General features: G+C 73.2%; 89 protein-coding genes and 1 pseudogene. 54 read left to right on the forward strand and 36 right to left on the reverse strand.

The window, feature by feature from the left end; genetic code table 11:
• The first annotated feature begins 14 nt into the window (after positions 1 to 14).
• The 8 genes from ACFXI4_RS24420 to ACFXI4_RS24455 all read left to right on the forward strand — a co-directional run bounded on the left by ACFXI4_RS24420 (position 15) and on the right by ACFXI4_RS24455 (position 26,412).
• Positions 15 to 13,307, forward strand: a complete 13,293-nt coding sequence (locus ACFXI4_RS24420; protein ID WP_384994419.1) for a type I polyketide synthase — start codon at positions 15 to 17, stop codon at positions 13,305 to 13,307.
• A gap of 2 nt (positions 13,308 to 13,309) precedes the next feature.
• Positions 13,310 to 18,688 (forward strand): type I polyketide synthase, encoded by a 5,379-nt coding sequence (locus ACFXI4_RS24425; RefSeq protein ID WP_384994422.1) that lies wholly within the window; start codon positions 13,310 to 13,312, stop codon positions 18,686 to 18,688.
• Positions 18,685 to 20,178 (forward strand): FAD-dependent oxidoreductase, encoded by a 1,494-nt coding sequence (locus ACFXI4_RS24430; protein WP_384994425.1) that lies wholly within the window; start codon positions 18,685 to 18,687, stop codon positions 20,176 to 20,178. Before ACFXI4_RS24425 ends, ACFXI4_RS24430 begins: the two co-directional genes overlap by 4 nt.
• A gap of 33 nt (positions 20,179 to 20,211) precedes the next feature.
• Positions 20,212 to 21,456: a cytochrome P450 gene (locus tag ACFXI4_RS24435; RefSeq protein WP_384994428.1), complete on the forward strand. Its 1,245-nt coding sequence runs from the start codon at positions 20,212 to 20,214 to the stop codon at positions 21,454 to 21,456.
• Between the two features lie 92 nt (positions 21,457 to 21,548).
• The gene (locus ACFXI4_RS24440) at positions 21,549 to 22,781 is read left to right on the forward strand and encodes a cytochrome P450 (RefSeq protein WP_384994431.1); all 1,233 of its coding nucleotides are present in this window, start codon (positions 21,549 to 21,551) and stop codon (positions 22,779 to 22,781) included.
• A gap of 119 nt (positions 22,782 to 22,900) precedes the next feature.
• Entirely contained in the window at positions 22,901 to 23,683 is a 783-nt protein-coding gene (locus tag ACFXI4_RS24445; RefSeq protein WP_384994434.1) for a thioesterase II family protein, read from the forward strand.
• 47 nt (positions 23,684 to 23,730) lie between these two features.
• Complete coding sequence (gene ccrA / locus ACFXI4_RS24450; RefSeq protein WP_384994437.1) at positions 23,731 to 25,068, forward strand: crotonyl-CoA carboxylase/reductase; 1,338 nt, start codon at positions 23,731 to 23,733, stop codon at positions 25,066 to 25,068.
• Positions 25,069 to 25,167: 99 nt separating this feature from the next.
• Positions 25,168 to 26,412 carry a ThuA domain-containing protein gene (locus ACFXI4_RS24455; RefSeq protein ID WP_384994439.1) on the forward strand — a complete coding sequence of 415 codons (1,245 nt, stop codon included), beginning with the start codon at positions 25,168 to 25,170 and terminating at the stop codon, positions 26,410 to 26,412.
• A gap of 161 nt (positions 26,413 to 26,573) precedes the next feature.
• Here the strand turns inward: ACFXI4_RS24455 and ACFXI4_RS24460 are convergent, their stop codons facing one another.
• On the reverse strand, positions 26,574 to 27,515 hold the full coding sequence (locus ACFXI4_RS24460) for a D-2-hydroxyacid dehydrogenase family protein (protein WP_384994441.1): 942 nt from the start codon (positions 27,513 to 27,515) through the stop codon (positions 26,574 to 26,576).
• Between the two features lie 337 nt (positions 27,516 to 27,852).
• Between ACFXI4_RS24460 and ACFXI4_RS24465 the strand changes: the two genes are divergently transcribed.
• Positions 27,853 to 30,726, forward strand: a complete 2,874-nt coding sequence (locus tag ACFXI4_RS24465; RefSeq protein WP_384994444.1) for a BTAD domain-containing putative transcriptional regulator — start codon at positions 27,853 to 27,855, stop codon at positions 30,724 to 30,726.
• 99 nt (positions 30,727 to 30,825) lie between these two features.
• A complete protein-coding gene (locus tag ACFXI4_RS24470; protein ID WP_384994764.1) occupies positions 30,826 to 31,365 on the forward strand; it encodes a sigma-70 family RNA polymerase sigma factor in 540 nt (179 codons plus the stop codon).
• Here ACFXI4_RS24470 and ACFXI4_RS24475 read toward each other — a convergent pair.
• Positions 31,349 to 32,788, reverse strand: a complete 1,440-nt coding sequence (locus ACFXI4_RS24475) for a hypothetical protein (protein WP_384994446.1) — start codon at positions 32,786 to 32,788, stop codon at positions 31,349 to 31,351. The genes ACFXI4_RS24470 and ACFXI4_RS24475 overlap by 17 nt on opposite strands.
• Positions 32,789 to 32,932: 144 nt before the next feature.
• Here ACFXI4_RS24475 and ACFXI4_RS24480 point away from each other — a divergent pair, with 144 nt between their 5' ends.
• The 3 genes from ACFXI4_RS24480 (at position 32,933) to ACFXI4_RS24490 (ending at position 39,664) form a co-directional block, all read left to right on the forward strand.
• On the forward strand, positions 32,933 to 34,810 hold the full coding sequence (locus tag ACFXI4_RS24480; protein WP_384994449.1) for a putative T7SS-secreted protein: 1,878 nt from the start codon (positions 32,933 to 32,935) through the stop codon (positions 34,808 to 34,810).
• Positions 34,811 to 34,890: 80 nt separating this feature from the next.
• Positions 34,891 to 35,184, forward strand: coding sequence for a WXG100 family type VII secretion target (locus ACFXI4_RS24485; RefSeq protein WP_362731753.1), 294 nt, complete (start codon positions 34,891 to 34,893; stop codon positions 35,182 to 35,184).
• An 85-nt stretch (positions 35,185 to 35,269) separates the two neighbouring features.
• The gene (locus ACFXI4_RS24490) at positions 35,270 to 39,664 is read left to right on the forward strand and encodes an FtsK/SpoIIIE domain-containing protein (RefSeq protein WP_384994767.1); all 4,395 of its coding nucleotides are present in this window, start codon (positions 35,270 to 35,272) and stop codon (positions 39,662 to 39,664) included.
• A gap of 147 nt (positions 39,665 to 39,811) precedes the next feature.
• Here the strand turns inward: ACFXI4_RS24490 and ACFXI4_RS24495 are convergent, their stop codons facing one another.
• A complete protein-coding gene (locus tag ACFXI4_RS24495) occupies positions 39,812 to 40,450 on the reverse strand; it encodes a hypothetical protein (RefSeq protein WP_384994452.1) in 639 nt (212 codons plus the stop codon).
• 68 nt (positions 40,451 to 40,518) lie between these two features.
• Positions 40,519 to 40,812, reverse strand: a complete 294-nt coding sequence (locus tag ACFXI4_RS24500) for a hypothetical protein (protein ID WP_362730747.1) — start codon at positions 40,810 to 40,812, stop codon at positions 40,519 to 40,521.
• A gap of 130 nt (positions 40,813 to 40,942) precedes the next feature.
• Between ACFXI4_RS24500 and ACFXI4_RS24505 the strand changes: the two genes are divergently transcribed.
• On the forward strand, positions 40,943 to 41,617 hold the full coding sequence (locus tag ACFXI4_RS24505; RefSeq protein ID WP_384994455.1) for a hypothetical protein: 675 nt from the start codon (positions 40,943 to 40,945) through the stop codon (positions 41,615 to 41,617).
• 24 nt (positions 41,618 to 41,641) lie between these two features.
• Here ACFXI4_RS24505 and ACFXI4_RS24510 read toward each other — a convergent pair whose 3' ends face one another.
• A complete protein-coding gene (locus tag ACFXI4_RS24510) occupies positions 41,642 to 42,247 on the reverse strand; it encodes a GPP34 family phosphoprotein (protein ID WP_384994457.1) in 606 nt (201 codons plus the stop codon).
• Positions 42,248 to 42,987: 740 nt separating this feature from the next.
• Between ACFXI4_RS24510 and ACFXI4_RS24515 the strand changes: the two genes are divergently transcribed.
• Positions 42,988 to 43,842 carry a PaaX family transcriptional regulator C-terminal domain-containing protein gene (locus ACFXI4_RS24515; protein WP_384994460.1) on the forward strand — a complete coding sequence of 285 codons (855 nt, stop codon included), beginning with the start codon at positions 42,988 to 42,990 and terminating at the stop codon, positions 43,840 to 43,842.
• A 9-nt stretch (positions 43,843 to 43,851) separates the two neighbouring features.
• Here the strand turns inward: ACFXI4_RS24515 and ACFXI4_RS24520 are convergent, their stop codons facing one another.
• Positions 43,852 to 44,265 carry a RidA family protein gene (locus tag ACFXI4_RS24520; RefSeq protein WP_384994462.1) on the reverse strand — a complete coding sequence of 138 codons (414 nt, stop codon included), beginning with the start codon at positions 44,263 to 44,265 and terminating at the stop codon, positions 43,852 to 43,854.
• A 171-nt stretch (positions 44,266 to 44,436) separates the two neighbouring features.
• On the opposite strand from ACFXI4_RS24520, the gene ACFXI4_RS24525 reads away from it, so the two are divergent.
• Genes ACFXI4_RS24525 through ACFXI4_RS24540 form a run of 4 tightly spaced genes read left to right on the forward strand, consistent with a single transcriptional unit; the run spans position 44,437 to position 49,900 of the window.
• Entirely contained in the window at positions 44,437 to 44,919 is a 483-nt protein-coding gene (locus tag ACFXI4_RS24525) for a cupin domain-containing protein (protein WP_384994464.1), read from the forward strand.
• On the forward strand, positions 44,916 to 45,815 hold the full coding sequence (locus tag ACFXI4_RS24530) for an acyl-CoA thioesterase domain-containing protein (protein WP_362719815.1): 900 nt from the start codon (positions 44,916 to 44,918) through the stop codon (positions 45,813 to 45,815). Before ACFXI4_RS24525 ends, ACFXI4_RS24530 begins: the two co-directional genes overlap by 4 nt.
• A gap of 45 nt (positions 45,816 to 45,860) precedes the next feature.
• Positions 45,861 to 47,504 (forward strand): AMP-binding protein, encoded by a 1,644-nt coding sequence (locus ACFXI4_RS24535; RefSeq protein WP_384994467.1) that lies wholly within the window; start codon positions 45,861 to 45,863, stop codon positions 47,502 to 47,504.
• Positions 47,505 to 47,515: 11 nt separating this feature from the next.
• Positions 47,516 to 49,900: a bifunctional salicylyl-CoA 5-hydroxylase/oxidoreductase gene (locus ACFXI4_RS24540; protein WP_384994470.1), complete on the forward strand. Its 2,385-nt coding sequence runs from the start codon at positions 47,516 to 47,518 to the stop codon at positions 49,898 to 49,900.
• Here the strand turns inward: ACFXI4_RS24540 and ACFXI4_RS24545 are convergent.
• Positions 49,883 to 50,044: a hypothetical protein gene (locus tag ACFXI4_RS24545; RefSeq protein ID WP_384994784.1), complete on the reverse strand. Its 162-nt coding sequence runs from the start codon at positions 50,042 to 50,044 to the stop codon at positions 49,883 to 49,885. The genes ACFXI4_RS24540 and ACFXI4_RS24545 overlap by 18 nt on opposite strands.
• On the opposite strand from ACFXI4_RS24545, the gene ACFXI4_RS24550 reads away from it, so the two are divergent.
• On the forward strand, positions 50,045 to 50,224 hold the full coding sequence (locus ACFXI4_RS24550) for a hypothetical protein (protein ID WP_384994786.1): 180 nt from the start codon (positions 50,045 to 50,047) through the stop codon (positions 50,222 to 50,224).
• Between the two features lie 563 nt (positions 50,225 to 50,787).
• A complete protein-coding gene (locus tag ACFXI4_RS24555) occupies positions 50,788 to 51,297 on the forward strand; it encodes a transglycosylase SLT domain-containing protein (protein WP_384994473.1) in 510 nt (169 codons plus the stop codon).
• Positions 51,298 to 51,409: 112 nt separating this feature from the next.
• On the opposite strand, the gene ACFXI4_RS24560 is transcribed toward ACFXI4_RS24555, so the two are convergent.
• Entirely contained in the window at positions 51,410 to 52,201 is a 792-nt protein-coding gene (locus ACFXI4_RS24560; RefSeq protein WP_384994476.1) for a TetR-like C-terminal domain-containing protein, read from the reverse strand.
• 21 nt (positions 52,202 to 52,222) lie between these two features.
• Between ACFXI4_RS24560 and ACFXI4_RS24565 the strand changes: the two genes are divergently transcribed.
• Both ACFXI4_RS24565 and ACFXI4_RS24570 read left to right on the forward strand, forming a co-directional pair.
• Positions 52,223 to 52,591, forward strand: a complete 369-nt coding sequence (locus ACFXI4_RS24565; RefSeq protein ID WP_384994479.1) for a hypothetical protein — start codon at positions 52,223 to 52,225, stop codon at positions 52,589 to 52,591.
• Between the two features lie 5 nt (positions 52,592 to 52,596).
• A complete protein-coding gene (locus ACFXI4_RS24570) occupies positions 52,597 to 53,502 on the forward strand; it encodes an ADP-ribosylglycohydrolase family protein (protein WP_384994483.1) in 906 nt (301 codons plus the stop codon).
• Positions 53,503 to 53,650: 148 nt separating this feature from the next.
• Here ACFXI4_RS24570 and ACFXI4_RS24575 read toward each other — a convergent pair whose 3' ends face one another.
• Positions 53,651 to 55,102 carry a purine-cytosine permease family protein gene (locus ACFXI4_RS24575; protein ID WP_384994486.1) on the reverse strand — a complete coding sequence of 484 codons (1,452 nt, stop codon included), beginning with the start codon at positions 55,100 to 55,102 and terminating at the stop codon, positions 53,651 to 53,653.
• A 238-nt stretch (positions 55,103 to 55,340) separates the two neighbouring features.
• On the opposite strand from ACFXI4_RS24575, the gene ACFXI4_RS24580 reads away from it, so the two are divergent.
• Complete coding sequence (locus ACFXI4_RS24580) at positions 55,341 to 56,144, forward strand: serine hydrolase (protein ID WP_362729291.1); 804 nt, start codon at positions 55,341 to 55,343, stop codon at positions 56,142 to 56,144.
• Positions 56,145 to 56,338: 194 nt separating this feature from the next.
• Positions 56,339 to 57,427 (forward strand): AI-2E family transporter, encoded by a 1,089-nt coding sequence (locus ACFXI4_RS24585; RefSeq protein ID WP_384994770.1) that lies wholly within the window; start codon positions 56,339 to 56,341, stop codon positions 57,425 to 57,427.
• 14 nt (positions 57,428 to 57,441) lie between these two features.
• Here the strand turns inward: ACFXI4_RS24585 and ACFXI4_RS24590 are convergent, their stop codons facing one another.
• Entirely contained in the window at positions 57,442 to 59,688 is a 2,247-nt protein-coding gene (locus ACFXI4_RS24590; protein WP_384994490.1) for a nitrate- and nitrite sensing domain-containing protein, read from the reverse strand.
• A gap of 287 nt (positions 59,689 to 59,975) precedes the next feature.
• Between ACFXI4_RS24590 and ACFXI4_RS24595 the strand changes: the two genes are divergently transcribed.
• Positions 59,976 to 60,740, forward strand: a complete 765-nt coding sequence (locus tag ACFXI4_RS24595) for an SDR family oxidoreductase (RefSeq protein ID WP_384994493.1) — start codon at positions 59,976 to 59,978, stop codon at positions 60,738 to 60,740.
• Positions 60,741 to 60,818: 78 nt separating this feature from the next.
• Here ACFXI4_RS24595 and ACFXI4_RS24600 read toward each other — a convergent pair whose 3' ends face one another.
• Positions 60,819 to 62,156 carry a jacalin-like lectin gene (locus ACFXI4_RS24600; protein ID WP_384994496.1) on the reverse strand — a complete coding sequence of 446 codons (1,338 nt, stop codon included), beginning with the start codon at positions 62,154 to 62,156 and terminating at the stop codon, positions 60,819 to 60,821.
• Between the two features lie 499 nt (positions 62,157 to 62,655).
• Here ACFXI4_RS24600 and ACFXI4_RS24605 point away from each other — a divergent pair, with 499 nt between their 5' ends.
• The gene (locus ACFXI4_RS24605; RefSeq protein ID WP_384994499.1) at positions 62,656 to 63,198 is read left to right on the forward strand and encodes a lamin tail domain-containing protein; all 543 of its coding nucleotides are present in this window, start codon (positions 62,656 to 62,658) and stop codon (positions 63,196 to 63,198) included.
• A 66-nt stretch (positions 63,199 to 63,264) separates the two neighbouring features.
• Here the strand turns inward: ACFXI4_RS24605 and ACFXI4_RS24610 are convergent, their stop codons facing one another.
• Positions 63,265 to 64,218 carry a ScbA/BarX family gamma-butyrolactone biosynthesis protein gene (locus ACFXI4_RS24610; protein ID WP_384994501.1) on the reverse strand — a complete coding sequence of 318 codons (954 nt, stop codon included), beginning with the start codon at positions 64,216 to 64,218 and terminating at the stop codon, positions 63,265 to 63,267.
• Positions 64,219 to 64,608: 390 nt separating this feature from the next.
• Here ACFXI4_RS24610 and ACFXI4_RS24615 point away from each other — a divergent pair, with 390 nt between their 5' ends.
• From ACFXI4_RS24615 to ACFXI4_RS24635, 5 genes are all read left to right on the forward strand, one after another.
• The gene (locus tag ACFXI4_RS24615; protein ID WP_384994504.1) at positions 64,609 to 65,340 is read left to right on the forward strand and encodes an HAD family phosphatase; all 732 of its coding nucleotides are present in this window, start codon (positions 64,609 to 64,611) and stop codon (positions 65,338 to 65,340) included.
• On the forward strand, positions 65,337 to 66,110 hold the full coding sequence (locus tag ACFXI4_RS24620) for an SDR family NAD(P)-dependent oxidoreductase (protein ID WP_384994506.1): 774 nt from the start codon (positions 65,337 to 65,339) through the stop codon (positions 66,108 to 66,110). Before ACFXI4_RS24615 ends, ACFXI4_RS24620 begins: the two co-directional genes overlap by 4 nt.
• Before the next feature lie 141 nt (positions 66,111 to 66,251).
• Positions 66,252 to 66,917: a ScbR family autoregulator-binding transcription factor gene (locus tag ACFXI4_RS24625; protein WP_384994508.1), complete on the forward strand. Its 666-nt coding sequence runs from the start codon at positions 66,252 to 66,254 to the stop codon at positions 66,915 to 66,917.
• 220 nt (positions 66,918 to 67,137) lie between these two features.
• On the forward strand, positions 67,138 to 67,752 hold the full coding sequence (locus ACFXI4_RS24630) for a ScbR family autoregulator-binding transcription factor (protein WP_362727533.1): 615 nt from the start codon (positions 67,138 to 67,140) through the stop codon (positions 67,750 to 67,752).
• A gap of 118 nt (positions 67,753 to 67,870) precedes the next feature.
• Positions 67,871 to 68,734, forward strand: coding sequence for a BTAD domain-containing putative transcriptional regulator (locus tag ACFXI4_RS24635; protein ID WP_384994511.1), 864 nt, complete (start codon positions 67,871 to 67,873; stop codon positions 68,732 to 68,734).
• Between the two features lie 109 nt (positions 68,735 to 68,843).
• Here the strand turns inward: ACFXI4_RS24635 and ACFXI4_RS24640 are convergent, their stop codons facing one another.
• Together ACFXI4_RS24640 and ACFXI4_RS24645 are read right to left on the reverse strand one after the other, a co-directional pair.
• Positions 68,844 to 69,950 carry an MFS transporter gene (locus tag ACFXI4_RS24640; protein ID WP_384994772.1) on the reverse strand — a complete coding sequence of 369 codons (1,107 nt, stop codon included), beginning with the start codon at positions 69,948 to 69,950 and terminating at the stop codon, positions 68,844 to 68,846.
• 58 nt (positions 69,951 to 70,008) lie between these two features.
• Positions 70,009 to 70,689, reverse strand: a complete 681-nt coding sequence (locus ACFXI4_RS24645; RefSeq protein ID WP_384994513.1) for a hypothetical protein — start codon at positions 70,687 to 70,689, stop codon at positions 70,009 to 70,011.
• A gap of 333 nt (positions 70,690 to 71,022) precedes the next feature.
• Between ACFXI4_RS24645 and ACFXI4_RS24650 the strand changes: the two genes are divergently transcribed.
• Together ACFXI4_RS24650 and ACFXI4_RS24655 are read left to right on the forward strand one after the other, a co-directional pair.
• Positions 71,023 to 71,364: an EamA family transporter gene (locus tag ACFXI4_RS24650; RefSeq protein ID WP_384994516.1), complete on the forward strand. Its 342-nt coding sequence runs from the start codon at positions 71,023 to 71,025 to the stop codon at positions 71,362 to 71,364.
• A 282-nt stretch (positions 71,365 to 71,646) separates the two neighbouring features.
• Complete coding sequence (locus ACFXI4_RS24655) at positions 71,647 to 72,504, forward strand: BTAD domain-containing putative transcriptional regulator (protein ID WP_384994518.1); 858 nt, start codon at positions 71,647 to 71,649, stop codon at positions 72,502 to 72,504.
• A gap of 27 nt (positions 72,505 to 72,531) precedes the next feature.
• Here ACFXI4_RS24655 and ACFXI4_RS24660 read toward each other — a convergent pair whose 3' ends face one another.
• Positions 72,532 to 74,445, reverse strand: coding sequence for a glycoside hydrolase family 5 protein (locus tag ACFXI4_RS24660; RefSeq protein WP_384994520.1), 1,914 nt, complete (start codon positions 74,443 to 74,445; stop codon positions 72,532 to 72,534).
• Positions 74,446 to 74,501: 56 nt separating this feature from the next.
• Positions 74,502 to 75,215, reverse strand: a complete 714-nt coding sequence (locus tag ACFXI4_RS24665) for an alpha/beta hydrolase (protein ID WP_384994522.1) — start codon at positions 75,213 to 75,215, stop codon at positions 74,502 to 74,504.
• A 181-nt stretch (positions 75,216 to 75,396) separates the two neighbouring features.
• Here ACFXI4_RS24665 and ACFXI4_RS24670 point away from each other — a divergent pair, with 181 nt between their 5' ends.
• The gene (locus tag ACFXI4_RS24670) at positions 75,397 to 76,086 is read left to right on the forward strand and encodes a DUF6215 domain-containing protein (protein WP_384994525.1); all 690 of its coding nucleotides are present in this window, start codon (positions 75,397 to 75,399) and stop codon (positions 76,084 to 76,086) included.
• Positions 76,087 to 77,046: 960 nt separating this feature from the next.
• Here the strand turns inward: ACFXI4_RS24670 and ACFXI4_RS24675 are convergent.
• Both ACFXI4_RS24675 and ACFXI4_RS24680 read right to left on the reverse strand, forming a co-directional pair.
• On the reverse strand, positions 77,047 to 79,080 hold the full coding sequence (locus ACFXI4_RS24675; RefSeq protein WP_362729828.1) for an NAD(+) synthase: 2,034 nt from the start codon (positions 79,078 to 79,080) through the stop codon (positions 77,047 to 77,049).
• Between the two features lie 363 nt (positions 79,081 to 79,443).
• On the reverse strand, positions 79,444 to 79,572 hold the full coding sequence (locus tag ACFXI4_RS24680; RefSeq protein WP_384994528.1) for a hypothetical protein: 129 nt from the start codon (positions 79,570 to 79,572) through the stop codon (positions 79,444 to 79,446).
• Between the two features lie 401 nt (positions 79,573 to 79,973).
• Between ACFXI4_RS24680 and ACFXI4_RS24685 the strand changes: the two genes are divergently transcribed.
• Positions 79,974 to 82,358, forward strand: coding sequence for an ATP-binding cassette domain-containing protein (locus ACFXI4_RS24685; RefSeq protein WP_384994531.1), 2,385 nt, complete (start codon positions 79,974 to 79,976; stop codon positions 82,356 to 82,358).
• Positions 82,359 to 83,002: 644 nt separating this feature from the next.
• On the opposite strand, the gene ACFXI4_RS24690 is transcribed toward ACFXI4_RS24685, so the two are convergent.
• The 4 genes from ACFXI4_RS24690 to ACFXI4_RS24705 form a co-directional block, all read right to left on the reverse strand.
• Positions 83,003 to 83,434, reverse strand: coding sequence for a universal stress protein (locus ACFXI4_RS24690; protein WP_384994774.1), 432 nt, complete (start codon positions 83,432 to 83,434; stop codon positions 83,003 to 83,005).
• 190 nt (positions 83,435 to 83,624) lie between these two features.
• Positions 83,625 to 84,851, reverse strand: coding sequence for a glycoside hydrolase family 88 protein (locus tag ACFXI4_RS24695; RefSeq protein WP_384994534.1), 1,227 nt, complete (start codon positions 84,849 to 84,851; stop codon positions 83,625 to 83,627).
• Positions 84,852 to 85,064: 213 nt separating this feature from the next.
• The gene (locus ACFXI4_RS24700) at positions 85,065 to 85,235 is read right to left on the reverse strand and encodes a hypothetical protein (protein WP_384994536.1); all 171 of its coding nucleotides are present in this window, start codon (positions 85,233 to 85,235) and stop codon (positions 85,065 to 85,067) included.
• Between the two features lie 142 nt (positions 85,236 to 85,377).
• Positions 85,378 to 86,151, reverse strand: a complete 774-nt coding sequence (locus tag ACFXI4_RS24705) for a hypothetical protein (protein ID WP_384994539.1) — start codon at positions 86,149 to 86,151, stop codon at positions 85,378 to 85,380.
• Positions 86,152 to 86,158: 7 nt separating this feature from the next.
• Between ACFXI4_RS24705 and ACFXI4_RS24710 the strand changes: the two genes are divergently transcribed.
• Positions 86,159 to 86,488 (forward strand): IclR family transcriptional regulator C-terminal domain-containing protein, encoded by a 330-nt coding sequence (locus ACFXI4_RS24710; protein WP_384994541.1) that lies wholly within the window; start codon positions 86,159 to 86,161, stop codon positions 86,486 to 86,488.
• Here ACFXI4_RS24710 and sigJ read toward each other — a convergent pair.
• Positions 86,470 to 87,408, reverse strand: a complete 939-nt coding sequence (gene sigJ / locus ACFXI4_RS24715; protein ID WP_384994544.1) for an RNA polymerase sigma factor SigJ — start codon at positions 87,406 to 87,408, stop codon at positions 86,470 to 86,472. The two genes, ACFXI4_RS24710 and sigJ, sit on opposite strands and share 19 nt — an antisense overlap.
• 156 nt (positions 87,409 to 87,564) lie before the next feature.
• Between sigJ and ACFXI4_RS24720 the strand changes: the two genes are divergently transcribed.
• On the forward strand, positions 87,565 to 88,194 hold the full coding sequence (locus ACFXI4_RS24720) for an LUD domain-containing protein (protein ID WP_362731498.1): 630 nt from the start codon (positions 87,565 to 87,567) through the stop codon (positions 88,192 to 88,194).
• Here the strand turns inward: ACFXI4_RS24720 and ACFXI4_RS24725 are convergent.
• Entirely contained in the window at positions 88,188 to 88,358 is a 171-nt protein-coding gene (locus ACFXI4_RS24725) for a hypothetical protein (RefSeq protein WP_384994547.1), read from the reverse strand. The genes ACFXI4_RS24720 and ACFXI4_RS24725 overlap by 7 nt on opposite strands.
• 319 nt (positions 88,359 to 88,677) lie before the next feature.
• Here ACFXI4_RS24725 and ACFXI4_RS24730 point away from each other — a divergent pair, with 319 nt between their 5' ends.
• Positions 88,678 to 89,598, forward strand: coding sequence for an NADP-dependent oxidoreductase (locus ACFXI4_RS24730; protein WP_384994549.1), 921 nt, complete (start codon positions 88,678 to 88,680; stop codon positions 89,596 to 89,598).
• Positions 89,599 to 89,680: 82 nt separating this feature from the next.
• On the opposite strand, the gene ACFXI4_RS24735 is transcribed toward ACFXI4_RS24730, so the two are convergent.
• Complete coding sequence (locus ACFXI4_RS24735; protein WP_384994552.1) at positions 89,681 to 90,421, reverse strand: class I SAM-dependent methyltransferase; 741 nt, start codon at positions 90,419 to 90,421, stop codon at positions 89,681 to 89,683.
• A 398-nt stretch (positions 90,422 to 90,819) separates the two neighbouring features.
• Here ACFXI4_RS24735 and ACFXI4_RS24740 point away from each other — a divergent pair, with 398 nt between their 5' ends.
• From ACFXI4_RS24740 to ACFXI4_RS24755, 4 genes are all read left to right on the forward strand, one after another.
• Positions 90,820 to 93,216 carry a glycoside hydrolase family 65 protein gene (locus ACFXI4_RS24740; protein ID WP_384994554.1) on the forward strand — a complete coding sequence of 799 codons (2,397 nt, stop codon included), beginning with the start codon at positions 90,820 to 90,822 and terminating at the stop codon, positions 93,214 to 93,216.
• Positions 93,217 to 93,345: 129 nt separating this feature from the next.
• The gene (locus ACFXI4_RS24745; RefSeq protein ID WP_362722688.1) at positions 93,346 to 93,687 is read left to right on the forward strand and encodes a hypothetical protein; all 342 of its coding nucleotides are present in this window, start codon (positions 93,346 to 93,348) and stop codon (positions 93,685 to 93,687) included.
• A gap of 111 nt (positions 93,688 to 93,798) precedes the next feature.
• Positions 93,799 to 94,623: an NAD(P)H-binding protein gene (locus tag ACFXI4_RS24750; protein ID WP_384994556.1), complete on the forward strand. Its 825-nt coding sequence runs from the start codon at positions 93,799 to 93,801 to the stop codon at positions 94,621 to 94,623.
• A 104-nt stretch (positions 94,624 to 94,727) separates the two neighbouring features.
• The gene (locus tag ACFXI4_RS24755) at positions 94,728 to 95,525 is read left to right on the forward strand and encodes an SDR family NAD(P)-dependent oxidoreductase (protein WP_384994559.1); all 798 of its coding nucleotides are present in this window, start codon (positions 94,728 to 94,730) and stop codon (positions 95,523 to 95,525) included.
• A 43-nt stretch (positions 95,526 to 95,568) separates the two neighbouring features.
• Here ACFXI4_RS24755 and ACFXI4_RS24760 read toward each other — a convergent pair whose 3' ends face one another.
• From ACFXI4_RS24760 to ACFXI4_RS24775, 4 genes are all read right to left on the reverse strand, one after another.
• Positions 95,569 to 96,105 (reverse strand): adenylate kinase, encoded by a 537-nt coding sequence (locus ACFXI4_RS24760; protein ID WP_384994562.1) that lies wholly within the window; start codon positions 96,103 to 96,105, stop codon positions 95,569 to 95,571.
• 16 nt (positions 96,106 to 96,121) lie between these two features.
• On the reverse strand, positions 96,122 to 96,724 hold the full coding sequence (locus ACFXI4_RS24765) for a hypothetical protein (RefSeq protein ID WP_384994565.1): 603 nt from the start codon (positions 96,722 to 96,724) through the stop codon (positions 96,122 to 96,124).
• A gap of 80 nt (positions 96,725 to 96,804) precedes the next feature.
• On the reverse strand, positions 96,805 to 97,260 hold the full coding sequence (locus ACFXI4_RS24770; protein ID WP_384994568.1) for a DUF1153 domain-containing protein: 456 nt from the start codon (positions 97,258 to 97,260) through the stop codon (positions 96,805 to 96,807).
• An 88-nt stretch (positions 97,261 to 97,348) separates the two neighbouring features.
• Entirely contained in the window at positions 97,349 to 97,978 is a 630-nt protein-coding gene (locus tag ACFXI4_RS24775; RefSeq protein ID WP_384994570.1) for a hypothetical protein, read from the reverse strand.
• Positions 97,979 to 98,265: 287 nt separating this feature from the next.
• On the opposite strand from ACFXI4_RS24775, the gene ACFXI4_RS24780 reads away from it, so the two are divergent.
• Positions 98,266 to 98,910 (forward strand): dihydrofolate reductase family protein, encoded by a 645-nt coding sequence (locus ACFXI4_RS24780; protein ID WP_384994573.1) that lies wholly within the window; start codon positions 98,266 to 98,268, stop codon positions 98,908 to 98,910.
• A 100-nt stretch (positions 98,911 to 99,010) separates the two neighbouring features.
• On the opposite strand, the gene ACFXI4_RS24785 is transcribed toward ACFXI4_RS24780, so the two are convergent.
• Positions 99,011 to 99,925, reverse strand: a complete 915-nt coding sequence (locus ACFXI4_RS24785; RefSeq protein WP_384994576.1) for an SDR family oxidoreductase — start codon at positions 99,923 to 99,925, stop codon at positions 99,011 to 99,013.
• A gap of 86 nt (positions 99,926 to 100,011) precedes the next feature.
• On the opposite strand from ACFXI4_RS24785, the gene ACFXI4_RS24790 reads away from it, so the two are divergent.
• The gene (locus tag ACFXI4_RS24790) at positions 100,012 to 100,575 is read left to right on the forward strand and encodes a TetR/AcrR family transcriptional regulator (protein ID WP_384994578.1); all 564 of its coding nucleotides are present in this window, start codon (positions 100,012 to 100,014) and stop codon (positions 100,573 to 100,575) included.
• Between the two features lie 138 nt (positions 100,576 to 100,713).
• Here the strand turns inward: ACFXI4_RS24790 and ACFXI4_RS24795 are convergent, their stop codons facing one another.
• Positions 100,714 to 102,345: a phosphodiester glycosidase family protein gene (locus ACFXI4_RS24795; RefSeq protein WP_384994580.1), complete on the reverse strand. Its 1,632-nt coding sequence runs from the start codon at positions 102,343 to 102,345 to the stop codon at positions 100,714 to 100,716.
• A 326-nt stretch (positions 102,346 to 102,671) separates the two neighbouring features.
• On the opposite strand from ACFXI4_RS24795, the gene ACFXI4_RS24800 reads away from it, so the two are divergent.
• The 4 genes from ACFXI4_RS24800 to ACFXI4_RS24815 all read left to right on the forward strand — a co-directional run bounded on the left by ACFXI4_RS24800 (position 102,672) and on the right by ACFXI4_RS24815 (position 105,515).
• Complete coding sequence (locus tag ACFXI4_RS24800) at positions 102,672 to 103,412, forward strand: SDR family oxidoreductase (protein WP_384994776.1); 741 nt, start codon at positions 102,672 to 102,674, stop codon at positions 103,410 to 103,412.
• A gap of 71 nt (positions 103,413 to 103,483) precedes the next feature.
• A complete protein-coding gene (locus ACFXI4_RS24805) occupies positions 103,484 to 104,383 on the forward strand; it encodes an SDR family oxidoreductase (protein WP_384994583.1) in 900 nt (299 codons plus the stop codon).
• 74 nt (positions 104,384 to 104,457) lie between these two features.
• Complete coding sequence (locus ACFXI4_RS24810) at positions 104,458 to 104,790, forward strand: nuclear transport factor 2 family protein (RefSeq protein WP_384994586.1); 333 nt, start codon at positions 104,458 to 104,460, stop codon at positions 104,788 to 104,790.
• Between the two features lie 104 nt (positions 104,791 to 104,894).
• On the forward strand, positions 104,895 to 105,515 hold the full coding sequence (locus ACFXI4_RS24815) for a TetR/AcrR family transcriptional regulator (RefSeq protein ID WP_384994588.1): 621 nt from the start codon (positions 104,895 to 104,897) through the stop codon (positions 105,513 to 105,515).
• A gap of 16 nt (positions 105,516 to 105,531) precedes the next feature.
• On the opposite strand, the gene ACFXI4_RS24820 is transcribed toward ACFXI4_RS24815, so the two are convergent.
• The 3 genes and pseudogenes from ACFXI4_RS24820 to ACFXI4_RS24830 form a co-directional block, all read right to left on the reverse strand.
• The gene (locus tag ACFXI4_RS24820) at positions 105,532 to 105,942 is read right to left on the reverse strand and encodes a YybH family protein (RefSeq protein WP_384994591.1); all 411 of its coding nucleotides are present in this window, start codon (positions 105,940 to 105,942) and stop codon (positions 105,532 to 105,534) included.
• The gene (locus tag ACFXI4_RS24825; RefSeq protein WP_384994593.1) at positions 105,939 to 106,466 is read right to left on the reverse strand and encodes a cyclase family protein; all 528 of its coding nucleotides are present in this window, start codon (positions 106,464 to 106,466) and stop codon (positions 105,939 to 105,941) included. The genes ACFXI4_RS24820 and ACFXI4_RS24825 overlap by 4 nt, the downstream gene beginning before the upstream one ends.
• 132 nt (positions 106,467 to 106,598) lie before the next feature.
• Positions 106,599 to 107,027, reverse strand: a pseudogene (locus ACFXI4_RS24830) (cytosine permease); the annotation flags it as partial.
• A 223-nt stretch (positions 107,028 to 107,250) separates the two neighbouring features.
• Here ACFXI4_RS24830 and ACFXI4_RS24835 point away from each other — a divergent pair.
• The 3 genes from ACFXI4_RS24835 (at position 107,251) to ACFXI4_RS24845 (ending at position 110,290) form a co-directional block, all read left to right on the forward strand.
• Positions 107,251 to 107,913, forward strand: a complete 663-nt coding sequence (locus ACFXI4_RS24835; RefSeq protein WP_384994779.1) for a PucR family transcriptional regulator — start codon at positions 107,251 to 107,253, stop codon at positions 107,911 to 107,913.
• A 461-nt stretch (positions 107,914 to 108,374) separates the two neighbouring features.
• Entirely contained in the window at positions 108,375 to 109,280 is a 906-nt protein-coding gene (locus ACFXI4_RS24840; RefSeq protein WP_384994596.1) for a universal stress protein, read from the forward strand.
• A gap of 131 nt (positions 109,281 to 109,411) precedes the next feature.
• A complete protein-coding gene (locus tag ACFXI4_RS24845; RefSeq protein WP_384994600.1) occupies positions 109,412 to 110,290 on the forward strand; it encodes a universal stress protein in 879 nt (292 codons plus the stop codon).
• Positions 110,291 to 110,307: 17 nt separating this feature from the next.
• Here ACFXI4_RS24845 and ppk2 read toward each other — a convergent pair whose 3' ends face one another.
• Positions 110,308 to 111,111 (reverse strand): polyphosphate kinase 2, encoded by an 804-nt coding sequence (gene ppk2, locus ACFXI4_RS24850; protein ID WP_384994603.1) that lies wholly within the window; start codon positions 111,109 to 111,111, stop codon positions 110,308 to 110,310.
• 427 nt (positions 111,112 to 111,538) lie between these two features.
• On the opposite strand from ppk2, the gene ACFXI4_RS24855 reads away from it, so the two are divergent.
• Positions 111,539 to 112,219, forward strand: a complete 681-nt coding sequence (locus ACFXI4_RS24855; protein WP_384994605.1) for a helix-turn-helix domain-containing protein — start codon at positions 111,539 to 111,541, stop codon at positions 112,217 to 112,219.
• 39 nt (positions 112,220 to 112,258) lie between these two features.
• Here ACFXI4_RS24855 and ACFXI4_RS24860 read toward each other — a convergent pair whose 3' ends face one another.
• The gene (locus ACFXI4_RS24860; protein WP_384994608.1) at positions 112,259 to 112,723 is read right to left on the reverse strand and encodes a pyridoxamine 5'-phosphate oxidase family protein; all 465 of its coding nucleotides are present in this window, start codon (positions 112,721 to 112,723) and stop codon (positions 112,259 to 112,261) included.
• A gap of 702 nt (positions 112,724 to 113,425) precedes the next feature.
• On the opposite strand from ACFXI4_RS24860, the gene ACFXI4_RS24865 reads away from it, so the two are divergent.
• Positions 113,426 to 113,650: a hypothetical protein gene (locus ACFXI4_RS24865; RefSeq protein ID WP_384994611.1), complete on the forward strand. Its 225-nt coding sequence runs from the start codon at positions 113,426 to 113,428 to the stop codon at positions 113,648 to 113,650.
• Positions 113,651 to 113,739: the final 89 nt, after the last annotated feature.

The following is a 113,739-nucleotide window of genomic DNA, read 5'->3' on the forward strand; positions in this document are numbered from 1 at the left end:
CGCATGGTGGTGGTGTGGACTGGGCGTCGTATCTGCCTGCCGCGGCGCCGGTCGATCTGCCCACCTACGCCTTCCAACACCGCCGCTACTGGCTGCAGTCGACCCCTGGTGGCAGTCTCGCCGCCTCGGGGCTGCTCCCGGCCGGGAACCCGCTGCTCGGTGCGGTCACCGCGCTGGCCGGATCCGACGCGTATCTGCTCACTGGCAGGCTCTCGGTGGCGGCCCAGCCCTGGCTGGCCGACCACCGGGTGTCCGGGGCGATCGTGCTGCCCGGTTCGGCGTTCGTGGAGCTGGCGGTGCAGGCCGCCGACCGTGTCGGGTGCGACCTGGTCGAGGAACTCGTGCTGCGGGCACCGCTGGTGCTGCCCGACACGGGAGCGGTCCGGCTGCAACTCGCCGTGCGTGAGGCCCAGGACGCCGGCCGTCGCGCCCTGGAGATCTACTCACTGGCCGAGGACGCGTCCGACGACGAGCCGTGGACGCTGCACGCGACCGGCACTCTCGCCGACGCCCCGCACGAGCCCGTCGCCGCAGCGGAGGCCTGGCCGCCGGCGGACGCCACCCCGGTGGCCGTGGAGGCCGCCTACGCCGATCTCGCCGCTCGCGGGCTGGCCTACGGACCGGGGTTCCAGGGGCTGCGCGCGGCCTGGCGGCGGGGTGACGAGGTCTTCGCCGACGTCGCGCTCCCGGACGAACTCCGGGACCGGGCAGGGGGGTTCGGGCTGCACCCCGCGCTGCTGGACGCCGCCCTGCACCCGCTCGCGCTCACCGACGACACCGGCACCGCACGGCTGCCGTTCTCCTGGGCCGGGGTCCGGCTGTACGCGGCCGGGGCGGTCGCGGTGCGAGTGCGGCTCGCCCCCGCCGGCGCGGGTGCCTTCGCGATGGACCTGTTCGACGGCACCGGCGTCCCGGTTGCCTCCGTCGAGTCGCTGACGCTGCGTGCCGCCACCGGAGAGGGTGCGGGCCGCGTACCCCGGGACGCGCTGTTCCGGGTGGACTGGGACACCGTTCCGGCCCCGGCCGGACCAGTCTCCGGTCGGTGGGCGGCGCTGGGTGTGCTGCCCGATGCTCTGGCCGCCGATCTGAAGGCCGCCGGGGCCGACCTGGCGGGTGAGGACGGCGCCGACATCACCGTGCTGGCCGTCCCGGTGGGCCGGCCCGCCGACGAGGTCACCGCCACCGTGCTGCGGCAGGTGCAGGAGTGGCTGGGCGGCGGCGTGGCGTCCGCCCGGCTGCTCGTGGTCACCACCGGCGCGGTCACCACCGAACCCGCCGGCCCCCCGGCCGACCCGGGCGGTGCGGCGGTGTGGGGGATGCTGCGTGCCGCGCAGGCCGAACAGCCCGGGCGGATCGTGCTGGCCGACCTCGACGACACCGCCGCGTCCCGCCGCGCCCTGGCCTGCGTACCCGCCGACGGCCGAGGCCAACTGGCCCTGCGTGAAGGGCTGTTACGCGTGCCCCGGCTGGTGAGGCCCGAGCTGGTGCCGCCCATGGAGCCGCACTGGCGGCTGGCCGTCACCCGCCCGGGCACTCTGGACAACCTCGCGCTGGTGCCCGCCCCGGCCGCGGCGGCCCCTCTGCGCCCGGGGCAGGTGCGCGTCGCGGTGCGGGCCGCCGGGCTGAACTTCCGCGATGTGCTGATCGCTCTGGGCATGTACCCCGGTGAGGCGGCGGCCCTCGGCGGCGAGGGCGCCGGCGTGGTGACCGAGGTGGCCGACGACGTCACCGACCTCACCCCCGGCACGCGGGTCACCGGTCTCTTCGGTGACGCGTTCGCCCCGGTGGCGGTGGCCGAGCGGGCGGCCGTGGCCCCGATACCGGACGGCTGGACCTTCGAGCAGGCCGCCGCCATGCCGATCGCCCACCTCACCGCCCGGCTCGGCCTGGTCGAACTCGCCGGACTGCGGCCGGGGGAGAAGGTGCTGATCCACTCCGCGGCGGGTGGCGTCGGCATGGCCGCCGTGCAGCTGGCCCGGCACCTCGGCGCCGAGGTCTACGGCACCGCCAGTGAGGGCAAGTGGCAGGTGCTCCGCGACCTCGGCCTGGACGACGCGCACATCGCCTCCTCGCGGGACACCGGCTTCGCCGCGCGGTTCGGCCCGGTGGACGTCGTACTGAACTCGCTGTCCGGTGAGTTCGTCGACGCCTCGGCCGGACTGCTGCGCCCCGGCGGGCGGTTCCTGGAGATGGGCAAGACCGACCTGCGCGATCCGGCCGGCTTCCCGGACATCGACTACCTGCCGTACGACCTGATGCGGCTCCCGCCCCAGGAGATGCAGCGGCTGCTGGTCGCGGCGCTGGACCTGTTCGCCGCGGGCGCGCTGACCGTACCGCCGCCGTCCGTGTGGCCGGTCTCCCAAGCCGTCGACGCGTTCCGGTACCTCAGCCAGGCCCGGCACACCGGTAAACTGGTACTCACCCTGCCCCGCCGGCTCGACCCCCGGGGCACCGTCCTGATCACCGGCGGCACCGGCACTCTCGGCGGGCTGGTCGCCCGGCATCTGGTGCGCGAACACGGTGTACGGCACCTGCTGCTGACCAGCCGCCGTGGCAGCGCCCCCGAGCTGGAGGCCGGGCTCGCCGAACTCGGTGCGGACGTGACCGTCGTGGCCTGTGACGCGGCCCAGCGAGACGCACTGGCCGCGGTGCTGGCCGATGTACCCGCCGGACGTCCGCTGACCGCCGTGGTGCACGCGGCCGGAGTCTCCGACGACGGGCTGTTCACCGCGCTCACCCCGGAACGGCTGGCCGCGACGCTGCGGCCCAAGGTGACGGCCGCGCTCCACCTGGACGAGCTGACCCGCGGCCTGGACCTGGCCGCGTTCGTGCTGTTCTCCTCGGCCACCGGCATCCTCGGCGGACCCGGGCAGGCCGACTACGCCGCCGCCAACGCCTGCCTGGACGCCCTGGCGGGCCGGCGGCGTGCCGCCGGGCTGCCGGCCCAGTCGCTGGCCTGGGGCCTGTGGGCGCCGCCCAGCGGGATCACCGGCGAACTCTCGGCCGCCGACCTGGCCCGGATGGCGCGGGCCGGAGTGCAGGCGCTCTCCGCCGAGGAGGGGCTGGCGCTGTTCGACACGGCGCTGGCCGTCGACGAGCCGGTGCTGCTGCCGGCCAAGGTCCGGTTGCACACCGCCGATCCGGCGCTGCTGCCGCCCCTGCTGCGCGGCCTGGTACGCGGCCCACGACGCCGTACCGCCACGGCGGCCGGGACCGCCACGGCCACCGGACCGGCCCGGCTCACCGCCGAGGAACTGCTGGCACTGGTGCGTAGGGAGACGGCCGCCGTCCTCGGCCACGCCGACGCCGAAGCCGTCGGCCCGCAGGCGGAGTTCCGGGCGCTCGGCGTGGACTCGCTGTCCGCGGTGGAACTGCGCAACCGGCTCACCGCGGCCACCGGCACCGCCCTGCCCGCGACCCTGGTGTTCGACTACCCGACCCCCGCCGCGGTCGCCGGACACCTGCGCCAGGACTCGTCCGCGGACACGGTCGAACCGCCGGTGGCCGCCGTCGGCGTCGACACCGAAGAACCCATCGCGATCGTCGGCATGGGCTGCCGGTTCCCGTCGGAGATCCGCTCCCCGGAACAGCTGTGGCGGTTCCTGCTCGACGGCGGCGACGGCATCACCGAGTTCCCGGCCGACCGCGGCTGGGACCTGGACTCGCTGTTCGACGCCGACCCCGACCGGCCGGGCACCTCCTACACCCGGCACGGCGGATTCCTGCGCGCCGCCGCCGACTTCGACGCCGACTTCTTCGGCATCAACCCGCGCGAGGCGCTCGCCACCGACCCGCAGCAGCGGCTGCTCCTGGAGACCTCCTGGGAGACCTTCGAACACGCCGGGATCGATCCGGCCGCCGTACGCGGCAGCCGGACCGGGGTGTTCGTCGGCGTGATGCGCCAGGACTACGGCCCGATGCTGCACCACGCCGCCGAGGGCGTGGAGGGCTACCGGCTCACCGGCAGCGCGGCCAGCGTCGCCTCCGGCCGGCTCGCCTACGCGTTCGGCCTGGAAGGCCCGACCCTGACCGTCGACACCGCCTGCTCGTCCTCGCTGGTGGCCCTGCACCTGGCCGCCCAGGCGCTGCGCCGCGGCGAGTGCGACCTGGCGCTGGCCGGCGGCGCCACCGTGATGGCCACCCCCGGACTGTTCGTGGAGTTCTCCCGGCAGCGCGGCCTGGCCGCCGACGGCCGCTGCAAGTCGTTCTCGGCCGACGCCGACGGCACCTCGTGGTCGGAGGGCGCCGGGATGCTGCTCGTGGAGCGGCTCTCCGACGCCCGCGCGGCCGGGCACCCGGTGCTCGCGGTGGTGCGCGGTTCCGCGGTCAACTCCGACGGCGCGTCCAACGGGCTCACCGCCCCCAACGGCCCCTCCCAGCAGCGGGTGATCCGTGCCGCGCTGGCCACGGCCGGACTGTCCACCGGGGACGTCGACGCGGTGGAGGCGCACGGCACCGGCACCACCCTGGGCGACCCCATCGAGGCGCAGGCGCTGCTGGCCACCTATGGCCAGGACCGGGACGGTGAGCCGCTGTGGCTCGGGTCGGTCAAGTCCAACATCGGGCACACCCAGGCCGCCTCCGGTGTCGCCGGGATCATCAAGATGGTCCTCGCGCTGCGGGCGGGGCTGCTGCCCCGCACCCTGCACGTCGGCGCACCCAGCCCGCACGTGGACTGGGACACCGGGGCGGTGTCCCTGCTGACCGAGGCACGGCCCTGGCCGCGGACCGGCCGCCCGCGCCGCGCCGCGGTGTCCTCGTTCGGCGTCAGCGGCACCAACGCGCACATCGTCATCGAACAGGCCCCGGCCGAGGCGCCCCCGCGACCGCCGGCCCGGACACCGCTGGCGCTGCCGGTCGTGCTCTCCGCCCGTACCGGGACAGCCCTGCGGGCACAGGCGGCCCGGCTGCTGGCCCACCTCGCCGACCACCCGGACGTAGAACCGGCGGCGCTGGCACACTCGTTGCTGACCACGCGCGCGGCCCACGCGCACCGCGCCGCGGTGCTGGCGGGCCCCCACGCCGGTCTGGCCGCCCTCGCCGACGGCACCCCCGACGCCGACGTGGTCACCGGGTTCGCCGCCGACGCCGGGAAACTGGCGTTCCTGTTCGCCGGCCAGGGCTCCCAGCGCCTCGGGGCGGGCCGTGCACTGGCCGCAGAGTTTCCCGCCTACGCCGAGGCGCTGGACGCGGTGTGCGCCGAACTCGACCGGCACCTGCCGAGGCCGCTGCGCGAGGTGCTGTTCGGCGCCGAGGGCAGCCCCGAGGCCGCCCTGCTCGACCGCACCGACTTCACCCAGGCCGCGCTGTTCGCCGTCGAGGTCGCGCTGGTCCGGCTCGCCGAGAGCTGGGGGCTGCGCCCGGACCTGGTGGCCGGCCACTCCGTCGGCGAGATCGTCGCCGCACACGTCGCCGGGGCGCTCACCCTGTCCGACGCCGCCACGCTGGTCACCGCCCGCGGCAGGCTGATGGCGGCGGCCACGGCGGGCGGCGCGATGGTCGCCGTACAGGCCACCGAGGCCGAACTCGCCCCCGTGGTCGCCGAGTACACCGGGCGGGTACGGCTGGCCGCCGTCAACGGCCCGCGTGCGGTGGTGGTGTCCGGCGACGCCGACGCGGTCGCCGAGATCGGTGCGCACTGGCGTGAACGCGGCCGCCGCACCCGGCAGTTGCGGGTCACGATGGCGCCGCACTCGCCGCACGTGGACGGCATCCTGGCCGAGTACCGGGAGATCGTCGGCGGCATCCCGATCAGCGCGCCGCGGCTGCCGGTCGTGTCCACGGTGACCGGGGCGCCGCTGTCCGACCGGGAGATCACCGACCCGGAGCACTGGGTGGCCAACGTCCGGGACAGCGTGCGGTTCCTGCCCGCGGTACGCGCCCTGGCCGAGGCGGGGGCCACCGCGTTCGTCGAGATCGGCCCGGCCGCCGCACTGACCGCGATGGCTCGCGACTGCCTGACCCGCGCCGAACCCGGCGGTTCCGCCGCCGAACCCTCCGCCAAAACGGTCGTACTGCCCACCCTGCGCGACGGACGGGACGAGATCGGGGCCCTGCTGGACACCCTGGCCCGGCTGCATGTGCACGGCATCTCGGCGAACTGGGCGGCGGTCAGCGAAGACCGCGCGCCCGCGCCGGTCGCGCTGCCCACCTACCCGTTCCAGCACCGCCGGTTCTGGATGACCGGCGAGAGGGCCGCCGACGCCCGCGCGGCCGGGCTCGGCACGGTCGGACACCCGCTGCTCGGCGCCGCCGTCCCGCTCGCGGACGGCGCCCGGGTGCTGTTCACCGGACGGCTCTCCGCCACCGCCCAGCCGTGGCTCGCCGACCATGTGGTGGCCGGCCGGATCGTGCTGCCCGGCACCGCGTACGTCGACCTCGTCGCCCGGGCCGGGGACGAGGCCGGCTGCGACCGGATCACCGAACTCACCCTGGACGCACCGCTGGTCCTGCCCGAGCGGGGCGGCGCCGCCCTCCAACTGGTGCTCGGCGCGCCCGACGAGCAGGGCCGCCGGACGGTCACCCTGTACTCCCGGGCCGAGGCCGACACCGCCGACGAGCCGTGGACCCGGCACGCCACCGGCACCGTCGAACCGGCGGACGACAGCCCGCCACCGCTGGGCGAGTGGCCCCCGCCCGGGGCCGGGTGGGCCGGACCCGAGGGACTGTACGAGCTGCTGGCCGACCGTGGCCTGGTCTACGGGCCGGTGTTCCGGGGCCTGAGCCGGGTCCGGCGGCACGGCGAGGAGCTGTACGCCGAGGTCACCCTGCCTGAACCGGCCGATCCCGGCGGCTTCGGGGTGCACCCGGCTCTGCTGGACGCCGCGTTGCACGCACTGGCCACCGATCCGGAGGCCACCGCCGCCGCCCTGCCGTTCGCCTGGAGCGGGGTGACCGTCCACCAGCCGGGCGCCGGCACGCTGCGGGTGCGGCTGACCCCGGCCGACGGCGGCTTCGCCATCGCCGCGTACGACGCCTACGGCGCGCCGGTGCTGACGGCGGACAGGCTCGCGCTGCGACCCGTCCCCGCCGCACCGGGCGTCGCCGCCGGGACCGAGGCACTGCACACGGTGGACTGGACGCCGGTGTCCGCCGGCGCGGAGCCCGCGGAAGGCCCCGCGCTCGTCCCTCTCGGCACGGACCTCGACCTCGCCGCGGTGAGCGACCCGGGGGAGTGGCTGCTCGCCGCGTTGCCCCCCGCCGCGAACGACCCGGCAGGGATAGCCACCGCCACCCACCGCGTGCTGGCCCTGCTGCGGACGTTCCTGACCGAGGAGCGGTTCGCCGGTACCACGCTCGCCCTGCGCACCACCGGAGCCGTCGACGGCACCGACCTGGGCGCCGCAGCAGGCTGGGGCCTGGCCCGCTCCGCCCAGTCGGAGAACCCGGGCCGGATCGTGCTCCTCGACAGCGACGGCAGCCTGCCCGACCCCGTGGCCCTGGCCACCGGCGAGCCCCAACTTGCCGTCCGGGACGGCGTGGTGCGCGTGCCCCGGCTGGTCCGCGCCGAGGCCGGCGAGACCGCCGGGTGGCACCCGGAGGGCACGGTGCTGATCACCGGCGGCACCGGCGCCCTCGGCTCGGCGCTGGCCCGGCACCTCGCCGCCGAGCACGGCGTGCGGCACCTGCTGCTCACCGGCCGCCGTGGCCCCGACGCCCCGGGCGCCGCCGAACTGGTCGCCGATCTCACCGGACTCGGTGCCGCCGCCCAGGTGGTGGCCTGTGACGTCGCCGACCGGGACGCGCTGGCCGCGCTGCTGGCGGGCATCCCCGACGCGCACCCGCTGACCGCCGTGGTGCATGCCGCCGGTGTGCTGGACGACGGGATGCTCGCCGCGCAGACCCCGGAGCGCGTCGACCGGGTGCTGCGGCCCAAGGCAGCAGCCGCGCTGCACCTGGACGAGCTGACCCGTGGCCAGGATCTGGCCGCGTTCGTGCTGTTCTCCTCGGCCGCCGGGATCCTGGGAAGCCCCGGGCAGAGCAACTACGCCGCCGCCAACGCGGTCCTGGACGGCCTCGCCGCCCGCCGACGCGCGGCCGGCCTGCCCGCGGTGTCGCTGGCCTGGGGCCTGTGGGCCGGGGGCATGGGCGACACGGCGGACGGCGCCGCCCGGCAGCGCATCGAACGGCTCGGTGTGGTGCCGCTCGAACCGGCCGAGGGCATGCGGCTGTTCGACGCGGCCGTACCCGGCCGGAACGCCCTGGCCGTCCCGGTCCGGCTGAACCTGGCCGCGCTCCGCGAACAGGCCCGCACCGTCCCGCCCGCCCCGGTGCTGCGCGCCCTGGTGCGGGTCCCGGCCCGCCGCGCCACCGGTACCGGCGCGCTCCAGGCGGCGTTCGCCGGGCTCGACGAGGCCGCCCGCGGCCGGCTGGTGCACGACACCGTACGCACTGCGGTCGCCGCCACCCTCGGTCACACCGGCGCGGCCGAACTGGGCGACCGGCGGGCCTTCACCGACCTCGGTTTCGACTCGCTGACCTCGGTGGAACTCCGCAACCGGCTGGCCGCCGGCACCGGCCTCGCGCTGCCCGCCACCCTGGCCTTCGACCACCCGAGCATCGCCGCCACCGCCGCCTACCTGCTGCGCAGGCTCACGGCGGCCGCCGCACCGGCGCCCGCCGCGGCCCGCCGCACCGGCCCCGCCGACGAGCCGATCGCCATCGTCGGCATGGCCTGCCGCTACCCCGGCGGAGTGCGCTCCCCGGAGGACCTGTGGCGCCTGGTCACCGCCGACGGCGACGGCATCACGCCGTTCCCCACCGACCGCGGCTGGAACACCGGACAGCTCTACGACCCCGACCCCGACCGTGCCGGGCGCACCTACCTCACCAAGGGCGGATTCCTGCACGACGCCGCCGAGTTCGACGCGGGCCTGTTCGGCATCTCGCCGCGTGAGGCGCTCGCCATGGACCCGCAGCAGCGACTGCTCCTGGAGACCTCCTGGGAGGCACTGGAACGCACCGGCATCGACCCGATGTCACTGCGGGACACCGACACCGGCGTGTTCGTCGGCGTCATGTACCACGACTACGCCACCCGGCTCCCCAGCACCCCGCAGGACGTCGAGGGCTACCTCGGCGCCGGCACCGCCGGCAGCGTCGCCTCCGGCCGGGTCGCCTACACCTTCGGTCTGCAGGGCCCCGCGGTCACCGTCGACACCGCCTGCTCCTCCTCACTGGTCACCCTGCACCTGGCCGCGCAGGCGCTGCGCGCGGGGGAGTGTTCGCTGGCACTGGCCGGCGGGGCGACCGTGATGTCCACCCCCGGCACCTTCATCGAGTTCTCCCGGCAGCGCGGACTGGCCGCCGACGGCAGGGTGAAGGCGTTCTCCGCGGACGCGGACGGCACCGTCTGGTCCGAGGGCGTGGGCCTGCTGGTGGTGGAGCGGCTCTCCGACGCCCGCCGCAACGGCCACCGCGTCCTCGGCGTGCTGCGCGGTTCGGCGGTCAACCAGGACGGTGCCTCCAACGGGCTCACCGCCCCCAACGGCCCCTCCCAGGAACGGGTCATCCGTACCGCGCTCGCCGCCGCCCGGCTGTCCCCGGCGGACGTGGACCTGGTGGAGGCGCACGGCACCGGAACCGCGCTGGGCGACCCGATCGAGGCCCAGGCGCTGCTGGCGACCTACGGCGCCGATCGCGAACGACCGCTGTGGCTCGGGTCGGTGAAGTCGAACATCGGGCACACCCAGGCCGCCGCCGGGGTCGCCGGTGTGATCAAGGTCGTCCAGGCGATGCACCACGGGGTGCTGCCCCGCACGCTGCACATCGGCGAACCCACCTCGCACGTGGACTGGTCGACCGGTGAGGTGCGGCTGCTCACCGAGGCACGGCCCTGGCCGGAGCGCGAGGGACCACGGCGCGCGGCGGTGTCCTCGTTCGGGATCAGTGGCACCAACGCCCACGTGATCATCGAACAGGCCCCGGAGGTTCCGGCCCCGCGGCCTGCCCCCCGGCGGGTGGTGCCGGTGCCGCTCTCCGGCGACACCGAGGCCGCGCTGCGCGCCCAGGCCGGCCGGCTGCGCACCTGGCTGGCAGCCGAACCGGGCCTCGGCGTGGGCGAGTTGGCCGCCGCCCTGACCGGCGGGCGCGCCGCGCTGACCCATCGTGCCGTGGTGGTCGCGGCCGGCCGCGAGGAACTCGGCACCGGACTGACCGCCCTGGCCGCCGGGGACACCGCACCGCACCTCGTCACCGGCACGGCCGCCACCACCGGCCGCACGGTGTTCGTGTTTCCGGGGCAGGGCGCGCAGTGGGCGGGGATGGCGGTGGAACTGCTGGACTCGGCACCGGTGTTCGCGCAGCGGATGGCCGAATGTGCCGCGGCCCTCGCCGAGTTCGTGGACTGGTCGTTGCCGGGTGTGCTGCGTGGGGAGGCGGGTCAGCCGTCCCTGGACCGGGTGGATGTGGTGCAGCCGGTGTCGTTCGCGGTGATGGTGTCCCTTGCCGCGCTGTGGCGGTCGTTCGGCGTCGAACCGGACGCGGTGGTGGGGCATTCCCAGGGGGAGATCGCCGCCGCCTGTGTGGCGGGGGCGCTGTCCCTGCGCGACGCCGCGCTGGTGGTCTGCGTACGCAGCGGGCTGATCGCCGGAGAACTGGCCGGACACGGCGGCATGGCGTCGGTGGCACTGCCCGCCGACGAGGTGACCGCCCTGCTGCCGCCGGGGGTGACGGTCGCCGCGGTCAACGGCTCCGCCTCCACGGTGGTCTCCGGCGACCCGGCGGGCCTTGACCGGCTGCTGGCCGACTGCGAGGAGCGGGGCACCCGCGCCCGTCGTGTCACGGTGGACTACGCCTCCCACTCCCCGCACGTCGAGCGCATCCGGACCCGGCTGACCGAGGCACTCGCCGAGGTGCGCCCGCGGGCGGCGCAGGTGCCGGTGTTCTCCACGGTCACCGCCGACTGGGCCGACCCCGCGACGCTGGACGCGGAGTACTGGTACCGCAACCTCCGGCAGACCGTGCACTTCGCGGCAGCCGTCCGCGGCCTGGCCGAACAGGGGCACCGCGGTTTCGTCGAGGTCAGCCCGCACCCCGTGCTGACCCCCGGCATCGACCAGACGCTGGACGAGGTGACCGTCGTGGGCTCCCTGCGCCGCGACGAGGGCGGCCTGGACCGGTTCCTGCTGTCCGTCGCCGAGGCACAGGTCGCAGGGCTGCCGGTCCGGCTGACCGCCGCTCTCGACGGCGCCCGGCCCGCTCCGCCGGACCTGCCCACCTACGCCTTCCAACGGCAGCGCTACTGGCTGGCCGCGCCGGAGACCAACGGCACCGACGCGGCGGACGCCTCGTTCTGGGCGGCCGTCGACCCGGCCGACCCCAAGGCACTGGCCGACCTGCTCGGCGTGTCCGCCGAACCGCTCGCCGAGGTCCTGCCGGGCCTGGCCGCCTGGCGCGCCGCGCAGGAGTCGACCGCCACCACCGACAGCCGGCGCTACACGGTGGGCTGGCGGCCCGTCGAAGCCCCCGACACGGTGCTGAGCGGTACCTGGCTGGTGGTCGGCCCGGACGACCCGGCCCTGGCGGAGGAGTGTGCCGCCGCGCTCGGGCGCGCGGGGGCCGAGGCCCGCGTGGCCGACCGGGACACCGCCGCGGCCGAGGCCGGCACCGCGAGAGGGGTGGTCTCCCTGCTCGGCCTGGCCGAAGGCACCCACCCGGACCACCCCGCCGTACCCGCCGGACTGGCCGCCACCCTCGACCTGGTGCGCGCCCTGGCCGACACCGGCACCCCGCTGTGGCTGGTCACCTCGGGCGCGGTCGCCGCCACCCCGGCCGACCGCCTGCCGCGACCCGAACAGGCCATGCTCTGGGGCCTGGGCCGCACGCTCGCCCTGGAGCAGCCGAGACTCTTCGGCGGCATCGTCGACCTGCCCGCGGACCCGGGCCGGGGACTCGACCGGCTGGCCGCGCTGCTGGCCGGTACCGAGGACCAGGCCGCCGTACGCGACACCGGACTGCTGGTGCCGCGCCTCGCGCACGCCCCGCTGGGCGGGCGCACCCCGGCCCGGCCGTGGCAGCCCACCGGGACCGTCCTGGTCACCGACGGCCTCGGTCCGATGGGGCTGCCGGTGGCCCGCTGGCTGGCCGCGAGCGGTGCCGAGGCGCTGGTCCTCACCACCGACGACCCGGCCGCCACGGCGCCGGACGACCTCGGCGTCCCGGTCACCGTCAGCACCTGCGACCCGGCCGACGACGTCGCCCTGGCCGGACTGCTCGCCGCCGTCCCGGCCCACGCACCGCTGACCGCCGTGGTGCACACCGCGGGCACCTTGCGCTCAGGGCCACTGGCCGCCACCGGCCTCGCCGAGGTCGCCGCCACCCTCGACACGAAGGTGCGCGGCGCGGCCAACCTGCACCGGCTGACCGGAGAGCTGGACGCCTTCGTGCTCTTCTCCTCCGCCGCGGCCACCTGGGGCGGCAGCGAACAGGGCGCGTTCGCCGCGGCCAACGCCTACCTCGACGCGCTCGCCCACCACCGGCGGGCCCGCGGACTGCCCGCCACCGCCGTCGCCTGGGGCCCGTGGGAGGGCGCCGGGTTCGGTGCGGCCGACGCCGGCACCGAGGCGCGGCGGCGGGAGGAACTGCGCCGCCGGGGCGTGCTGGCACTGCCGCCGCGGGAGGCGCTCGCGGCGCTGGCCGACGCGGTGCGGCACGCCGACACCACGGTGACCGTCGCCGACGTCGACTGGGCGGGGTTCGCACCCGCGTTCACCGCCGCCCGGCCCAGCCCCCTCCTGGGCGACCTGCCCGAGGTGCGGGACGCGCTCACCGCCGTCACCGGCGGGCCGGACGCCGCCGGGTCCGGGCTCGCCGACCGGCTCGGCGCGCTGCCCGAGGCCGACCGGCAACGCGAACTCGTCGAACTGGTACGCCGGGAGGTCGCCGCCGCCCTCGGGCACGGCGATCCGGAAACCCTGCCCGCCGGACGGCCGTTCACCGACCTCGGCTTCGACTCGCTGGCTGCGGTCAACCTCCGCAACCGGCTCGGTACCGCCACCGGTGTACGGCTGTCGGCCAGTGCCGTGTTCGACCATCCGACCCCCGCCGGACTCGCCGGCCACCTGGGCAGGCAGCTGGTGGCGCCGGCCGCCGCCGTCGGCTCGCTGGACGAGGAACTCGACCGGCTGGCCGCAGTCCTGGCCGAGGTGTCCGGCGAGGACGACCGGCGGCGGGCGCTGACCCGGCTGCAAGGGCTGGTCGGCCGGCTGACCCCGCGCACCGACGGCGGCCGCGCGTCGGTCACCGAGCAGCTCGGGGCCGCCAGCGACGAAGAGATCTTCCGGTTCATCGACTCGGAGTTGAGCTGATCATGAGTGATGTCGAGCGTCTCCGCGACTACCTGCGCAAGGTCACCGTCGATCTGCACGAGACCCGGCAGCGGCTGCGGGACTACGAGCAGCGCGACACCGAACCGGTGGCCGTCGTCGGCATGGCCTGCCGCTTCCCCGGCGGCATCGCCTCCCCCGAGGACCTGTGGGAGGTGGTGGTTGCGGGGCGGGACGTGATGGCGGCGTTCCCCACCGACCGCGGCTGGCCCCTGGACCGCCTCTTCGACCCCGACCCGGACCGGCCCGGCACCACCTATGTCAAGGAGGGCGGGTTCCTGTACGACGTGGCCGACTTCGACGCCCCGTTCTTCGGCATCTCGCCGCGCGAGGCCCTCGCCATGGACCCGCAGCAGCGGCTGCTCCTGGAGACCTCCTGGGAGGCGGTGGAACGGGCCGGCATCGACCCGCTGTCGCTGCGCGGCAGCCGGACCGGCGTGTTCGTCGGCAGCGGCGCCCAGGACTACGGGATGCTCGCCGCGCAGGCCGCCGAGGACCTGGAGGGCTACCTGCTCACCGGCAACGCGATCAGCGTGCTCTCCGGACGGCTCTCTTACACCCTCGGCCTGGAGGGGCCCGCGCTGTCCGTGGACACCGCCTGCTCGGCCTCCCTGGTCGCCCTGCACCTGGCCCGTCAGTCGCTGGCCCGGGGCGAGTGCTCGCTCGCGCTGGCCGGCGGCGCTTCCGTGCTGTCCACTCCGGCCGGGTTCGTGGAACTGTCCCGGCAGCGCGGCCTGGCCCCGGACGGCCGCGCCAAGGCGTTCGCCGCCGCCGCCGACGGCACCGCCTGGGCCGAGGGCGCCGGGATGCTGGTGCTGGAGCGGCTCCGCGACGCCCGCCGCAACGGCCACCGCGTGCTCGCCGTGGTGCGCGGTTCGGCGGTCAACCAGGACGGTGCCTCCAACGGGCTGACCGCCCCCAACGGGCCCTCCCAGGAACGGGTCATCCGCGCGGCGCTCGCCGACGCGGGCCTTGCCGCCGCCGACATCGACGCCGTCGAGGCCCACGGCACCGGAACCGCGCTGGGCGACCCCATCGAGGCCAACGCGCTGCTCGCCACCTACGGCCGCAACCGCCCCGCCGGCCGGCCGCTGTGGCTGGGCTCGCTCAAGTCCAACCTGGGCCACGCCGGTGCTGCCGCCGGGGTCGGCGGCGTCATCAAGACGGTGATGGCGCTCCGCGGCGACCGGCTGCCGCGCACCCTGCACGTGGACGCGCCCACCCCGGAGGCGGACTTCGCGTCCGGCGCCGTGGCACTGCTCACCGAGGAGCAGCCCTGGCCGGACACCGGCCGCCCGCGCCGCGCCGGCGTCTCCGCGTTCGGCATCAGCGGCACCAACGCACACGTACTCCTCGAACAGGCCGACGAGTTCGCGGCGCCGGAGCCGGGCACGGCCAGGCCTGCCGATGCGACCGGCACGCCCGTGCCGGTCCCCCTGGTGGTCTCCGCCCGCACCCGCGAAGCCCTGCACGCCCAGGCCGAACGCCTGCTGTCCCCGGTACGGAGCGGCACCCCGCTGCCCGACCTCGCGGCCGCCCTGCTGCACTCCCGTGCCGCCCTCGAACACCGCGCCGTGATCGTCGCCGCCGACCCGGACACCGCCGCCGGGGGCCTGGCCGCCCTGGCCGCGGGCCGCTCGCACGACACCCTGGTCAGCGCCACCGCCGCACCGGAGGACCGGGTGGTGTTCGTGTTCCCCGGCCAGGGCTCCCAGTGGGCCGGGATGGCCGCCGAACTCCTCGACTCCGCACCGGTGTTCGCCGCACACTTCGCCGAGTGCGACACCGCGGCCCGCGCCTTCGTGGACTGGTCCCTCACCGACGTGCTGCGCGGGGCACCCGGCGCGCCCGACATGGAGCGCATCGAGATCCTGCAACCGGTGCTGTTCGCGGTGATGGTGTCACTGGCCGGACTGTGGCGCTCCTACGGCCTCACCCCGGCCGCCGTGGTCGGCAGCAGCCAGGGCGAGATCGCCGCCGCCCACACCGCCGGGGCACTGTCCCTGCACGACGCGCTGAAGATCGTCGTGCTGCGCAGCCAGTTGTTCGCCGACGAACTGCGCGGCAACGGCGCGGTGGTGTCGGTGGCGGCGCCCGAGGAGCAGGTCCGCGCCCGGCTGGCCGCCCAGGGCGACGCGCTGCACATCGGCGGGGTCAACGGCCCGAACGCGGTCACCGTGGTCGGCGAGCCGGCCGGCCTCGGCCGCTTCGTCGCCGAGGCCACCGCCGACGGGCTGCGGGCCCGGCTGGTCGCCTCCACCGTCGCCTCGCACTGCGACCAGGTGGATCCCCTGCACGACCGCATCGTGGACATGTTCGCCGACGTACGGCCCACCGCCACCGAGGTGCCGTTCTGCTCCACCGTCACCGGGGCCTTCACCGACACCGGCACCCTGGGCGCGGAGTACTGGTTCGACAACGCCCGCCGGCCGGTGGCCTTCGACCCGGCCGTGCGGACCCTGCTGGGAGCCGGATTCCGGTTCTTCGTCGAGGTCAGCCCGCACCCCGTGCTGGTCAGCGCGGTTCAGGAGATCGCCGAGGACGCCGGCACGGACGTCGCGGTGGTCGGTTCGCTGCGCCGCGACCAGGGCGGCCCGGACCGCTTCCTGCGCTCGGCCGCCGACGCGTACACCCGCGGCGCCCCCGTCGACCTCGGTGCCGCCCTGGCCGGCCGGGACACCGCCTGGGTGGACCTGCCCACCTATCCCTTCCAGCGGCAGCGCTACTGGCCCGAGCCGGATCCCGCCGCCGCGGCGACCGCCGATCCGATGGAGTCCGGCTTCTGGGAAGCGGTCGAGAACGCCGACCTGGCCGGTCTCGGCGACGTACTGGAACTGGACACCGGACCGCTGGCCGCCGTACTGCCCGCGCTGTCGGCGTGGCGGCGGCAGCGGCGCGAGCAGTCCGTCGTGGACTCCTGGCGGTACACCCTGGACTGGCGGCCGGTGCCCGAACCCCCGAGCAGCCGCCTCTCCGGCGACTGGCTGGTCGCCGTACCTCCCGGGCACACCGGGCCGGAGCCCGGCGTGCTGGCCCGGCACGGCGCGCGGGTGCTCCGGGTCGAGGTCGCCGCCGGTCCGCCGGACGCGGACGCCCTGCGCACCGCGCTGGCCGGCACGCAACCCGCGGGTGTCCTCGCCCTGTTGGCCTGGCCCGCCGCCGTGACCCTGGTGCGTGCCCTCGTCGAAGCGGGCGTGGCGGCCCCGTTGTGGTTCACCACCACCGCGGCGGTGGCCCTGGACGCCGAGCCGGACGCCGACCCGGACCTGGCCGGGCTGTGGGGACTGGCCCCCACCGTGTCCCTGGAGCACCCCGATCTCACCGGCGGCATCGTCGACCTTCCCGCCCAGGCCGACGAACGGGCGCTGAGCCGCTGGTGCGCGGCCCTGTCCGGGCGTACCGGTGAGGAACAACTGGCCGTCCGTCCGGCCGGGTTGTTCGCCCGCCGCCTGGTGCGCAGCCCACTGAGCGCCCCGGCCGGCGCCGGCTGGCGGCCCACCGGCACCACCCTGGTCACCGGCGCCGACACCGCCGTCGGCGCCGCCACGGCCCGCTGGCTTGCCGGGGCGGGCGCTCCCGCGCTGCTGCTGACCGCCGGTCCGGGCGCCACCGTGGCCGCGGACCTCGTCACCGAGCTGCGCGAACTGGGCGCCGAAGTACGTGCCGTGACGTGTGATCTGACGGACCGTGAGGCGGTCGCCGAACTGCTCGGCGGGCAGCCGCCCGCCGCCGTGCTGCACACCGCCGTACCGTTGTCCGAGGCGGCGCTGACCGCCCTCGACGGCACCGCCGCGCCCAACCCCGGGGTCATCGCCGCCCGGCATCTGCACGACCTCACGCGCGGCATCCCGCTCACCGCGTTCGTGCTGTTCTCCTCCGTCTCCGGCACCTTCGGCGGCGTCGGCCAGGCCGGCTACGCCGCGGCCGCCGCCGCCCTGGACGCGCTGGCCGAACACCGCGCCGCCGCCGGGCTGCCCGCTCTGTCGGTGGCCTGGGCGCCCTGGGACGAACCGGCCGACACCACCGGGGTGGCGGCCGCCCGCCGGGAACGGCTGGCCGCCCGCGGCATCGCGGTCCTCGACGGGCAGCGCGCGCTGGCCGCCCTCGGTGCCGCGCTCACCGCCGAAGACACCCGGCTGCTGCTGGCCGACGTGGACTGGCCGCGGTTCCGCGCCGCGTACACCGTCACCGGACCCCGCCCGCTCATCGCCGAGTTCACCCCCGGCCGCGGCCGCCGCGAGACCACCGGCCCGGACACCCCGGACGCCGGTCGGCTGGCAGCCCTGCCCGCCGCCGAGCGGTACGGCGCACTGCTGGCCGCGATCGCCGGCCAGGCCGCCGCGGTCCTGGGCTTCGCCGACGCCTCCGCCATCGACCCGGCCCGCCGCTTCCTCGAACACGGCTTTGACTCGCTGACCACCCTGGAACTGCGCAACCGGCTGTCGGCGGCCACCGGGTTACGGCTGACCGCCGCCACCCTCTTCGAGCACGACACCCCCGAGGCGCTCGCCCGGCATCTGCGGGACGAACTCGGCCCGGTTCCGGCCGCCACCCCGCAGACCGGGGTGTTCGCGAGCCTGAGCCGCCCGGCGGCCGAGGCGGGGAAGACCGGCGAGTTCATCGAACTGCTCGGCGCCGCGGCCAAGTTGCGCACCACCTTCGGCTCCGCCGACGAGTCCGGCCCGCTGCCCGGACCGGTCGCGCTGACCGCCCACGACGACGGTCCGCTCCTGGTCTGCGTGCCCACCGTGCTGGCCACCTCCGGCCCGCACCAGTACGCCCGGTTCGCGGCAGGCCTGCGCGGCAGGCGCGCGGTCTCGGCGCTGGCCCTGCCCGGCTACCTCGACGGCGAACCGCTGCCCGCCGACCGGCCCGCCGCCGTACAGTCCGTCACCCGGCAGGTGGAGGCGGCGGCGGGGGACCGGCCGGTGGTGCTGGTCGGCTACTCCTCGGGCGGACTGCTCGCCGACGGCGTCGCCGCCGAACTGGCCGTGCGGGGCCGGCCGGCCGCCGGGCTGGTCCTGGTCGACACCTTCGTCTTCGGCCCCGAACTCGCCACCGAGGGCGCGGCCCTGTTCGAGGAGATGTTCGCGCGGCTGGCCGACAGCGGCGCGGTCACCGACGCCCGGCTGACCGCCATGGGCGGCTATCTGCGGCTGCTCACCGACTGGGAACCCGCCGGCTGCGCCGGCCGGGTCCTGGTGGCCCGCGCCACCGAGCCGCTCACGGGGTTCGACCGCCCGCCCGCCTCCTGGACCCGTCCGCACGACGTGGTGGAGCTGGCCGGCGACCACTTCACCGTGCTGGAAGAGCACGCCGACCGTACTGCCCAGGCGGTGCACGAGTGGCTGGAGAAGCTATGACACAACGACGTACCACCGTTCTGGTCGTCGGCGCGGGCCCCTGCGGCCTGGCCATGGCCGCGCAGCTCAGCCGGCTGGGCGTGCCGGTCACCGTGGTCGACGCGGCGGACCGTCCGCACACCGGTTCCCGGGCGATCCTGCTGTGGCCGCCGGTACGGGAGGTGCTCGGCGAACTGGGACTGGCCGAGCGGGCCGCCCGCGACAGCGTCCAGCCCGCCGCGCTCCACTACCACCTGGGCTCCGGCGGCAGCGTGCGCGTGCCGCTCAGCGAGGCCAACGCCCCGCTGGTGCTGCCCCAGGAACACACCGGCAGGCTGCTAGCCCAGGCACTGGCCGAACGGGGCGTCGACGTCGAGTGGGGCACCCGGGTCACCAAGGTCGTCCCGGACGCGCACACGGTCACCGTCACCGCGAGCCGTCCGGACGGGACCACCACCGAGATCGAGGCCGACTGGGTGGTGGGCGCCGATGGGCTGCACAGCCAGGTCCGCGCCCAGTTGGGCATCGACTTCTCCGGGGCCCGGTTCCCGGCCACCTTCCTGCTCGCCGAGGGACGCATCACCGGCGAGCACGGCACCGGCGGGATCAGCACCGAGGAGATCCACTACTTCCTCGCCGACACCGGCGTCGCGTTGATCGCCCCGCTGCCCGGCGGCGATTTCCGCATCTCCGGCGCGGTCCCGGACGGCACCGCGGCCACCGCCGAACAGGCCCAGGCCCTGCTGGACGAACGCGGCCCCGGCGGGCTCCGCTTCACCGAGGTGCGCACCGTGACCCTGTTCGCCAGCGACGAGCGGGTGGCCGGCGCGCTGCGCTCGGGCCGCTGCTTCCTCGTCGGCGACGCCGCCCACGTGCACAGCCCGATCGGCGGGCAGGGCCTCAACCTCGGCATCCCCGACACCCGCAACCTGGCCTGGAAGCTGGCCGGCGTGGTGCGGGGCCGGCTGCACGAGTCGGTCCTGGACACCTACGATCCCGAGCGCCGCGCCGCGATCGAACAGACCCTCCAGGCCACCGGCCGGATGGCCCGGCAGGCCGTGGTCGGTCCGCTGGCCCGCCGGATCCGCAACCTCACCTGGCGGCTGCTCGACGCCACCGGCGTACTGACCCGCGGCTACGCCCCGATGCTGGCCGGCTGGCGCAGCCACTACCCCGACGTGCTGTTCGGTGGCACGGACCGCACCCGGCCACGCCCCGGCACCCGGGACCCCCGGTGGATCCCCAAGCCGTCCGACGAACTCGCCGGCCGGTTCCAGCTGATCACCTACGGCGGCAAGGACACCCGACTGGCCACGCGGGCGACGGAGCTGGGCGACCGGCTGCCCGACCTGGTCGCCCACTTCCCGCTGGACGGGCCCGCCGAGAAGTTCGTGCTGCTGCGCCCGGACGGCTACGTGGCCGCCGCCGGCCCCGCCGACCGGTTCCCCGGCGCCGCCGCGAAGCTCGCCGCCCTGGTCCCCACCCCGTCGTCCCCGGCCGCGACCCGATGACGGTCCGAGCACCCCACGACGAGAGGACATGACATGCCCCACCCCGACGGCGCGCCGGCCACCGGCTGTCCCGTGCACGCCGACGCCACGGCGGCCCCCCGCCCCTGGACACCCGGGCTGCCCGAACCGGGCCCGGTGGAGCAGCTCCTGCTGCCCGACGGCAATCCGGTCTGGATGATCACCCGTTACGAGGACGCGCTCGCCGCGCTCAACAACCGCAAGCTCAGCAAGCACTTCGACAACGCACTGCCCGAACTGTGGCCCTCCGTGGGTTACGACGGCCGCGCCTCCATCCTCAACCAGCACATGAACCTCGCCGACCCGCCCGAGCACACCCGGCTGCGCAGACTGGTCTCCAAGGCGTTCACCCCGCGCCGGGTCGCCGACCTCGGCGAACGGATCCAGCAGATCACCGACGAACTGCTCGACGCGGTCGCCGAGGACGGCACCGCCGACCTCAAGGCCTCGTTCATCTCCCCGCTGATCTCCACGGTGCTCTACGAGATGCTCGGCGTGCCCCTCGCCGACGTCGAGGAGTTCGAACGCAACACCTACATCTTCGTCGGCCTCGGCAACTCCTCCCGCCCCGAGGAGGTCGTCGCCTCGGTCGGCTGGTTCGAGGAGTACCTGACCAAGCTGACCGCGCGGCGCCGCGCCGACCCCGGCCCCGACCTCATCTCCGGTCTGGTGCAGGCCAACGAGGACGGCGACGCCCTCGCCGACCTGGAGATCCGCTCCACCGTCATGCTGCTGCTCCTCGCGGGCGCCGAGACCACCATCAACCTGCTCTCCAACGGCATCCTGGCGCTGCTGCGCAACCCGGAGCAGCTGGCCGAACTCAAGGACGACCCGGAGGGCTTGACCCCGGCCATCGAGGAACTGCTGCGGCTGACCAGCCCGGTGTTCACCGTGGTGTACCGCTTCGCCACGGAGGACATGGAGCTGGGCGGCGCGCGGGTCAAGGCGGGCGAGCACGTGATGATCTCGCTGGCCGCGGCCAACCACGACCCGAGCCAGTTCAGCGACCCGGAGACGCTGGACATCCACCGTGACGCCTCCAAGCACCTGGCACTCGGCCACGGCACGCACTTCTGCATCGGCGCCCCGCTGGCCAGGCTCAAGGCCCGGATCGCGCTGCGCACCCTGTTCGACCGGTTCGACGACCTCCGGCTCGCGGTTCCCGTCGAGAAGCTGACCTGGACGCCCAGCCTGGTGGCCAACAGCCTGGACCACCTGCCGGTGACGTTCACCGCGGCCACCCCGGCAACCGCCGGCTGACCCCTCCCGCGTTTCCCCCGCCCTTCTCTCTGTACCGAGACTCTTTTCCGCGCGGTGACGGCCGTCCCCGCGCGGGGTTGGGAATGACAGCGATGACCGAGTCACCGATGCTGGACCCGGGCTTCATAGCCCAGTTGCTGCCCTTCGACCCCTTCGACCCGGCCTTCCTGGCCGACCCCTACCCCGTCTACGCGCAGATCCGGGAGAAGGGCCCGGTGACCCGCACCCCGCTGGGGCTGTGGGCGGTGACCGGGCACGAGGCCTGCTCGGCCGTACTGCGCGACCAGCGTTTCGGCTGGGGCGACGGCGCCACCGTCGCCGACCACTTCCGCACCGAGACCGACGGCACGGTGGTACGGCCGTTCATCTTCTCCGACCCGCCGGAGCACACCCGCATCCGCGCCCTGGTGAGCAAGGCGTTCGCGGCCCGCCAGGTGGACCGGATGCGCACCACCGCGCAGCAGGTCGTGCGCGAGCTGATCGAGACCGCGCGCGCCGAGGCCGGTGACGGTCCGGTCGATCTGATGAGCGCGGTGGCGCACCCGCTGCCCGGCCGGATGCAGAACGCCCTCCTGGACGTCCCGGCCGAGCACGCGGCCCGCTTCGACGAACTGTCCGGCGACATCGCCCGCGGCCTCGACCCGAGTTTCCTGCTCGCGCCCGAGGAGGTCGCCAAGCGCGACGACGCCCGCGCCGAGCTGTACCGGTACATCGGCGAGCTGGCCGAGCAGCGCCGGGCGAAGCCGGGCACCGACCTGATCAGCGAACTGGTCGCCGTCGAGGAGGGCGGCGACACCCTGACCCCCCAGGAGCTGGAGGTCACCTGCACCCTGCTGCTCTCCGCCGGGTACGCGACCACCGTGAACCTGATCGGCAACGGCATGCTCGCGCTGCTGCGCCACCCCGGCCAGCGCGACTGGCTGCGGGCCCACCCCGGCCAGGTGCCCGTCGCCGTCGAGGAGATGCTGCGTTTCGACACGCCGGTGCAGATGATCTCCCGGGTCGCCCTGGCCGAGGCCGAGATCGCCGGGCACACCGTCCGGCCGGGCGAGCAGGTCATGCTGATGATCGGCGCGGCCAGCCACGACCCGGACGTCTACGACGACCCCGACGAACTGCGACTGGACCGGCCAGCCGGCCGCAACCTGGGCTTCGGCCTCGGCATCCACTTCTGCGTCGGCGCGCCGCTGGCCCGGCTCACCGCGCAGGCCGCGGTGGCCGCACTGACCGCGCTGGACCTGGAGCCGGTCACCGACAGCCCGGCGCGGGTGCCCAACATCATCATGCGCGGCCTGGCCGAACTGCCCGTCCGGATCACCGGCTGACCCGCGGGACACCGGGCGGACGCCCACCGGAGGCCTCCGGTGGGCACGCACCGCGTCCGCACGGCGTCCCGCACCCGCCCACCCGCCGACACCCTTCCCGCCACACGGAGGCCACGGGGATGACCGACACCCTGACCGCACCGGAACTCTGGATCCGCCGCTACCGGCCGGCACCCCGGCACACCGACGTGTCGCTGGTCTGCTTCCCGCACGCGGGCGGCTCCGCCAGCTACTTCCGCCCGCTCGCCGACGCACTGGCCCCCGTCGCCGAGGTCCTGTGCGTGCAGTACCCGGGCCGCCAGGACCGGCGGGCCGAACCGCCCCGCACGTCGGTCTCCCTCCTGGCCGACGAGATCCTCGCCGTGCTGGAGACGCTGCCCCGGCGCCGGCTGGCGCTGTTCGGGCACAGCATGGGTGCCTGCGTGGCGTTCGAGGTGGCCCGCCGGATCGAACAGCGCTCCTCGCTCGACCTGCTCGGGCTGGTCGCCTCCGGCCGACCCGCCCCGCCCCGGGTGCGGGACCGCGGGGTCCGGTCGATGGACGACGCCGGGATCGTCGCCGAGATCCGCCGCCTCGACGGCACCGACGAGCGGCTGCTCCTCGACGACGACGTCATCCAGATGATCATGCCGGCCGTCCGCGGTGACTACACGGCGGTGGAGACCTACCGGTACCTGCCGGGGCCGCCGCTGCGCTGCCCGGTCAGTGTGCTCGTCGGCGACGACGACCCGCAGGTCAGCCTCGCCGAGGCCGAGGAGTGGCGCGACCACACCGCGGGCGCCTTCACGCTGCGCGACTTCCCCGGCGGCCACTTCTACCTGGCCGAGCAGCAGGCCGGGGTGGTCCGTGCGCTGACCGAGGACCTGGCGGCGTTCGGTCACGGCCCGGGCCGCGACGCCTGACCGACCGTCCCCGAGCAATCCCCCCAGACCGAAGGAAGCCTGTGGTGATGAACGACCTGGCCGCCGCGATCGAGTCACCCGACGCGCGGACACATGACTTCGCGTCGCTGCCGGTACCGCAGTCCTACCGGGCCGCGGTGCTGCGCAAGGACGAGCAGCACATGTTCGACGGTGTCCCGGTCGGCGACCGCGAACCCGCCAAGGCCCTGCACATCGGTGACGTGCCGACCCCGGAGCCCGGCCCGGGCGAGGCGCTGATCGCCGTCATGGCGAGCTCCGTCAACTACAACACGGTGTGGAGCGCGCTGTTCTCGCCCGTGCCGACCTTCGCCTTCCTCGAACGCTACGCCCGCACCGGCGGCCCGGCCGCCCGGCACGACCTGCCGTACCACGTGATCGGCTCCGACCTGTCCGGCGTGGTCCTGCGTACCGGGGCCGGGGTGCGCCGCTGGCGGCCCGGTGACCGGGTGGTCGCGCACTGTCTGTCCGTCGAGCTGGAGGACGCGGCCGGCCACGACGACACCATGCTCGACCCGGAGCAGCGGATCTGGGGGTTCGAGACCAACTACGGCGGGCTGGCCGAGCTGGCACTGGTGAAGGCCAACCAGCTGATGCCCAAGGCCGGACACCTGACCTGGGAGGAGGCCGCGGCACCCGGCCTCGTCAACTCCACCGCCTACCGTCAGCTCGTCTCGCGCAACGGCGCCGCCATGAAGGTCGGTGACACCGTGCTGATCTGGGGAGCGGGCGGCGGACTCGGCTCGTACGCCACCCAGTACGCGCTGGCGGGCGGCGCGACACCGATCTGCGTGGTCTCCAGCGAGCAGAAGGCGGAGATCTGCCGGGCGATGGGCGTGGAGGCGATCATCGACCGCGGCGCGGAGAACTACCGGTTCTGGCGGGACGAGGAGACCCAGGACCAGCGGGAGTGGAAGCGGTTCGGCAAGCGCATCCGTGAACTGACCGGCGGCGACGACGTGGACATCGTCTTCGAGCACCCGGGCCGGGAGACCTTCGGGGCCTCCGTCTACGTGGCCCGCCGGGGCGGCACGATCGTGACCTGTGCCTCCACCTCCGGCTACCGGCACGAGTTCGACAACCGCTACCTCTGGATGCACCTCAAGCGGATCATCGGCTCCCACTTCGCCAACTACCGTGAGGCCTGGGAGGCCAACCGGCTCGTGGTGAAGGGCCGTATCCACCCCACGCTCTCCCGTACCTACCCGCTGGCCGAGACCGGCCGGGCCGTCGCCGACGTCCACCGCAACCACCATCACGGCAAGGTCGGCGTGCTCTGCCTGGCGCCGCGGGAGGGCCTTGGTGTCACCGACCCCGAACTGCGGGAACGGCACGAGCCGGCCATCAACCGCTTCCGTACCGAGTGAGTGTTTGGTCTGAACCATTGACATGTCCATGGACCAGGGCTTTCAATGCGGCACGTCTACGTATGTCTTCCGGCGTTCACGTATGAGGAAGGTCCTGGCATGACGACCCCCCACCCGGACACAGCCTGGCCCCGCACCCTGTTGAGACTCCTCGCCCTGCTCGCCGTGGTGCTCGGCGTCCAGGCCGCACCCGTGCACAGCGCCCGCGCCGCCACGCCCGTCAACGTGATCGCCTTCTACGACGGCACGTACGACGCGGCGCACATCAGCTTCGACCACGAGGCCGCCACCTGGTTCCCGCAGGCCGGCGCCCAGAACGGCTTCACCTACACCCAGACCACGGACTGGAGCCGGCTCAACACCGCGACGCTCGCCAACTACCAGGTCGTCATGTTCCTCGACGACTACCCGCACACCGCGTCGCAGCAGTCCGCCTTCCAGAACTACGTGGCGGGCGGCGGCGGATTCATCGGCTTCCACGTCTCGGCGTACAACGACAACACCAGCGACTGGCCCTGGTACCACAACACGTTCCTCGGCACCGGCACCTTCAGGAGCAACAGCTGGGGTCCGACCGCGGAGACCCTGCAGATCGACGACCCCGGCCACCCCGCGACCGCCAACCTCCCGGCCACCATCACGTCCTCGGTCAGCGAGTGGTACAGCTGGCAGAACGACCTGCGGCAGAACCCGAACATCGACATCCTCGCGTCGATGGCCCCGTCCACCTTCCCGATCGGCACCGACCCCAACCAGACCTGGTACAGCGGCTACTACCCGATCGTCTGGTCCAACCGCAACTACAAGATGGTCTACAACAACTTCGGCCACAACGCGATGGACTACAACACCAACACCACCCTGTCCTCGACGTTCGGCAGTGCCCAGCAGAACCAGCTCCTGCTCCAGGAGATCAAGTGGGCCTCCGGCCAGTCCGGTCCGGTCACCCCGCCGGCCGGCGCCACCGGCCCGATCCACGGCTACGGCGGCAAGTGCGTGGACGTGGCGGGCGCCGCCAGCGCCAACGGCACGGCCGTGCAGCTCTACGACTGCAACGGCAGCGACGCGCAGAACTGGACGGTCTCCACGTCCGGGACCATCGGCGCGCTCGGCAAGTGCATGGACGTGACCGGGGCCAGTACCGCCAACGGCGCCAAGGTGCAGCTGTACGACTGCAACGGCACCGGATCGCAGGTCTGGCAGGCCGGCGCGAACGGCTCCCTGGTCAACCCGCAGTCGGGCAAGTGCCTCGACGCGACCGGACCCAGCTCGGCCAACGGCACCCGGCTGCAGATCTGGTCGTGCGCGGGTTCCGCCAACCAGAGCTGGACACTGCCGTCCTGAACCGCCCGCCGTGGGGGGGGGGGGGGGGGCCGCCCCCCCCCGCCCCGCGGGGGCGCCGAGGCGGGGGGCGGCTCGCCCCGCCACCCCCCCGGTCCCTCCCCCCCCCCCCCCCCCCCCCCCGCCCGCCCCCCCCCCCCCCCCCCCCCCACGGCAGCAGGGCGTCAGAACAGGGTGCGCACGGGTGTGCCGGCGCTCCAGGCCGCGATGTCCTCGACCGCGTCCCGGTAGAAGACCTCGTAGAGATCCCGGCTGACGTAGCCGATGTGCGGGGTGACCACGGCGTTCGGCAGGGTGCGCAGCGGGTGACCGGCCGGCAGCGGTTCCCGGTCGAAGACGTCCAGCGCCGCCGACGCGATCCTGTTCCCGGCCAACGCGCTGATCAGCGCCGCCTCGTCCACCAGGGGCCCGCGCGAGGTGTTCACCAGGACGGCCGTCGGCTTCATGAGGCCCAGCTCGCGCTCGCCGACCAGGCCCCGGCTGCGCTCGCCGAGCACGAGGTGGATGCTCAGCACGTCCGACCGGGCGAACAGTTCGTCCCGCGAGACGTGTTCCGCTCCCTTGGCCCGCGCGTCGGCAGGGGTGAGGTTCTGGCTCCAGGCGATGGTCCGCATTCCGAAGGCACGCCCGATCTCCGCGACCGCCGTCCCGAGCCGCCCGAGGCCGAGCAGTCCGAGGGTGCCGCCCCGCAGGCTCGTCCCCAGGCCCTGCTGCCAGCCGCCCCGGCGTACGGAGTCCACCTGCTGCGGGATCAGGCGTGCCGCGGAGAGGATGAGCCCCCAGGTGAGTTCCACCGTCGGATACCCGAAATACCCGGTACCGCAGACGGTGATCCCGGCCCGGCGCGCGGCGTCCAGATCGATCGCCGCGTTGACGGGCCCGGTGGTCACCAGCAGCTTCAGCCCCGGCAGCCTGCCGAGCGTCGTGGCCGCAAACCTCGTCCGCTCCCGCATGGCGACCACCACCTCGTACTCGGCGAGCGCCGCCACCACCGCCTCCTCGTCCGCGAAGGCGTCCCGGAAGACGTGCACGTCGGCCCGGAGAGAATCCCAGTCGGCCAGGCCCAGCGCCACGCCCTGGTAGTCGTCCAGGATCGCGATCCTCATACGGATTCCTCTCCCTCTCGGAGGTCGGGCAGCGCCTCCCGACCGAGGGTACGGGGGCCGGCCTCCGGGACACGCGCGGCACGTGCGGACTTCTCGCGGACACCTCGAAGCTCCGCCACCCGGCCCGCTCCCGGGCACCGCGCGACCACCACGACGGCACCCGGTCCGGCAGGACCGCCGCCGCTGCGCGTGACCGGTTCCCGGCGTGCGACGCTCCCGGGCGGCGCAACCCCGCGCAGCAGGGTGCGCCGGGACTCTAAGCTCATGTGAAGCCGCACGTCCCGGGAGACGGGTGCGTCGGCGCTCACATGTCGGCACAGTCGGTACAGGGGATTCGGTGCGTACACGATTCGCCGTGCTCGGACCCGTCAGGGCCTGGCGTGGCGACACGGAACTGGTACTCGGACCGCCCAAGGAACGCGCGCTGCTCGCGTTGCTGCTCTCCGAGGCGGGGCATCCGGTCGCCGTCCACGAGATCGTCGACGCGCTCTGGGGGCAGAACCCGCCGCACAGCGCCGTCAACGTCGTCCAACGGCACATCGGCGCCCTGCGCCGGCTTCTCGAACCCGGCCTCCCGGCCAGGGCCGAGTCCCGCCGGCTGTTGCGCGGCTCGGGCGGCTACCGCCTCGACGTCGACGCCGACTCCCTCGACCTGCTGCGCTTCCGGGACCTGCGTCGCCGGGCGCACCAGGCCGCCGAGGACGGCCGACCGGCCGCGGCCACCGAGCTGCTGATCGAGGCCCTGGCTCTGTGGCGCGGTCCAGCGGCCGCCGGGATCGCGCCCGACGTACGGTCCCACCCGGCCTTCACCGCGCTCGACGACGAGCACCTGGCCGCCGTCAAAGAGGCCGCCGAACTGGCCCTGGAAGCCGGCGGCGGCCTCGGCGCACGGGTCCTGGTCACCCTTCGGCAGGCCGCGGCCCAGCACCCGCTGGACGAAGGGCTGCAGGCCCGGCTGATCCTGGTGCTCGCGGCCACCGGACACCAGGCCGAGGCACTGGACGTCCACCGGACCGTACGCACCCGGCTCGCCGACGAGCTGGGCGTCCAGCCGGGCCCTGAACTCCAGGCCGCCCAGCAGCGAGTCCTCGGCCGCACCACGACGTCCTCCGCACCCGCCGAGCCCGACCCGGACGGCGGGACCGAGGCGGCCCGCACGGCCGCCGTCGCCACCGTGCGGCCCGCCCAACTCCCCGTGGACCTGGCCGCCTTCACCGGCCGCCGCGACGAACTCGCCCGCGTCCGGGAACTGCTGCCCGTGAACGGCGAACCGTCGTCGACGGTGGTGATCAGCGCCATCGGCGGCATGGCCGGCGTCGGCAAGACCACCCTGGCCGTGCACTGGGCGCACAGCGTCGCCGACCGGTTCCCCGACGGGCAGCTCTACGTCAATCTGCGGGGCTTCCACCCCACCGGCTCGATCATGAGCGCCGCGGAGGCGATCCGGTCCTTCCTCGACGCGTTCGGCGTCCCCGCACAGCGCATCCCCGCGGGGCTGGACGCGCAGGCCGCCCTCTACCGCAGCCTCCTCGCCGACCGGCGCGTCCTCATCGTCCTCGACAACGCCCGGGACACCGAACACGTCCGCCCGCTGCTGCCCGGCGCACCCGGCTGCATGGTCGTCGTCACCAGCCGCAACCAGCTCTACGGCCTGGTGGCCGGCGAGGGCGCGCATGTTCTGAGCCTGGACGTGCTCAGCGACGCGGACGCCCGCGAGTTCCTGGCCCGCCGGCTCGGCGCCGAACGCGTCGCCCGTGAACCCGACGCCGTCGCGGACATCATCACCCAGTGCGGACGCCTCCCTCTGGCACTGGCCGTCGTCAGCGCCCGCGCGGTGGTGAACCCCACGTTCTCGCTCGCCTCAGTCGCCGCCGAACTCCGCGACGGCGAGGACAGCCTGGACGCCTTCTCCGGGGAGGCCCCGGCCGCCGACGCACGCAGCGCTTTCTCCTGGTCGTACCAGCTCCTGACGCCCGGCGCCGCCCGTGTCTTCCGGCTGCTCGCCCTGCATCCGGGGCCGGACGGTTCGCTCGCCGCCGTCGCCGGCCTCGCCGGGCAGCGGGCCTCCCAGGTCCGGCCCCTGCTCGCCGAGCTGGTCCGCGCCCACCTGATCTCCGAGCCCGCGCCGGGCCGCTACGGCTGCCACGAACTGCTGCGCGCCTACGCGGGCGAACTGGCCCGGGCACAGGACACCGGACAGGAGCGGGAGGCGGCCCGGCGCCGCATGCTCGACCACTACCTGCACGGCGCGTACGCCGCCGACAGGGTCCTCGCGCCCGGCCGGGAACGCATCCGGCTACGGCCCCACGCACCAGGGGCGACCCTCCCGCGGCTTCCCGACCAGACCGCCGCGGACCACTGGCTGGACGCCAACCGCTCCGTGATGCTCGCCGCGATCGAGCAGGACGCCCGGCACGGCACCGGCGAGCACAGCTGGCAACTGGCCACGACCCTGGAGCTGTACCTGGACCGCATCGGCCGCTGGCACGAACAGCTTGTCGCGCAGACCACGGCCGTGGGCGCGGCGCAGCGCCTCGGGGACATCGAAGGACAGGCCCACGGGCACCGCGCCCTCGGGTTCGTCAACGGCCGTTTCGAACGGTGGGACGAGGCCGACGCCCACCTGTCACGCGCCCTGGAACTGTGCGCCGAGAACGGCGACCGGGCCGGCGAGGGCAGGACCCACCGCCGGTTCGCCTTCCTCGCCAACCGCCGCGGACGGCACACGGAAGCCCTGGACCACTACGACCGGGCGAGCGCCCTCTACCGGGCGGCCGGACTGCACGGCGTGGAAGCGGCGATCGCCAACGAGGTCGGCTGGACCTACATCCTGATGGGCAGGTACGAGGACGCCCTGGAGCAGTGCGGGCGGGCGCTCGCCGGCCACCGCGAGACCGGCGACCGCAACGGCGCGGCCGCCGCCTGGGACAGCCTCGGCTACGCCCACCACCATCTGCACCACCACGACCGGGCCCTGGAGTGCTACGAGCACGCGCTGGAACTGTACCGGGAGGTCCGCGACCGCTACCTGGAGGCCGACACCCTGGTCCACATCGGCGACACCCACCGGGCCGCCCACCACGACCGGCAGGCCGCGCTCGCCTGGCGCGAGGCACTCGCCGTCCTCGACGAGATCGACCACCCCGAGGCCGAGGACCTGCGAGGCCGCCTGAAGGACCTCGCCCCGCCCGATACGCCCCGGCGTCAGTGAACCGTCAGAGTTCCGGAAGCGGGCCCTGCCTACGCTCCCCGCGCTCCGCTCCACCAGGAGCCGGAGGTGCGTACGGCACTCCCCGTCAGGAACTCGATGATGACCACGACCACGCACGCGCCCGCCGCGTCCCCCGCCCACCGCGACCAGCTGCTGCACACCATGATGTCCGACCACGCGAAGGCGCTGGTCGCCTACGCCGAGAAGCTGCTGAACGACCGTCATACGGCCGAGGACATCGTCCAGGAGGCCCTCATCCGCGCCTGGCCGCACGCGGAACGTCTCTACAGCACCGAGGGATCGGTGCGGGGCTGGCTCCTCAAGGTCACCCGCAACCTCGTCGTGGACCGGATGCGCAGCGCCACCGTCCGCCACGAGACCATCGGCGCCGAAGACCGGGACGTGCCGCTGCCCGACCCCTCCGGTGCCGTGCTGACCTCGGTCGAGGCCACCGCTCTGCTGCGGCAGCTGTCGCACGAGCACCGGGAGGTCCTGCTGCACACCTACCTGTGCGGCCGGACCGCGCAGGAGACGGCACGCATCCTCGGCATACCCGCGGGGACCGTCAAGTCCCGCCAGCACTACGCCCTCACCGCCCTGCGCGCCAAGGCCGGCCCGCGGCTCACGCCGGAACGGTGAGCCGCACGTCCAGCACCGGGATGTCGACATGGCCGTCGGCGTCGGTGTGCCAGCGCCAGTGCGCGCCGCCCGCCTCGCCGTACACCAGTCCGGTCCAGCCCGCGCCGCCCGGACCGCACAGGGCGGCCAGCTCCGCAGCCGCCGGGCCGTCCGGTGTCCCGGCCACCACGACCAGGCCCCGCACCGGACGGCGCGAGGCCCCGGCGCGCACCGTCCCCCGGCCCGCGACGGGCACCGCCGTCACCGGGGCATCGACCCGCGGAAGCTGCCGCAGACCGGCCGGCACCGAGAGCGGCGGGACACCGTCCGCGGCACCGCGCAGCACGGTCACCGGAGTGTCCGGCCGGATCCGCGCGATCTCCGCCAGCAGGTTCTGCACGACGTCCCGGGCCACGCCCGGATCACCGCTCACACCGAGGACGCCGTCCAGCCGGCTCAGGTCCACGAACACCGGCTCACCGTCCGCGTCCGTGCCCGCCCGCACCAGGCAGGCGGCTTCGATCGCCGCCCGCGACGTCGCCCCGGTGTCCTCGCCACGGCTCAGCCAGCCGCCGGCCGCCGCCGGACGACGCCAGCGGGTGCCGTCGACCTTCGTCCACGGCGCGTCGGCCGAGTCGCCGGCCGTCAGCCACACCGTCACGCCCGTCGCCGCCACGCGCACCGCGTGCACCGGCCGCTCCGGCCGCTGCCGGGTGGCGGCGAACTCGCCCAGGGTGCCGTAGGCGCGTCGTACGCCGTCCGCGTCGGTGGCGAAGCGGCGGCCGGTGGCCCGGCGCTGCGTCAGCCGACGGCTGCGCCGCATCGGCTCGCCCAGCCCGTGCAGGGCCCGCAGTGCGCCGGCGCAGGCCCGGCGGACCTTCCGTCTGCCGACGATCGCGGCCGTGACCAGCGCGAGCACGATCGTGCCGAGGACCGCGATCGCCGCGGCCAGCGGAATCGTGAACATCGTGGACCGCGCGGTGTCCGGCGCGGACGTCTGCTGTCCGGAGGCCGGGGGAGCGGTGGCCGTGCCCTGGTTCCCGGTGTCCCGGGCCAACCGGACGTCCGGGCCCGAGGCGTCCTCGGGCAGCCGCAGGATCCAGCCGGGGTGCAGTTGGTCGCCGGGACCGTTCAGGGCCCCGCCGTCCCGCTGCGCCTGACCGCGGTTGAGGTCGAGGATCTCACCCGACCGGGAGGCGTCGCCCAGTGTCGAGGCAGCGACCGACCGGAGGGTGGCGAGTTGCCCGCCCGACTGCGCCGGGTCGGGGACCACGAACACCTTGACAAGATCGTCGTCCGGGGCCGCGTGCGAGGCCGCGGCCCCGCCGAGCACCACCAGGCAGGCCGCCAGCAGCGCGGCCAGCGCGCGCAGCAGCCCTCGTGGCGCCGAGGGCACCGGCCGGTGCCCGGGCCCCTCGTCCCCGTTGCCGCTCATCGTCTCCACCCGTGTCCTCCCTGGTTCCGTTGCACCGACTACACGGAGCCGCCGGGCGGAAACGTTCGAAGCGAACCCGGACTGAACCCTTCGCGCCGCCGGCCCCGTGTACCTGGCGAACGCCAGTCACAGGCACCGGACCGGGGGAACTTCATGGCACGTCGGCACGCGAGTCCCGAGGACTTCCAGCTCGTCGGGATGGACTCGGACCCGACCCCCGGCGACGCCGACCTGATCCAGGGCGTGATGCGGCGGTACCGGGACATCGGTGACGCGGCGGAGAAGGCGCTGAACGTCCTGAAGAAGGACGGCACGATCGCGCAGGGCCGTGGTTCGGCGATGGACCAGCTGAAGGAGAAGATCGGCGACGATCTCCCGGACAAGCTGACCAAGACCATGACCTCCTACCACGACGCCGCCCAGGCCTACAGCGACTACATGCCGCGGCTGCGCGAGGCCCAGGACACCTTCGACCGGGCGGTGGACCAGGCCCGGGCCGCCGCACCGCAGGCGAACCGGACGCCCGCGGAACTCGGCGCGAACCCCACGGACCAGGAGAAGTCCGAGGCGCGCCGCACACAGGACGCCATCGACACGGGCAGGGCCGAACTGGGCGCGGCCAGGAGCCTGGCCGAACAGGCCAGGTCGATGCGGGAGAGCGCGCAGCGCCAGTGCGCCGACGTGCTGGACCGGGCGGCCCAGGAGGCGATTCCGGAGCGGAACGTCTTCCAGAAGATCGCCGACTTCTTCAAGGACTTCCCGTTCGTCCAGATCCTGCTGGCCGCGCTCGTCGCCGTCGTGGCGGTGTTCTTCCCGGTGGTGGGCGCGCTGCTCGGCGGGGCGTTGTTCGTCTTCAACCAGGTCGTGGCCAGCCAGACCGGTGGCATCAAGGCCGGTGACTTCGTCGTGGGCCTGCTCGGGATCGTGCCGGGCGGGTCGCTGCTGAAGCTCGGCGGCAAGGCCGTGCAGGCGATCGCCCCGGCCGCGGTGGCCGCCGTGAAGAACTCCGGCTTCATCGCCAAGAGCACCGCGTCGATCACGAAGATCGGTGAGTCCTTCACCAACAACAAGATCGTCGGAGGGGTGCTCGCCAACCCGGTCGGCAAGGCGGCCACCGAGGTCGGCGGCAACTTCCTGACCAACTCCGCGGTGGAAGCCGCTGCCAAGGCGGCCAACCACGACCAGATCACGGCCGCGGGCGTCTTCGCCGGAGCCGCCGCGGGGGCCGTGGCCGGCGCCGCCTTCAAGGGAGGCATCGGCAAGATCGGAAAGAGCCGCGGGAACGCCCCGGTCGAGGAGGGCAAGGGCGGCCGGTTCGGCGACACCTCCGAGCCGGCGGCCGGGGACACCGTGGGCAAACGCGCCGCCGACCAGCTCGCAGGCGCCGTCGAGGAGGGCGCCACCCTCGGCACCAAGATCGGTGTGGGCGTCGCCCAGGGAGGTGACCCCAACGAGGTCGCGGCGGGCGAGATCGCCAACTCCGCGCCCAAGCTGGGCGCCGGACCGGTCGGAAAGGCGGGCCTCGGCCGCTCGATCGACGGCCTCGCGCACAAGATCCCCGTCAAGGGCAGCCCCAGGCCGTCGACCGGCCCGGCCCACACCCCCGCCGCCCAGCCCCAGCCGACCACCGACTCCCACCCCGCCACCCCGCCTCCGGCGCACCCATCGGACGGTTCGGCCTCGTCGTCGCCGACGGGTACGCGTCCGTCGTCGCCGGTGCCGGTGGATCCGGGGGACGGTGGGACCCCCTCGTCGCCGACCGGTTCGCGCCCCTCCACCCCGAGTCCGGGGGACGCGGTGAACACGCCGCTTCCCCCGTCTCCGACCACCCCGCACTCCGCGGACGCGGCGCCGCCCCCGCCGGCCGCACCGGACGGCGGCGGGTCGCAGGGCCGTCCCGCCGTCCCGCCGATCAGCACCTCCGACGCGCAGTCCAACGCCGGCGCCGAGTCGTCGTCCCCGACGAGTGACGGGTTCGTCACGGCGCCGACCAGCCCCGCGGAAGGCCCCGACGGCGGCCACGGCAGCTAGGCCGACCCGCCGTCCGCGCAGCACAGTCCTCCGGCCCCTCCCGGGGACGGACCGCACCGACAACCAGCAAGGAGTTCTCCATGCCCAACTACAGCGTCAACTCGGACACCACCGCCTCCACCTCGCAGGCCCTGCTCAACGACTTCTCCCAGCTCACGGACAAGCTCAACGAGGTCAAGGGCAAGATCTCCAACCTGCTCGCGGACGGCTACAGCACCCCGGCCGCCCAGCAGAAGTTCTCGCCCTTCTTCGACGAGTTCGCCAAGGGCTTCGAGCAGGTCAACCAGGGGCTCCAGGGCATCGGCCAGTACGTGAAGTCCGTCGGCGAGGCCTTCGACCAGACCGACAGCCAGCTCGGCTCCAACCTGTCCTGATCCACCGGCCCGGCTCGCCGCCACGGCGGACGGTGCCACCCCCTCCACCCGAGCCTCCACACGAGAAGGACGATGAGCAGTGCGACTGACCGTCAGCGTGCGTGACCCCGAGGCCGAGGGGGTGTCCGCCACCGTCGCCGTGGAAACCGAACCGTCCGCGCAGACGGGCAGGCTCGCGGCCGAGTTGGCACGGGCCGTCGGGTATGGCGGGGCGGTCGCGGAGGAGCCGCCCCTGTACATCGGCGAGACCCCCGTCGACCCGCACACCACCCTCCAGGGCGCCGGGATCCGGGACGGCATGGACCTCGGGCTCGGCGCTCCGCTGCCACGGGAGCCCGAGCCCGAGGGCCGCACCGAGGTCCGGCTGGTGTCGGGCCCGGGCGCCGGAACCGTCTTCCGGCTGGTCCCCGGCGACTACGACATCGGCAGCGGCCCGCTGTGCCGCGTCCGCCTCGCCGACGGCGCCCCGCCGCTCGCGGCCCGGGTCCGGGTCCGCCTCGACGGCAGCGCCGAACTCCTCATGACGGAACGGGCGTTGCTGGACGGCAAGCCCGCGCTCGAGCCCGCGCCCTGGAGGGCGGGCAGCCAGCTCGCCGTCGGCGACATCCTGCTGGAGCTGACCTCGGCGCCCACGGCCCGTGCCCCGCTGACCCCGGCCCAGGACGGTCTGGGCCTGGAGTTCAACCGGCCGCCGCGGTTCCTGCCGCCCGCCGCCGGCGCGAAGTTCCGGCTGCCGGCCCCGCCGGTCAAGCCCGACAAACGGCCGATCCCGCTGCTGCCGATCCTGCTGCTGCCCGCGGGCAGCGCCGCGATCGCCATCTTCGTCACCCACCGCTGGTCCTTCGTCTTCATCGCCCTGCTCTCCCCGATCGCCGCCCTGGTCACCCAGTTCGGCGGCCGCAAGCAGGCCATGCTCAAGTACCAGGAGCAGAAGGAGGAGTACGACCGCACGCTGGCCCGCCTGCGCGCGGACATCGACGCGGCCGTACTGTCGGAACAGCACAGCCTGCGCCTGTCGCTGCCCGATCCGGCCACGCTCCTGCAGATGGCCGTGCGGCCGTCGGAGCGGCTGTGGGAACGCCGCTGGCAGGACCCCGACTTCCTCTCCGTACGCGTCGGCACCACCGACCTGCCCTCGTCGATCAGTGTCGACGACCCGGAGCAGGACGAGCACCGGCGGAGCACCGTGCCGTGGCTGAACCAGGTACCGGTCGCCGTGCCGCTGCGCCGGGCCGGTGTCGCCGGCGTGGCCGGGCCGGGAGCGACCCGGCTGGCCGGCTGGCTCGCCGCCCAGGCGGCCGCCCTGCACAGCCCCACCGACCTGCGCATCGTCGTCCTCGCCGGACCGGACGGCGAACACGACTGGTCCTGGACCCGCTGGCTGCCGCACGCCCAGGCCCAGGGCGAGGACGCCTACGCCCTGATCGGCTCCACCGCCGAGTCCCTCGCCCGGCGGATCGGCGAACTCGGCCAGCTCGTCGCCGCCCGCACGGCCGCGGGACCCGACGTCACCCGCGGCGGGGCGAACGGCTACCCGGACGTTCTGGTGGTCCTGGAGCAGGCGCGCCGGGCCCGTTCACTGCCCGGCGTGATCGCGCTGCTGCGCGACGGCCCGGCGGTGGGCGTGCACACCATCTGCATCGACCGCGAGGAGCGGCTGCTGCCAGAGGAGTGCGGCGCCGTCGTCGTCACCGAGCCGGGCGCCACCACGTCCCGGGTGCGCACCGGTTCCGGCGCGGCGCTGGAGGACGTGCGCGGCGACTCCCCGGAGCCCGACTGGTACGAGCACTTCGCCCGCGCCCTGGCCCCGCTGCGCGGTGTCGGCGACAGCGACGAGAGCGCGCTGCCCGGCTCCGTCCGCCTGCTGGACCTGCTGCACATCGAACCGCCCACCGCCGAGGCCGTGGTGGCCGGCTGGTCGCTGGGCGGCCGCAGCACACGGGCCCTGCTCGGCGTCGGATACGACGGTGAGTTCGCCGTCGACCTGGTCCGCGACGGCCCGCACGCACTGATCGCCGGCACCACCGGCTCCGGCAAGTCCGAACTGCTGCAGACCCTCGTCGCCGGCCTCGCCGTGGTCAACCGGCCCGACGAGATGACGTTCGTCCTCGTCGACTACAAGGGCGGCAGCGCTTTCGCCGAGTGCGCCGACCTGCCGCACACCGTCGGCCTGGTGACCGATCTCGACACCCGGCTCGTGGAGCGGGCGCTGGTCTCCCTCGGTGCCGAACTGCGCCGCCGCGAGACCCAGTTGGCGCAGGCGGGCGCCAAGGACATCGAGGACTACCTCGACAGGCGCACCCGCGGCGGCAACGTACTGTCGCCGCTGCCCCGACTGCTGCTCGTCATCGACGAGTTCGCGTCCATGGCACGTGAACTGCCCGAGTTCATCTCCGGCCTGGTGAACATCGCCCAGCGGGGCCGCTCGCTCGGCATCCACCTGGTGCTGGCGACCCAGCGCCCCGGCGGCGCGGTCACTCCGGACATCCGCGCCAACACCAACTTGCGGATCGCCCTGCGCACCACCGACACCAGCGAGAGCCGCGACATCATCGACGCCCCCGACTCCGGGGACATCTCCCCGGCCAATCCGGGGCGCGCCTACGCGCGGCTCGGCCCGTCGGCCCTGCTGCCGTTCCAGTCGGGCCGGGTGGGCGGTCGCCGCCCCGGCGGCCAGGCCGCCGAGGGGACCGAGGCGGCCGTCCGCGCCGAAGCGGTGACCTGGCAGAACCTCGGCGGTCCGCGGCCGGCCGCACGCTCCCGGGGCGGCTCCGGCTCGGCACCGACGGAGGCCGTCACCGACCTCGCCGTCCTCACCGGAGCCGTCGCCCAGGCGGCCCGGCTCGCCGAGATCGCGCGCCGGCCCAGCCCCTGGCTGCCCCCGCTTCCCGCACTGCTGCCGTGGACGCCGCCGCCCGCGCCCGAACCGGCCGCCGAGCGTGCCGCGGCCCTGCCCGCCGTGGAGTACGGCGTCGTCGACCTGCCCGCACAGCAGACCCGCGCCCCGCTGGTCCTCGACCTCGACCGGGCCGGCCACCTGCACATCGTCGGTTCGCCGCGCAGCGGACGCTCGCAGACCCTGCGCACCCTGGCCGCGGCTCTCGCCCAGGCCCACGGCGCCGACGACGTCCACCTGTACGGCATCGACTGCGGCAACGGCGCGCTCAACGCCCTGACCGCACTGCCGCACTGCGGTGCGGTCGTCGACCGCAACCAGACCGAGCGCCTCGGACGGCTGCTGGACCGGCTGAGCGCCGAACTCACCGCGCGCCAGAGCATCCTGGGCGCCCGGGGCACCGCCGACCTGACCGAACTGCGCGGCACCCAGCCCGCCGGGGAACGGCTCGCCCACATCGTGCTGATGGTCGACCGGTTCGAGGTCTTCGAGCGCGAGTACACCGCGTACGACAACGGCAGCTACCTGGAGCGCATGATCCGGCTGCTGCGCGACGGAGCGGGCGTCGGCATCCACGTCGTCCTCGCCGGCGACCGGGTGCTCGGCAGCAGCCGGTTCTCCGGCACCACCGAGGACAGGATCGTGCTCAGGCTGAACGACCGCCAGGACTACTCCAGCGTCGGCATCCCCACCAAGTCCGCGCCGACCGACCCCGCACCGGGCCGCGGCATCCGCACCCAGGACCTCAGCGAGGCACAGATCGCGGTGCTCGGCGAGGAGCTGTCCGGCACCGCGCAGGCCGAGCTCCTGACCGCCCTGGGCCGGGAGCTGACCGAGCGCGAGGCCTCGGTGCCGCCCGCCCGGCGCCCGATCCGCCTCGACGTCCTCCCCGACCTGATCACGTACGCCGACGCGCTGGCCCTGCACGCCCACGGCGGCCCGATGCGTCCTCTGGTGGCCGTCGGCGGCGACACCCTCACCTCGCTCGGCCCCGACCTTGCGGACGTACCGACCTTCGTGGTCGCCGGTCCGCCGCGCACCGGCCGCAGCACCGCCCTGCTCACCGCGGCGGAGTCGCTGCTGGCGGCCGGGACCGGTCTCGTCGTCCTGGCACCGCGGCGTTCCCCGCTGCGGCGGCTGCGGGGCCGGCCGGGCGTGGTCGTCGTCATCACGGACGCCGAGGTGAGCGCCGAGGAGTTCCGGCAGGCGCTCGGCAACGTGCCGGAGGAACACGGTGTGATCGTGGTGGACGACGCCGAACTGTTCATGGGGGCCGAGATCGACTCCGATCTCGCGCTGCTCGCCCGGGGCGGCGCCGGAACCGGCTGGGGGGTCCTCGCGGCCGGCAACGCCGAGTCGCTGTCGCTGAGCCTGGCCGGCTGGATGGGTCAGGTGAAACGCAACCGCACCGGCATGCTGCTCTCCCCGCAGGGGCTGAGCGACGGTGAGGTGATCGGTGTGAAGCTCAGCCGGGGTGTCGTCGGACAGGCCCCGCAGCCGGGCCGCGGTCTGCTGCACCTGGGTGACGGAACGCTGCGCACCGTCCAGGTGCCGTTCCTCGAGGCCCTCGAGGCCGACCTCTGAAGCGGGGAGGCGCGCCCCCGCTTCCCCCTTGGGGGTGCGCCTCCCTCCCCGCCCGCGGGCCCGGACGAGCGGCCCGGCCCCGCGGAGCCGCGAAGGGCGGCCGGAACACAGGTTCCGGCCGCCCTTCGCCATGCCCTGCCGCCAGGCTCAGGCGGCGAGCCCTTCGCCGTCCCGGGAGACCTGCACACCGTCGTCCGTCACGAAGCGGAACGTGCTGGTGATGGCGTCGAAGAGGTCGTACACCTCGTTCTTCAGCGGCAGGTTGGGACTGGCGAGGGTGACCACGAGGAAGTCCTCGGTGGTCCCGGGCACCGGCATCATCGTGTGCATCGTCAGCAGCTTGACGTCGATGTCCCCGGTCAGCCGGGTCACCTCGGTGCCGGTGACCCGGGCCACCGTGCCCACGTGCGGCACCTGCGCCGAGGCGATGACCCGGTCCCCGGGCGCCGCGCCGGTCGCCGAGGAGACCCCGAGCCGCGCGGAGAGCACGGGCAGCGTCAGTTCCTCGCCCTCGGGGGTGCTGACGGCGAAGACCATGCCGTACGCCATGAAGAGGCCCTCGGTGTACATCGTCGCCGTACCCGCGGCCAGCAGCGCTCCGTGGCGGCGGGCGGCGCGGGTCACTTCCCGGCCCTGCCGGAACATGTCGTTGATCCGCGCCTTCTCGCGCGGGTCCCCGGTGGCGGCGAGGGCCTGGGCGCGGGTCCTGGCCAGCTCCTCGCCGCTCAGGTCGACCTGCTGCCACTGGTCCGGGATGTCCAGCAGGAAACGTCGTGCGGTGCTCATCGGTCGGCCGCCACCTTCGGGGGACGTGTCGGACAGGTCGGGGGTGTGAGGGGGTCCGGCGGGGGAGCTCATCGGCCGCCGCCGTCGTCGAGGTTCGACACCGCGTCCTGGTCGGTCTTCTCGAAGGAGTCCAGGACGGTGCCGATGGCGTCGCGGATACCCTGCACCTGCTTCTGCAGCTGGTGCTTGCCGTCCTCCCACCTGTTCTCGAAATTCTGTGCGGAGCCGTGGGAGAGCTCGGGCCCGAACGCGGCATCGAAATCGAACGTGTGGTGTCCGATGTCGATGTAGTCGTGCACGAAGCCCAGCATGTCCTGGGCCTCCTTGAGTTCACTCCCGGGGATGTTGACGTCCGACGCCACTGCGGGCCCCCGTTTCTGGTGCGGTGAGGATTCGTCTCTGCCGGGAACACGAGGCCACGGGCCCGGAACGTTCACCCTCGCGGCCCGGCCTGCGTTGAACCCTTGCCGGGGCCCCTCTCGTGTTCCAGGCATGACCTCGCTCTCCACCCGGCCGCCGTCCCGCGGCGGCGCAGCGCGCCGTGCCGTCGTCGCGTCCGTGCTCGTCCTGTGCGGTGCGGCCGGCCTGTCGGCCTGTGGCAAGACCATCTCCATCGGTGACAGCTCGCCCCCGGCGACCTCGTCCGGCGCGGTGCCCTCCCCGTCGTCCTCCGCCACGGCACCCGGCCAGGGCGCGGGCAACTCGGCGCTCCAGGTGGTCGACTCCACCGCCCAGGACGCGGGCCTCAGCGGCACCGGCGGGACCGTGGTCGGGGCGGCGGTGCAGGAGGCGCCGCCCAAGTGGGTGCAGCTGTCGGCGGTGACCTCGGCGCCGCTGTCCGGCGCGCACCTGATCAACATCAACCAGGCGTCGCTGTACCGCTTCGACGCCGACACCGCCGACCCCTCGCAGACGGCCTGCACCGGTGCCTGCGCGGTGAAGTGGCCGCCGGTCACCGTCCAGGAGGGCGGCAACGTCTACCTGGCGGGCGTCGACCCGAAGACGGTCGGGGCCATCCGGCGGCCGGACGGCCAGGTCCAGATCACCGTCGGCGGTTGGCCCGTCTACCGCTTCTCGGGTGACAGCAAGCCGGGTGATCTGAACGGCCAGGGTCTGGACGGCAAGTGGTTCGCGGTCTCGCCCACCGGAGAGAAGGCGACCCGGTAGCGGACGGCCGCGGTACGGCCAGCGTCACAGGCCGCGCCACACGTTGTCGAAGGCCGCGTCCTCGATCTCCCGCCGCTGCCGGACGGCGGCCAGCTCGGTCACGGCGTCCTCCACGGCGGCCACCACCGTCACGGTCGCGTCGGAGACGGCCTGCGCGAGGTCCTTGGGCGTCTCGTCCTGGATGCCCACGGCGGCCGCGAAGGCGGCGAGCACGGGCTCACCCGACGTCCAGCGCTCGCGCGCCCGCGTGTGCTCGGGCGAGTCGGTGGGCGCCGTCCGCCCGGTCGGCAGCGGCAGCCAGCGCCGCCGCTGCCGGGTGACCGTCCCCTCCTCCTCCAGTTCGGCGAGGTAGGCGGCGGACAGGCCACGCCCGCGGCGCCACAGCCAGTCCTCGACCGCCTCGTGGGGCGTGTCGGACTTCAGCGCCGCCACCGCCTGGTCGAGGAGCCGGTCGCCCGTCCCGCCCTGAGCGGCGGGCACGATGATCTCGTCGTCGAGGGTGACCGCCCCGGCGCCGAGGAGATCGACCAGTTCGGCTCCCGCGAGCGCCAGCGAGAGGTCACCCTGCTCGACGGACCGGCCGGCGGCGTCGTACACGGTGACGATGAACAGGTCCCGGGGTGTGGTCATGTCGGACTCCCCAACAGAGATGGCGGCAGAGACATCTGAGGCAATGGTGGCGCGGAGGAACACGATGCCCGGTACGGGCGCCACGCAGTCTCTCGTGCTTCGCGCCCACAGGTCACTCCTTCCGCCCTGGCGAGGCGCATGGCATGCCGCCTCGCGCGCCCTACCACCACGATGTGCCGCGCCGCCCGGACCCGCAGCGCGACGCCGGTGCCGACGGGGCCCGCGGCGCCGGGGGAGCGGGGATCCGGACGGGCCGGTGGCCGGGGCCCCGGCCACCGGGACGCGCGCCCCTGCCCGCCAGGACCGGAGATCCGTCACCTCGGAGAAGCCGAGGACGCGGACGTGGCACCCGCGTCGGGATGCGGAGCCGACATCCCCAGGGGCCCGGTGATCCGTGCCGCCCGGAGCCGTGGGCCGCGCCGCGGTGGCTTGGACGGCGGTCCGCACGGCCCGGTGCCGTGGTGCGCGGTGCCGCCCCGGGGGGAGCCGCGATCCGCGCTGCCCGGGAGGCACGACCGCGGTCGCGAGGGCGGCGGGGGACCGTGCCGGCGGGCCGAGCCGAACCGCGGGGGAGGGGGCGGCCCGTACCCGGACCGTGCGGGTGGGGGCGGATCCGCACCGGCGAAGGAGCCGGTGTGCCTGGTGGCCGGGGCAGCGATCCACAGCGCCGGTGGGGTGCCCGGACGCGCGGTAGGCTGCTTGGCGATCAGCAGGGTGACTGCGGCCGGAGGTGGGCGGACATGACAGCGCAGGCCGAGCCGTCGTCCGCTGTCGGTGCGGCCGGCCGGGACAGCCGGCTGGGCCCGTTGATCATCACCCTCTTCGGGCTGTACGCGCGCGGTGAGCACAACTGGCTCTCCGTCGCGTCGCTGATACGCCTCATGGCCGACCTCGGCGTCGAGGGCCAGGCCGTCCGCTCCGCGGTCTCCCGGCTGAAGCGACGCGGGGTGCTGCGCGGAGAACGCCACGAGGGGGCCGCCGGATACGCCGTCGCCGACTCCACGCTGGAGGTACTGGCGGAGGGCGACATACGCATCTTCGAGCGGCACCGGGCCGCGGCCGACGACGGCTGGCTCGTCGTCGTCTTCTCCGTGCCCGAGTCCGAGCGCGACAAGCGTCACGCCCTGCGCGCGGCCCTCACCCGGCTGGGCTTCGGCACCGCCGCCCCCGGCGTGTGGGTGGCCCCCGGCATCCTCGCCGACGAGACCCGCCGCACCCTGCAACGCCTCGAGCTGACTCCGTACGTCGACATCTTCACCGGCGACCACTTCGCCTTCGGCGACCTGTCGGCGAAGGTCCGTGAGTGGTGGGACCTCGACGAGCTCACCGCGCTCTACTCGGACTTCCTCGCCCGGTACGGGCCGGTGCGCGAGCGTGCCGTCGCGGGCGGGATCGCGCCGCGGGAAGCGTTCGGGATCTACCTGCCGATGCTCACCGAGTGGCGCCGGCTCCCGTACCGCGATCCGGGCCTGCCGCTCTCCCTGCTGCCGCGGGGCTGGCACGGCGAGACCGCCGGCGCGCTCTTCGAGGAACTCGACAAGAGACTCCGTGCGCCCGCCCGCGAACACGCCCTGGCGGTCATCCACCCGGCCTAGACCCCGTGCCTACGGCCTGACCAGCCGCTCCTGCGGGATCACGGCCACGCCGAGGATCTCGATCATCGCCTCCGGCTGCCAGAGCGCGGTGCAGCCGATGCCCGCCATCGCCGGATACACCGGCCCGGCCAGCTCCCGCCACACCCTGCCGATCTCCTTGCCGTGGGCCTGGTAGTCGGGGATGTCGGTGAGATAGATCGTCACGCTCACCAGGTCCGCGGGCTCACCGCCCGCCGCCCGCAGGGTGGTGAGCACGTTGCCGAACGCCTGGCGGAACTGCTCGACGATCCCACCCGGAACGATCTTCATATCGGCGTCGAGCGCGGTCTGGCCGCCCAGATGAAGCGTGTTTCCCGCGAGTGTTCCGTGCGAGTAGCCGCTCGGGGCGGGCAGTTCGGGCGGGTTCACGGCGACGGGAGTCATGAGGCCTCCGGTTCGGTGGTGTCCGGCTCCGGCCGCACGGCCGGTCGTATTGACAATAAATGACGACCGTGAAAGATACGAGATACAGCGCGCGGTCCTCTTCCGGACCCCGACAGGCCGACGACCCCGACGGGCCGACACCCGGCAAGCCCACGGAAACGGAGCCGTTCCATGGAGCCCGACCTCAGCAAGTACCGACTCGACGGTGACAGCGAGATGTACCGGCTGCCCAGCGGCATCGTCGCGCCCGTCGTCACCCGGGCCGGTCAGGAGGACGTGAACACCGCCGACTCGGGCGGCGCCGTCCGGGTGTCGGGCGTCAGCGCCCGGCACACCACCGCGCGCCGCCTCTGGTACGGCAAGGTCAGCAACGAGCCCGGCTACCGCTCGGTCACCCACCACCACGGCGAGGCCGAGACCGGCGGCTACGTCCTCTCGGGCCGGGCCCGGATCTACTTCGGCGAGAAGTTCGAGGACTACGTCGACATGACCGAGGGCGACTGGGTCTTCGTCCCGCCCTTCATGCCGCACGTCGAGTGCAACCTCTCCCGCAGCAGGCCGCTGGTGTGGATGACCACCCGGACCCCGGAGAACATCGTGGTGAACCTGCCCGACGTGGCCGACACCGATCTGCGCGACTGGCTGAACCGATGACGGCCGACCCGACCTCCGCGATCGTCACCGCGGCCCTCACCCTCAAGCCCGCCGCACCCGAGCACTTCGACCTTGCCTTCACCGCCACCACCCAGCCGTGCCCGTGGCCCAAGGCCTACGGCGGCGACCTCGTCGCCCAGGCGGCCGCGGCCGCGATGCGCTCGGTGACCGACGGCAAGTCGCTGCATTCGATGCACAGTTACTTCCTGCGCCCGGCCGACATCGGCGCCGAGGTCCGCTACGAGGTGGAGGTGGTACGCGACGGCCGCGGCTACAGCACCCGCCAGGTACGCGGCTACCAGAACGGCAAGGTGCTCTACGTCTGCCTCGCCAACTTCGCCGCGGGAGAGCCGGGCGGTTGCTTCCACACCGAGTCCGCGGCCGGGATCCCGGCCCCCGAGACGCTGCCCAGCTCGGCCGAGTACCTCGCCGAGCGCACCGGCGGCACCATGACCGACGAGTCCAGGGCCTACTGGCGCGGCGGCCGCGGCTTCGACATGCGGCACGTCCCCGGCCCCGTCTACCTGACCGTCGAGGGCGAGCGGCTGCCTCATCAGGCGGTCTGGCTGAAGCCGTTCGACGCGCTGCGCCCCGTCGAGGGACTCACCGACGCCCAGCGCGACCTCGCCGCCCTCGCCTACGTCTGCGACTACACGATCCTCGAACCCGTCCTGCGGGTCCTCGGTCTGGCCTGGGCCGACCCCGGCCTGGTCACCGCCAGTCTCGACCACGCCATGTGGTTCCACCGCCCCGCACCGGTGGGCGAGTGGCTGCTCTACGCCCAGGAAGCGGTGGCCGCCGACGCGGGCCGCGGCCTCGGCACCGGACGTTTCTTCACCCGCGACCACCGTCACCTCGCCACTGTCGTCCAGGAGGGCATGATCCGCCCTGCCTGACCGCCCGCCGCACACCACCGGCGGGCTCCCGGAAGGAACCCCACGTTGGCTCTTCCGCTCTCACCTACCTCGCACCAGGACACCTTCGCCCGGGACCATCTGCCGCCCGCCGAACTGTGGCCCACGATCGAGTTCAGCACGCCCGAACTGCGCTACCCGGCCCGCCTGAACGCGGCCACCGAACTCATCGACAGGGCCGTCGAACGGTTCGGTCCCGACCGCCCGGCCCTGCGCACCCCGGCCGGTGAGCTGTGGGCGTACGGCGAACTGCGCACCCGGGCCAACCAGGTCGCCCAGGTCCTGACCGAGGACCTGGGCCTGGTGCCCGGCGGCCGCGTCCTGCTGCGCGCGCCCAACACCCCGTGGACGGTGGCCTGTTGGCTCGGCGTACTGAAGGCCGGCGGGGTCGTGGTCACCACCATGGCCGCCCTGCGCGCCCGGGAGCTCACGCCGATCGCCGAACTCACCGAGCCCGCGATCGCCCTGGTGGACCACCGCTTCACCGACGAGATCCGGACCGTCCTGCCCGGCCGCCTGAAGACGGTCGAGTACGGCGGCCCCGGCCCCGACGACCTGGTGGCCCGGTGCGCCGCCAAGTCCGGTGCGTTCAGGGACGTGGAGACGGCCGCCGACGACGTGGCACTGCTCGGTCCCACCTCCGGCAGCACCGGCGTCCCGAAGATCACGATGCACTTCCACCGGGACATCCTCTCCATCGACAACACCTTCGGCCGCCACCTGCTCGGGCTGCGCGAGGACGACCTGGTCGCCTGCACCGCGCCGTTCGCCTTCACCTTCGGCCTCGGGATGCTCGTCGTCTTCCCGCTGCGGGCCGGCGCCTGCGCCCTGCTGACCGAGACGGCGACTCCGGCCCAGCTCGCCGACCTCGTCGAGAAACACGGTGTCACCGTCCTCGCGACCGCGCCCACCGCCTACAAGGCGATCGTGCGCGACGGCCGGGAACAGCAGCTGAGCGGCGTCCGGGTCGGGGTGTCGGCAGGCGAGCACATACCGCTCACCACCTGGCAGGAACTGCGGGACCGTGTCGGGCTGAAGGTGATCGACGGGATCGGCGCGACCGAACTGCTGCACATCTTCATCTCCGCCGCCGGCGACGACATCCGGCCCGGTGCCACGGGGCGTCCCGTGCCCGGCTACCGCGCCACGATCCTGGGCCTCGACGGCGCGGAGCTCGGCCCGGGGGAGCCCGGGCGGCTCGGTGTCATCGGCCCGGTCGGCTGCCGCTACCTCGACGACGGACGCCAGCGGGACTACGTCGTGGGCGGCTGGAACGTCACCGGTGACATCTTCCACCGTGACGAGGACGGCTACTTCCACTACCACGCCCGCAGCGACAACATGATCGTCTCCTCCGGGTACAACATCGGCGGGCCCGAGGTGGAGGCCGCCATCGACACCCACCCGGACGTCGTCGAGTCCGCCGTCGTGGGGCGCCCCGACCCGGAGCGCGGCTCGGTGGTCTGCGCCTTCGTCGTCCTGCGCGAGGGCGTCACCGGGGACCCGGCGAAGGCCGAGGAGATCCAGAACCACGTCAAGCAGGTCCTGGCGCCCTACAAGTACCCGCGTGACGTCCGCTTCCACGACGTCCTGCCGCGCAACACCAGCGGAAAGCTCCAGCGGTTCGCGCTCCGGAAGATCATCGAAGCCGAGCAGGCCGCCGGGCAGTGAGAGGAACTCCCTTGAAGATCGCGATCATCGGCGGTGGCCCGGGCGGGCTCTACCTGGCGGCTCTTCTCAAACAACTGGACCCGGCCCACGAGATCACCGTGTGGGAGCGCAACGCCCCGGACGACACCTTCGGGTTTGGTGTGGTGTTCTCCGACGAGACACTCGGCGGCATCGAGAACGCCGACACGGTCTTCGCCGAGGCCATGGCCCGCCGCTTCGCCCGCTGGACGGACATCGACATCCACTACCGGGGCGAGAGCCACACCGTCGGCGGGCAGGGCTTCGCCGCCATGAGCCGCAAGGAACTGCTGCACCTCCTCCAGGAGCGCTGCCGGGAGCTGGGCGTCACTGTGCACTTCTCGACCCCGGCACCCGAGGTGGCCGGGCTGCGCGCCTCGCACGACCTCGTGGTCGGCGCGGACGGCGTCAACTCCGCTGTCCGGGCCGCCCACGCGGACGCCTTCCGGCCGTCCCTGGACCGGCGGCACAGCAAGTACATGTGGCTGGGCACGGACCGGGTCTTCGAGGCCTTCCAGTTCTTCGTCAAGGAGACCGAGTGGGGGGTGGTGCAGGTCCACGGCTACCCCTACTCCGAGACCGGCTCGACCTTCATCGTGGAGATGCACGAGGACGTCTGGCGCCGGGCCGGCTTCGACGTCACGGAGGACGCCGGGTTCGGGCCGGGCGTCTCCGACGAGCAGGCCGTCGCCCGGATCCGGGAGCTGTTCGCCGACGAACTCGGCGGCCACCGGCTGTTCGCCAACAACTCCAAGTGGCTGAACTTCACCACCGTCCGCAACGAGCGCTGGCACCAGGGCAACCTCGTCCTCATCGGCGACGCCGCCCACACCGCCCACTTCTCCATCGGCTCCGGCACCAAACTGGCCATGGAGGACGCCCTCGCGCTCGCCGCCTGTCTGCACGAACACCGCGACGCGGAAGCCGCGCTGACCGCCTACGAGAGCGAACGCCGTCCGGTCGTGGAGTCCACCCAGCGGGCCGCGCAGGCCTCCCTGGAGTGGTTCGAGAACATCGGCATGTACGCCGGGCAGGACCCCACCCAGTTCTGCTTCAACCTCCTGACCCGTTCGCGCCGTATCACCTACGACAACCTGCGCACCCGGGACCAGGAGTTCGCCGACCGCGTCGACGCCGCCTTCGCTGCGGCGCAGGGACTGGACAGCGAGGCGCCCGCCATGTTCCAGCCGTTCCGCATCGGCCGGCTGGAGCTGAAGAACCGGGTGATCGTCTCCCCGATGGACATGTACTCCGCCGTCGACGGGATGCCCGGTGACTTCCACCTGGTGCATCTGGGCTCGAAGGCGATGGGCGGGGCGGGACTGGTGATGACGGAGATGGTCTGCGTGTCGCCCGAGGGCCGTATCACCCCCGGCTGCACCGGTCTGTGGAACGACGAACAGCTCGGCTCCTGGCAGCGCATCGTCTCCTTCGTCCACGACCGCAGCACCGCCCGCATCGGTCTCCAGCTCGGTCACTCGGGCCGCAAGGGCTCGACCCGCCTGATGTGGGAGGGCATGGACGAACCGCTCCCCGACGGCAACTGGGACGTCGTGGGCCCGTCCGGGCTGCCGTACGGCCCCGGATCGCCCGTCCCGCGTGCCCTGACCCGGACCGAACTCGACGCCGTCACCGCGGAGTTCACCGAGGCGGCCCGCCGTGGCGCCGAGGCCGGGTTCGACCTCCTCGAACTCCACTGCGCCCACGGCTACCTCCTCTCCTCCTTCCTCTCGCCCCTCGCCAACCTGCGCACCGACGAGTACGGCGGGCCGCTGGAGAACCGGCTGCGCTATCCCCTGGAGGTCTTCGACGCGGTCCGGGAGGTCTGGCCCGCCGAACGGCCGGTGACCGTACGCATCTCCGCCACGGACTGGGCCCCCGACGGCAACACCGAACACGACGCCGTGGAGATCGCCCGGGCCTTCATCGCGCACGGCGCGGCCGCCATCGACGTCTCCACCGGCCAGGTCACCAAGGACGAGCGCCCCGCCTACGGCCGTTCCTACCAGACCCCCTTCGCGGACCGGATCCGTCATGAGGTGGCCGCGGAGTCCGGCGCGGCCGTGATCGCGGTCGGCGCGATCGCCTCCTACGACGACGTGAACTCGATCCTGCTGGCGGGCCGCGCCGACCTGTGCGCCGTGGGCCGGACCCACCTGTACGACCCGCACTGGACCCTGCACGCGGCGGCCGACCAGGACTACCGCGGGCCGGCCGCCGAATGGCCGGTCCAGTTCGGGGCCGGGCGCCGCAAGCCGCCCACGGCCCGCACCGACGCCGTTCGCCCCCGCCTGTCCCTGCTGCGGGCGGACCCGGCGGGGGAGAGCGTCCACCTGAGGTGGAAGCCCCTGGGGGAGGGGCTACCGGTGGTGGGGTGACGCCGGGCAGTGCTGCCGGATCAGCTCCTTGCCGTAGTCGTCGCCGTTGGGCGCGTGGATGACGGAGTGGACGTGCATCCGGGTCGGGACGCCCCGGATGCCGCCGTACGCGCCGCGCAGTGGGCCGGGGCCCAGGTCACGCACGTGCCGTCGAGACGGGACCGCACCTGGGCCGGCCCGGTCATCCGCGCCGACCGGCCGGAGACGCGGCGCCGGGTCAGCTCCGGTTCGGTCTTCCCGGTGTCCGCGCCCATCAGCATCAGCTCGGGGTACCCGGCGCCCGAGGCGAGCGGGGTGCGCAGTTCGTGGCCGGCACCCGGGTGAGCCGGCACGGTCCGGGTGTGCGGGGTGCGGTCCGCCGGGAGACCGCCGAGGGCGGCACGTCCGGCGGCGGTGAGGGTGGAGCAGCTCGGGTTCGTCGTCGACGATCAGCACGCGGATCGGGTCCACCGCGGCGTGGGGGTGTCAGGCACGCCCCGATGCTCTCCCGGCGGGCTGTACACGAGCTGTGCGGTGCCCCCGGAAGTACCCGACGATCATGGAAAACCGCTCGGTTTCCACCCTCCGGAGGGTCCCGGACGCGTGACGCCACCCATAGGAGCCAGGTCACATCCTATCGGGGGTCGTAGGTGCGTGACGCTCCCGGCGCCGCGCAACCTGCATCAAAAGGGACATTTCAGCGATTTCTACGATGTTCCGTAGTACGTCACATCATTGCATCCCGCTCTGGCGATCGCTAAACATTGCTCTCGTCGCCGGGAGACGGGCGATGGGCCGAGCGGACATCCGCCGGGTCCGCCCACTCCCGCCGGTTGCACGGGGCTCCGCCCCACGCCGCCGCACACAGCGGCCGGCGCCGACGCCGTCCCCACCGGAGATTCGCTCACATGACCATGACCACTCGCACCCGCATCGCCCGCCTCCGCACCATCGGCCTCACCGGCCTCGCCACCACCGGCGCCGCGGCGGCAGCCCTCACCCTCATGCCGACGACCGCGCAGGCCGCCGAAGCGACGCAGGCGCACATCTCCACAGCGGTCACGGCCTCCAGCAGCAACAGCCAGAAGTCCGGTTACGCGAACAACCTGGACGGCTGGATCAAGCAGTCCCTGCGGATCATGAAGTCCAAGGGCATCCCGGGCAGCTACGACGGCCTCAAGCGCAACATCATGCGCGAGTCCGGCGGCAACCCCTCCGCCCAGAACAACTGGGACGTCAACGCGCAGAAGGGCACCCCTTCCAAGGGTCTGCTCCAGGTGATCGACCCCACCTTCAACGCGTACCACGTCAGTGGCACCGCGAAGAGCGTCACCGACCCGGTGGCCAACATCACCGCGGCCGCCAACTACGCCGCCCACCGCTACGGTTCGATCGACAACGTCAACTCCGCGTACTGAGCGCGGCGGTGACTCGGCGGGCCGAACCCGGCCCGACGTGCCGCAGCAGGAACGCGTGGGCCAGGGCGTCGGCGAACACCTCGCCGGCCGGCCCGCCCAGGACCAGTACGCGTCAGTGGAGCGGACCCACCAGCTGGTCCGCGTCGGCGTCCGGGTCGAGCCCGGCGCACAACTCGCCCGCCGTCACGGCCCGTTCCGGCAGGGCACGGTCGCGCCGGCGCCGTGGCTCCAGACAGCGCGACCGGAACTCCCCGGCGGACGCCGGATCGTGCCGGACGTGCGCGAGCAGCGCCCGGAAGGCGGCACCCGAGTCGGACGTACAGACCCCGCGAGCCGGAGCAGCGAGTCCCGCAGATCGGCGGCGAAGTCCCCGGAGCCGGGCGGGGTGAGATCTTCGTCCGCGTCCTGGAGACAGGTGTCCAGCAGGACGCCGGCCTTCGTGCTCCACCAGCCGCAGAGGGTGTGCTCGGACACCCCGGCCCGTACGGCGATGCCCTCCATGGGGACGCCCGTGGAGCCCTTCTCGACGAGCAGGTCGTCGGCCGTCTCCGGCACGGCCGGCCGGGCCTCCTCGCTCCGGCCGTGCCGATCGCCGTGATGCGGCCGTTCCGCACCGGCTGTCATCTCGCCCCTCTCGGCAGGGAGTTCGCCCCGGAAGGGGGCCGAGAACCCGTCGAGGACGCCCTGCGCCGGATGTCCGCGCAGGCCGAGCAGGACGACGCGGTCGCGGAGCGGATCGACTGGGGATCCGGCCCGAAGCCGATGTCCCCCAGGAACACGCCGACGCGGCCGCGGAGATCTGCCTGCCGGTCTCGGCCGCGGGCGGTGAACTCCTCCACAGCCCGGTCCGTGCCGTCCGCCCGGCGACGGTGGTCGAGTTCGGGATGTCGTACGGGATCTCCACGCTCCGGCTGGCCGCCGCGGTATGGACGACGGAGCTGTGCCGGTCGTCACCACGGAACTCAGCAGGGAGAGGACCGCCACCGCGCGGCGCACCTTCGCCGAGACCGGCCTGGACGACCTGATCACGGTGCTGGAGGGAGACGCCCGCGACAGCCTCGCCGGCCTCGACGCCCCGGTCGGCCTCGTGCTCCCCGACGGCTGGAGGGACCTCTGCCTGCCCGTGCCGAAGACGCTGGAGCCGCGCCTCGCGACCGGGACGCCCGTCGTCGGCGACTCCAGCTTCGCGAGCACGCGGCCCTGCCCCGACCACGTGGGCGCGAGGTCCCGGTGCGGGCCGCCCGCTCGGAAATCCGCGCGCCGGCGGCGTCGCGCTGCGATACTCCACCGGTGATCGACATGCCCACACCTGTGCTGGACTCGCTGTCCGGGCTCGCGTTCGGCGACGCCTTCGGCGACCGGTGGTTCGCCGTCCTGCGCCGGCAGGGTCCGGCCGGCCTGGAGGCGCGGACGCTGCCCCCGGAACCGCTGTGGCGGTGGAGTGACGACACCGCCCAGGCGATCGTGCTCGTCCGGGAACTCGCCGAGGGTGGCGGTACCGTCGACCAGGACCGCCTGGCCGTGGGCTTCGCTGCGGCCTACGCCGAGGACACGCACCGCGGCTACGGAGCCTCGATGCACGACGTGCTGCGCCGGATCGGCGCGGGCGAGCCCTGGCAGGACGTGGTCGCCGGACAGTTCGGCGGCCAGGGCTCCTGGGGCAACGGCGCGGCGATGCGCGTCGCACCGCTCGGCGCCTGGCACGCCGCCGACCTCGACGAGGCCGCCGAGCAGGCCGCCCGCCAGGGCGCCGTCTCGCACCACCATCCGGAGGCGACCGCCGGGGCGGTGGCGGTCGCCCTCGCCGCGGCGCTGGCAACTCGCAGCCGGGGCGGCCCCACCCCGGCCGGGCCGGAGTTCCTCCACGCGGTCGCCGAACGGCTCCCCGACAGCGACGTCCGGTCCGGTGTGCGGATCGCGTCGCGTATGCCGGCACACACCTCGGTCCGGCACGCCGCGGAGGTGCTGGGTTCCGGCTACCGGATGTCAGGGCCGGACACCGTCCCGTACGCGCTGTGGTGCGCGGCACGTCACCTCGACGATCTGCAGGAGGGCCTGTGGGCCACGGTCGCCGGGCGCGGCGACATCGACACCACCTGCGCCATCGCGGGCGGGGTGATCGCCGCCCGCACGGGCGTGGCCGCCCTCCCCGCCGCCTGGCACGCGGCCCGCGAACCACTGCCCCCGGTCGTGACAGCGGCCTAGCCAGGCCCTGTCCGGCGGATCAGGCGCGGGAAGCCGACGGCCCCCCGAGGGGGAGGGCGTGGCGGTCCCCGCGTCCGCGGCGTGATCCGCCGGGCTGGACCCGGGGGCCACTGCGTCCGGTCGGTGGCGGCCGCGTTTCCCGGGAGCCCTACGGCTCACGGTGTTCGTGGGCCGCCTGCTCCAGGGCCGCCGCCTCGGCCTCGGCGATGCGGGTCTCCGCCTCGACGTCGATCGACCGGGTCAGCCACCAGTACAGCAGCGCCGAGACCGGGAGCCCGACGAACAGCGAGATGTCGGCGCCGTCGAGGGCCTTGGCGGCGGGGCCGACGAAGAGCGTGCCGACGGAGAAGAACGGGATCATGACCGCGAACCCGACCAGGTAGGAGATGATCCCCTGCCAGCCCCAACGGCCGTAGATGCCGTCCGGTTTGAAGATCTCGGCGATCGCGTAGTGGCCGCGGCGCACCACGTAGTAGTCCATCAGGTTGACCGAGGTCCACGGGATGAACAGGTAGAGCACCAGCAGCAGGAAGTTGTTGAAGTTCGTCAGGAAGTTCGAGGTCGCGGCCAGCGCGCCCACCAGGGACAGGGCCGCGGTCACGCCGATGGTGACCAGGCGGACTCCGAGCGTCGGCCGCACCCGCTTGAACGAGTCGATGGCGCTGATCAGCGTCAGTGAACCGCCGTACATGTTCAGTGCGGTGACGGAGATCAGACCGAGGGCGGCGAACAGCAGCACGATCGCGCCGAACCCGTCGAAGACCTTGTCGCCGGCGGCGTTGATGGAGTGGATCGTGTCGAAGCCGTCGCCCGCCCAGGCGGCCAGCAGCGTCCCGAGCACCATCAGCCAGATACCGCCGAGCGCGGAGCCGAAGTAGGTCCAGTAGAACGTCTTGCGGACCGTCACGTCCGGCGGCAGGTAGCGGGAGTAGTCCGAGACGTAGATGGCCCAGCTGATCTGGTAGCCGGCGACCACGCCGAACTGCGCCAGGAACGGCGTCCACTTGAAGCCCCCGAGGTCGAAGGAGCCCGGCGGATAGTGCAGGGTGACCAGGACGCCGACGGTGAAGATGCCGAAGATGACGAGGAACGTGTAGGTCAGGAACCGCTCGGCCTTGTGGATGATGTCGTAGCCCACCAGGGCGATGACGAACGCGACCACGGTCACCACGATCACCCACAGCTTCACGCCGCCGTGGATCGTGGAGTCCAGTGCCTCACCCGCCAGGCTGGTGTTGAACACGTTGAACCCCGCGTACTGCACATACGCGAACAGCCACACCAGCAACGCCCCGACATAGCCGAACTGGGGCCGCGACTGGATCATCTGCGGCAGCCCCAGCTGCGGCCCCTGCGCCGAGTGGAAGGCCATGAAGAAGGTGCCGATCACGGTGCCCGCGACGATCGCCAGCAGCGACCAGATCAGATTGCCGCCCTCCGTGATGCTGATCAGCCCCACGGCCAGGGTGGCGATCTGCGCGTTCGACATGAACCACAGCGGACCCAGATGCCACAGCTTGCCGTGCCGCTCGTCCAGCGGCACGTAGTCGATGGACCGGACCTCCAGACCGCTCAACCGCGGTTCCGCCGATGTGCCCATGGCACCTCCCAGGGGTCGGTCCGTCACTCTGATCACATTCTTCCCCCGAAAAGGACCGGATGAGGCCTGCGGAATCCGTGTTCCGCACCCCGGATCCCGCCTCGTCCGCAGCCTTGTTGCACTCCTCACAATGTGCCCCGAACCGCCCGTTTCGTGGCGGTGGTCACGTCGCCGACCGGGCATTTTGTCTATGTTCGCAGTTCTGTGTCCCTCCGACCTGAACTGCCGAGGCCCCCGCATGCTCAACCGCACCCTCGCCGTCGCGGCCACGGTGGTGACCCTGCTGACCGGCGCCGTGCCGGCTGCCCTGGCGGCCACCTCCGGCTCCGGCCCCGCCACCTTCCGTACGGCCGTGCAGGCACCGGCCAAGACACGTGTGACCGCCGCCGTCCTCGACCTGGACGGCAGCGGCCGGGAACCCGCGGTCTACGGCGACGACACGCCGTACGACACGGCGAGCATCGTGAAGGTCGACATCCTCGCCTCGCTGCTGCTCCATGCGCGTGACCATCAGCGGGCCCTCACCGCGCGGGAGACCGCCCTGGCGCAGGTGATGATCCGCGACAGTGACAACAACGCGGCCAACGCCCTGTGGCACTCCATCGGCGGCGCCCCCGGCCTGGCGTCCGCCAACAAGCGGCTCGGGCTGACCTCGACCACGCCCGGCACCCAAGGCCGCTGGGGGCTCACCCGGACCACGGCGGCCGATCAGATACGGCTCCTGCAAACGATCTTCGGCTCCGGCCGCACGCCGCTCGACACCGCGTCCCGGAACCGCATCGCCACCCTGATGACCCAGATCTCCGCCGATCAGTCCTGGGGCGTCTCGGCGGCCGCCGACTCCGGATGGGCGCTGAAGAACGGCTGGCTCATGCGTACCACCACCGACCTGTGGGACATCAACAGCGTCGGACGCGTCACGGCCGGCCACCACCACTACCTCGTCGCGGTCCTCTCCAACGGCAGCGCGTCCATGCCGGACGGCGTGAAGCTCGTCGAACGAGCCGCCCGTACGGCCGTCACCGATACGGCGGGCCACTGACCCCCTTGGCCCAGCGCACCCCGCCGACCGCCCCCGTTGCCCCTAACGTGCACAGGAGGTGCTCGTACGTGCACCCGAGGTGACGGAGGCCGGCAACGGGAGGCGCGGTGGCGGGTGCGGGCGGACCGGCAGCCGGGCGGGGCCGGGCACCCGGGGCGCGGGGCGCGGGGCGCGGCACCCGCTCCACCCGCACGGTGCGGATCCGCGGACGCGCCCGGGATCCGCGTGCCTCCGCCTCGGTCAGCGCGGTCGTCGTGCCCGGCCTGCGGGTCGCCGCCGCCTACGCCTGGCGGCTCCTCGTGCTCGGCATCGTCGTCTACGGCGTCTTCATCGTCCTGGGCCGCTTCCAGCTGATCGCCGTCGCCCTCTTCGTGGGTCTGGTCGTCACCTCGGTGCTGCGCCCGGTCACCGACCTGCTGAACCGGCTGCTCCCCAGGCCGCTGTCCGTGGCCGTGAGCCTGGTCGGCAGCATCTGCGTGTTCTTCGGACTGCTGGCCCTGGTCGGCAACGCCGTCGCCCAGGAGTCGGCGACGCTGGCCGACGAGTTCCGCGGTGGCATCCACCGCATCGAGGTCTGGCTCCAGCGCCCGCCCTTCCGGCTCGGGCCGGGCGCCCTGTCGCACCTCCAGCAGCAGATCGTGGACTACATCCAGGCCCACCGCTCCAACCTGGCCAGCCAGGCGCTCAGCGGTTTCGGTACGGTCGTCGAACTGATCACCGGGGGCGCCCTCGCGCTCTTCGCCTCCGTCTTCTTCATCAACTCCGGCGAACGGCTGTGGACCTGGACCAGCCGCGAGCTGCTGCCGGCCGGTGCCCGGAGCGCATGGGACCGGGCGGGGCACGCCGCCTGGCGGACGTTCGCCGGGTACACCCGGGGCATCATCATCGTGGCCGCCGTCAACGCCGTACTCGTGGGGATCGCCCTGGTGGTGCTGCGGGTGCCGCTCGCGCTGCCGCTGACCCTGCTGGAGTTCTTCGCCGCGTTCGTCCCGCTGGTCGGCTCACCGGTCGCCCTGGGGGTGGCCACCGTGGTGGCGCTGGCCGGGCGCGGCCCGCTCACCGCCGTGGGCGTTCTCGTGCTCATCGTCGTCATCGGCCAGCTGGAGGGGCATGTGCTGCACCCCCTGGTGATGAGCTGGGCGGTGCGCCTGCACCCCCTCGTCGTCGCCGTCTCCGTCATCGCGGGCAGCATCGTCGCGGGGGTGATCGGCGCCGTCGTGGCCGTGCCGTTCGTGTCCGTCGTCTGGGCGGTGGTGCGGGCCCTGCGGACCGCACCGCCCTGACCCTGCTGCCCGGATCAGCCGTCCCCGGCGGTACGGCGGGCACGCCTGGAGGCCCGGCGGGACCGTCCGGACGGGGCGGGCGCCCCGGGCGGGCCGGCCGCCTCGGACGGTGTGCCCGGAGCGGGTGCCGGGATGCCGTCCTGCCACGCCTCGTGGCCGCCGAACGGGTCGGCGGGCTCCTTGGCGAGCAGCGCCTCGATGCCGGTGGAGGTGCCGGACCTGAGGCCGGCCCTGACCGTGGCCAGGGCCAGCGTGTCGGTGTCGGACGCCGCGCCGTCGCGCCACAGGACGGTGCCCGGCAGCATGACCAGCGAGGTCGTCCCCGACTCCCGGGCGGCCGGGCGGAGCTGGACCCGGACACCGTGCCGGTCGGCCAGCCTGCCGACCACGAACAGGCCCATGTGCTGGTAGACGGAGACGTCGGTGGTCGGCGGGTTGGCCAGCTTGTGATTGATCAGCGCGAAGTCCTCGGGCACCAGGCCGATGCCCTTGTCATGGATCTCGATCATGGTCTGGGCGTCCGGCAGCCGGGACGCCGTGACGCGGACCTTCGAGCGCGGTGAGGAGAACGCGGTGGCGTTCTCCAGCAGCTCGGCGAGCAGATGGACCAGGTCGGTGACGGCCCGGCCGTGGATCTCGGCCTCCGGGATGCCCGCAAGCTCGATCCGCTCGTACTGCTCGACCTCGGAGGCCGCGGCACGGATGACGTCGACCAGGGGGAGCGGGTGGTCCCACTGCTGGGCGGGGCGTTCACCGCCGAGCACCAGGAGGTTCTCGCCGTTGCGCCGCACCCGCGTGGCCAGGTGGTCAAGCTTGAACAGGTTCGCCAGCTGCTCGGGGTCCGCCTCGCGCTCCTCCAGATCGGTGATCAGGGCCAGCTGCCGCTCGACCAGCGACTGGTTGCGGCTGGAGAGATTGGTGAAGACCGCGTTGATGTTGCCGCGCAGCAGGGCCTGTTCGGCGGCGAGCCGGACCGCCTCCCGGTGCACGTGGTCGAAGGCCCGGGCCACCTCGCCGATCTCGTCGGTGGTGGTGATCGGGATCGGCGTGACCCTGGTGTCCACCTGTCCGGGCACGGCCAGGGACAGCTGCGTGATCACCGCCGGCAGCCGCTGCTCGGCGATCTCCATCGCCGAGGCGCTCAGGCGGCGCATCCCCCGGCTCATGGAGCGGGCCACCCAGGCCGCGAGCAGCAGCGCCGCCAGCACCGCACCGAGCGCGAGCGAGCCGTTCGTGACCGCGTCGGTCTTCGCGTCCGCAGCGATGCTCCGGGCGTCGGCGAGCGCCGTGTCGGTCAGATGGACCTCGATACTCCGGCAGGCGTCGAAGGCGAGGGTGGACGCGGCGAAGAACGACTCGGGCGTGATGCCCTCCGCGGCCAGCTGCCCGGTGGGCTTCCCGCCGGCGATCTCGCTGATCATCGCCGCCAGCTTGGGCGGAGCCACGAACGTCCGCCCGGCGGCCCTGGCCGCCTCGGCCGCCTCGGCGGTCTGTTCCGCGCCCTTCTTCTCCGCGTTCGCCAGCGCCGTCCGCAGCCGGGTCATGTCCTGCGCGGTGCCGGCTCCCGCGTACTCCTGGAGCGCCACCTGTTCCAGATAGGCGTACGAGCTGAACGAGCCGAGCTGGGTGGGCAGTTCGCCCTCCGCGAGGGCAGTGCGGTCCTCGACCAGCAGATGCGTGCCGATGGACCGGATCAGGGACTCGGCCGCCTGGGTCAGGGAGATGGCGTAGAGGGTGCGTCCGAAGCTGGCCTGGTTGCTGCTGCCGAAGCCCAGTTCGTTGGAGAGCTCCATCAGCGGGTGCTGGACGGCGTGATAGCTCTCCTCCGTCTGCACCCCGGTCAGCCGGTCCGTGAACGCGTTGGCCCGTACCGCGGGCAGCTGCTTCTCGCCGGCCCGGACCAGCTCGATCCGCCTGACGAGGCCCGCGGTCCTCGGCGCACGGGCCACCGCCCGGTCGAACGCCTCGGCGTCCGCGTCGGTCCCCCGGCGCGCCGCCGCCACCGCCGGCGCGTTCCGTTCGCCCTTCAGCAGCGGGATGACGGACACGTCCCGTTCGTCGATGGCGTCACTGGCGTAGGCGTTCGCCGCCTGCACCAACTCAGCCACGCGCACCGCGTCGTCGGCGTCCCGCAGGGTGTCGACCGAGTTCTTCACCCGGACCCCGCCGAGACCGAGAGCGACCAGCACGGGGATGAGCAGAATGGCCTGGAGGCGTCTGGCGACGCGCCAGTTGCCGGTCAGGGATCTGGACTTGGGCAAGGTCGTTCCACTTCACACCGGAGAGGGTGCGCGAGGCCGTTCACGGCCCAACGCTCTGTGGCCAAGTTCTAACACCCGGCGATCGAGTGTGACCGGTGTTTGTGTGAAGCGATTTCCAGTGAAGCGGTACAAAGCTCAATCAAAACCATCGGTGGTCAACGCACGTACCACTGGGGCGATCTCCTGTGTCCGGACACCGTCCGACGGTGCGAACAGTCAGCGCTTGCCACAAGGCAACGAGCGGTGGCCGCGAACCGGCCGAGCCGTGCCCCCGGCGCAGGCAAAGGGTGCGGATCCCGAAGCTCGCCAAGGCCGGCGGGATCGTCGCGGCGCTCACCGCCGTCCTCATCCGGCACGGCGCCGACATCGTCTCCCTCGACCAGTACTCCGACAATCCGCAGGGCGGCGCCTTCTTCCAGCGCACCGTCCTCACCCTCCGCGGCCCGCTCGAGGACCTGGGGCCGGCAGAGATCGACCGCACCCTGGCGGTGAACGTCCAGGGGCCGTACGTGGCGTCCCGGGCTGCACTGCGGCACACGGGTCAGGGCGGCCGCCTCATCAGCATCGGCAGCAATGTCGCCGAGCGAGCGGTCTTCCCCGGACTGGCGCTGTACTCGATGAGCAAGACGGCACTGGTCGGGATGACGAAGGGTCTGGCCCGGGAACTCGGTCCGCCAGGAATCAACGTCAACCTGGTGCACCCCGATCCCACCGACATCGACATCGACACCGACACCGATCCTGCCGACGGACCCGATGCCGAGGCGATCGCCGCCCTCACGTCTCTGGGCCGCTGCGCGGAAGCCTCCGAGATCGCGGCGACCGTCGCCCACCTGGCGAGTGCGGACGGCTCCTACGTCCGCCGGTGCCTCCATCCACGTCGACGGCGGCTTCACCGCCTGACACGCGAGCCCGACGGCCTGCCGGACGTCCCGCACTCCGGGGCATGCCCCCCGGCGTCGGTCGGCCCCAGCTCGCCGATCAGCAGGCCGTCCCGTGCGGCCGCCACCGCAACGGCGTCCGGGACGGCGGGGTGCCGTCGGAGACGGTGAAAGCGCTGTCCCCGGCAGGGGGCAGGACCGGGCCGGCCGGCGAACCGTTCGTGGTGTTCGCCGGCCTGCCGGACGCGGTCAGCGCTTGGTGTAGATGAAGCCGACCTTGTCGAGTTCGTCACCGGAGCGGCCGTGGAAGCCGGCGATCTGCCAGCCCGTCGGCGCGGTGCGGGTCACGCAGTCCGAGGTCGTCGTGCCACCGGCCAGGGTGTTGCCCAGGTTGGTGGTGAACTTGGCGTAGAAGATGCGGGTGGTGTTGCTGTGCTTGCCCTCGCACAGGTACGCCGTGGTCACGTACTCGCCGCTGCCCAGCGTCAGTGAGGACGCCGTGCCGCCGGTACCGCCGTGGGCCAGCGTGGTGCCATTGCCCAGAGTGATACCGACCTGGTCGACGCGGGAGCCCGCGCGCAGCGAGACGGCGGTGGCGCGGGCGGCGGCCGGGACGCTCGGAAGGTCCTGGTAGTAGTCGCCGTGCGGACCGCCGAACTGGTCGCCGAGCTGGAAGTCCGGGTTCTGCGACCAGGAGAAGCCGACCGTGATCGGGTCGTGGTCGGAGAGCATCAGACCGTCGTCGTTCAGGAACTCGGCGTGCTCGTTGGCGTACGAGGTCGCGTTCAGCGTGACCAGCTTGCTGCCGCGGTAGAGGACCTTGTCGACGACCTCGCAGGTGTTGGGCACGGTGGCCCCGCTCTGGTCGCACACCAGGGCGTCACTGCCCTTGGCCGGCGCGCTGCCGCCACGGATCAGCTTGACCCACGCGTCGGTCAGGCCGTTGGCTGAGGCGAACTCCGCGATGGTGTCTGCGCTGCGGGTGTACCGGGTGTTGGTGTCGCCCATGACCACCACGGCGTTCCCGGCCGAGTGGGTGCCGATGAACGACGTCAGCTGGCTGAGGTTGTCGGCCCGGGAGGCCTCGTCGCCGTCGTTCGTACCCGCGTTGGTGTGCAGGTTGTAGAAGTCGACGTAGACGCCCTCGGCGAGCCGCTCGCGCATGAAGGTGAAGCCCTTGGGGGTGAGGCAGTCACCCGAGTCGAGCTGGCAGGAGTTCCAGCCGACGCGCTCGAAGTCGTCGCCGTCCCAGGCGTGGTCGGAGACGGTGTTGAGCCCGCTGCCGATGCCCGCGCCACCACTGGTCGCGGTGCGGTGGGGATGGGTGTCCGTGGAGTACAGGTAGGCGTGGTAGTTGAAGTCCTCCTGGACGTTGACGATGTCGTACGGCGCGATGCGCCGGCCGATCTCGGTGGTGCTGGTGTCGCGCGGTGTGGACGCGCTCGACAGCGACTCCGGAAGCCCGGCGACGTTGTACGTGAGCACGCTGAACGTGCCCGCTCCGGCCGCCGCGGCCGGAGCGGCCGTCGCCGTGAGCCCACCGAGGGCGGCCACCGCGGCCGCCAGGCAGGCAACGAGTCTGCGCATGGGGGTGTCTCCTACGGGGAGGTTGCGCTGAGATGGTGTGGGCATGCCAAATGGCACGCCGAAACCTAGTGGCAAACGCTTTCCCCGAGCCATAGTCGCGGCCGACCGATCGAGGAATTCCATACGACGATCAGAAGATCGTCCTGCGGTGCCCCGATCGGCCGCTGACTGTTACTCACTTTCGGGTGAGCGGGCCCCGTTCGCGGGGCACCCCGGGCGCGGGTGAGGTGTCCTGGGGCCCGTTGATCGCACGGCTTGCGGGCCCCATCTTGCGACAAATCGGTGTATTCACTTGATAAATGGACGTTACAGTCGAGAGTCATGGGAAAGTGATAGATCGGTAATGGGCGTGATGTGTGCCCGACGTGTCCCGCCACCCCGTTGCAATGTGTGACTGCGCGGCCGCCCGGCCGTCGCACCGCACCACACACCCCCTCGCGGACCGCGGCTTCGCGCCGCACGCGGAGGGGCGTGCCCGAACCCCGTAAAGGGGGACCTCGTGTCCGTTACCGTCTTCGCGACCGCCCGCCGTCTCGGTTCCGCCACCGCCGTCGCGGCCGCCCTCGTGGGCGCCGCGACCCTGCCCGCCGTGGCCGCTGCTCCGCATTCCGCGCACCGTGACGCGGTCGTCATCAGCGCCGTCCAGCACGACCTGCACGGACGCGCGGTCTATGCCGGCCGCGCCCTGAACCGGGAGTGGGTGGACGTCACCAACACCGCCCGCCGGGACGTGAACCTGAGCGGCTGGACGCTGTCGGACGCCGACGGCCACAGCTACACCTTCCGGCACTTCTGGCTGGCAGGCCACGGCACCGTCCGGGTCCACACCGGGCAGGGCTGGGACACCATGAGGGACGTGTACCAGGACAGGACCCGCTCCGTGCTGAACCACGACCGCGACACCGTCACCCTGCGCAATGACCACGGGCGCTTCGTGGACTCCGCTTCCTGGGGTCTGCACCGCCGTGACGGTGGTGACCGGCACGTGGGTGGTGACCAGCACTTGGGTGGTGACCGCCGCGTCGGGGACCACCGCCGCTGAAAGTCCTACGGCCGGGCCGCTGCCGGGTCCCGAAGGGGGGCCGGCAGCGGCCGTTTCGCGACGCCCTCAGCCGACGACGGGACCGTGCACGGTGGAGGTGAAGACCGTCTCGCCGGCCTGCCGGCCGACGACCTGCACGGTCACCGTGCCGTCGTCCTCGGGGGTCACCCCGGTCACGTCCACCCAGCACGGGCTGTCGAGTTCGACGTAGCGGTCGAAGGTCGTGGACGTGCTCACCGGTATCAGCGCGCGGGGTGCCAGCCGGGCGCAGGCGGCCTGGCGGGCACCCTCCAGCAGAACCATGCCGGGCAGATGGTCACCGCCGTGGTCGAACAGGATCGGATGGGTCAGGTCCGGGGTGAGCAGCCATCGGCCGGGCGCGTCCGTGGGGGTCAGCACCACGTCGGCGGGAGAGGTGCGGCCCACCGCGGACGGTTCCACCGGGTCGGCCGCGATCACCGGGTCCACCGAAGCCGCACGCGGTCCCGGCCGGCTGGCCCGCAGACGCGCGTAGACGGCCGGCGTGACGATGGAGTACAGCCCGTCCCCGTGGGCCACGGGCCGGCCGTCCCTGCGCAGCGCGAACCCGATGCCCATCCGGCGCGCCGACGCCCTGCCGCGCGGTGCGGTGTCCGGGCACGTCACCTCGAGTTCGAAGTCGGTCGGCCGGGAGCCGATGCGCAGTTGCTCCGGATCGGTGTGGCAGCTGAGCGACCACAGCACGAAGTGATGCCCGAGCGGTACACCGTGTTCTGCGTGCGTCACGAACATGCCGGCCTGCCGGAACGTCTCCGCGGCCTGCAGCGGGTCATGGCTGGAGCCGTCGGCGCTGTTGAAGAAGGTGTGGGCGCGCGGCCACTGTCCGGTGAGGGAGAACCGCAGCCCGTCGTCCTGCGCGGTACAGCCGGTGAGGAACACCTCGGCCAGGGACGCCCGGTGGACGTACTCCTTGGGCACCGTGGTGGTCAACCGGGGCAGTACGGGCAGACCGACTCCGATCTCGCTGGCGGACAGGCTCATCGACAACCCCCCGTCGGAAAGCTCTTCGTTGGCTGAAGCTCTGTTCGACGCCTATAAGATACGGACCTACCGGTTTTCTCGGGTCGGCCACAAGGTAAAGGATTCACCAAGCGTGGTGGGACTCGATCCATGCATGACTCCGCTCCGTGGTGGTTTGGCCAAGTATTTTTGCGCTCAATCACGTCGGAGGCACGGCGAAAAACGGACTAACTGGCAGATGTCGGGGGCCGGTTACCGGTGGGCGGGGTCCGGGCGGCCTGGATCAAAACCTGTCCAGCGGTCTCTTTCGGCCATCTGCCCGGGAGTTCGCCGACCGCCGGCCCACCCGGCCCGCCGCCGGCACCGACGGCCCCTGCATGATGTTCGAACGGCCTGCGAGAGGGAGACCCGATGGAACCACTGCGCACCCTGCGCCTCGCCGCCGTCAACATCGACGGCGTCCTGCTCAACGACAGCTTCAGCCCCGTCCTGCACCGCCTCGTCCTCAAGTACGGCGGCACGTACACGCGGGAGCTGGAGCAGCGGCTCTTCTCGCAGTCCCGCCTCGCCGCCGCCCGGGTGCTGCTGGAGGAGACCGGCGCCGAGGTGAGCGAACAGGACGCGATCGCCGACTACTTCGCGGAACGCGAGCACTACCTGCGGGCCCACCCCGTCCACCCGCTCGACGGCGCCGAGGAACTCCTGCACCGACTGCGCGCCGCGGGCCTGGACGTCATCTGCTACGGCGGCCTCGACGAGGACCACTTCCGCCGCCATCTCGGGTCCTGGGAGCAGCTGTTCACCGCTCCGCACTACATCTGCACCAACGACTTCCGCCCCGGTATCCGGGAGATCGGCGAGGACCGCTTCGGTCTCGGCCGCCACCAGGTCCTCTTCATCGACGACGTGGCCCGCTTCGCCGGTCACGCCAAGGAGCTGGACGTTCCGTTCGTCGGTCACCCCAGCACCTTCGAGCACGGCTTCCAGCGCGAGCTGATGCGTGAACTCGGCGTCCGGCACCTGGTCGGCGGCCTCGCCGAGATCGACGAAGAGCGCCTGCGCACCCTCGACCGGGAGGCCGGGCTCGACGTCTTCTGGCATGATGCCGACTCCCTCTCCACCGCCCCGGAGGTGACCAGGTGACCGCGGCGGAAGGTGCCGCACTGGCGGGCCGGGTCGCCCTCATCACCGGTGCCAGCAGCGGCATCGGCGCGGCCGCCGCCCGGGTGTTCGCCCGGCAGGGTGCCACCGTAGTCCTGACCGCCCGCCGCGAGGGCAAGCTGCGCGACCTCGCCGACGAGCTGCGCGCCGGGGGCGCCGAGGCGAGTCATCGCTCTCTGGACGTACGCGACGGAGAAGAGGTGCGCCGGGCCGTCGAGTTCACCGTCGGGCGCTACGGCCGTCTCGACGCCGCCTTCAACAACGCGGGCGTCGCGCTGCCGAAGACCCCGATGCACCTCATCGGCGACGCCGACTACGAGCGGGTGACCGAGACCAACGTGCGGGGTGTGTGGAACTGCCTGCGCCACGAGATCACGGCGATGCTGGAGACCGGGGGCGGCTCGATCGTCAACACCAGCAGCGTGGGCGGCCTGGTCGCCTCCTCGACGGCCGCGCCCTACATCGCCTCCAAGCACGCGGTGATCGGACTGACCAAGGCCGCCGCCGTCGAGTACGCCCCGCACCGCATCCGCGTGAACGCCATCGCCCCGGGCCTGACCCGTTCCGAGATGATCGACGACTGGTTCGCCAAGTCGCCGGAGAACGAGGCACGGGCCTACCGCTCCGCCCCGCAGGCGCGCGCCGCCGACCCCGAGGAGGTCGCGGAGGCCGCCGCCTGGCTCTGCAGTGACAGGGCGAGCTTCGTCACGGGTGCCACACTTACCGTGGACGGCGGGCGCACCGCCTGGTGAACTGCCCGACGAGTCCCGTGCCGACGCCCCGGCGCGGGCGCGGGACCGACCGGGAATCGGTCCTGTGCGGCCGAAATACCGACCCCCGATTGGGGTAAGGTACGTCACGTCCGGTTTTGTTTTGACCGAGGAGGGGTCCTCATGGCGCGTCAGGAGCGTGCGATTCGGACCCGCCGCGCTGTTGTCGAGGCCGCAGCCGCGGTCTTCGCCGAGCGCGGGTACACGGCGGCGACGATCGCCGAGATCCTCGAGCGGGCCGGAGTGACCAAGGGAGCCCTCTACTTCCACTTCGACTCCAAGGAAGCCCTCGCGCGAGGCGTGATCAACGCTCAGATCAGCGACGACTACTGGGTGCCCCGTGAGCTGAAGCTCCAGGAGTGGGTGGACATCGGCATGACGCTGGCCCACCGCATCCCCAAGGAGGTCATCCTCCTCGCCGGTATACGGCTGTCGGCGGACCTCCAGGGCCGTTCGCTGTTCGGCAGCGCCTGGCCCGCCTGGACCGAGGTGGTGACCGAGAAACTGGTGGAGGCCAAGGAACGCGGCGAGGTACTGCCGCACGTCACGCCCCAGGAGACCGCGGAGTGCTTCCTCGGTGCCTGGATCGGGACCCAGTTCATGTCCGAGGTGGTCTCCGACTGGACGGATCTCAACGACCGCATCTCCGTCCTCTACAACCACGTACTGCCGGCCATAGCCACTCCCGCGGCCCTGATCCGGCTGGACACCGCGCCCGACCGGGGCGCCCGGGTCGTCGACGAAGTCGAGCGTCGGCGGCAGGAATCACTGGTGGCGACCGAGGCCTGACCCGCCTCGGAACCGAACCATCCGCCTGGTTCGCTGTCCGCAGGGAGCGCCGCCTCCCGACGACCGGGAAGGGCCACCCGCTCCTCCCGTCCGCACTCTGCGCTCTGCCAAACCTACTCAGCGTGCTGTTTGCTAGGGTTCTCGAATCGGAATGTTGCAGGCCCAGGGGGGAATCGGACCGTCCAACTCCGGATTCGCCCGGACCAACAGGGGGATCGCGATGGTCAAGCAGCTCCGGGCGGCCCGAACCCGCCAGGCCCTCGTCCATGCCGCCGCCGAGACCTTCGCGGACGACGGATACGCGCTGTCCTCACTGCCCGCGATCAGCCGGCGGGCCGGAGTCAGCGCCGGAGCGCTGCACTTCCACTTTCCCAGCAAGGACGCCCTCGCCGTCGAGGTGGAGGCTCTGGCCCGGCGGAACATCGAGCAGATGGCCGCCGACCGGCGCCCGTCGGCCGCCTCCGCGCTGGACCTGCTGGTCGCCGTCACCCGGGACCTGCTGGTCATGGTCGCCACCGATGTCGTCGTCCGTGCGGGCTTCAGGCTGAGCCTCGACCCCTCCCGCAAGAACGGCATGGGCTTCGGCTGCTGGTGGCGTACCTGGGTGTGCGATCAACTGGTGCGGGCCCAGCGCCAGGGCGAGCTGGCCGAAGGGGTCTCGCCTGACCGGGTCGCCGCGGTGATAGTGGCCGCGACGGTCGGGTTCGAGGTGCTCGGCGCGGCCGACCGTGACCGGATCTCGCTCCAGCACGCCGAGCAGTTCTGGTCGCTGGTGCTTCCGCAACTGTCCGCACGCAGCGGCCAGTTCGCGGGCGCCGCGCTGTCCGACTCCTGACTGTCGGTCAAGAGCCGACAAAGGCAGCGGGGTTCGGTTTGACAAACCGCCCATGCCGTTTTTGACTCGGGTGCCCGGGACTCGGAGCACCCGAGGGGCGGACGGCCAGGGGGACGGCGTGGACATCGGCATACTCGGCACGCTCGACGTGCGCGAGAGGGGCGTCTCCATCACACCGACCGCGGCCAAGCCGCGTCAGGTGCTCGCCCTGCTCGCCCTGCACGCCGACCGGGCGGTGACCGTCGCGACGCTCACCGAGGAACTCTGGGGGCGACAGCCACCGCGCAGCGCACGCCCCACGCTGCAGACGTACGTCATGCACCTGCGTGAGCTCATCGCCGGGACGTCGGCGGCGACGGGCGGCGACGGGGCCGGACGCAGCCCGAAACAGGTGCTGCGTACCGTACCCGGCGGCTATCTGCTCGACAGCGGTGAAGGCACCAGTGACCTTTGGGAGTTCGAGCGGCTCACCAGGGCCGGGTACCGGGCGATGGACGTGGGGGACCATCGCGCGGCGGCGCGGTCGCTGCGTACCGCGCTCGACCTGTGGACCGGCCCGGCCCTCGCCGACGTCTCCGCCGGAGACTGTCTGCGCGCCGAGACCAGGGGGCTGGAGGAGAGCCGGCTGTGCGCGCTGGACCGGCGCATCGAGGCCGATCTGCGGCTCGGCCGGCACCGCGAGCTGATCGCCGAACTCACCGTGCTGGTCAGCCGGCACCCCACCCACGAGAGCCTGTGCGGACAGCTGATGCTGGCCCTGCACCGCTCGGGCCGCCGCGGCGAGGCCCTCGCCGCGTACCAGCGCCTGCGGACCACCCTCGTACACGACTACGGCCTGGAACCCTCGGCCGTGGTGGGCAGGATCCGGCAGGCCGTGCTGACGGCCACCGAGGACGACCCGCCCTCGTCCGGCGCACCGGACTCCTCGGAGCCCACCCATGGAGACGTCCCGAGCGGTTCCACGGCGGTGATCCCCCGGTGACGGTCACGGCCGCTGCCGCGCCGACTGGTCGTACCGCCGGACCGGAGAGGCCGCGGTCCCTCCGGGCCCGGACGAGGGCCGGGGAACCCGGACGCCCGGCTCGAGCCGGTCATCGGCTGACAGCCCGCCCGCAGAACAGGACCGCGCAGGCGCCGACGGTCAGCAGGCCGCCCGCCAGGAAGACCGGCCGGACCCCGGCCGGTGGCAGCAGCAGGCCGCCCAGTGCGGCACCTGCCGCGATACCGGCGTTGTAGAGGCCGGAGTTGGCCGCGAGGGCGAGGTCCGTGCGGCCCGGCGCGCAGTGCAGCATCGCGTTCTGGGTGGCCATGAACACCGGTCCGAGTGCTCCGCCCGTCAGGACCAGGAACACCACCGCCGCCACCGGCCGGCCGGCCGCCGCGTACAGGCCGAGCAGGCCCACCGCCTGGACGGCCACGGCGGAGGTCAGCGCGGACTGCGGGAAGCGGTCGAGGAGCGCCCCGGTCACGGCCGCGCCCGCCAGACACGCCACCCCGAAGACCACCAGCAGGGAGCCGACCGAGGCGGGCGGGAATCCGCTCACGTCACGCAGAAACGTCACGATGTAGGTGTATCCCGCGAACGCCCCGGTGGCGGACAACGTCCCGGCCGCCAGCACCGTCACGAACCGGCGGGTGTCGGGGCGGCTCCCGTGGGCCGCGGGCGCGTCTTCCGGGCGCGACGTCGGCAGCAGTGCCGCGATCGTCACCAGCGAGACGAGTCCCGGCACCGCCGGCGCGGCGACCGGCGTCCGCCAGTCGCCGTGGCGGCCCAGCCAGGTACCCGCGGGCACACCGAGGACCAGGGCGAGCGAACCGGCGACGGACAGCGCCCCGACGACCCGTCCCCGGACCCCGGGCGCGAACAGATCCACCGCGACCGGTCCCAGTACCGCCCAGAACAGCGCCTGGGCGAGCGCGGTCAGCAGCCGTGCGGCGAGCAGTTGCCAGTAGGAGGTGGCCAGAGCCGCGGTCGTGCTGGAGACGACGAGCGCGGCCAGCAGCCCGGTGAGCACATGACGGCGGGGCAGGGCCCGGGTGACGTGGGCGAGCGGAAGCGACGCCACGGCCACCGTCAGGCCGTAACCGGTGACCAGCAGACCGACCGCCGGCAGGGACACCCGCAGACCCGCGGAGATCGCCTCCAGGAGGCCGACCGGCAGGTTCTCGGCGGTGTTGAAGGTGAACGCGGCCAGCATGAGGGCGCCGAGCAGCGCCGGCCCGTGCCACCGGGCCGGTCGCCGCACACGCACGCGGTCACCGGCCGGCCCCGCCCGTCGCACCCGCTCCACGGCACCGTCCATGGAACCAGCTCACCGGGCGCACCGGACCCGTCGCAACCTGATTCCCCTGCCCAGGAGATTCCGATGTGCCGGGCGGTCCGGACGGCCGCGAACTCCGTCCCCGCCACGACCGCATCATCGGCCCGAACATCGGTGCCGCGAGCGAGCCCGTGAAGTACAGCCCCGGCACCGACGACTCGAACGTGCCGCGCAGCGCGGGAGCCCTCGAACCCGGGGCGCAGGCCACCGCGCGACGCACCGTGGGGGACAGGAACGGCAGGGCGTCCAGGTCCAGCCGGTAGCCGGTGGCCGCCACGTGGTCGACGGTGAGGGACTCGCGCCCGCCCCGGGGGCCGCTGACGTCCAGGCGCACCACCGGCCCGGAGAGGACCGCCCCGGTGACCCGGCGCGAGGTGTGCACCGCTACGACACCCACCACCCGCTCCCGCAACCACCAGCCGCCCGAGGGGCCGAGCGCGCGCCGGAACAGCAGCGGCCGGGCCGCCGCCGGACACCACCGCACACCGCCCGGCGCCGCGCAGACCCCGGCCAGGATCCAGCCCGTGCCCAGAGGCGAGGCCGGTTTGGCCACCCGCTGCGTCCACGGCCGGGTGAGGTCCGGGGGCATGCCCCACAGCACCTTCCGCTCACGCACCGGCACCTGTGCCTCGGCGCCCGCCTCGTGCAGAGCGCGGCACTCTCCAGCGCGGACCGGCCGCCGCAACCGACCGCGACCCTCCGGCCCGCGCACGCGGACAGATCGGTGTGGTGACTGGTGTGCGACACCGGCGTTCGAGGGCCGGGCCCCTCGGGTGCGAGGTGCCGCAACTCGTCCGGGACATGGGCGAGTCCGTTCAGACCCGTCGCCACCACGACGGCCGAGGCCGCCGGCTCCTGTCCGTCGTCCGGCCGGACCACGAAGCCGGCCACGGGCGCGGGCCGCTCGACCGCGGTCACCCGGGCCGGTTCCACCTCGCCGACACAGCGCTTGCGGAACCACTGCCCGTACCGCACGAACACGTCGCACGGGATCGGGGTCAGCTCGGTCAGCTCCGCGTGGCTGCCGACACCACGGGGCGCGCTTGTCGTCCTGCAGCTCGGGGCCGTCACCACCTTCCTCTGGTATTGGCTCCTCGGATACGGCCTGCGGCACACCACCGCGCAGATCGCCACGGCCCTGCCCCTGACCGAGCCCGCGGTGGCCGCCGTCCCGGGAGTCGCGGTCCTGGGCGAACGGTTGCCGGCCGTCTCCTGGTGCGGACTGGCGGTGCCGGCGCTGGGGATCGTCCTTCTCACCCTTCCCGCCAAATCCCGCGGCCGGAGGCGCTGAGCTGATCCATGGTCACATAACCGACCGGATGGCTTCGTTCGGGCTGTTCTTCGGACGGGCAGCCCGCACGGCTCACGGCCGCCCCGAACCGTCCGGTCGGGGTCGACCAGTCCCGGGAATTGTTGAAAAGACGACGTGGAGCGGGCAGTCCGGCGTTTCCGGAGAGCGCTGCGGCACCTGGTCGCCCTCAGCCGCGGGCGGGCCGGCGAACGGTCTGTTGACAGACCGGTTGCGCTGTTTTCTACTGGCGGAGTGTCAGGTGAGAGGTTCAGGGAGACGCGTGTGGACATCGGGCTGCTGGGTGCACTGAACGTGCGGGAGAACGGGGTCTCCATCGCCCCGACCGCGGCGAAGCCCCGCCAGGTGCTGGCCCTGCTGGCTCTCCGCGCCGACCAGGTGGTGCCCGTCCCCGCCCTCGTCGAGGAACTCTGGGCGGGCGCCCCGCCGCGCAGCGCCCGCACCACCCTGCAGACCTACGTCCTCCAGCTCCGGGAACACATCGCGACGGCGCTGCGCCAGGGTGCCGGTCCCGATGGCGCGGACGCGCCGTCCGCGAAGGACGTCCTCACCACCCTGCCGGGCGGCTACCTGTTGGCTTCAGGAGGAGGCGGCAGCGACATCCACGAGTTCGAGCGGCTCCGTGAACTGGGCTGCCGGGCCATGGACGACGAGGACTTCGCGGGTGCCTCCCGCACCCTGCGCCAGGCCCTGGACCTCTGGACAGGCCCGCCCTTCGCCGACGTCCACACCGGAGCCCACCTGGCCATGGAGGCACGGCGGCTGGAGGAGGGCCGGCTGTGCGCACTGGACCAGCGCATCGAGGCCGACCTGCGGCTCGGCAGGCACCGCGAACTGCTCGCCGAACTCACCGTCCTGACCAGCCGCTACCGCTCCCACGAGAACCTGCACGCCCAGTTCATGCTCGCCCTGTACCGCTCGGGCCGGCGCGGCGAGGCGCTCCACGTCTACCAGCAGCTGCGCGCCCTCCTCGTCAGAGAGCTCGGCCTGGAGCCCTCGGGGCGGCTGCGCCGCCTCCAGCAGTCCATCCTCACCGCCACCGAGGAGAACCCCGGCTCGCCCGGGCACCACGACCGCCTGACCCTGCCGGCCCAGGGCGGCGGGCTCGCCCGCGTGCCCTGAGCCGGGTCGTGGAAGCGGCTCTCGAGGTCAGGACGGCAGCGGCGCGCACAGTACGGCGGCAGGTCCCGGTGTGCTGCCCACCCGGGTCGTGAAGGCGACCCCGGCGAGGTACTCGGCGGCCGCGCACTGGCCCTTGTAGGCGCCGTAGGCGAAGTCGTCGCCCGCCCCGTCGGCGGGGCGGTTGTCGGACCGGTCGAACCACACCGTCCGGCCGTTCGCGCCGACCGCGGCGCGCGCGGGCACGCACAGCACCGCCGACACCCGCTCCCCGCGGCGGCTGTACCCGATCACGAACTGGCCCGCAGGGCACTGCAGTTTGGTGTACCCGGAGGCCCAGTCGCCGCCCGCCGGAACGTACCGCTCGTCGGTGACGACGGTCTGGCCGCTGCCCGCGGCCCGCAGGTCACCGGCCGTCGCGTCGGTGCACAGGCCGCGTCCGCCGGAGTGCGCGAGGCCGGTCAGCCGCAGCCCGTCGGGGCAGACGGCCTTGTAGGCCCCCGAGTCCCAGTCGCCACCCGCCCGCACGCGCCGGGACTCGACCGCGTCGCCGTGGTCCGTGGCCAGCATCCGCCAGGTCGTCCCCGGTGCGACGTAGCCCGTACGGCCGGGGGAGTCCATGAGGTGGGTCCAGGCCGTCGCACGCCAGTCGCCGCCGTCGAGGATGCCGGAGCGGTGCCCGGCGGTGTCGTAGCGCAGCAGCGCCCAGTCGTCGTGGCCCTCCCAGCCGACCAGCGGCCAGTAGGCGAAGTCGGTGTCGTGGTCGGCGAAGTAGTCGGTGATGTTGCCGAACCAGGTGCGGGCGGCGGTGCCCGTCTCGCCGGCGCCGATGCCGAACTCGCTGATCCACACCGGCGCGGTGTAGTGCCTGCCTTCGGTGGTGACGAAGAAGGCCTGGTCGGCCAGGACCTGGTACAGCTCGTCGCGGGAGAGGTCCTGGTAGCGCGGGTCGCTGGTCTCGCCGATGCCGGTGGCGCCGCTGTGGTGGGGGCCGGTGTAGCCGTAGAAGTGGGCGGAGTACACGAGCTTGTGCGCGTCCACCAGGGTGTGGGAGAGGGTGCGGACGGGGGCGAGGGTGGGGCGGTCGTGCGCGAAGCCGTCCACCGGGATCCCGGTCCAGTTGATGCCCTCGACGACGATCAGCAGGTTCGGGTTCGCCTCGGTGAGGATGCGGTCGGCGGCGAGCTGGGCGGCCGCGTACCAGTCGTGGTTGTCGCCCAGGCCCCAGTTGGGGTCGTCGAGGACGTCACGGCGTACCTCGTTGTAGAGATCGGCGCCCACCACCCGTGGGTTCGCCGCGTAACGCCGGGCCATGAAGACCCAGTCGTCGGCCCACTGCTGGGTCGACTGGCTGCTGTTCCAGCGCTCGTTGCCGTCGACGCCGCAGCACCAACGGGAGGTGTTGGTGTGGTTGTTGAGGATGACGGCGAAGCCCGCTCCGGTCAGGGCGCTCACCACGGCGTCGTAGACCTCCAGGGGGGTCTCTCCGCGTAGTTGCGGATTCGCGGCGACGGAGGCGTCCGGTACCGGGGCCGTCGTACGGATCATCTCGTTCGAGAACGGCAGCCGGATGCTGTTGATGCCGAGCGCCTGGAAGTCCGCCAGCAGCTTGGGGAGGGAGGCGCGGTCCAGGCCCAGGGGGATGCCGTAGGAGTCCTGGCCGGCGTGGTGGTTGGCCGGGTCGGCGATGCTTCCGCTTCCGGTCCAGGACCCCTGGGCGCCGTCCCAGTTCGCGGCCTTGAGGCGGAAGCGGTTCCCGGCGGCGTCGACGATGTAGCGGCCCCGGGTGGACAGGGGTGCCTGCCAGGTACCGGTGGCGGACACGGCCGGTGCGGGCCCTGCGGTCGGTGGTGCGGCGGTCGCCGGCGTGGTGCCGGACAGGGCGAGAACCAATAGCAATGCTGTCAGGTACTTGACAAGTGTGACGAACTTCGTGATCGACATCAGCCGTCCTCGGAGTGGATGCCGCGTGGGGGCGCGGCACTTTATCAGGACGCGGGTCAACGGAGAAGCGGCGCTTCGGCCCCGCAGGCCTCGGCCGTCCAGCCCTCCAGGTCACGTTCGGGGCGCAGCAGCCGGCGGACGGCGGCGGCCGAGGCCCGGTGCCAGTCGTGGCTGCGGCGGAGCATCGCGTGATCCCCGCCCCTGAGCAGCACCATTCCTGCCTGCGCACCCGAGTCACGGGCCCGCCGCACGTACGCGGCCGACCCGGCGGGCTTGGTGACCCGGTCCCGGTCGCCGTGCAGGACGACGATCCGCGTCCCGGCGAGGTCGTCCACGGGGTCGCCGGGCGGGCACCAGGGCGCGAGCGCGAGCACCCCGCGCACCGAGGGGTCGGCCGCCGCCCGCAGCGCGGCCCGGCCGCCCATCGAATGCCCGACCAGTACGACCGAGACGTCCCCGGCCCGGCCGCGCAGTTCGTCGAGGGCGCGCAGGGCGTCCTGGAGCGGGTCGGCGTCGTCGTTCCAGCCGCGGTAGCGGTAGCGCACCTGGCCGACCAGTACGTCGCGGGGGGAGGAGACCGACGCGGCGGCGCTCACGAAAGGGCGCATGCGCAGGGCGGCCGGTTGCCAGGGGCGAGCGGGCCTGCGCCCGTTCTCCTGCCCACCGTGCAGGACGAGCACCGCCGCGCGCGTCCGGTCCCGCGGCGCGCGACGCACCACCAGGGCGCTCCCGCCCGCCTGGACGATCCGTCCGTCGGCCACCGTGTCCACCCCTGTCTCCTCCGGGCCGGTGCGTGCTGCCGACATCAAACACCGCCCCGGGACGTCACAGCCACCGAGAAGGACCGGGCCGTCCGTGCCATCCCCGTGAACATCAGTCCTGTGAACGTCGGTACGGCGCACATCGGTTACGCTCCACGGGCGCACAGGGGAGGCACGGCGGGGGTGGGGCATGACCGAGGTTTTCAGCGAGCCCGAAAAGCAGGGCAGACCGGCGGTCCAGGCGATCGCGGCCGTGGCCGTCTTCCTGGGGGTGGTCGGTGTGCTGTGGGCGCAGAAGGCCTTCGTCCACCCGCAGGACGCGCGCGGCGAACCGGCGGCCTGCTCGAAGTCGACCGACCGGCTGCCGGCCCGCTACGTGTCGGGCGCCCGGCTGTGCGAGGCGCTGAACCGCCCGGATCTGCCGGCCCTGCTGGGGACACCGAAGGAACAGGCCGAGACCGCCGGCGGCAGCGGGGACTGGATCACGCTCGCCGGGGGCACGAAGATCCCCTCGCCGGAGGCCACGGTGACCCTGAAGACGTACTCCGTGAAGCTGTCGGCGTCCTACGACGATCTGTCCGTCGCCGAGACGGGCGGCCTGATGGGGGACGCGCACAGGACGACCGTGCTGGGGCACCCGGCCGTCCTCTACTCCAGCCCGACCATCTCCATCGGCTTCAGCCTCGGCGGTGGCAAGGCGAGCACGGGGCCCGGTGGCACGGCGCGCTGCCTCCTGGTCTCGAAGCACGCGAAGGACGACGGAAAGGGCACGTTCGAGGTCGCGATCTGGCGGCAGGACGACGTACCGCCCGACGACACGGCTCTCGAACGAGTCGCTGAGCAGGTGTTGCCGATGGTCCCGGGCTGGGGCGGGAACTGACCCGCAGGTGCCGAACGGGCTCGCCACCGCGGCGTCCCCGTTACGGGGCGCCGCGACGGCGGGTCACGGTTGCCGAGGATCACTCGCTCACGGTACGGCGGGCAGCGACGGCAGCGCGGGCACGGCGCCGAGCAGCCCGGTGACCGCGCTCACCACGCCCCCGAGGACGGTGACCGCGCTCACCACGCCCCCGAGGACGAGGGAGGCCAGCGAGGCGAGCAGCTTGCCTCGGCGGCCTGGACGGCGCTCACCAGGTTCCCGACGGGATCGGCCGCCCGGGCCGAACGCTCGGTGCCGGTGCGCAGTTCCGTCAGCCGCTTCTGGAGAGCGGCGCTTCCCTCGCGTACGTCCTTGGCGTAGGCGGCGGCCCGGGACGCGTCGACGGCGGTGCCGTTCGCCCCGATCAGGTGGGCAGCGTGTCCTGGAGCGGCGTCAGGGCGGGGCCGTAGCGCGTCGTGTCCACCGCTTCGACGCGGTCCAGCAGGGAGACGATGTCGGTTCCGGGCTCCGCCGCCGACCGCGCGGCACCGGAGCCCGAGGCTTCTGGGCCCGCGTCGGCGGTGGCGGCTGAGGCGGCTGCCGGGCCGAATACCAGGGCGGCGCGGACCAGGGGGCCGACGACCGGCCGGCAACTCCGCCCTGACCTGGCGTTTTGTCGCGCCCCGAGGCTCGTTCCGGGTGGCGGTGGAAGGTGCGCCCATCAGAGCACCTGCGGAGGCCGCCGAAAGCCGCGCAACCGGCACGGGTGGGCACAGGCGAAGAGCCCCGCCCCCGACGGATCGGGGGGCGGGGCTCTCGGGCGGAGCGCCGGGCAGGCCTTGCACCTGCATCTCCCCACAGGAAGTGGGGCGTCTTTCCTTGGACCACCAACGCATCGCGCGCCACCCGAGATCGGAGTGCCGCGCGCACGGTCGACCATAGCGTGGTCACAGGGCGGACGCCACGTCGCGGGCGGCGGCGCTATGCCTCGGGTACCCGTTCCAGGTCGTGCAGCCAGGCCGTGGCCGAACCGTCCGACGGGGCGCGCCAGTCGCCGCGGGGGGACAGGGAGCCGCCCGCCGAGACCTTCGGGCCGTTCGGCATGGCCGAGCGCTTGAACTGGGCGAAGGCGAAGAACCGGCGGCAGAAGTAGTCGAGCCAGTGCCGGATCGCGGCCAGGTCGTAGGCCTGGCGGTCGGACTCGGGGAAGCCGGGCGGCCAGACTCCCGCCTCCCTGTCGTGCCAGGCGTGCCAGGCCAGGAAGGCGATCTTCGACGGCCGGAATCCGTGCCGCAGCACCTGGTGGAGGGTGAAGTCGTGCAGCGCGTACGGGCCGATCCTGGACTCGGTGGACTGCAGTTCCTCGCCGGGCACCAGTTCGGGGCTGATCTCCGTGTCGAGGATCGCGGCGAGGGTCTCTCCGGTCTCCGGGTCGAACTGCTCGCTGCTGATGACCCAGCGGATCAGGTGCTGGATCAGCGTCTTCGGCACACCGGAGTTGACGTTGTAGTGGCTCATCTGGTCGCCGACGCCGTAGGTGCACCAGCCGAGCGCCAGCTCGGAGAGGTCACCGGTGCCCAGCACGATGCCGCCGCGCTGGTTGGCGAGCCGGAAGAGGTAGTCGGTGCGCAGCCCGGCCTGCACGTTCTCGAAGGTGATGTCGTACACCGGCTCGTCGGCCGCGAACGGGTGGTCCATCTCCTTGAGCATGAGCCGCGCGGTCGGCGTGATGTCGAGTTCGGCGGCGGTCACGCCCAGCGAGGCCATCAGCCGGTGGGCGTTGCCCTTGGTGTGCTCGCCGGTGGCGAAGCCCGGGAGGGTGAAGGCCAGGATGTCGGTGCGGGGGCGTCCCATCCGGTCCATCGCCCGGGCCGCGACGATCAGCGCGTGCGTGGAGTCGAGGCCGCCGGACACCCCGATGACCACCTTCGGACCGCCGATCGCCGTCAGCCGCTGCTGGAGCGCGGCGACCTGGATGTTGTACGCCTCGTAGCAGTCCAGGGCGAGCCGCTCGGGGTCGGCGGGCACGAACGGGAAGCGTTCGACCCTGCGGCGCAGGCCCAGGTCGGCGGCCGGCGCGTCGAGCCGGAAGGGCACGGTCCTGAAGTCGCCGGTGCGGGCCGCGTGGGTGCGCCGGTTGTCGTCGAACGAGCCCATCCGGGCCCGTTCCTGGCGCAGCAGGTCCAGGTCCACGTCGGCCACCGCGTACTGGTCGTCCAGCGGGAACCGGTCCGTCTCGGCGAGCAGCGCGCCGTTCTCGTAGATCATCGTCTGGCCGTCCCAGGACAGGTCCGTGGACGACTCGCCGAGCCCGGCCGCCGCGTACACGTACGCGGCCAGACAGCGCTGCGACGCCGAGCGGCACAGCAGCTTGCGGTCCTCCGCACGGCCGACCGTGATCGGGCTGCCGGAGAGGTTCACCAGCACGGTCGCGCCGGCCAGTGCGGCCTCGGCGCTCGGCGGCACCGGTACCCACATGTCCTCGCAGACCTCGGCGTGCAGCACCAGACCGGGGACGTCCTCCGCGTCGAACAGCAGGTCCACCCCGAACGGCACGGACTCGCCGCCGATCCGGATGCTGCCGCCCCGCTCGTCGTCGCCCGAGGCGATCTGCCGGCGCTCGTAGAACTCCCGGTAGGTCGGCGGGTACGACTTCGGCGCCACACCGAGGATCCGGCCGCGGTGGACGAACACCGCGCAGTTGTAGATCCGGTTGCGATGGCGCAGCGGGGCACCGACCACGAGGACCGGCAGCAGCCCGGCCGAACCGGCCGCCACCGTCGCGAGCGCCTCCTCGACCTGGTCGAGCACCACGTCCTGGAGGAGCAGGTCCTCGATCGAGTAGCCGGTCAGTCCCAGCTCGGGGAAGACGGCCACCGCGACCCCGTCCTCGGCGCAGCGGCGGGCCTGGCGCAGGACCGCCTCGGCGTTGGCGCGCGGGTCGGCGATGACGGTGTGGCCGGTGCACGCGGCGACACGCGCGAAGCCGTGCTCATAGATCGACCAGAAGTTCAACGGGGCTTCCTCGGGAGAGACGGACACGGTGCGGATACCGGACGAGCAGCGTCGCCGTACCCGGGCGTCCTCTCCGTCGACGGTCCGGCGAACCTCCTGCTCCCAGAAGCATAGATCGGCGGTGATCGGTGCTGACCAGCGGATTCCGGGCGAGCCGCGGTGCCCGCCGAGCGGATGTACGGGGGCGGCCGCCGAGGTACGGGCAGGACCGCCCGGTGTGCGCCGTGCCCGCCCGGCCCGCTCTTCCGGCCGCCCGGGCGCTACGCGGCGGTGCCGCCCTGGCAGTCGCCGTCGAACGTGGACAGGGAGCTGCCGCTGATGTTCATGGAGCCGGGCCTCGCGGGTGTCGTCGGTGAACACGCCTCAGTCCCGGCCGGTCGGGTAGCACGGCGAGGTCAGGTCGCCGGTCAGGACCAGGGACCTGGCGGCGTCCACGGTGATGGTCTTCTGGTGGGTGTGGACGAAGCCGGAGGGCGACCACGCGACCTCCACGCCCGCCTCGGTCGGGGCGCTGTGCGAGGAAGGGCCGGCACTCTCTGTGACGGGCCCGGTCCAGGACCACCCGCACGGTGACGCCCTCGTTCCCGAGGGCGACGAGGTCGTTGACGTCCGTGGTGTCGTCCAGTTCGTACACCGTCATGTCGAGGGAGCTGGGTGAACGCACCATCGCCCGTGCGCCGCCGGGGCGGACATGACGGACCCCGTGCACGTCGGGGCCGGTTCGTGGACGTCCCGTGAGAACAGGAGATCTTCGTGGCCGAGCCGGGCGCGGCGGGCCGGCGGACCGCGGTCGGCCGGACCGGTCAGGAATGGAGAAGCGCTAGTGTTCGACCCCGGCTAGCGTGGCGGCCGTCGACGGAGGCCCCGCGCAGCGGATGGAGACGGGTTTGAGCATGGCCGGAAAGACCGAGAAGCAGGTGTCCACGCCGCACGTGGCGGACGGCCACGACCTGATCCGTGTGCACGGCGCGCGCGAGAACAACCTCAAGGACGTCAGCATCGAGATCCCGAAGCGCCGGCTGACGGTCTTCACCGGAGTCTCCGGCTCGGGCAAGAGCTCGCTGGTGTTCGACACCATCGCCGCCGAGTCGCAGCGGCTGATCAACGAGACCTACCCCGCGTTCGTCCAGGGCTTCATGCCGAACCTGGCCCGCCCCGAGGTCGACGTGCTCGACGGCCTGACCACCGCGATCATCGTCGACCAGCAGCGGATGGGCGGCGACCCCCGCTCCACCGTCGGCACCGCCACCGACGCCAACGCACTGCTGCGGATCCTCTTCAGCCGGCTCGGCACCCCGCACATCGGCTCGCCCAAGGCGTTCTCCTTCAACATCGCCTCCATCAGCGGGGCGGGAGCCGTCACCGTCGAACGCGCCGGACAGCAGGTCAAGGAGCGCCGCAGCTTCAGCATCACCGGCGGCATGTGCCCGCGCTGCGAGGGCCGCGGCGCCGTCACGGACCTCGACCTCGGCCAGCTCTTCGACGACACCAAGTCGCTCAACGAAGGCGCGATCACCGTTCCCGGCTACAAGGGCGGCGGCTGGAACTCCCGCCTCTACGCCGAGTCCGGCTTCTTCGACCCGGACAAGCCGGTCCGCAGGTTCACCAAGAGGGAACTGCACGACTTCCTGCACCGCGAGCCGACCCGGATGAAGATCGCGGGCATCAACATGACCTACGAAGGTCTGATCCCGCGCATCCAGAAGTCGATGCTGTCCAAGGACAAGGAGTCGATGCAGCCGCACATCCGCGAGTTCGTGGAGCGGGCGGTCACCTTCGCCACCTGCCCCGACTGCGACGGCACCCGGCTGAACGAGGGCGCGCGCTCCTCGAAGATCGCCGGGATCAGCATCGCCGACGCCTGCGCGATGCAGATCAGCGATCTGGCCGCCTGGGCCGGCGGCCTCGACGAGCCGTCGGTGGCACCGCTCCTGAAGACACTCCGTGACACCCTGGAGTCGTTCGTGGAGATCGGCCTCGGCTACCTCTCGCTGGACCGTCCGGCGGGCACCCTGTCCGGCGGCGAGGCACAGCGCACCAAGATGATCCGCCACCTCGGCTCCTCGCTCACCGACGCCACCTACGTCTTCGACGAGCCCACCACCGGCCTGCACCCGCACGACATCCAGCGCATGAACGGCCTCCTGTTGCAGCTGCGCGACAAGGGCAACACCGTCCTGGTCGTCGAGCACAAGCCGGAGGTCATCGCGATCGCCGACCACGTCGTCGACCTGGGCCCCGGCGCCGGTGCGGGGGGCGGCACCGTCTGCTTCGAGGGCACCGTCGAGGGCCTGCGCAAGTCCGGCACCGTCACGGGCCGCCACATCGACGACCGGGCCGGCCTCAAGGAGAGCGTCCGCAAGCCCACCGGGGCGCTGGAGATCCGCGGCGCGAGCACCCACAACCTCCAGGACGTCGACGTCGACGTCCCGCTCGGGGTCCTCACCGTGGTCACGGGCGTCGCCGGCTCCGGCAAGAGCTCCCTGGTGCACGGCTCGATCCCGGCAGGGGCCGGGGTGATCTCCGTCGACCAGGGCGCCATCCGTGGCTCCCGGCGCAGCAACCCGGCGACGTACACGGGCCTCCTGGAGCCGATCCGCAAGGCCTTCGCCAAGGAGAACGGCGTCAAGCCGGCCCTGTTCAGCCCCAACTCCGAGGGCGCCTGTCCCACCTGCAACGGCGCCGGCGTCATCTACACCGACCTGGCGATGATGGCCGGGGTGGCCACCACCTGTGAGGACTGCGACGGGAAGCGGTTCGAGAGGTCGGTGCTCGACTACGCACTGCACGGCCGGGACATCAGCGAGGTGCTGGCCCTGTCGGTGAACGAGGCCGTGGTGTTCTTCGCGGCGGACGAGGCGAACGTCCCGGCCGCCCAGCGGATCGCCCAGCGGCTGCGGGACGTCGGTCTCGGCTACCTGACCATCGGCCAGCCGCTGACCACCCTGTCCGGCGGCGAGCGTCAGCGTCTCAAGCTGGCCACCCACATGGCCGACAAGGGCGGCGTCTACGTCCTCGACGAGCCGACCGCGGGCCTGCACCTCGCCGATGTCGAGCAGCTCCTCGGCCTGCTCGACCGGCTGGTCGACGCCGGGAAGTCCGTGATCGTCGTCGAGCACCACCAGGCGGTCATGGCCCACGCGGACTGGATCATCGACCTCGGCCCCGGCGCCGGCCACGACGGCGGCCGGATCGTCTTCGAGGGCACCCCGGCCGACCTGGTCGCCGCCCGCAAGAGCCTCACCGCCGAGCACCTCGCGGAGTACGTCGGCGCCTGACGTTCTCCCAGTGGTGTTCGAACATGCAAACAGGGGCGATCATGGTGCGCCCACGACGCCCCGTTGGCTCAAGCCCTAGGAACGTCGGGCGTGGCTCGCCTACGTCCCGTTCTCCACCCACCTGTCCGACCACCTCGACCGCCGGCTGCGGCGCGACGCGGGCATGACCCATGCCGACTACACCCTGCTCGTGCACCTGTCCTCGGTCAGGGATCACAGCCTGACCATGTCCGAACCGGCCGAACGCCTGACGATCACCCGGAGCCGGCTCGCCCACGCGGTGAGCCCGCCTCCAGGGGACCGGCTGCCCCGACCGGCGTCAGGACCCCGGACACCGCCGCCACCAGTTCGCCGTCCTCACCGGGGAGGGCATGCGGCTGCTGGAGCGCGCGGTCCAACGGCCGTGTGGAGGCGGTCCGCCGGGCGGTCTCCGACGCACTGACGCCCGAGCAGGTGACCCAGTTCGCGGCGATCGGAGAGGCGGTCGGTACCGCGCTCCAGCGCATGGAGGCCGACAGTGACGAGCGGGACGCGCTGCCCTGGCGCCGACGCCAGCGACGGCTTCGGCGTGTCCCGGGGCCCGCACGAGCCCCGGGGCCGCCGCGGACACGGAAGTCCACGGCGGCCCGGGGCCCGGGTCCGGTTCAGCCCTGGTGCTGGGGCTCCGGGGCGAGCAGGATCGCGGTGTGGGCGCGGTGGGCGACGGCGTCGCTGACCCGCGGGTCGAACAGCGCCCGCGCGGCGCTGCGGTGGTGCGGGCTCAGCACGATGAGGTCGGCACCGAACTCCTCGGCGGTCTCCGAGATCACGGCCGCGACCTGCGTGGTGAGTCCCCTCAGGAGGGTTCCGTCGGCCTTGACGCCGAGGTCCCGGAGGGTGGCGAGGGCCTCGTCGAGAACGGCCTGCGCCTCGGTGTCCTCCTCCAGCGGGACGATCGCCGCGAGGGAGGCGGCGGAGGCGATGACGTGGACGACGCGGACCTCGGCGTTGGCGAGCTGCGCCAGCTCGCCCGCCAGCCGTACGGCGGAAGCGCGGGCGGGACTGGGATCGACGGCGACGAGAATGCGCTGGAACACGGACACGGTACTTCCCCTTTCGGGGTGCGGAAGGTCGACTCGGTGGTCTGGGACGCCTGCTTCCGGCGTGACGGCTCGGCGCGTCCGGCGCCGAACGAGTTCTTCCGTCCCCATGGTGTGATCATCTCACCACCGGCCGATCGGGGAGACAGCGGTCCATGTAACACCCACTGAACTGCGGTCGTCGTGGTCAGGGTGTGCTGAGGTCGATGGCGCGGTCGAGGGCCTGCGGGTGGAGGATCCGGTGGATGCCTTCGAGGAGGTAGTAGTCGGCGTAGGGGAGGGAGACCTCGATGCCGTCCTCGGCGGGCCGGTTGCGGGTGCACCGGGCGACGACGGCGTCCGCCCGGGTGGAGGCCCTGGTCAGACAGGTCTGTGCGAGCGCGGTCAGCATCCGCAGAGCGACCGTGCGGTACTTCTGGTGGCCGGTGGCGGCGGCCAGGTCGAGGAGCCCGCAGGCCATCACGGCGCCGGCGGACGCGTCCTTGATGTCGTGGGGGTGCTGGGGCGCCCGGTAGTCCCAGACGGGCACGTGGTCGGGGGTGAGTACGCCGATGGCGTACTCGGCGAGACGCGTCGCCGTGGTGAGGAACCGGGGGTCGGCGGTCCGGCGGTAGAGGGTGGTGAACCCGTAGATCCCCCAGGCCTGTCCGCGGGACCAGCAGGAGGTGGGGCTGTAGCCCTGGACGGTGTCGGGGCCGATGGGGGCGCCGGTGGCCGGGTCGAGGTCCCAGACGTGCGGGGTGGAACCGTCGGCCCGCGGGAAGAGGCGCTGCGCGGTCTCGGCGTGGGCGACGGCGATGTCGCGATAGGCGGTGTCTCCGGTCTGCTGCGAGGCGAAGAGGAGCAGGTCGAGGTTCATCATCGTGTCGATGATGATGCGCCCGGCGTTGGCGGGGTCGTTCAGCGCGCCCCAGGCGCGCAGGAACCGGCCGCGCGGGTTGTAGCGCCGGCTGAGCGAGCCGGCCGCCTCGATGGCGCCGGTCCGCCACTCGTCCTGTCCGGTCAGGCGCCAGGCGGTGACCCAGGAGGGGGTGAAGAGGAAGCCGAGGTCGTGCGTGGTGGTGTCGGTGCGGCGGGGGGCGAGCTTGCGGGCGGAGTCCTGGGCGAGGGTGCGGAACCGCTCGTCGTCGGTGTGGAGCCAGCACATCCACAGGGTGCCGGGCCAGAACCCGCCCACCCAGTCGCCGTTCTGGGAGTAGGTCCACTTCTCGAACCTGGTCGAGACGGGGAAGCCGTTGACGCCGGGTGCCACGGCGCGGACCTTCTCGACCGCGTAGTCGGCGGCGGCTCTGAGGACCTGCGTGGTGGCGGCCGGCACGTGCCCGGCCTCGGCATGCGCGGGCAGAGGTGCGCTGGCGTAGGCGGCCGCGGCGCCGCCTGCCGTGGCCAGCACGGCCCGCCGGGAGATGGACATGACTGCCTGCCTCTCCAACTGGACTGTGGTGCACAGAAGTTGAAGGAGTGTGGCATGCAGTCTCGAACCCTGTACACCCATGTGCATGATGTTCACCTATGTGGACGCGTCATGCGACTTCTTCCCCACCCGGCCGACGCAGCTGCGGCTTCCTGACCGTGGTCGTCCGGCGGATCGGGGGGATGGTGCGGCGGTGGGACCCGGCGGGCGGGGTCAGCGGGTCTGCCGGGCCGGGTGCGCCGCGCTCGGGTTGTCGGGCGGGACCGCCCAGCCGAGCAGGATGCCGGCGACGGTGGCGAGCGGCCGCGACCGGATCTTCACGGCGGGGCTTTCGAGGAGCCGGACCGTCGCGTAGTACGCGCCGGTGAGAACCGTGGTGACCACGCTCGCCACCGACGCCGAGCCGAAGTCGACGCCGATGTGGACCAGCAGGGTCAGCAGGAGCCCGGCGACGAAAGCGGGCGAAGAGGTTCACGGGACAGCCCTTCCGGCGTCTCAGGACGTGGGGTCGAGGTGGATGACGACCTTACCCACGGCCGTCTCGATCGCCGTGGTGATGGAATGGAGGAGACGAGAGCGGCGGGGTCGATGTTCTTGTCGAACGTCGCGAGGGCCGCGGCGAGTTGCCGATGACCGCGCTCTGGGCCGCCTCCGTCGCCTGCGCGAGCCGTATCCGGGCGTTGGTGTCCTTGATGCAGGACTGGAGTGCGCAGTAGGGATTGGTCTTCGCGTCCGGGGCGTCGGCCGGAGCCTTGATGACTCCGTCCATGGTCAGGACCGCCTTCGCCGCGGCGGACGCGACGTGCGTGATGCCCGCCGTCTCCAGCACACCGCCGCCGGCCACGAGCTTCGCGACGACCGCGGCCGCGACCTTGTCGATGTCGTCCGTGGTGAGCGCCATGTCTTCGGTTTCCTCTCCGGCGGCCCAGGCGCGCAGCGCCGGCTCGCTCGGACAGCAGATGGATCGGTCCAGGGGAGTCGAGGTGAACTGCCGGAACAGCGGAGACCGGCCGGACGGGCTGGGCCTCGGGTGGGCCTCGGCCTGTGCGTAGGCCGGCGCACCGGACCAGGGACAGGCGGGATACCAGAGCGGGACCGCGGCCGGCGCATGGCCGGCCGCCAGGTCACTGCCTGTGTACAGGCCGACCGGCTGGTGCGCGAACGCGGCTTCCATCTCGGCGATCCAGGCCGTCGCGGAGACCCTGATCCCGGCCGCCGTGACCCCCGCGTAGTTGGAGCCGTCGGGCCTGCGTTCCAGGTCCGGCCAGTGCACGAAGCCCGGGCCCGCGTACGGCTTCACGGCGCCGATGCGGTTGGCCGCCTCGGTGGGGCTCAGCGTGCTGCGGGAGGGCCGGACGCTGGTCCTGGACTGGACCCCCGGGGACAACGCCGGGACCTGGCCGTGGTTCACCGCTGCGGGAAAGGCCCTGGTCGCCGGGGCGTGTCCGCGGATCCCGCTGGGCCCGTTGCCCGGGTCCTGGCGCCGGAAGACCGAGACGATCCGGGACCGGGGCGCCGCCTTCGACCGGGAGGACGTGGCGGCCGGAATCTGCTGTGTGGCCGTGCCGGTGCAGGGCTCGCACGGCGCGCCGTCGGCGTCCCTGAGCGTCGTGACCCGTCAGCCTGTCGTCCAGTGAATGAGTTTCTCCGGGTTGCGCATCACCCAGATGTTCCTGATCCGGTCGCCCGCGACATCGAACGCGAACACCGACACGACCACGCCGTCCTGGAGGGCCACCAGACCGGGCTGACCGCTGACCGTACGCTCCAGGAGCGCCATGCCGCCGGTCCTGCGGCGGGCGATCTCCAGCCAGGCGGACGCGATCCGCTCACCGCCTTCGATGGGGTGCGGGAAGGTCACGGCGAGGCCGCCGCCGTCGGCGGTCGCCGTGGCGTCGGGGTCGAGCAGCGCGATGAGCGCCGCGATGTCCTGTGCCTCCCACGCCCGTTTGAAGTCCCTGACAATGTCGGCGCGTTCGGCCGCCGGAGCCGCCGCGGGCCGCGAGGCCCGGACCCGGCGGCGGGCCGAGGAGGCCAGCTGGCGGCAGGCCGCCGGGGTGCGGCCGACGATCCCGGCCACTTCGGCGAAGGGCAGGCAGAACACATCGTGCAGGATGAACGCGACGCGTTCCGCCGGGGTCATCGATTCGAGCACGACCAGGAAGGCGAGGTCGACCGACTCGTCCAGGGTGACCCGTTCGGCCGGGTCGTCGGTGGCACCGCCGGACCGCCCGGTGGTCCACTCCGTACGCTCGGGCAGCGGTTCGGGGATCCATTCACCCACGTAGGTCTCCCGGCGCACCCGCGCGGAGCCGAGCACGTTGAGGCAGACGCGTCCGGTGACCGTCGTCAGCCAGGCACCGGGGGACTCGATGGCGTCCCGCTGCGCCGGTGACAGCGCGTACCAGCGCGCGCAGGTCTCCTGGACGGCGTCCTCGGCCTCGGCCAGGGAGCCGAGAAGCCGGTAGGCGATGTTCATGAGCTGTCGCCGCTCGCTCACGATCGCTTCCAGGCCCCGATCGGCCTGTCCGTGTCCCTGCCCGGATCGGGTGGTCATGGTGCCGGCGGCTCCCTCGGTCGCAGCTGTCCTCACGGGTTCGACAGGACAGCGCACCGGAATGTGAGGCCGCGCGCCGCCTCACATTCCACCGCGCCGCGCTGTCGAACGGTCAGACGCACACATCATCCAGCGAACAGGGAGTCCGGAGACACCATGACCACCTCCATGCCGGCGACACAGTTCACCGATCCGGCGCCCGCACAGCGCCTGGAACGGGCGGCCGCGGCGCTCACCGCACACGGCTTCACCGTGGAGATCCTCGACGACGTCATCGCCGCACGCGCCCGCGTCAAGGAGCTGATCCCGGAGGGTGCCAGTGTCTTCACCGGGGCGAGCGAGACCCTCCGGCTGTCCGGGATCGACGAGGACATCAACGGCGGTGACCGGTACCGGGCCGTCAAGCCCCGTGTCCTGGCCATGGACCGGGCCGCCGAGGCCGACGGCATCCGGCGGCTGCTCGCCTCCCCCGACGTCATCGTGGGCAGCGTCGCCGCGCTCACCGAGACCGGCTCCCTCGTGATCGCCTCGGGCAGCGGAAGCCAGCTGCCCGGTTACGCGGGCGGCGCGGGCCGCGCGATCTGGATCGTCGGCGCGCAGAAGGTGGTACCCGACCTGGACACCGCGCTGCGGCGCGTCGAGGAACACTGCCTTCCGCTGGAAAGCGCCCGCACCCGGAAAGCCTACGGGTGGCCCAGCGCCGTCAACCGGCTCCTCGTCCTCAACGGGGAACACCAGGCCGGACGCGGCACCGTCCTGCTGCTCCGCGAGGCCATCGGCTACTGAACCCGCGGGGGCGCCGCCGCCGCGAACGATCCCGAGCGGTACACGGCCAGGAAGGCGCGCGGCAGGTTCGGGTCCGCGTGCGGCGGGGGCCGCCTGCCACCGGCCGCCAAGGGTGCGGCCGGCGGCAGGTTCTTCATGACGCCCAGCGAGGCGGCTCGCGGCATCGGGGATGCGGTGACAGGGACCGGCTTCCCTGTGGGTGAGCGGATGGCTCCGCGGCCTGACGTCGTGGGTGTCGCCGAGTGGCGGCAAGCCACCCGAGTGGCGACGATGCAGCCAGGAGCACGACCACGGCGTGCACGTGCCCGGCTGCCACGCGCAGGCTGATCATCCGATTGGAACCACCCGTCATGACCGTGCCCCGTCCCGACCGAGGTCGAACGCCGGCACGGGCGGGGCGTCCACCGGGGCAGCGACCAGGCGTTCACCGGCTGACGCCGGGCTGCGCCAGTCCCGTTCACACAGCACACAGGAGGAACGCTCATGCGAGCCGTCACCGCTACCGACCGCGACGCCGGAGCCGGCGGGCTGACCCTGACCGACCTGCCGTATCCCCACGCCGCCGAGAACGACGTGGTCGTGCGCGTGCATGCCGCGGGATTCACCCGGGGGGAACTCACCTGGGCCGGCACGTGGACCGACCGCGCCGGCCGCGACCGGACACCGAGCGTGCCCGGGCACGAGGTCTCGGGTGTCGTGGCGGAACTCGGCTACGGAACCACCGGTCTCACGGTCGGCCAGCGTGTCTTCGGGCTGACCGACTGGGCCCGCGACGGCTCGCTGGCCGAGTACGTCGCCGTGGAGGCCCGCAACCTCGCCCCGCTGCCCGCCGACGTCGACCACACGGTGGCGGCCGTGCTGCCGATCTCCGGGCTGACCGCCTGGCAGGGCCTGTTCGGCCACGCGCGGATCGTGACCGGCCAGACCGTCCTGATCCACGGCGCGGCGGGGGGCGTCGGCTCGCTCGCGGTGCAGCTCGCGCAGGAGGCGGGAGCCCGGGTGATCGGCACCGGCCGGTCCGCCGACCGGGACACCGTCCTCGCACTCGGCGCGCACGCGTTCCTGGACCTCGACGCCGTCGGTCTCGCGGACGCCGGTGAGGTCGACGTGGTGTTCGACGTGATCGGCGGTGACGTCCTCGAGCGGTCGGCGGCCCTGGTACGGGCCGGCGGCACGCTCGTCTCGATCGCCGAGCCGCCCAGGGTCCGGCCCGAGTCCGGCCGGGCGGTGTTCTTCGTCGTGGAACCCGACCGGTCGCGCCTCGCGGACCTGGCACAGCGTCTCCGGGACGGACGCCTGCGGGTACGGGTCGGCGCGGTCCGCCCGCTGACCGAGGCGGTCGCGGCCTTCGCCCCCGGCCGGCGCGTCCCCGGCCGGACGGTCATCCGGGTCGCCGAGGACTGAGCCGCCGGCCGTTACTGCGCCGGTGGCACCCTCGTGATCCGCATCGCGGAGCCCGACCCCCCCGAGCGCCGGCGCCCCCTGTTCAGCCGGCCGGGGCCGCCGGACGTCGTGCCACGAAGACGAACTCCCTTCCCGGTCGGTCAGGGGCGCCGCGGACCTCCTCGACCACGTAGCCCTGCGCGGCCAAGTCCCTTTCGACCTCGGCCCGTTCCCGGAAGCGCAACGTCGAATCCGACGTCAGCACCTGTCCGTCCGCGGCGAAGACGTACGTCTGCCGGAAGGTCACCAGGGGCGGGTTCACCTCGATCAGCTCGACCCAGTTCTCGACGGGGCCGACGCCCGGGATCTCCGTCACGCGGAAGGAGATCTCGCGGGTCCACTCCTCCCAGGCGCGCCGGGCCGGATCACGGGTCTCCAGGACCAGACGCCCGCCGGGTCGGAGCGCTTCGTAGGCTCCGCGCAGCGTCCTCCGCCACGCCTGCGGATCCACGACGGCCTGGGCGACGTTCGCGGTCATCGTCGCGAGGTCGGCCTGCATCGGCGGCAGGTCGCTCACGTCACCCCGGACCCAGCGCACGCGCTCACCTCCCGGCTTGGCCCGGGCGACATCGACGGACGCCGCGGCGGGATCGACGCCGACGACCTCGATCCCCCGGCCGGCCAGCAGAAGCGCGAAGACTCCGGTACCGCAGCCGATGTCCAGGACCTGGCGCACCCCGAACTCCTCCGCCATCCGCAGATAGGCGTCGAGATCGCTGCGGTCGGGGTCGAGGGGGTCGTAGATCGCGGCGAGCCGTGGATGCCCGAAACACTCGTCAGCCATCGCAAGAACGTACGCGGAACCGGGACAGGACGGCTACACCGTCGCACCCACGGCGGGTATCCGCCCCGGCCGGCGACACGGACGCCCCGCAGCGGTGACCGAGGGCGGCGACTGCACGTGGGCCGGTGCGGTCGACGGCCTGCGGACCGGCCGGACCGTCCGCGGCGTCGAGCCGACGGAGTCAGAACGCGCAGGGCCGGCTGAGCGAGCGGCCGTGCGCGCCTGGACCGAGCGGGTGCCTTCCGGCGTGCCGGGCGGAGCATCGGGTGCGGGCACCACCTAGCCTCGACGCCGTGCGCACCCGGACCGCGAGGCACGTGCGGCCGCCCGGAACCGTCCGTGCGACGAATGTCTCCGCATACACGTTGCCAGTGAGACGACCTGATCCAGGAGTCGCGGTGATCACTCATCCCAGTTTCACGGTGGAGCCATGGTGTCTGCGTGAGAACGAGCTGAACCTGGACCTGCTCGCCCAGAGCGAGTCGGTGTTCGCCCTGTCCAACGGCCACATCGGATGGCGGGGCAACCTGGACGAGGGAGAGCCCCACGGGCTGCCCGGCGCCTACCTCAACGGCGTGTTCGAGCGGCATCCCCTGCCCTACGCGGAGGCCGGCTACGGGTATCCCGAGTCCGGCCAGACGATGATCAACATCACCGACGGCAAGATCATCCGTCTGCTGGTCGACGACCACCCGTACGATCTGCGCTACGGCAGGCTGCTGGAGCACGAGCGGGTACTGGACTTCCGTACCGGTGTGCTCAGCCGTACCGCACGGTGGATGTCTCCCGGCGGCCGTACGGTTCGGATCACCTCGCGGCGGCTGGTGTCCTTCACCCAGCGGGCGGTGGCCGCGATCGTGTACGAGGTCGAGCCCGAAGACGGACCGGCCACGGTGGCCGTGCAGTCGGAGCTCGTCGCCAACGAGCAACTGCCGCGCCTGCAGGGCGATCCGCGGGTCGCCGCGGCGATCGAGTCCCCGCTGACGCCGGAGGAGAGCTTCGCACAGGGCACCCGCCTGCGGCTGCTGCACTGCACCGACCACAGCGCGCTGCGGGTGGGGGCGGCGGCCGACCACCTGGTCGAGGGGCCGGAGAGCACCCACTGGACGGCACAGAGCGAGCCCGATGTCAGCCGCCTGACGGTGACGGCGGACCTGGCTCCCGGACAGCCCCTGCGGCTGTACAAGTTCGTGGCCTACGGCTGGTCGGGCGAGCGTTCGCAGTCGGCCGTGCGTGACCAGGTGGACGGCGCGGTGGCGTCGGCGGTCAGCGCCGGCTGGGACGGGCTGGTGGCGGGGCAGCGGGCGTATCTGGACGAGTTCTGGGCCGGAGCGGACGTGGAGGTGGAGGGCGACGCGCAGATCCAGCAGGCGGTGCGGTTCGCGCTGTTCCACGTGCTCCAGGCGGCCGCCCGGGGCGAGAACCGGGCGATCCCCGCGAAGGGGCTGACCGGCACCGGATACGACGGGCACTCCTTCTGGGACACCGAGTCCTACGTGCTGCCGGTGCTGACGTTCACCGCACCGGAGGCCGTCGCGTCGGCGCTGCGCTGGCGGCACAAGATGCTGCCGGCGGCCCGGGAGCGCGCCCGTGAGCTGAACCTGGCGGGGGCGATGTTCCCCTGGCGGACGATCGACGGTTCGGAGTCGTCCGCCTACTGGCCGGCCGGGACGGCGGCCTTCCACATCAACGCGGACATCGCCATCGCCGCGGTCCGGTACGTCATGGTCACCGGCGACGAGGAGTTCGAGCGGAACGAGGGCTTCGACCTCCTCGCCGAGACCGCCCGGCTGTGGCGCCGCCTCGGCCACCACGACGCCGACGGGGTCTTTCACATCGACGGCGTCACCGGGCCCGACGAGTACAGTGCGATCGCGCGGGACAACCTGTACACCAACGTGATGGCCCGCCAGAACCTGATGGCCGCGGCGGAAGTGGCCGCGCGCTACCCGGACCGGGCCGAGGAACTCGGTGTCGACGACGAGGAGACCGCCGGCTGGCGCGAGGCCGCGGCCCGTATGGCGATGCCGTACAACCACGCCCTCGGCGTGCACGAACAGTCGGCCGGATTCACCACCTTCCAGCACTGGGACTTCGACGCCACTCCGCCCGAGCACTACCCGCTGCTGCTGCACTACCCCTACTTCGACCTGTACCGCAAGCAAGTGGTCAAGCAGGCCGACGTGGTGCTGGCGATGCTGGAGTGTCCGTACTCCTTCACCGACGAGGAGAAGGTACGCAACTTCGCCTACTACGAGGCGATGACCGTCCGTGACTCCTCTCTGTCGGCATGCTGCCAGGCGGTGCTCGCCGCCGAGACCGGACATCTGCGGCTGGCCTACGCCTACCTCACCGAAGCCGCACTGATGGACCTGGACGACCTGGAGCACAACACCCGCGACGGTCTGCACATCGCCTCCCTCGCCGGGACCTGGCTCGCCCTGGTCGGCGGTTTCGGCGGCTTGCGGCGACACCTCGACGCCGACGGGAAGCCGGGCCTGCTCGGCTTCGCACCGCGTCTGCCCGAGGCACTGTCCCGGGTGGCGTTCACGGTGCAGACACGCGGGCAGAGGCTGAAGGTCGACATCGGGCCGACCCGTGCGCGCTACCGTCTGGTGGAAGGCGAACCCCTCACCGTGCTCCACTTCGGGGAACCGCTGACCGTGACCGTCGACGAGCCGGTGGACCGGCAGGTGCCGCCCGGCTCCGTCCGCCCCGAGCCCCAGCAGCCGCGCGGCCGCCGCCCGGAGGGCCTGCCGAGCGAGGAGGAGCCCCACGACGAGACGCCGGACTGACCCGGGCGGCTCAGGACCCGCTCCGCCGCGGCCGGGCGAACCGCACCCTGGGCTCCCGGAGCGGCGGATCCATGGACGTACCCCCGTGGCAAGTGCCATGATCACGCGGACACTCCCGGGGGAGAGACCATGAAGCTGTACCTGGCCATCGCGCCCCTGCTGGGGGCGGCACTCATCGCCGCCTCCGGCGCCGCCTCGGTCACCCGCGGCTGGGTGCTCCCCATGAACCGACGCCATGTCCGCTCCCCGCGCGTCTACGGGTGGGGCCAGCTCGTCATCGCCTTCGCGCTGTGCTGGCAGGTCGTCTTCGGCCTCGTGATCGACACTCCCGGTGTCCGTCAGTCGGGCACGCTGATCGGCAGCGTGATCCTCCTGGCCGGCCTCGCCGTGATGATCACCGGGCAGGTCGCCCGCGGCGGCCGCGGCGGCAGCGGTGACGACGCCGGCCGTACGACTCGGCGCTCCGGATAAGCCTTTGACGGCACCGGCCCGGGTCGTTCAGGGTGTGCTCGTCATCACGGCGGCCCACGGTCGCCCATGTCGATGACACACCGTCATCCCGCCTGGACGAAGGAGACGTGGGTGATCGTCGTGTCGGCGGCCTCGGGGGCACTGGGGCGGCTGGTCGTGGAGCGGTTGCTGGCCCGGATCCCGGCGACGGATCTCACCGTCGCCGTGCGCTCCCCCGATCGCGTGGACGATCTCGCCGCCCGGGGCGTCCGGGTCCGCCGCGGTGACTACGACGAGCCGGACACCCTGAACGCCGCGTTCAAGGGCGCCGACCGGCTGTTGCTCGTCTCGTCCCCCGAGCTCGACCCGACCCGTCGTACCGGCCACCACCGGGCCGCCGTCGACGCGGCCCGGGACGCCGGGGTCGGCGCGGTCGTCTACACCAGCTTCCTGGACGCCGGCACCAGGGCCGACGGGCTCACCGCGGCACATCACGTCACCGAACAGGCGCTCCGGGACAGCGGTCTGCCCCACACCCTGCTCCGCCATCCCTTCTACAGCGAGGCGTTCCTGAACCCCGGGCTGCACGTGGCCGTATCCGACGGCGAGCTGTCCGACGGCACCGGCGGGCACGGGATCAACACCGCCTCCCGCGCCGACCTCGCCGAGGCGGCCGCCCGCGTGCTCACCGAGGACCACCATCTGGGCCGCGCCTACGACTTCACGGGCGTCCGGTGGACGTTCCCCGAGCTGGCCGGGATCCTCAGCCGCATGCACGGCAGGCCCATCCGCCACCGCGAACGCGATCCCCTCCCCGGCGTCAGCGGCTGGCTCGAGCGACAGGTCCGGTCCGGCGCCCTGGAGCGGCAGACCGACGATCTCACGCGCGTCCTCGGCCGCCCGCCGACCTCACTGCGCCAGGCCGTGGGAGAACTCTTCCCGGCCGCCGGCACCTGACCACGAGACGCCGCGGGACAGGTGGAGCCGCCGAGGTCCGCAGGGCGAACGCGATCTACACTGGCGGCCCGTACCCGCCAGGTGACCTGGGAGGCCGTTCCCGCATGGATCTGCAACTCGCCGGAAAGTGCGCGATCGTCACGGGCGCGAGCCGGGGCATCGGACACGCCGTCGCCCGCGCGCTGGCCGCCGAAGGTGCCGCGGTCGTGCTGGCCGCCAGAGGCGGGGACGCGCTCGACGCGGCGGCCGCGCGCATCGTCGCCGACGGCGGCCGGGCACTGGCCGTGGTCACGGACACCACCGACGAGGCGTCCGTACAGGAACTGGTGCGGCGCGCGGCCGGCGAGTTCGGGAGCGTGGACGTCCTCGTCAACTGCGCCGCCACCCCTGCCGCTTCGGGGTTCGCCAGTGCGCTCGCCGACATCGACGACGACCGGCTCCGCCAGGAGGTGGAGACGAAGGTCCTCGGCTACCTGCGCTGCGTGCGGGCGGTGGCACCGCTGATGACCGCGCGCGGTTGGGGGCGCGTCATCAACGTCAGCGGTCTGGCGGCCCGGCAGACCGGGTCGGTGATCGGCTCGGTGCGCAACGTCGCGGTGGCGGCGATGACGAAGAACCTGGCGGACGAACTCGGCCCCCAGGGCGTCAACGTCACCGTCGTCCACCCCGGCGCGACGATCACCGAGGCGTCCCCGGCGTTGTTCACCGCCATGGCCGAGGCGCAGGGAGTGGACGAGACGGAGGCCGTACGGCGCCTCGCCTCGGAGGTGAGCATCGGACGTCTGGTCACCGCGGAGGAGGTCGCGAGCACCGTCGCCTTCCTGGCCAGCCCGCTGAGCGTGGCGATCAACGGCGAGTCGATCGCCGTCGGCGGCGGGAAGGCCGGCCCGATCCACTACTGACCCGCTGCCGCCTACCGTCCGGCGGTGCGGTCCTGGGGCGCCCTCACCGGCTGCCGGCCGGGGTCACGACTGCCAGCCAGGCCGTGGTGTCCTGGGGGCGGCGGAAGCGGAGGGTGTGCAGCGGGGCGAAGCGCGGATCGTGCAGACGGCGCTCGATCTCGCGGGTACGGGGCGCGTGCTGCGCCCAGGCCCACCAGGCGGGGTGGTCGCGGTGCAGCCAGCCGGTCCAGGTCTCCCTGTTGCCGCCGAAGACGACCTCGCGGGTGACGGTGCGTCCCAGGGAGCGGCGCAGGACGCGGGGCATGATGACGTGTCTGGGGTAGTCCAGCCAGATCACGGTGTCGGCGCGGTCCCACATCAGGTCTCGGACCTCGGGATATCCGAGTGAGTCGATGATCCAGCCCTGCCCGGCGGTGAGCCGCGAGACGTCCGCGGCCAGGTTGCCGTTGGTGGCCCACTGGGGACCGTTGTAGTACAGGGCGTCCATCTCGTGGTAGGGCAGGCCCAGGCGGCCGCTCAGCGCACGTGCCAGCGTGGACTTGCCCGCGCCGGTCACCCCCACCACCAAGATCCGTTCCACGGCTGCACCCTACCGGTCAGCCGATGGGGCGCATGACGCCGGTTCCGCAGCCGAGGCCGAGGCAGATACCGCCCGCGCCGCCGTTGCCGCCGCGGCCGCCGGTGCCGGTGCCTGCCGCGGTACCGCCGGTCCCACCGGTGCCTCCGCCCGCGCTGTTGGTGCAGATCCCGGCGCAGATCCCGCCGTTGCCGCCGTTGCCGCCGTTGCCGCCGGTTCCGCCGTCGGTGTCCTGGCGACCAGGTGTGCCGGGTGTGCCGGTGCCGCCGTTGGCGCTGTTGTCGCACAGTCCGGCGCAGATCCCGCCGTGGCCGCCGTTGCTCCCGTTGACGGTTGAGTTGCAGTTGCCCGCGCACACCCGGTCCCCGATGCGGACGCTGCCGTCGCCCGCCTTGACGGTGACGATCCGGCCGCCGCCGAACAGACTGCCGCCGCCCGGCCGGGCACTGTCGGCGGGAAGCTGCCGGGTGGGTGCGGCTGTGGCCGCGGCCGACGTGGCGGTGTGGCCCTGCGGGACCGGTGCCGCCATCGCGGCCGGTGAGGCGACCGCCGCAGCCGCACCAGCGGCCAGGACGGTGGAGACCGTGAGACCGAGACGGACCTTCCAGGAGCGCGTACGCATGGCAATCCTCTTTCCAAAGGCTCGGGCTTGGCAGAAGGACACCGGCCCGCACCGGGCCGGTGCGGGCCGGGAACAGCTCCTCAGGAGCCGAACAGGGAATTCAGGCCGGTCAGTGTGGCCCAGTTCCCCTCACGGAACTGTTTGTCCCAGGTGTCGAACTCCTTCTCGGAGATCTTGTATTTCTTGATCACGTCGTCCTTCTCCGCCTGTCCCGACTCCACGGCCAGCACGATCCTTGTCCGGTCCAGGCCCGTGAGATCCGATCTGCTCCTGTCGGGCAGCTCGCCGATCGCGAGGCAGCCGGGTCGGCCGGGTCTGCCGGGCTCTCCGGGCCGGCCGGGAGCACCGCCCTTGCCGCCTTCCCCGCCCGCTCCGCCCTTCCCGCCGTGGCCGCAGAGGTGCGGGTCGGCCGGGGCGGCGTGGTGGGTGCCGGCAGTGCGGTACGAGGCTGCCTGGGCGGCGCAGGCCGTGCCGGTGGCGAGGGCCACCGAGGCGACAGCGAGGACGAGCGGCCGCCGCCAGAGAGTTCTGGACATGGGGTTCTCCGTTTTCGTTGGTCGGGTCGGATCGGATCGGGGCCGGGGGTGCAGGCCCGCCGGCCTGCACCCCGCCCGGGACGGGAGGTCAGAAGAGGCTGCCGCCGCCGGCGCCACCGTTGCCGCCCAGGCCGCCGAAGAGCAGACCCAGCCCGCCCGCGCCGCCCTTGCCGCCGTTGCCGCCCTGGAAGACACCGAAGCCGCCGTTGCCGCCCTTGCCGCCGTTGCCGCCCTTGAGGATGCCGTCGCCGCCGGAGCCGCCGGATCCGGCGCTGCCGCCGAACAGACCCGTGCCGCCGTTGCCGCCGGCGCCGCCGTTACCACCGACGACACCGTCGCCCCCGCCCCCGCCGCCGCCCCCGCCGCCGCCGGACAGGATGCCGGCGCCCCCGTTGCCGCCCTTGCCGCCGTCGCCCCCGGCCCCCAGGACGCTGCCGCCGCCGGAGCCGCCGGAACCACCGCCTCCGCCGATGAGACCGCCGCCTCCGGCGCCTCCGTCCCCGCCGGCGCCGCCGCCCTGGACGAGGCTCACGACATGCCCGGCGGGCATCGGTGCGGCCATCGCGGCGGACGTGGGAAGGAGGATGCCCCCGGTGATCACCGCGGCCGATGCGGCGAATGCCGCGAGACCGAGGCCCCGGCGCCTGGAACGGACGCCGCTGTCGGTGTGACGACGGCCGGCACGGATCTTGCTGTTGGTGTGGAAAACACGGCTCATGGGATTTCTCCTGTCGATGGGGGCTCCTGTTCCTGCCCCGGAAAGTGCGGACGGTCCGGATGTCCTTCCGGTGAGGCCCGCACTTCAAGTAGGCCCGAGGGGCACGACAGGGTCACGTTCCGAGGGATCGTGACTTGACCCGATGGCGCAAACCGGGTAAAGGCCGCAAAAGGGCCGTGCCGGAGAGACGGTCGTGGGCGGCTGTCGATCCGGCCGTCTCCCGTTCGACGTCATGGTGTGCGGCACCCCGCCGCACGACGACGCACCAGGACCTGACGAGGAACCCCATGGATCAACTGCTGAAAGTCATGAATTTCTGCGTCTCGAGCGACGGTGTCGGCGCGGGTGAGCAGCAGAGTCTTGAGCGGCCGTTCGGTCTCGACGGTGCCCAGAGACTGTTCGCCTGGGCGGGAGCCACGGCGAGCTGGCCGATGCGCACGGAACCCGGTGGCAGCCGGGGCCTCGACGACTGCTTCACCCGGGACTTCGCGCGCAACATCGGCGCCGAGATCATGGGCCGCAACAAGTTCGGGCCCCAGCGCGGGCCGTGGTCCGACGACGAGTGGCGCGGCTGGTGGGGTGAGGAACCGCCGTTCCGTACGCCGGTGTTCGTCATGACCCACCACGAGCGTCCGTCGTTCACGCTCTCCGACACCACGTTCCACTTCGTCGACGGCGACGCGGCCGCGGTCCTCGAACGGGCGCGGGAAGCGGCGCAGGGCCGGGACGTGCGGCTCGGCGGCGGGGTGTCCACGGTCCGGCAGTTTCTCGACGCGGGCCTGGTCGACACCATGCACGTGGTCGTCTCGCCGGTGAAGCTAGGGCCGGGGCTGCGGCTTTGGGAGTCCCCCGACGAGCTGCTCGACCGCTTCCATCTGGAGGTCGTACCGAGCCCGAGCGGCGTGACGCACCACCTGTTCTGGCGAAGGTGACGCGAAGCCCCGCGTGAGCGCACGCCGGTGCCGGGTGCGCCGCAGCACCCGGCACCCGCTCTGCGGGCGACCGGCAGTGGGCCCCGGCCGCCCGCCCGGGTCAGACGGCCGGGCCGAAGTAGTGGCCCTTGTCCAGGTCCTCCAGCAGGCCCGGGTGGGCCGGCCGCCAGTCCAGCAGTTCACGGGTGGCCGTGCTGGAGGCCGGGTTGTGCATGCCGATGAAGCCGCCCAGCCAGGTGAAGTGTTCGGCCGCGTCCGCGGGCGGCACGGAGACGACCGGCACGTCCAGGTGACGTCCGATCACCTCGGCGACGTCGCGGATCGCCACGCCCTCCTCGCCCGCGCCGTGCAGCACCGAACCGGCCGGCGCCCTATCCACGGCCAGCCGGAACAGCCGGCCGACGTCGAGCCGGTGCGCGGCGGGCCACCGGTTGGCGCCGTCGCCGACGTACCCGGAGGCGCCCCGCTCCCGGGCGATCCCCACGAGTGCCGCCATGAATCCGTTGTCGCCCTCGCCGTGGCAGGTGGGCGCGAGCCGGACCACCGAGGAACGCACGCCGTGCGCGGCCAGTTCCAGCGCCGCCATGGCGGTGGCCTGCCGTTCGGAGACCGGCGAGCCGTCGACCGCCGGCATGTCCCGCTCCGTGGCCAGTCGCCCGGGAGTGAGCCCGAGCAGGCCCGATGCGAGCACGAAGGGCCGGTCCGAACCGGCCAGCACCTCGCCGAACGCGTCCACGGCCCGGCGGTCCGCCTCGGCCGCCCCTCGGAAGTCGCCGCTGAAGGCGATGTCGTGCTTGAAGGCGAGATGGATCACGCCGTCCGACGCGGCGGCGGTCGCGCGCAGCACGTCCAGATCGTCGACGGTGCCGCGGACGACTTCGGCCCCGGCGCTGGTGAGCGCGGCGGCGGAGGAGTCCGAACGGGCCAGTCCGACCACCTGGTGCCCGGCGTCGAGGAGTTCGGGAACGACGGCGGAGCCGAGCCAGCCGGACGCGCCGGTCACGAAAACACGCATGGGGGAACCCCTGACTATCGATGACAGTGACTGACATCGACGGTAGCACTCGATGTCAGTCACTGTCATCGCGTAGGATTCGGGCCATGGGCAGATGGGAGCCGAACGCGCGGGAGCGCCTGGCGGCAGCGGCGTTGCAGCTCTACGCGGAGCAGGGGTACGAACAGACGACGGTGGCGCAGATCGCCCGGCAGGCCGGCCTCACCGAACGGACCTTCTTCCGGCACTACGCCGACAAGCGCGAGGTGCTCTTCGCGGGCTCGCCGCTCCAGGAGCTGTTCGTGGCCGCCGTCGTGCGGGCCCCGGCGTCCGCCCCGCTGCTCGACGTGCTCGGGGCGGGACTGGACGCGGCGGCTGAGATGTTCGCCGGCCGCCACGAGTACGCCCTGCGCAGGCAGGCCGTGGTCGCCGCCCACCCCGAGCTCCAGGAGCGCGAGCTGATCAAGCTCGCCTCGCTGGCGGCCGCCCTCGCCGAAGCCCTGCGCGGGCGCGGCGTGCCGGAGCCCACCGCGACCCTGACCGCGGAAGCCGGGGTGGCCGTCTTCAAGGTCGGCTTCGAGAGGTGGCTCGCGGCGGCCGCGGAGACCGACATGACGCCCCTGATGCGGGAGCTGCTGGACGAGCTCGGCAGGGTGACCGCCAGGTCCTGACGAGGGCCGGCAGCCCGTCGCGGCGCGGTCGGTGCCGGCGTGAAGCCCGTCGGAGCCATGCCCGGCACCGCCGGCGCGTCGGACATCCCGGTGCCGCGCCGGGGGGATGCCCCCGGCGCGGCCGGAATGTGCCCCGGCTCAGTCCCGTCCGGCGCGCGGCAGGACCTGGACCGTGTCGCCGACGGCACGCTCGCCGGTGGCGTCGGACGTGACGTTGACCAGGCTGCCGTCGACGGCCATGGCGGAGGAGCCGCCGCCGTCCAGGTTGAGTGCCTGTACCGCGCCGAGTGAGCGCATGAACCGCGCGGCCTCGGCGAGCGTGAAGCCCTCGCTGACACCGGGCTGCCGGCCGTCCACGGTCACGAGCAGCAGCCGCCCGCGGCCGTCGATGCCGGCCAGGGTGCGCGGCTGGCGCACGTTGGACCAGGCGAACCCGAAGGAGAGGTCGAGCGGGTCGAGTGTGCCCTCGGTGGCCGCGTCGATGTGGACCCGGCCGTCCTCGACCAGCGTCGGGGCCGCGCTGACGACGCTGTCGTCGGGACCGAGCCGGACCTGCCTGCCAGAGGAGTCCCGGACCGTCTCCCGCAGCTTCAGCCGGCTGCCCGTTGCGGCGTGCTCGGTGAGCCAGCCGGCCGCGGCCCCGGTGCCCTGGAGGACCGAGCCGCCGGCGGGTACCGAGCCGCCCCGGTCGCCGCGGGACACCACGACACCGTGCCGGTCCAGGACCACCTGGACGCCGGCGCCGGCCGGCAGTGGCGCCCCGAACTCGGAGGTGAACTTCACCAGGTCGTCCGCGAGCGAGCAGGTGACGTCCTGGCGGGGGAGTTCGGTGGGCACGGCGCCGGGGCGGCCGCAGTTGCGCACCTTGCCCGGGACCCGGTTGATGCCCTCCACCGCGCGGACGGCGGAGCCGGAACGGACGGTCACCGTGGTGGACAGGTCGGCGACCCGGTTGTGCCGTCCGCCGTCGGCGAGGATCAGGGCGGCACGGGCGCCGGCCGCCATGGACTGCAACTCGCCGTGGACCGCGGACAGTCCGGCCGAGGTGCCCTGGACGCCGTCGGCGTCGGAGGTGACGAAGAATCCGCCGTTGACGCCGACCAGGGAGCCCAGGCGGGCGGCCACCGTCGAGGTCTTCTCGCGGTCCGCGGTGTCGCCGCCGTCGCTCACCTCGACCGTGCCGCGCAGCCGGGCCGGATCGACGACGGCGACATGGATGCGTTCCGCGTCGGTGCCCGTGCGCCCGTCGTAGCCCGTCCACTCGACGGAGGTACGGAACCCGGCGGCCGACACCGCCGAGCCCAGCGTCGCCGCTTCGGCCTGCGTGGCGTACCGGCCGACCCGGACCTGCCATCCCATCGTGCCGTGCGGGGTGTCGGTGTACTGGTCCCACGGCACCCGCTCGGCGCGCGGTGTGAAACCGGCGGCCCGCAACTGTCCGGCGGTGGTGTCGGCCCAGCCGCGGTCACCCAGCGGGGCCCAGGCGGCGGCGCCCGTGAGGCGGTTGACGGCCGGGGCCTGGACGGTGACCGTCCACACGCCGGCGGCCCGCGGATCGCTGAGCACCCCGGTACGGACCTCGACGCCGGGGGCCACGTACCGAGTGGTCCACGCGACCGTGTCCGCGGCGGGGTCGTCGGCCTGCGCGCTCGCGCCGGCCGACGGAACGAACGCGACCAGGGTCAGTACGGTCCCCAGCACCAGACCTCGTCCGGCCCTCCGGCGCACACTCCGTACCGCGCACCCGAACGTCTCGGCTCTGACAGACATGCCTCTCCCGACGTACGACTCGACCTGTGCGGCGCCACCGGTCATACCCGCACCGCCCTGCCATCCCAGGCCGACGCGAAGGCTCCTGGGTGAAGCGGTGGACACGTGAGGGAAAAGCCTGTCTGACATCCGACACACCGTCATGTCCCGTCCCGTGGGCGAGCAGTCGTCCTCGCGGCCCCGGTCCGGTGTACGGCTCACCGGTGGGCGCGGCGCTCCGCCCGCCCCATGCCCCCGAAGATATGGACGGCGCGTTCATTTAGTGGTTATATGAACGAGCAGTTCATTTGAGTGCCACCTCGGACAAGGAGTCCCTCATGAGCACGATGAGCACCCCCACCACCGACCGCGTCGCCCTGGTCACCGGAGGCTCCGGCGGCATCGGCCGGGTCGCGGCCGAGCGGCTCGCCAAGGACGGTTTCGCGGTCGCCGTGCAGTACGCGGGAAACAGGGCCAGGGCCGAGGAGACCGTGGCCGCGATCACCGCCGCCGGCGGCAGGGCCCTGGCCGTGGGAGGCGACGTAGCCGACGAGAAGGCGATGAGCGAGGCCTTCGACGCGGTCGAGTCGGCCTTCGGCGGCATCGACGTGGTCGTGAACACCGCCGGGATCATGGTCCTGGCGCCGATCGCGACGTTCGACCTCGCCGACCTGGACCGGATGCACCGCACGAACGTCCGCGGCGCCTTCGTCGTCTCCCAGCAGGCGGCACGCAGGGTCCGTCCGGGCGGCGCGATCGTCAACGTCTCGACCTCGGTGGTCCGCACCCAGCTGCCGGGCTACGGCGCCTACGTCGCCGGCAAGGCCGCGGTCGAGGGGCTGACCCTCATCCTCGCCCGTGAGCTGCGCGGCCGGGACGTCACCGTCAACGCCGTCGCCCCCGGCCCCACCGCCACACCGCTGTTCCTGGACGGCAAGGACGACGCCACCATCGCGAACTTCGAGAAGGCCACCCCGCTCGAACGGCTGGGCCGGCCCGAGGACATCGCCGAGGTCGTCTCGTTCCTGGCCGGTCCCGCGCGCTGGGTCAACGGACAGGTTCTCTACGCCAACGGCGGACTCGCCTGACCCCGCCGCACTCGCACCACCCCGCTCTTCCACCAGCACCTCCACCAGCACTGCGGAAAGGAACCACGCCCATGTCCACCACCGGCCACGTCGTCGTCATCACCGGCGCCTCCAGCGGTTTCGGAGCACTCACCGCCCGCGCACTCGCGGACGCCGGCCACACCGTCTACGCGGGCATGCGCCAGACCACCGGCCGCAACGCGCGCGAGGTCCAGGCCGCCGCCGGCTACGCCGACGAGCACCACGTCGACCTGCGGTCCGTCGAGCTCGACGTGAACTCCCAGCTCTCGGTCGACACCGCCGCCGCCCGGATAGAGGCCGAGCACGGCCGCATCGACGTACTGATCCACAACGCCGGGCACATGGTGACCGGGCCGGCCGAGGCCTTCACCCCCGAGCAGCTCGCCGAGCTCTACAACGTGAACGTCCTGTCCACCCAGCGCGTCAACCGCGCCGTGCTGCCGGGTATGCGCCGGCGCCGGCAGGGACTGGTCCTGTGGGTGTCCAGCAGCAGCGTCAAAGGCGGCACCCCGCCCTACCTCGCCCCCTACTTCGCGGCCAAGGCCGCCATGGACTCCCTCGCGGTGTCCTACGCCGGTGAACTCGCCCGCTGGGGCGTGGAGACCTCGATCGTCGTCCCGGGTTCGTTCACCAGCGGCACCAACCACTTCGCCCACTCGGGCCACCCCGACGACACCACCGTCGAGGCCGAGTACGAGAGCCGGTACCCGGGCCTGATGGACCAGGTGGCGACGGAGCTCGCCGCCCTCGCTCCCGGGGACGCCCCCGCGTCGCTCGTCTCCGACGAGATCGCCCGCATCGTCGCCCTGCCCGCCGGACGGCGCCCCTACCGCGTGCACGTCGACCCCGCCGACGACGGATCCGAGGAGGTCTCCGAGACCGCCGACCGGATCCGCCGCGGCTTCCTCACCCGCATCGGCCTCGCCGACCTGCTCACCGTCCAGAGCTGACACGCCTGTCGCGCAACGGCAGGAGGGGCGCCGGTTCCCGCGTCCCGGCCCCACCCACCGAGGAGGCACCCCGCATGAGCACCGACGACATCCCCGCCGCCATCGAGACCTTCGTCGAGGCGACCAACCGAGGTGACGCCGAGGCGTTCGCCGCCGCGTTCACCCACGACGCCGAACTCGACGACTGGGGCCGCGAGTACCACGGCCGCGAGGGCGTGCGGGCCTGGGACCGGACCGACAACATCGGCGTCCAGGCACACTTCGTACTGGACGCGATCGAGCCCGGCACGTCGTCCGACACCTATGTCGCCACCCTGACCGTGACCGGCAACGGTCACAACGGCACCGGTCCCCTGACCTTCCGCCTGCGCGACGGGCTGATAGCGAGCCTGCGGATCGCTCCGTGACACCCGCGCGGGACATGAGCGTGCAGACTCGACGGGGGCAGCGCCCACCGCGGATACCGACACGACACGACACACGCCCCCCGGGCGACCGAGCAGGAGCACACATGACGAACGAGGCCAGCCGACCCGCCGCCGGGGAGGGCAACGGTCGCGGACGGGGGCGCCGGCCGGCGGGGGAGGTCCGGGCGGACGTGCTGCGCACCGTCGGGGAGCTGCTGCTCAGCGAAGGCATCGGCGACCTCACCTTCGAACGTGTCGCCCGGGCGGCGGGCGTCAGCAAGACCACCCTCTACAAATGGTGGCCCTCCAGGGGCGCGCTCTGCCTGGACGGCTACTTCCACGCCGTCGAGAACACGCTCGCCTTCCCCGACACCGGGGACATCCGCGCCGACGTGCTCGCCCAGCTCCGCGCCTTCGCCGAGGTCATGACCCAGACCCCGGGAGGCCGGATCCTGGCCGAACTGATCGGTGAGTCACAGACGGACCAGGACCTGGCCACCGCCTACCGCAAGCTGTACTCGTCGCAGCGGCGCCGGCTGGCGGGGGAGCGCCTGCAGCGGGCGCAGGAACTCGGTCAGATCCGCGCCGACATCGACGTGCAGATCCTCGTCGACCAGCTCTGGGGCGCCGTCTACCACCGGCTGCTCATCCCCGACGAACCCGTCACCGACGACTTCGTCGTCGGACTCGTGAGCAACCTGCTGGACGGAGTCGGCCCGAAGTAGTCCCCCTCCGGACGGTTCAGGCGCCCGTGGCGGCAGGGCCGGGCGACAGGTGTTCGTGGACGGCGAGCCAGTCGCCGCCCGCCCCGGTGCGGTGGAAGACGATGGTCTCGCGCTCGTGCACCGTCTCCTCCCCGGCCCTGGTGGACACACGGGTGGTCACCGAATGGGTGAACACGGCGGTGTCGCCGAAGAGCTGGAGCCGGCGGTCCGCCGAGTCGCAGGCGAGGACCCGGAAGCCGTCCTCCTCGCTCCACGTACGCCACAGGGCGCGGTACTCCTGGGTGGAGTCCAGACGGCTGCCGGTGGTGTGGAAGACGAAGCTGGCGTCGGCCGAGAAGGCGCCGAAGTAGTCGTCGGTGCGGCTCTCGGCGAATGCGGCGATCAGCGCGTCGGCCGCGGCGAGGACGGCGTCGTGGTCGTTCGTCATGGCTGCGGCTCCGCGATCCGGGCCACGGCGCGGACGGGTGCGCCGTCCGCGCCGGGCAGGTGAAGGGGGAAGAGGCTGACGTGGACGCCGTGGCCGGCCCGCTGCGCGTCGAGGACCTCGGCGAGGCCGGTGAGGTTCTCGGCGATGACGGCACCGGCGCCGCACAGGATGCGGTGGGCGGGAAGGGTCTCACCCGGGGTGGGGTCGACACTGAGCGCGTCGACGCCGACCGTGCGCACACCACGGGCGACGAGCAGCGCGGCCGCCTCCTCCGCCAGGTAGGGGTGGTCGTGGTAGGCGTCGGTGCCCCAGTGGGCGGACCACCCGGTGGCGACCAGCACGATCCGGCCCTCGGGCACGTCGGCCAGCAGGTCCGCCCCGATGGCCGCCCGGGGCGGCAGGCCCCGGGCGTCGACGACGTGGGCGGGGCCGTCGAAGCGGTCCAGCGGCAGCCGGTCCAGCGCGGGCAGGCCGTCCTCGATGTGGGAGGGGGCGTCCACGTGGGTGCCGGACTGCGAACCCATCCGCACATGGAGGACGTTGACGCCGTCCACGGCCGCGGTGAGCGCGCGGGCCTGATGTCCACCTCCGGATCCCCGGGGTAGACCGGCATACCCGTGCGCAGCGGCACGGAGAGGTCGATCAGCCGCATCCGCTCACACCTCCGCCGGCTCGGGGGTGCTGACGGGCACGCCGTCGGCGGCCGTGATCGGCGGCACCGGAGTGTCGACGGCCCGCACCAGGCGGGGGCCCTCGGGGCCGAAGACGGCACGGGGCTCGGGGAAGAGCCACAGCAGGGCGAGGTAGCTCACCGCGGCCAGGCCGAGACCGACCGGCAGGGAGATGTCCACGCCGCCCGCGAGGTCGCCCAGGGCGCCGACGAACTGGCCGGGAAGGTTGACGAACTGCACCGCGAGCAGGGCCGAGGCCAGCCAGGCGGCCATGCCGCGCCAGTTCCAGCCGTGCGTGAACCAGTACCGTCCGCCCCGCTGACGGCGGTTGAAGACCTGGAGCGAGTCGGGGTCGTACCAGCCGCGGCGGGTGAGGAAGCCCAGGGTCATGATGACCATCCACGGCGCGGTGCAGACGAACCCGGACGCCCCGCCGACCGTGCCGGGCGGCTTCGTACTCCCCGTCCTGGGCCCGGGCGGCGCCGCCGGTTACCTGGTGGCCCTGGAACAGGACGGCGCCCGCCCCGCCGGACTGGCCGTCGTCCAGCACCTGGCCACCGTCGCCGCCCTGCGGCTCGCGATGGTCCGCCAGGAACGCGAGGTGCTGCGCCGGGAGGGGGCGGAGACCCTCGCCGAGATGCTTCAGGACGCCCTCGACCCGGCCGGCGCACAGCGCCGGCTGGCCCACCACGGCCTGGACGCACAGCGGCCGGTCGTGCTGGCCGTGGTGCGTCGCACCCCGGACGAGCACTTGGGCGTCGCGCTCTCCGGCCATCCCCACCTGACCCTGCGCCGCGGCGACGACCGGCTGGTCCTGGCCGAACCCGGCTTCACCGAGGCCCTGGCCGACCTGCCCGGCGCCGTGTGCGGAGTGAGCCGGCCCTTCACCGTCGGCGAGCCGCTGCGGGTCGCCAGGCAGGAGGCGGAGTGGGCGGCCGGACGCGCCGAGGAGGCGGGCAAACCGCTCGTCCACTACGGCGAGGACGCCACCGGACGCTGGCTGCCCGAGGACCGCAGGCTGCTGGCCGCGCTGGTCGAGCAGGTCCTCGGCGAGGCCCTGCGCTACGACCGGACGCACGGGTCACAGCTGCTGGTCTCCGTCCGCACCTGGATGGAACGCGACCGGCGAACCGAGGACGCCGCCGCGGCCCTCCACATCCACCCCAACACCCTCGGCTACCGGCTGCGCCGCTTCGGGGAGGTGACCGGCCGCGACCTGACCACGACCGCCGCCTTCACCGAGGTCTGGTTCGCCGTCCGTGCGGCGACCGAACTGGGCGTGGCGGCCGAAGGGCCGTAGCGGAGGTACCGCACGGCCTGGCGGACGGACGAGGGGGCCGCGAGGACGGCCCGCCCGGTCCGGCCGCCCTCGTCGAACAGGCGCGCGCCTCGCGGGAAGGACTCCTCACGGGCGGCCCGCATCGGCCGCGCGGCGCCCGGCGTCCGGACGGCAGTGCGCGCAGGATGCCGGGCCGGCGTGTCCCCGACGGCGCGGCCTGGAAATGGGCCGCCCTGTCCTCCGGCAAGGCCACTCGGCACCCGTGCGGCTCCGTACGGCGCCCGTGCCCGCAGGTGCCGGGCGGCCTCCGGCGCATCGCCGACGCCCGCGTGGGCCGCAACCGCCCCGGCAGGCCGGGGTCGTTCGGTCCTGCCCCGGGACCACCGGCCCATGCCCCCGGCCACCCGCCGCCCCCACGATGGAATCGCCCCGCGCGCGCGGACCGCTCGCCTGCGGGACCCTCACCGTAGGAGGTGGAGATCGTGGTCCGCACCGTCACCGCAGGACTGGACGGCTCACCCGAGAGCCGGGCCGCCGCCGAATGGGCCGCCCGCGAGGCCGGGCTGCGCGGCCTCTCCCTGCGGCTCGTCCATGTCCGGGAGCCCGCCCCGGCCCATGTCGCACAGGCCCCGCTGGCCGGACCCGAGACCGTGCAGAACTGGACCGAGAACATCTGGCGGGAGTCCGCCGAGGGCCTTCGCCTGCGCCACCCCGGCGTCGAGGTGCTCGGCGAACTGCTCGCGGGGCGCCCCGGAGACCTGCTGACCCAGGAGGCGGACGCCTCCGAACTGCTCGTACTCGGCTCCCGGAGCCTCGGCGGTGTCGGCGGCTTCCTGGTCGGCTCCGTCGGGCTGCGTGTCGTGGCCCACGCCCGGCGGCCCGTGGTGCTGGTCCGGGCGGGGGAGCAGGCCGCCGACGAGCACCTGATGGACCCCGCGGGCATCCCGTCAGCGGCGGCGCCCTACCGGCCCGTCGTCCTCGGGCTCGACACCGAGGACCCGGACGAGGCGCTGCTCGGCTTCGCCTTCGGCAGCGCCGCCCTCCGCGCCGCCGAGCTGCGGGTCGTCCACGGCTGGAGCCTGCCTGCGACCTACGAGTACGCCATGGCGGTCGGCTACGACCCCGAGGACACCTTCGGCCGGTACATGGCGGCCGGGCTGGCCGAGGTACTCCGCCCCTGGCGCAAGAAGTTCCCGGACGTCGAGGTGGCCGAGGCGAGCCGGCACGGAAGTGCGTCCTCCGCCCTGCTCCACGCCTCCCGCGACGCCTCACTGGTCGTCGTCGGCCGGCGGATCCGCGCGGGCCGCCTCGGCGCCCACATCGGCCATGTCACCCACGCCGTCCTCCACCACTCGACCGCCCCCGTCGCCGTCGTCCCGCACGGCTGACCCATCCCTGAACCCGAACCCCCGTAACTCCGAGGAGCGGAAACCATGAGCCCAGCGGTCGTACGAGCCGAGGTACCGGGCCGCGCCGAGGCCCGGATCGTCCTCGGCCGCCACGCCGGACGGTGAGCGGAATGTCTGCCGTCCTGCCCGTGGTGGTCGGTGTCGACGGCTCCGCACCGAGCCTGCGGGCCGTCGACTGGGCGGCGGACGAGGCAGTGCTGCGCGGGCTGCCACTGCGCCTGGTCTACGCCTCGCTCTGGGAGCGGTACGAGGGCACCCACCTCGCCGAGGACCCGGACCAGGCGTCCGAGGAGATCATGGCCGACGCCGTTGTCGGGACCGCGGCCCGGCGCGCCCGCCGCCGGCACCCCGACGTGACGGTGGCCACCGACGTGCTCGCCGAGGAACCCGAGTACGCCCTGGTCCGGGAGAGCCGGGACGCCACCTTGCTGGTGACGGGCACCCGGGGCCGCAGCGGTCTCGCCGAGGCGCTGCTGGGCTCCGTGAGCCTGACCCTGGCCGGCCACGCGCACTGCCCGACGGCCGTCGTGCGCGGCGGCCAGGACGACCGGGTCGCGGTTCCGCCGTACGGCAGGGTCGTCGTGGGCGTCGGGAAGGACGGCAGGGAGTTCCGGGCCGTGCGCTTCGCCTACGAGGAGGCCCGCCGGCGTGGAGTGCCCCTGGACGTCGTACGGGCGTGGCGCACCCCCGTGTACGAGACCACCGATCAGCCCCGGACGTCCGGGGAGCTCGCCCGGCTCCATGAGCAGGAGGCGGCGGAGGCCCTGGACGCGGCACTGCGGAACCTGCCCGCCGACGTCGAGACGCACCGCCGTACGGTCGAAGGCCACGCGCGGTCCGTGCTCGCCGCCGCCTCGCACGGCGCCGGCCTCCTGGTCGTCGGAGCCCGGCGCCGGCCACGGACCTTCGGGCTCCAGCTGGGCCGGGTCGCCCACGGCGTGCTACACCGTTCGGCCTGTCCGGTCGTCGTCGTGCCCGAGCCGGTGTGACAGCGGTGACCGGCCGCTCAGAGACTCGCCGCGTGGTCGGGGACGTAGGTCTGCAGATCGCGTGGCGTGCGCTGGTACCCGGTCGACGGCGGCCGCTCGGGCAGCGCCAGCACCTGCGGCGGCACCTCGTCGTAGGGCACCGACGACAACAGGTGGGCGATCATGTTCAGCCGGGCCCGGCGCTTGTCGTCGCTCTCCACGGTGAACCAGGGCGCCTCGGAGATGTCGGTGTGCACCAGCATCTGGTCCTTGGCCCGGGAGTACGCCTCCCAGTGGGTGATCGACTCCAGGTCCATCGGCGACAGCTTCCAGCGCCGCAGCGGGTCCTTCAGCCGCCTGCGGAACCGCTCCTGCTGTTCGGTGTCGCTCACCGAGAACCAGTACTTGCGCAGCAGGATCCCCGCGTCGACCAGCATCCGCTCGAAGATCGGGCACTGGCGCAGGAAGAGCTGGTACTCCTCCTTCGTACAGAAGCCCATCACGTGCTCGACCCCGGCCCGGTTGTACCAGGAACGGTCGAACAGCACGATCTCCCCGGCGGCCGGCAGATGCTCCACGTACCGCTGGAAGTACCACTGGGTGCGCTGGCGCTCGGTCGGCTTCGGCAACGCCGCGATCCGTGCGATGCGCGGGTTGAGGTGCTCGGTCACCCGTTTGATCGTGCCGCCCTTGCCGGCGGCGTCCCGTCCCTCGAAGACCACCACGAGCCGGGCACCCGTCGCCCGCACCCACTCCTGCATCCTGACCAACTCGGTCTGCAGACGCAGCAGTTCCTTCTCGTACGTCTTGCGCGGCAGCTCTGCCGCCCGTTCGCCGGCCATGCCGCCTCCACCGCCCGATGACCTCAGTGACCCCCGGAGTTTCCCCCATGTCCATGGTCGAACACCAGGACGCCACCGTACTGTCCGACGACGAGCTGCGCACTGTGGACGCGTACCGGCGGGCCGCCTCTGCCCGATGGCCGACCCGCTGCTGACCGAGCCGCTGCGACCGGAGCACATCGAGCCGAGGCTGCTGGCTCACCGCGGTACCTCACAAGCCGGTGGCTCCGTGTCACCGGCCGGGCGGCGCCGTTCAGCCCGTGGAGACCTCCCACGGCCGCGGTTCACGACGGACCCCGTCGGCCCAGCGAAGTGACCCGACCGGCCCATGCAGGTCGACGCGGGCAGCGCTCAGGCTGGACCTGCGCAGCGGATCCGGCAGGAGACCGCCGCCGTGCGCACGGCCCGACGAAAGGACGTGAGGGACATGGCCGAAGGGAAAGGGAGCAGCGCCGGCCCGGCGGCGGAACGGCCCCGGGGCGACCTGGGACGACGGCTCGCCGCCCGACGCGCACAGCTTGGCCTGAACCGGGAGGAGACGGCCGCCCGGGCGGGCGTGGCGCTCAGTTACCTGAAGCATCTGGAGGAGCATCCCGGCGCTGCCCCCGACCGGGGCACCCTCCTCCATCTGGCCGCCGCCCTGGAGACCACGGTCCCGGTGCTGGCCGGCGCGGCCGTCGACCAGCCGCCCGGCCCGGAACGGGCAGTCCGCGGCGCGGCGTTCATCGAGCTCAGCGCGGAGGAGTGCGGGTCCCTGCTCGGCCTGCACGGTGTCGGGAGAATCGCGGTGTCCATGGCCACGGGCCCGGTCGTCGTACCGGTCAACTACAGCGTCGTCGACGGATCGATCGTCTTCCGGACAGCCACCGGGGCCACCCCGGCGCTGGCGGCCGGGCAGCCGGTGGCCTTCGAGGTCGACCGCGTCGACGACGCGTTCAGCAGCGGCTGGAGCGTGCTCGTACGCGGCCGTGCCCGTGCCGTCACCGACCCGGACGAGATCCGCCGGCTCGGCGAACAGGCGTTCAGCACCCCGTGGGCGGGCGGCGGGCGTGACCTCTGGATACGCGTCGAACCGGCCGCGGTCACCGGACGCCGGATCGCCGTCTGATCGTCCCCGGCTAGGTGCTGTGAGCCGCCCGGGCCCGGCTCAGACGTCGCCCGGGCGGCCGTCCGCGCGGAGCAGGACCCCGGAGACAAGATCCGGACGGACACGGACCGCCAGGTCCATGGTCTGATCCACCCATGGGCTCACCATCGCCCGATAGCGGGCGAGTTCGACCGGGTCGGTGACGAGGCGGGCGTATCCCGTCACCACCACGCTCCAGCCCAGATGGGTGTCGGGGTCGATGCTGTCGGCCTCGTAGGCGACGACGACGCCGAGACCGTCCGCCCGCCGTATACAGGCGCTCAGGTCGGCGCCCTCGTGGGTGCGGACGACGATCTCACCGCCGTCCAGGACGTGATTGACCGGACGCACGGTCGGAAGGGCGTGCCGGGTGAAGACGATCCTCCCCAGGGACACACTTCCGAGCAGGCGCAGCGCCTCGTCGGTGTCGAGGTCGACGCGGCGGCGCTCGCCCGCGGTGACGGGCCCGTGGTGGTCGTGATCCATGACGGCTTCCATGGGAGTGGCGGACCGCTCGCTGCCGGCGGGCGGACGTGCGGAGCGGCACCGCGGGGGATCAGTGCCGCTCCTGTTGTCACTGTCTCCCGTGCGGCGGATCTTTTCCTAGGGCCGGTCGGCCCCCGGCACGGGTCCGTACGGACCACGGGCCTGCCGCGTTTCCCCGCTCCGCGTCGGGGTGCCGCCTCACCGGGTGCCGTTCCCGGCGTCGTACCCGAACCCGTGCGGTCACCGGCCGTCGGCCGGTACCGTGACAGATGACCGGAGCGGCCGGTGCCACCCCGCCCGAAGTGCCCGAAAGGAAGCAGGTGGGAAGCCTCTGAGGAGCCCCGGCGGGTTCGCGTACGCCTGCCGCGGCCGGACGCGACCCGTGGCCCCCGGGACCGGGTGCACCGCCTCCGGCCGGCTGCGCACAGCATCGTGGAGGCGGCCGTGCTTCTGGACGCTGTCCGCCTTCCACACCGCCGGTGTCACCGAGGAGCAGATCGCCCGGAGCGCGTGGCACGCGCGGTCGACGACCCGGACGGGACACCAGGATCACCAGGTCGACGATCTTCGGGTTGCGGACCCGGGAAGGCGACGCGGGGACGGGTCTGCGGTCCCGCGCGGTACGGGTGGCCGGGAGCCGGCTCCGGTGCTCGGCCTCGCCCGAGCGTCCCCGCGGAGGGTCTGCTCGACACCGGCGTGCCCGTGGAGATCACCGACCACGCTGTCGCCGTCCTCCCCGAACCCTCACCGACACCGCCCGGCACGCACGCGCCGACGCCGTCCTCTTCACCGACGACCGAGGGCCGCCGCAGCGGTCCGACCGACATGGCGGAGCGCGCGGAGCACCTCGGCGGCCGGCTGGAGTGGGACTGCTCCGGCGCGGGCGGTACGACGCCGGTGTGGCGGGTGCCGGTGACGAGGACCTGACGGGCCGGGCAAACCCGGACCGGGAACCGGTTCCCCGTCCCGGGTGCGGGGCGGCGGCGGGGGGGGGGCGGGCGGGCCCCCCCCCGTGA

This window comes from Streptomyces sp. NPDC059224, from assembly GCF_042754285.1.
Classification (GTDB): Bacteria; Actinomycetota; Actinomycetes; order Streptomycetales; family Streptomycetaceae; genus Streptomyces.

What these genes read in the sequence shown, in the direction of transcription:
- ACFXI4_RS24425 (WP_384994422.1), top strand. Translation starts at nt 13,310, where the DNA reads ATGAGTGATGTCGAGCGTCTCCGCGACTACCTGCGCAAGGTCACCGTC.
- ACFXI4_RS24430 (WP_384994425.1), top strand. Translation starts at nt 18,685, where the DNA reads ATGACACAACGACGTACCACCGTTCTGGTCGTCGGCGCGGGCCCCTGC.
- ACFXI4_RS24435 (WP_384994428.1), top strand. Translation starts at nt 20,212, where the DNA reads ATGCCCCACCCCGACGGCGCGCCGGCCACCGGCTGTCCCGTGCACGCC.
- ACFXI4_RS24440 (WP_384994431.1), top strand. Translation starts at nt 21,549, where the DNA reads ATGACCGAGTCACCGATGCTGGACCCGGGCTTCATAGCCCAGTTGCTG.
- ACFXI4_RS24445 (WP_384994434.1), top strand. Translation starts at nt 22,901, where the DNA reads ATGACCGACACCCTGACCGCACCGGAACTCTGGATCCGCCGCTACCGG.
- ccrA (WP_384994437.1), top strand. Translation starts at nt 23,731, where the DNA reads ATGAACGACCTGGCCGCCGCGATCGAGTCACCCGACGCGCGGACACAT.
- ACFXI4_RS24455 (WP_384994439.1), top strand. Translation starts at nt 25,168, where the DNA reads ATGACGACCCCCCACCCGGACACAGCCTGGCCCCGCACCCTGTTGAGA.
- ACFXI4_RS24460 (WP_384994441.1), bottom strand. Translation starts at nt 27,515, where the DNA reads ATGAGGATCGCGATCCTGGACGACTACCAGGGCGTGGCGCTGGGCCTG.
- ACFXI4_RS24470 (WP_384994764.1), top strand. Translation starts at nt 30,826, where the DNA reads ATGACCACGACCACGCACGCGCCCGCCGCGTCCCCCGCCCACCGCGAC.
- ACFXI4_RS24480 (WP_384994449.1), top strand. Translation starts at nt 32,933, where the DNA reads ATGGCACGTCGGCACGCGAGTCCCGAGGACTTCCAGCTCGTCGGGATG.
- ACFXI4_RS24485 (WP_362731753.1), top strand. Translation starts at nt 34,891, where the DNA reads ATGCCCAACTACAGCGTCAACTCGGACACCACCGCCTCCACCTCGCAG.
- ACFXI4_RS24495 (WP_384994452.1), bottom strand. Translation starts at nt 40,450, where the DNA reads ATGAGCACCGCACGACGTTTCCTGCTGGACATCCCGGACCAGTGGCAG.
- ACFXI4_RS24505 (WP_384994455.1), top strand. Translation starts at nt 40,943, where the DNA reads ATGACCTCGCTCTCCACCCGGCCGCCGTCCCGCGGCGGCGCAGCGCGC.
- ACFXI4_RS24510 (WP_384994457.1), bottom strand. Translation starts at nt 42,247, where the DNA reads ATGACCACACCCCGGGACCTGTTCATCGTCACCGTGTACGACGCCGCC.
- ACFXI4_RS24515 (WP_384994460.1), top strand. Translation starts at nt 42,988, where the DNA reads ATGACAGCGCAGGCCGAGCCGTCGTCCGCTGTCGGTGCGGCCGGCCGG.
- ACFXI4_RS24520 (WP_384994462.1), bottom strand. Translation starts at nt 44,265, where the DNA reads ATGACTCCCGTCGCCGTGAACCCGCCCGAACTGCCCGCCCCGAGCGGC.
- ACFXI4_RS24525 (WP_384994464.1), top strand. Translation starts at nt 44,437, where the DNA reads ATGGAGCCCGACCTCAGCAAGTACCGACTCGACGGTGACAGCGAGATG.
- ACFXI4_RS24530 (WP_362719815.1), top strand. Translation starts at nt 44,916, where the DNA reads ATGACGGCCGACCCGACCTCCGCGATCGTCACCGCGGCCCTCACCCTC.
- ACFXI4_RS24555 (WP_384994473.1), top strand. Translation starts at nt 50,788, where the DNA reads ATGACCATGACCACTCGCACCCGCATCGCCCGCCTCCGCACCATCGGC.
- ACFXI4_RS24565 (WP_384994479.1), top strand. Translation starts at nt 52,223, where the DNA reads ATGGACGACGGAGCTGTGCCGGTCGTCACCACGGAACTCAGCAGGGAG.
- ACFXI4_RS24570 (WP_384994483.1), top strand. Translation starts at nt 52,597, where the DNA reads ATGCCCACACCTGTGCTGGACTCGCTGTCCGGGCTCGCGTTCGGCGAC.
- ACFXI4_RS24575 (WP_384994486.1), bottom strand. Translation starts at nt 55,102, where the DNA reads ATGGGCACATCGGCGGAACCGCGGTTGAGCGGTCTGGAGGTCCGGTCC.
- ACFXI4_RS24580 (WP_362729291.1), top strand. Translation starts at nt 55,341, where the DNA reads ATGCTCAACCGCACCCTCGCCGTCGCGGCCACGGTGGTGACCCTGCTG.
- ACFXI4_RS24600 (WP_384994496.1), bottom strand. Translation starts at nt 62,156, where the DNA reads ATGCGCAGACTCGTTGCCTGCCTGGCGGCCGCGGTGGCCGCCCTCGGT.
- ACFXI4_RS24610 (WP_384994501.1), bottom strand. Translation starts at nt 64,218, where the DNA reads ATGAGCCTGTCCGCCAGCGAGATCGGAGTCGGTCTGCCCGTACTGCCC.
- ACFXI4_RS24615 (WP_384994504.1), top strand. Translation starts at nt 64,609, where the DNA reads ATGGAACCACTGCGCACCCTGCGCCTCGCCGCCGTCAACATCGACGGC.
- ACFXI4_RS24625 (WP_384994508.1), top strand. Translation starts at nt 66,252, where the DNA reads ATGGCGCGTCAGGAGCGTGCGATTCGGACCCGCCGCGCTGTTGTCGAG.
- ACFXI4_RS24630 (WP_362727533.1), top strand. Translation starts at nt 67,138, where the DNA reads ATGGTCAAGCAGCTCCGGGCGGCCCGAACCCGCCAGGCCCTCGTCCAT.
- ACFXI4_RS24640 (WP_384994772.1), bottom strand. Translation starts at nt 69,950, where the DNA reads ATGCTGGCCGCGTTCACCTTCAACACCGCCGAGAACCTGCCGGTCGGC.
- ACFXI4_RS24660 (WP_384994520.1), bottom strand. Translation starts at nt 74,445, where the DNA reads ATGTCGATCACGAAGTTCGTCACACTTGTCAAGTACCTGACAGCATTG.
- ACFXI4_RS24670 (WP_384994525.1), top strand. Translation starts at nt 75,397, where the DNA reads ATGACCGAGGTTTTCAGCGAGCCCGAAAAGCAGGGCAGACCGGCGGTC.
- ACFXI4_RS24685 (WP_384994531.1), top strand. Translation starts at nt 79,974, where the DNA reads ATGGCCGGAAAGACCGAGAAGCAGGTGTCCACGCCGCACGTGGCGGAC.
- ACFXI4_RS24695 (WP_384994534.1), bottom strand. Translation starts at nt 84,851, where the DNA reads ATGTCCATCTCCCGGCGGGCCGTGCTGGCCACGGCAGGCGGCGCCGCG.
- ACFXI4_RS24710 (WP_384994541.1), top strand. Translation starts at nt 86,159, where the DNA reads ATGCGGTTGGCCGCCTCGGTGGGGCTCAGCGTGCTGCGGGAGGGCCGG.
- sigJ (WP_384994544.1), bottom strand. Translation starts at nt 87,408, where the DNA reads ATGACCACCCGATCCGGGCAGGGACACGGACAGGCCGATCGGGGCCTG.
- ACFXI4_RS24720 (WP_362731498.1), top strand. Translation starts at nt 87,565, where the DNA reads ATGACCACCTCCATGCCGGCGACACAGTTCACCGATCCGGCGCCCGCA.
- ACFXI4_RS24725 (WP_384994547.1), bottom strand. Translation starts at nt 88,358, where the DNA reads ATGCCGCGAGCCGCCTCGCTGGGCGTCATGAAGAACCTGCCGCCGGCC.
- ACFXI4_RS24730 (WP_384994549.1), top strand. Translation starts at nt 88,678, where the DNA reads ATGCGAGCCGTCACCGCTACCGACCGCGACGCCGGAGCCGGCGGGCTG.
- ACFXI4_RS24735 (WP_384994552.1), bottom strand. Translation starts at nt 90,421, where the DNA reads ATGGCTGACGAGTGTTTCGGGCATCCACGGCTCGCCGCGATCTACGAC.
- ACFXI4_RS24745 (WP_362722688.1), top strand. Translation starts at nt 93,346, where the DNA reads ATGAAGCTGTACCTGGCCATCGCGCCCCTGCTGGGGGCGGCACTCATC.
- ACFXI4_RS24755 (WP_384994559.1), top strand. Translation starts at nt 94,728, where the DNA reads ATGGATCTGCAACTCGCCGGAAAGTGCGCGATCGTCACGGGCGCGAGC.
- ACFXI4_RS24765 (WP_384994565.1), bottom strand. Translation starts at nt 96,724, where the DNA reads ATGCGTACGCGCTCCTGGAAGGTCCGTCTCGGTCTCACGGTCTCCACC.
- ACFXI4_RS24770 (WP_384994568.1), bottom strand. Translation starts at nt 97,260, where the DNA reads ATGTCCAGAACTCTCTGGCGGCGGCCGCTCGTCCTCGCTGTCGCCTCG.
- ACFXI4_RS24775 (WP_384994570.1), bottom strand. Translation starts at nt 97,978, where the DNA reads ATGAGCCGTGTTTTCCACACCAACAGCAAGATCCGTGCCGGCCGTCGT.
- ACFXI4_RS24780 (WP_384994573.1), top strand. Translation starts at nt 98,266, where the DNA reads ATGGATCAACTGCTGAAAGTCATGAATTTCTGCGTCTCGAGCGACGGT.
- ACFXI4_RS24785 (WP_384994576.1), bottom strand. Translation starts at nt 99,925, where the DNA reads ATGCGTGTTTTCGTGACCGGCGCGTCCGGCTGGCTCGGCTCCGCCGTC.
- ACFXI4_RS24790 (WP_384994578.1), top strand. Translation starts at nt 100,012, where the DNA reads ATGGGCAGATGGGAGCCGAACGCGCGGGAGCGCCTGGCGGCAGCGGCG.
- ACFXI4_RS24795 (WP_384994580.1), bottom strand. Translation starts at nt 102,345, where the DNA reads ATGTCTGTCAGAGCCGAGACGTTCGGGTGCGCGGTACGGAGTGTGCGC.
- ACFXI4_RS24800 (WP_384994776.1), top strand. Translation starts at nt 102,672, where the DNA reads ATGAGCACCCCCACCACCGACCGCGTCGCCCTGGTCACCGGAGGCTCC.
- ACFXI4_RS24805 (WP_384994583.1), top strand. Translation starts at nt 103,484, where the DNA reads ATGTCCACCACCGGCCACGTCGTCGTCATCACCGGCGCCTCCAGCGGT.
- ACFXI4_RS24810 (WP_384994586.1), top strand. Translation starts at nt 104,458, where the DNA reads ATGAGCACCGACGACATCCCCGCCGCCATCGAGACCTTCGTCGAGGCG.
- ACFXI4_RS24815 (WP_384994588.1), top strand. Translation starts at nt 104,895, where the DNA reads ATGACGAACGAGGCCAGCCGACCCGCCGCCGGGGAGGGCAACGGTCGC.
- ACFXI4_RS24820 (WP_384994591.1), bottom strand. Translation starts at nt 105,942, where the DNA reads ATGACGAACGACCACGACGCCGTCCTCGCCGCGGCCGACGCGCTGATC.
- ACFXI4_RS24825 (WP_384994593.1), bottom strand. Translation starts at nt 106,466, where the DNA reads ATGGGTTCGCAGTCCGGCACCCACGTGGACGCCCCCTCCCACATCGAG.
- ACFXI4_RS24835 (WP_384994779.1), top strand. Translation starts at nt 107,251, where the DNA reads ATGCTTCAGGACGCCCTCGACCCGGCCGGCGCACAGCGCCGGCTGGCC.
- ACFXI4_RS24845 (WP_384994600.1), top strand. Translation starts at nt 109,412, where the DNA reads ATGTCTGCCGTCCTGCCCGTGGTGGTCGGTGTCGACGGCTCCGCACCG.
- ppk2 (WP_384994603.1), bottom strand. Translation starts at nt 111,111, where the DNA reads ATGGCCGGCGAACGGGCGGCAGAGCTGCCGCGCAAGACGTACGAGAAG.
- ACFXI4_RS24855 (WP_384994605.1), top strand. Translation starts at nt 111,539, where the DNA reads ATGGCCGAAGGGAAAGGGAGCAGCGCCGGCCCGGCGGCGGAACGGCCC.
- ACFXI4_RS24860 (WP_384994608.1), bottom strand. Translation starts at nt 112,723, where the DNA reads ATGGATCACGACCACCACGGGCCCGTCACCGCGGGCGAGCGCCGCCGC.